Origin of the sequence: Rhodococcus sp. T9N, from assembly GCF_024436645.1 — a bacterium.
GTDB classification, from domain to species: Bacteria; Actinomycetota; Actinomycetes; order Mycobacteriales; family Mycobacteriaceae; genus Rhodococcus_F; species Rhodococcus_F qingshengii.
Genome location: NZ_JAMSKS010000003.1, coordinates 112628 through 227970 on the forward strand (window position 1 = coordinate 112628; position 115343 = coordinate 227970).

Here is a 115343-nt window from a genome sequence, read left to right on the forward strand (position 1 = left end):
TACAACGCCATCGTCTGGCAGGACACACGCACCGATCGAATCTGTACTGCACTCGCCGGCGAAGACGGCCCCAGGAAGTACACCGAAGTCACCGGATTGCCGTTGGCCACGTACTTTTCGGGCCCCAAGGTCAAGTGGATTCTCGACAACGTCGAGGGCGCGCGTGAGAAGGCCGAAGCAGGCGAGTTGTGCTTCGGCACGATGGACACCTGGGTGCTGTGGAACATGACCGGCGGCGTCGACGGCGGAGTGCACGCTACCGACCCCACCAACGCGTCGCGCACTCTGTTGATGGATCTCGACACTCTCGCTTGGGATTCGGCGATCTGCGCCGACATGGGCATCCCCGAATCGATGCTCCCCGAGATTCGCAGCTCGTCCGAAACTTTCGGATTCGTGCGCGAACGCGGAACGTTGTCCGGCGTGCCGATCGCCGGAATCCTCGGCGATCAGCAAGCAGCGACTTTCGGTCAGGCCTGCCTCTCGCCCGGAGAAGCGAAGAACACCTACGGAACCGGCAACTTCGTGCTCCTCAACACCGGCACCGAAAAGGTGATGAGCAAGAACGGCTTGTTGACGACGGTCTGTTACAAGATCGGTGAGCAGCCAACGGTTTACGCACTGGAAGGATCGATCGCCGTTACCGGTTCGCTGGTCCAGTGGCTTCGGGACAACCTCGGCATGATCGACAACGCGGCCGACATCGAGGTGAACGCGCGCTCTGTGGACGACAACGGTGGCGCGTACTTCGTGCCCGCGTTCTCGGGCCTGTTTGCACCGCATTGGCGCGCGGATGCACGCGGTGCGATCGTCGGTCTGACAAGGTTCGTGAACAAGGGGCACCTTGCCCGGGCGGTGCTCGAAGCGACTGCGTACCAGAGTCGTGAGGTGATCGAGGCGATGAACCTCGACTCGGGTGTCGACTTGAAGGTTCTCAAGGTCGACGGCGGAATGGTCGCGAACGAACTCCTCATGCAATTCCAGGCCGATTTGCTCGACGTCGAGGTGATCCGCCCTGTCGTTGCGGAGACCACGGCATTGGGCGCTGCGTACGCCGCTGGTCTCGCGGTCGGGTACTGGGAGAGCGAGGACGACATTCGCAGCAACTGGGCGAAGGACAAGAGCTGGACGCCGTCGATGGATTCGGCCGAGCGTGAGCGCCTGTATGCAGGCTGGCAGAAAGCCGTCACTCGGACACTCGACTGGGTCGACGCAGACTGATCGCGGCGCCCCCATTTCTACCTATTTTCAAGTGAAGGAACAGTTTTCATGAGCACAGCACAAGCATTGAGTCCGTCCTCGCGGGCGGAGTCGCTGAAGAAGTTGGAAGAAACCGAACTCGACGTCCTCGTTATCGGCGGTGGCGTGGTCGGAGCGGGTAGCGCGCTCGACGCCGCAACTCGCGGTCTGAAGGTGGGCTTGGTGGAGGCTCGCGACTTCGCGTCCGGAACCTCGAGCAGGTCGAGCAAGCTGTTCCACGGCGGACTGCGTTACCTCGAGCAGTTCAATTTTGCGCTCGTGTTCGAGGCACTGCGTGAGCGGTCGCTGGTTCTGAATTCGCTGTGCCCGCATCTCGCGAAGCCGGTGCCGTTCATCTACCCACTCGAGAAGTTGATCGACCGGCCGTACGTCGGTCTGGGCATCGGCGTCTACGACGTGATGGGCGCAGGCCGCGGGGTTCCCTCACACCACAAGCATGTGGGCAAGAAGAAGACTCTCGAATCGTTCCCGTCCGGAAAGCGCTCTGCTATCCGGGGTTCGGTCAAGTTCTACGAGGGTCAGGTAGATGACGCCCGCCACACGATGATGCTGGCGCGCACGGCGGCCGAGTACGGTGCGCTGTGCGTCAACAGCACCCGCGTAATCGGCTTTCTCCGTGAGGAGGACCGCGTAGTCGGGGTGAAGGCCGTGGATCTGGAAACAGGTCGCGCGTTCGAGATCCGTGCTCGTCAGGTCATCAACGCCGCCGGTGTGTGGACTGACGAGATTCAGGAAATGGTAGGTGGTCGAGGACAATTCCAGGTTCGCGCTTCGAAAGGTGTGCATTTGGTCGTCCCGCGAAACCGCATCAACTCTGCGACCGGAATCATCACGCGGACCGAGAAGAGTCTGCTGTTCGTGATTCCGTGGGGAAGCCACTGGATCATCGGTACGACGGACACCGACTGGAACCTCGACCTCGCCCATCCGGCAGCGAGCCGAAGCGATATCGACTACATCCTCGGACATGTCAACAAGCTCCTTCAGGACGAGTTGACGCACGAGGACGTCGTCGGTGTGTACGCGGGGTTGCGTCCGTTGCTGTTCGGCGAATCGGATTCGACCAGCACTCTCTCGCGTGAGCATGCGGTGTCGAGTCCGGTCCGAGGTTTGACGGTGGTCGCCGGTGGCAAGTACACCACTTACCGCGTGATGGCCAAGGACGCTGTCGATTCCGCGGTGCACGGATTGGAACAGAAGGTGCCGAAGTCCTGCACCGAGCGTATCCAACTTGTGGGTGCCGACGGCTACTTTGCCGCGCACAACAATCGGCATCTCACCGCTGAGCGCACGGGACTGCACGTTTCGACCATCGAGCACCTACTGGGTCGGTACGGCACTCTGGCTGACGAGTTGTTCGAACTCGTCGAGGCGCGACCGGAACTGGGGCAGCCGTTGGACTCCGCCCCCGAGTACCTCAAGGCGGAGATCCACTACGCTGCGAGCCATGAGGGTGCGCAGCATCTCGACGACATCCTCACCCGTCGTACCCGCATCTCCATCGAGGTTACCGATCGCGGCGATGCGGCAGCTACCGAAGTGGCGGAACTGGTTGCGCCGGTGCTGGGTTGGACTCCCGAGCACATTGCCGAGGAGATCGAACACTACCGGTTGCGTGTTGCAGCCGAGCGGGAATCTCAGGAGCAGCCCGATGACCTGACCGCTGATGCGGCGCGCCTCGGTGCACCGGACGTTCGAACCGGAGTCACTGTCGGACAGGTTTGAGTCCGGGACACCACCAATGATCGGCCGGGACGCTGTGTCCCGGCCGATCGACCGAACTGCCTCGGTGTCAATCGAACTCGTCTGCCGAACATTCAGGGAGGTCGATCGTCACAACCGCGCCCTCGTTCGGATGGTTCGCGAAGTCGATACGAGCGCCGATGACCGCCGCTTGTCCCACTACGATCGTCAAGCCGAGGCCCAGGCCTGAGTTCGGGCCGCGTTCGACGGAGTTGGTCTGAAATCTCTTCGGCCCCTGGCGAAGCCACTCTTCAGTGAACCCGACGCCCCGATCTCGGACCGTGATGCGGGAGTGGTCGACGTGGACATTGATCGGCGACTTTCCGTGATTGCGAGCATTCAAGATCAGGTTGGCGATGATCCGCTCCAGTCTGCGCGCGTCGGTGTACGACACGGGGGTGCCGTGAACACTCACTTCACACTCGACTCCTGTGGTGGAAATCGCGTGACGCACCACCGGCGCCAGTTCCACCGATTGGATGTCTGCCTGCTCGGAGGTGGTGTCGAGGCGTGCCACTTCGATGACGTCCTCGGCGAGCCTCCTGAGTTTGTGGACGCCGTCGCGCACCAATTCGGTTGGCCTACCGGGTGGCAGGAGCTCTGCGGCGCCGACCAGTCCGGAGATGGGTGTTCTGAGATCATGCGCGATGTTGGCTGTCACGCGCTTCTCGGCGTCCAATTGTCCCCGTAGAGCATCGGACATCGCGTCGACCGCATCCGCCAGCTCGGTGATCTCGTCGTCGAAAAGCGACCAGGTGACCGAGCGGACGCGGATGTTCGCTCCGGTAGACACTTTGCGGGCCGCACGGGCGGCCGAGCGCAATCGATACGACATCGCGAGTCCAAGCAGCACACCCAGGACAGCACCCGCCGCGATCACTGCGACGGTGGCGTTGCGAAGTGTCCGATCGACGCTGGCGATCGATTCCCGCTGCGCGGTGTACGGGACGCGAATCGCCACCACCTGAGTGTTGACGTCGGCAGCAGCCCAGACGAATGGCTGGTCCCCGCTGTCGACAAGGTAGGTGGCACGTTTGCCGCCCGCCACGGCCTCGCGCAACTCTTCCGGAACGTCGAGACCATCTGTGGTGGCGCGGAACAGCGCACGCATGCTGCCCGTTTCGTCCTGCAGCACCAGTTGGAGATTGCGATCAGCTGCCGCCCGCGCTGCATCCTCTTGGTTGTGTGAAAAGGTTTGATGCATCACGGTACTGAGCGTGATCGAGGCGACGGCAATCACGAACGTGATGGCCGCCGCGATCTTCCACTGAAACGACAACCGCCTGCCGGTGGACGGGAGCTTGGCGGCGAGATCCCGCGATCTCACCGATGGTTGTCCATCGTGTAGCCGAACCCCCGGACGGTCCGGATCTGTTCGGAGCCGATCTTCGTGCGCAATCGCTGAACGTGAACGTCGACGATGCGCGTATCGCCGCCCCAGTCGTAATCCCAGACGTCCGAGAGCAGTTCGGAGCGAGACCAGACTTTGCGCGGCACACTCACCATGACCAGGAGCAGCTTCATTTCGGTGGGCGTGAGAGCCACTTCGGCGCCCGAACGCGTGACGGTCACCAACTCGCGATCGATCTCCAGATCGCCGAGAGTCACGATGTCTTTCTCCGTACCGGAATGGGATTCGACCCGCCGGAGCACACTTCGGATACGGGCCACCAGGACACCGCTGTCGAAGGGCTTGGTGACGTAGTCGTCGGCACCGGCTTCCAATCCGAGAACGATGTCGACCGGGTCGTCGCGCGCGGACAGCATGATGACCGGCACCGACAGTTCCTCACGAATGCGTCGGCACAGGCTGATTCCGTTCAGGTCGGGAAGCATCACGTCGAGGACGGCGATATCCGGCTTGGCGTCGACCGCCATATCCATTCCGGTCAACCCACCCGATGCGGTGATTACCCGAAACCCGTTGCGTTCGAGATTCAATTGCGTTGCTTCGCGTATGACAGCGTCGTCTTCGACTAGCAAAATCAACGGATCGGTCATCGGCCTTCGCTTTCATGGGAACGGAACACTCTCAAACCCTTCACCGGTCCACTTGTATGCAGTCGACGATTGACAGAACTCCGGAATGCCGGGGTCTTTGCACAGGTCGACCATGACCGACAATCCTCCGGTTGAGCCGACGACGTAGCGTCCTGGGTCTTGCACTCCGAAGACTTTGTGAGCGCCCGATTCGTCGATCTGGTAGACGAATCCGGCGACCATGAAGCTGACCGGTGGGGCCGGTCGTCCCCAGATGCCGACAGACTCGCAGGTGAAGACATTGACGACGGCATCTTGCCAAACGGCGCCTGTCACGGGGGAGTACCGGATTTCGTAGGGGAAGTTCGCATCACCGCACAGTCGGAGACTGTCCTTGACCGCATCGGACACTTCCGGGTCTGCTCTGAGGAGGGCAACAGGATCGATGCTCAAGCCCTGTGAGAGATCCGAGGAGTCGAGTGATGCTGCGATATTCGGAGTGGGTTCTGATTCAGGCTCGGTGGAACAGGAGGCGAGAGCAAACGCGACCGGCAGGCAAACACCGGCGAGCATCGCGCGGCGACGGCGATCAATCACGGATGAACTCCATTCCATCCCAGTGGAACTCGGTCCGAAGCGGTGGACGGGGGCAACATTCGAACTCCGGTGGCCGCGGATCCGTTTCCAGGACAGACAAACTCGCGGCGCGTTGACCGCTGACGATGAACTTTCCGCGCTCTTCGACGGAGAACAGGCGCTCACCCAGTTCGGGATCGTCTTCACTCGAACCGGCCTTGCCGCTGCGGTAGACGTAGCCGGCAAGGTTGACCGAAATCGACACTCCGGTCCCGGGTTGGTGGGCCGGTTGGCACGGATACACATTCATGACGACGAGTTCGGTCTCCGGCACGATACGCGGTGCGCCTGGATCGAGAAGGATGGACCCGACCGAGATCGGATACCAGTCAGGGCACGACCGAAGTTCTGTCTTCACTCCCTCGGACACCCCAGGATCGTCGAGGAGCGCCCGGCCCAACCTCGAGTTTTCGGCAACCCGTCTGGCCAGGTCTGCAGGTTGTGTGACGGGCAACCCGGTGGAAGCGACATCGCCTTCGATCACAACGCCCTGGGTGGACGCGCAGCCGGTGATCACGGACGCTCCGAGGGTTGCTGCCGCGAGCGCTGTACCGAACAGGCTGCGAGTACGGTCTGATCGACCGCCGCAGATGTCACTCCGATACAACACGTTCCCCTCCCCGGCCGCTGCGAACCCTCTCATCGGCATGTGCGTTTTCATACGATCACAGGTGATCTCGATATCGGAGTTTTGCCACCCACCGTTACGTAATCGTATGAATGTCAGGACCGTCGAGAGTTGGTACGCGACCGACGGAATTCTGTTACGAAACCGATGGAATCAGGCTCCTAGAGTGAGTCACGTCGGTGTTCACCGCTTGGGCGGAACGAGCTGATCCGCGTATCGAGGAGTGTGAGAGCAAATGCCTGAACTATTGCTGACCAACAAGACTCGGCGTCTGCGAGTGCTGCTCGCCGTACTGACGATCGGGGTGGTGTGCGCGATGACAGGGTGTTCGAGTGATGACAACAGCGCTCCAGGAGACGAACCGACGACTACATCGGTGGTTGCGGCGTCTACGACCCCACCGCCGCTGACCGCAGCGACCACTTCGGAGACAGTCGAAAGCTCCAACTCGGTGGGCGGCGGTACGGACGCATCCACCCCCGGAGTCCCGGCGGGCGGAGCAGCGCCGGCCTGGACCCCGGTCTCGACCAGCGCGGTTGCCCCTGCGGCCCCTGGTCCGGCTACCGAGTCGACCAAGTGCACCGATCAGATCAATTATGTGGGTGACCCTCGTTCGAATGCGGAGATCAACAGCATCGGAGAGCAGATGGGTTCGTGCCCGGCGCCGCTCCCGCCCGATGCCGTCGAGCCCTCCGAGAAGTGCACCGACCAGATCAACTACGGCGCTGACCCTCGTTCCAACGCCGAGATCAACATCATCGGGGAACAAACCGGGATCTGCCCCGAGCCGATACGCCCCTAGCGACTTCAAAACCTGAGCAGTAGTCGGGAATTCGACCAAGAGCCGAAGCAGGGGGAGATCGGAATGACAAGCAGGGCAGGTGGACGTTCGATCGACAGAGTTGCCGACGATGCGTCCCGAGGGGATCGGGACGCGATTGCAGAACTCCTTCAACGCATCGTGCCTCTGGTGACGCGGCGCTGTCGTGCCGAACTGCGACCGCTCGACGCTGATCGTATTGCCGTCGTTATCTGCCGATCCGTCCTGTCCGACATTCGGCGACGTAGACGTGCCGGAGAAGCGTTCCTCGCGCATCTGTACGACGCGATCAGTCGCGAAATCGATTCGCTACCCGCCTCCAGTCGACTCACTCTGCCCTTCGGTGATCTGTCGGCCGCAGAACGCAACGTCTTGGTAGCTCGCATCGTTGTCGGCTTCGACGTGCGCGAGACGGCGCTGTCACTGAGAACGACAACGAGCGCCGTCGAACTCGCCCAACACCGCGCGCTGGCCAAGATCAGACGCGGCAGCCTGAGCGGCGCCTGAATCAACGCTCGAAAGTCAACAGCTGCAACCCTTCGCAACTCCCGGCAACCTCACGCAACTCTTTCCCTTCGCCCGTGACCTACACGACACTGCATGGCGATGAGTGATCGAGAACGAGGAGTGTGACTGTGGTTCAACGGACGGCGCAGAAGCCGACAACCCCAGGATCGAAAAGGACCGGCGCCAAGCCTCATTCAGGGCTGGACCGGGATGCATTGCTGAAGGCGTACGAGAAGATGTCGCGCATCCGTGCGTTCGAGGATCGACTGCACGAAGAGAATGCAACCGGTGACATCCCCGGCTTCATTCACCTCTACTCGGGCCAGGAAGCCATCGCGGTGGGAGTGTGCGAGAACCTGAGCGACGCCGACTACATCGGATCCACTCACCGCGGTCACGGGCACTGCATCGCCAAGGGCTGCGATCTGAACGGCATGATGGCCGAGATCTTCGGCAAGGACGACGGCCTGTGTCGCGGTAAGGGCGGCTCGATGCACATCGCCGACCTGTCCGTGGGAATGCTCGGCGCCAACGCGATTGTCGGCGGAGCCCCGTCGTTGGCGATCGGCGCTGCACTGAGTGGCAAGACGCTTCGAAACGGTGTCATCGCTGCGTCGTTCACGGGAGACGGTGGATCCAACCAGGGAACCGTCTTCGAGGCGATGAACATGGCTGTGGTGCTGGATCTTCCGATCGTCTTCGTGATCGAGAACAACGGATTCGGTGAAGCAACAGGAACCGACTACGCGGTGGGCGCACCCGACATCGCCGCCCGCGCTGCATCCTTCGGAATGCCTGCCGTCAAGGTGGACGGCACCGACTTCTTCGCGGTCTACGACGCGATGGCGGAAGCATCGGAGCGCGCCAGGACCGGCGGTGGCCCCACCACGATCGAGGCGGCGGCATTCCGTTGGCACGGCCACTTCGAGGGTGACGCGCAGCTGTACCGCACGGCGGAACAGGTTGCGCAACTACGGGAAACCAAGGATCCGCTCAAGAATTTCCGTAGCAGCGTGGATGTGAAGAAGGTCAGCACCGCTGATCTGGACGCGGTGGACGAGCAGTCGCGAGTGCTGGTGGACGAGGCGGTAGCGAAGGCGCGTGCCGCGGCGTATCCACCCGTCGAGAATCTGCTGACAGATGTCTACGTGTCGTACTGAGGAGCCCGAGATGACAAGCGTGGAAGCCGAGAACGTGTCGAAGAAGACCTACCGCGAGGCCGTCAAAGAGGCCATCGCCCAAGAAATGCAACGCGACCCGAGCGTCGTTCTCATCGGGGAGGACGTACGGGGTGGGCATGCCGGTACCAATCCCGATCTGGAGACGAAGAAGATCGAGGCATTTGGCGGTGTCCTGGGTGTCACCAAGGGATTGTGGACGGAGTTCGGATCGGAGCGTGTAATCGATACCCCGATCACCGAATCCGCGATCATCGGAATGGCTGCCGGAGCCGCACTGACCGGACTGAGGCCGGTCGCAGAGCTGATGTTCATGGACTTCTTCGGAGTCTCCTACGACGCGCTCTACAACCAGGCTGCCAAGTTCCGCTACATGTTCGGTGGCAAGGCCAGAACCCCGCTGGTGGTGCGAGGCATGATCGGCGCAGGGTTCTCCGCCGCTGCACAGCACTCTCAGTCTCCGTACAACGTGTTCGCGGCGGTGCCTGGTCTGAAGGTAGTCGCTCCGTCCAATGCCTACGACGCCAAAGGCCTTCTCATCCAAGCCATCCGGGACGACGATCCCGTCGTCTTTTGTGAGCACAAGGTTCTCTACGACCTCAAGGACGAAGTGCCGGACGAGCCGTACGCGATTCCGTTCGGCGTCGCCAACTACACCAGGCAGGGCGACGACGTCACGATCATCGCGTTGTCCGCAATGGTGAACCGCGCCAACGACGTAGCAGACAAGCTGGCCGCCGAGGGTATTTCGGTCGAGGTTGTCGATCCTCGTACCGTCTCACCATTGGACGAGGACGGCATCCTCGAATCCGTCGCATCGACCGGACGCGTCGTGATCGTCGACGAATCCGCCGCCCGCTGCGGTTTCGGGCACGACGTAGCCGCGCTGATCGCCACCAAGGGATTCAACTACCTGAAAGCGCCGATCGAACTGATCACTCCGCCGCACACGCCGGTTCCGTTCTCCCCGACCCTCGAAACTGCCTGGCTGCCTGACGCGGCGCGCATCGAAGAGTCGGTTCGCAAGCTGGTGAGAGCCTGATCATGGCTGACATCAAAGCTATCGACATCCCCAAATGGGGGCTCTCCATGGAGGAGGGGTTGGTCAACGCCTGGCTCATCGGGGAAGGTGACTCGTTCACCAAGGGCCAGTTGATCTGTGAGATCGAGACCAGCAAGATCACCAACGAGCTCGAGGCGCCGTTCGACGGTGTTCTCCGCAAGATCGTCGGCACGCCTGGGCAGACTCTGCCCGTCGGCGCCGTGATCGGTGTATCCGCCGATGCGTCCGCGACGGATGCGGAGATCGAGCAGTTCCTCGCCGCCCGCGGCGCAACCGCGCCGGCGGAAGAGCCGGCACCGTCACCAGCTGCTGCGCCGGCGGCTCCCGTGACACCTGCGGCTACACCGGCTGCGAAGGTGGTTGTTGCAGCGAAACCTGCACCAACCGGTTCCACCGTCGTACCGAGTGTTCTGCAGGGCACGACGCAGAGCGACGTGTTTGCGAGTCCTCGCGCACTCCGACGTGCCGAATCGCTCGGAATCGATCTCGCCGCCGTAGTGGGTACCGGTCCCCTCGGGCGGATCAGTGTCCGCGACATCGACGACGCGATTCGTGACGCCGGTGGCACTGTTGCGCCGGTAGTGCCGGCCGCGAGATCCGGCCTCCCGCTGCGATCGACCGCCGACGACAGTGCCGTGCCTGCCACCCCGGTCGCACGCAGAACTGCCCGATCACTGGGCGTCAACCTGCATGACTGTCGTCCGACGGGTTCGCGGGGGCGCGTCTGCGTCGCCGACGTGCACGACGCCGCTCGTTCCGCGCAGCTCCTGCCCGAGGCGGCGGCTGAGACCGAATCTGTTGCGGCCGAACCCGAGTACGACACAATTCCTTTCACCCCCATGCGATCGGCAATCGCCGGTAGGTTGCAGGCGTCCAAGCAGCAGGCACCCCATTTCCGGCTCACCGCAGACCTCGAGCTCGATGCGCTCCTCGCTCTGCGCAAGGAGATCAATTCGACCGTCCCGGCGGTCAAGCTGTCGGTCAACGACTTCATCGTGAAGGCTTGCGCCGCTGCACTGATGAAGGTGCCGGACGTGAACGTCCAGTTCGATGCCGCGAACGAATCGGTTCTTCGATTCGCGTCGGCGGATGTCTCGGTGGCAGTTGCACTTCCGACCGGGCTGATCACGCCCATCGTGCGTAGCGCGAATACCAAGTCGTTGGCGGACATCTCGGGTGAGGTGCTCTCGTTGGCCACCAAGGCGAAGACCGGCAAACTTCGTCCCGAAGAATTCCAGGGCGGAACCTTCACGGTGTCCAACCTCGGCATGTTCGGGATCAAGGCATTCGACGCGATCATCAATCCGCCCCAGGGAGCGATCCTTGCCGTAGGTGCGGGGGAGAAGCGCGCGGTGGTGGTCGGTGACAGTGTTTCTGCCCGGACCGTGATGACCGTGACCCTCTCGTGCGATCACCGGGTTATCGACGGAGCCCTGGGTGCGACCTTCCTTCGGGAGCTCCAGCGCTTTGTCGCTTCTCCCGCGCTGATGTTGGTGTAAGGGGCTGTGGTGGAAAACAATACGTCGCATAAGTACGACGTTCTTGTCATCGGTGGCGGCCCCGGTGGTTACGTGGCGGCGATCCGGGCTGCCCAGTTGGGGTTGAACGTCGCGCTGGTAGAACGTGATCGCCTCGGAGGTATCTGCCTCAACTGGGGTTGTATCCCCACCAAGGCGATGCTGCACGGCGCGGACGTCGCGCATACCTTGAGTGAATTCGACACATACGGATTCAGTTCGGCGTCTGTCCAGTTCGACATCTCGAAGTTGGTGTCGTTCAGCCGAGGGGTTTCGGAGAGGTTGTCCGGCGGTGTTGCCTATCTGATGAAGAAGAACGGCGTCGACGTCATCTCAGGCGCCGCGAAGTTGGTGGACAAAGGCGTCGTATCCGTGGGAGGACAGACGTATCGAGCCGACCACGTGATCATTGCAACCGGTGCCCGGCCGCGTTCGATTCCCGGCGTTGCCCCCGACGGTGATCGGGTGTGGACCTACTTCGACGCGCTCGTCCCGAAGGAACTGCCGAAGTCGCTGCTCGTGATCGGGTCCGGCGCGATCGGAGTTGAATTCGCCAGCCTGTACCGCGATCTCGGAACCGAGGTGACCATCGTCGAGATGGCACCACACATCATGCCGGTCGAGGACGAAGAGATCTCGGCCTTCGTTCGCAAGCAGTTCGAGAAGCGTGGCATCACGATTCACACCGGAGCCTCGGTGTCGGCGGTGACCGTCGGCGACGACGCCGTCCAGGTGAATGTGCAGACGAGCGACGGTGTCGAGTCGTTGACCGTGGACCGGGTGTTGGTGGCGGCCGGAATCACCGGCAACGTCGAGGATCTGGGGTTGGAGGCTCTGGGCGTCGAGATCGAGCGCGGTGCGATCGTCACCGACCAGTGGTGCCGTACCAGCGCTTTCGGGATCTATGCGATCGGTGACGTCGCGGGCGCTCCATGTCTGGCGCACAAGGCAAGCCACGAAGCTGTCCTGTGCGTCGAAAAGTTGGCAGGCGTGCCCGACGTTCATCCGCTCGATCGCGACTACGTTCCGGGATGCACGTATGCCCGCCCACAGGTGGCGAGCCTGGGTCTGACGGAGAAGCAGTGCGCCGGTACTGGTCGCGCGCTGCGGGTCGGACACTTCGACCTGCAGGCGAACGGCAAGGCACTGGCGATCGGCGAGGCCGAAGGCTTCGTCAAGACGATCTTCGACGCCGATACCGGGGAACTTCTCGGCGCGCACATGGTCGGTCCGGATGTGACCGAGCAGATTCAGGGTTTCGGTATCGCTCGATCCCTCGAAGCCACCGGCGAGGATCTCGCCGAGGTCGTGTTTGCTCATCCGACGCTCTCGGAGGCAATGCACGAGTCTGTGCTCTCGGCGCTGGGGAGACCCCTCAACGCGTGAGCACCGTTCGCGTGCGTGAACGCCGTCCTTTCGTTCACGCACGCGAACAACTCTGCAACCGGGTGCAACGCTCGCTTTCGATGACCCCGTCACATAGGACTGGAGTGTGATCGGCGAAACGAATCGACTCGAACCGGCCCTGGCCAGTGGTGAAGACCCGGCGCAGTACGCACGTGTTCTCGAATCCGTCTACGAAGCAACGATGTCGGGACGCAAGCCGCCTGCGCGTCCGCGCTCCGTCATCGCGAATTCGTGGTCGCGTTTGCGTGCGCTCGGACTCGATCCGGACCGGTGCTCGATCACCGAGACGGGCCGCGAATCCGAGATCGAAGAAGGCAGACGCGCAGCCGGCATGGCGGAGATCTTCGACGAGGCGGTGCACGGTCTGGCACCACTCGTCGGCCCGGACGACGCGAATCTGATCGTGGTGGCGGACCGCTACGGACGTATCCTCTGGCGACACGGGTCCAGTCGAATGCTGGATCGGGCCGAACGGCTCGGGATGATCGAGGGTGCGTCGTGGACGGAGGAAGCTGTCGGTACCAACGGGATCGGCACTTCCTTGGCATCAGGTTCGGCAGTGCAGGTGTTCTCGGCCGAGCACTACTCGCGCTCGCAGCATCCGTGGACCTGCTCCGGGGCGACGGTTCGAGATCCGCGTAGTCGCCGGGCCATCGCCGTCGTGAACGTCGCCGGCGCAGCAGACACGGTCCACCCGTCGACTCTCGCTCTGGTGGACAGTGTGGCCAGGCTGGCGGAATCCGCACTGCGGGAGAAGCATCGAATCGGATTGGATCAGCTCCGGATGATCTCGGTATCGACGCTGGCTCGCGCGAGTCAGCCGACAGTGGTCGTGGACCGCAGTGGCTGGGTCGCGGCGGTGGACTCGATGGCGCCGATCTACAGAATCGCACTGCCGAAAGTGATGAGCAGCGGCGAGCATTGGCTCCCGTCGCTCGGACTATGTATGTGCGAGCCGCTTCCGGGTGGTTGGCTCGTCCGCCCTCAGATGGATCCGGCGTCCGGAACGGTTTGTGCCGAAGTCGAATTGGATGTGCAAGATCCGAATGCGATGGAATTGCGGTACTCCTCGGCAATGGGGAGCTGGAGCATCGACCTCAGCCCGCGCCATTCGCAGATCCTCGTGGCTCTGACACATGCGCCCGAGGGCCTCACGGCCTCGCAGCTCGCCTCACAGTTGTTCGGCGATCCACGCAAGACGGTGACCGTCCGGGCCGAGATGTCGAGGTTGCGTAAGCGATTGGCCGGAATCCTGTTGGCTCAGCCCTATCGCTTCGACCCGGCGGTGAGGGTAAAAACCGCCCCTGCTGTGCGCCTTTATTACCCGCGGGGGGTTAATAACGGCGCACAGCAGAGCGGCGCGAACGCCGCACCTGCGCGTACTCGTAGCCGTTCTGCCAGGACACGGTGGCCACCAGCACCCAGATGATCCACGTGGCGCTCATGTGCGTGCCGACGATGCCCATGACGATGGGGATGGCGGTGCACGGGAGCGCCCAGCCGAGCAGCCACCGTCGGTCCGATCGCGCGAACAGCCCTGCCACCAGGCTGATTCCGAAATAGACTGCGATGCTTCCGCACAACAACCACCGCAGGTTCGCGGGCGTGTGCTCCGCGCCGTGTTCGGTTGCCGCTCCGAGCCCTGCGACCAGAACCGCGATAGCGCCGGTGGTGAAACAGTGCAGCGCCATGTCGATGCGAGCGGGAAACTTCTCGGCCTGCAGGTGCGGAACACCGGCGTGGCCGTAGAGAAGCGAGAGAGCCCACATGCCCGAGAGCAGGACAAACGATCCGACTGCGAGGCTGACCACCGTCGAGTCCCAGGTGAGCTTCGAGGCCGCAGAAATCACGAGGATCACACCCTCGCCCAGCACGATGATGACGTACAGGCCCAAGCGCTCGGCAAGGTGAGCCCGATCGGAGTGCAGGGCTTCGAGTTCGGGCATCCGGTCGTCCTTGAACCCCCGAACCTTGATGATGCGGTCGAGCTTTTCCTGCGCGTCTTCCATGATCGCGCTGCCGGAGACGACGAACATGATCAGCAGGTCGATGGTCACACCGGCGGTCCAGAGCCAGAACCGAGTTTCGCCCTCGAACCAGAACGAGACGATCCACGGGATCACACCGAGAGACATCTGGGCGATCGGCCAGTCCACGACTATCTGGCCGTTGTGCCACACCCGACTCGCCAGCAGACGTACGGCCACGTAGGCGACAGCGAAGGCCAGCGCATGGTTGTCGTGGATGCCGGCCACGGCCGCCATCATGACGGCCAGTCCGAACATGGCGATCAGCATGCTCGGGATCCGGACACGGTCACCGGCAACGTTGCCGTACATCGTGAACGTCGCCCACGCGGTCCAGAACGCGAGATAGAGCAACGCGTAGAGCGCGACATCCGACCACGACGGCGAACCGTGGAGCAGGTGAGCCAGCTGACCGATACCGGCAACCACGACGAGGTCGAAGAACAATTCGATCCATGACGCGTGTCGCTCGAGCACCGCCTTCTGCTTCGAGTCTGGTTCATTTCCGAGTTCCGACATACAGCTCAGTATCGGCTATCGGCATCAACAGTGCTGGTAGGCGGCGAAGTTGTCCGTTCTCTCGAAGTAATGCATATGCTGTCCGATGAGTGATCTGGATCATAGTTCGGGTGAGGTGGTCGACGTGCACGGTAGCGGTGACGTCGCTCTGTCCGCTGCGGACTACGACCGTGTCTTCGCTGTCTTCGACTACTGCTCGGCCGCGAGAACGCTCGATCAGCTCAAGGATCTCCTCATGGTCGCGCTCCATGATCACTACCGCTGTCCCAACACCACCTTCCTTGCCGGCCCGACCTTCACGACGGCTTTCGCCGACCCGGATCCGGTGACGACCGGGCGGATCACGCCGATCCTCGACGAGTACCAAGCGCACTGGTACCTCGACGACGTTTTTGCGACGGCGCAATCGCGGGCAACGCTGTTGGCATCTCCCGCCATCACGCACACTCAGTTGGCCGACGTCCCTTCACAGTCGGCGACGTACCTGCGAGATTTCCTCTATCGCAAACGCCTTCACAGCGCGTCGGTGATGCATCTCCAGTTGGCCCACGGCGGTCACGGTCTGGTGGGGATTTTCGATTCAGAAGGCAAGGATCTGTCGGGGCGCGACATCGTGGGCTTGGGCATTCTGGGCAAGCAATTGTCGCTGTTGTGTCAGACGCTGCCCGGGCAACGCGAGCCGGGATGGCGAGAGAAGCTGACGCCCCGGCAGATCGATCTCGCGGAGTTGTTGGCGGACGGCCATACCAACGACGAGATCGCGGTGATCCTGTCGCTGAGTCCGGACACGGTGAAGAAGTATGTAAGCCGCATCCTTGCTCTTCTGCGCGTTCGCAACCGTGCCGAGTTCGTGAAGTTGGTCTACGCGCAGAAACTTGCCGATCAACGCGCTTGAGATTGTCCACTTTCGTGCACTGTGACCGCGGTCACGGCACGGATAGCGTTTTCGGTGCACGGCCAGGAGTTGGCCCACAGCACTAGGAGAACTCATGAGTAGGCTTCGTTTCGGGTATTTCATGGCACCGTTCCACGTCCCCGGACGCAATCCCACCGCCGCACTGCAGCGTGATCTCGAACTGGTCGAGTACCTCGACCGGTTGGGCTACGACGAGGCGTGGTTCGGTGAGCATCACTCTGCCGGAAGCGAGATCATCGCGTCGCCGGAAATCATGATCGCTGCAGCCTCGCAGCGCGCACCTCGGATTCGTTTCGGCACGGGTGTCACGTCGTTGTCGTATCACAACCCGCTGTGGGCAGCGGATCGAATCATGCAGTTGGATCACCTGACTCAGGGGCGCACCATCTTCGGAGTCGGGCCCGGTTCGTTGCCCACCGACTCGGCGATGATCGGTCTGAACCCGACGGACACCCGAGAGTTGTTGCAGGAGAACCTCGACATCGTCGTGCGCCTTCTTCGTGGCGAGACGGTTTCCGCGAAGACACGAACCCACGAGCTGTACGACGCCAAGCTGCAGCTCGCTCCGTACTCGGAGAACGGCATCGAAATCACCGTGGCCGCAGTGGCCTCCCCGACAGGACCTCGCCTGGCCGGTACGCACGGTCTCGGTCTGCTCTCCATCGGAGCAACCTTGTCCGCCGACGGTTTCGACGCCTTGGCGCACCACTGGAATGTGATGGAGGAACGCGCTGAGGTCAACGGGACGACGGTGGATCGTCGGCAGTGGTCTCTTGCCGGACCTTTCCACATCGCCGAAACCGAGGCGGAAGCACGCAAGCAGGTCGAGTACGGCATCGAGGAGTGGTTCGACTATTTCCAGCACGTCGCGGCCTTCCCTCAGATGGCGGTCTCCGGTGCGCGTCTGAGCGAGATGATCGACTTCATCAACGAGGCCGGGATCGGTGTCATCGGCACACCGGAGCAGGCCAGACGTCAGGTACAACGGCTGTGGGACCAGTCCGGTGGTTTCGGCTGCATGCTGCAGATGGGTCACGATTGGGCGAACCCGCAGGACACCCGACGTTCGGCAGAGTTGTTCGCGCAGGAGGTCTTTCCGCACTTCCAAGGGCAGGCGCAGGCGACGCTCGACGCGGCAGCTCACGCGCGCGCTGTCAGGGAAGGGCATGCAAAGGCGCAACTCGACGCCGTCGACCACATGACGAAGAAGTACGCACAAGAGTTGGCAGACAAGGGCTGACATCGTGAATGTCCCACAGGGCAACCGGGCGTTGCGTTTTCGAGAAGCCATGGCGCACGTGTGCTCACCGGTCGCCGTCGTCACGGCAATGGACGGCGACCGGCCGCACGGCACGACGGTCAGCGCATTCATGTCGTTGTCGATGGACCCGCCGATGACCGCGGTGGCTCTGGATCGACAGTCGGAAGTTCTCGGCCTCATCGAAGGAACGCGGAGGTTCGCGATCAATGTCCTCGGGACCGCGCAAAGCTCACTGGCGGTTGCCTTTGCGAGGAAGGGCCGTGCGAAGTTCGACGGTGTCGAGTGGGCGGAGCATCTCGGTGTTCCGAGACTGCCGGACGTATCCATCTGGATCGCGTGCACCGTTGATGCCGTCGTGGACGGTGGTGATCACAAGATCGTGACAGGATCGGTGGACGAGGTCGAGCACCGCGAGTCGAATCCACTGACCTACCACCGGCGTGTATTCGGTACGCACGCACCGACGTCAGTGCTCTAGGAAGGAGAGCCATGTATGTACTGGTGGACGACGGCCGCGTCAGCATCCACGATGTGGACAACCTGAAGGCCTTTCACGTCGAGGTGAGTGCCGACATCTCCGAAGCCGAACTGGACGAACTCTTGCGCCTTCAGGATTACGGATACGTCAGCGGTGGTAGTGCATTCATCTCGGTAGCCCGCGTTCGCGAGAGCACCACGGACGTCGAAGGTGTTGCCGCGATGGTCGACTACGCCCAGAGCAAAGGCTGGGTGGACGAGGACGGCGAAGCACTGCAGGCTCACGTCGTTCGCCAAAAGTAGCGGAACGGCTCAGACCATGTCGTTCTTCTGCAGCCACCGCAGTGTCGGCCAACCGCAGAACACCGGGAGCCAGCAGGTCAGCACTCGGTAGAGCAGGACCGACGGGACCGCGATGCTTGCCGGCAGTCCGAATGCGGACAGACCACCGATGAGGGCGGCCTCGACGGCTCCGACGCCACCCGGTGTCGGAGCCGCCGAGGCGAGCGTCCCACCGATCATCGTCACGATGGTGACGGTGATGAACGTCGTTCCGCCGCCGAATGCCTCGACGCTCGCCCACAAAGCCAGGGCGGCACCCAGAGTTGTTGCGGCGCTGCCGCCCACGATGATGAGGAAGCGCGTGGGATTTCGCGCGAGTTGGCTCAGTTCACCCAACACCTCGGTGATCTGAGGACGCAGATCGTCGCGCAGCCACCCACGGAGTTTCGGGATGAACATGAATGCACCGAGAACTCCGAGCGCGACGCCGCCTGCCAGATACAGAACAGTGGATCCCGGGATGAAGTGCGAGAGGTTCGTATCACGTCCGGCGACGATCGAGAAGAAGATCAGCAAGCCGACGTGGGTGACCACCTGGACCGTCTGCTGCAGCGCGACTGCGGCCGTTGCACGGACGGTACCGAGCCCGCCCTTCTGCAGGAACCGCACGCTCAGCGCGAGCCCGCCGACTCCGGCCGGAGTTGTCGTCGCCGCAAAGGTGTTGGCCACCTGCATGATCAAGAGGTTGCGGTAACTGACCATCGACGACGCACAGGCCCACAGGGCCGCTGCCGCGCCGACGTACGTCAGTGCGGAGACGCCGAGGCCGAGCAGTGCCCACCACCAGTTGGCCGTCTTCAGTTCGGTGATGAACGCGGGGACCTGGCTGATGAAGGGGTAGGCGACGTAGACCAGACCGATGAGCAGAACGAGCTGGATCAGCTGGTTGCGACTGAATCGGGTGACCTGTGCGGGAGCGACCTTTTCGATCCCGTTCTTGGCACCGACCTCGTCTCGGATCTCGGTCATCAGTTTCGCGGAATCCGTGACCGTCCGCCGAATTCGGTTGGGCAATGCAGCGGTGGTCAATCGGCCGGAGGCGGCGAGAATCGTGTCTGCGCCTTGCGCTCGAATCGCGGCGTCCACCGCTGCATCGACCCCGAACAATGATGCGGTGGCGAAGAGAAGTTGTGCGTTGTCGGACTGCATCTGAACTTCGGTGGCGCCGAATTCGGAGTACGCGTACCCGCCGAAGAGGATGGTTCCGCCTTCGACACGAATCTCGGAAGCGCGCAGGTCGCCGTGCGCCATCTGGTGCACGTGAGCGGTATGCAGTGTTTGCCACAGCGCGTCGATCAGTTTGGTGGATTCTTCCTCGCCCGCCTGGTTCTCGACGGCGACGGCAAGGGGGATGCCACGAGGACTCGGGCGCGCGTACATCTCCCACCCGCGATCGAGTACCGAGATTGCGACGGCCTTGGAACTGGCCAGACCGATGTCGGCGAAAGCGATACCCATGAGCGCTCGGTGTTCGACGGCGCGACGAAGCGATCCGTAGGGCGGCGGAGTTTCACGGTTACGGAAAGAGATCCAACGGAACGTCTGTCGAATTGCTCCGCTGCTTCGCTGGTTCTGTCCGTACAACTCGACGACGAGTTCGTCGAAAGGTTCGTCGTCCGGTGCTTGGTCGATGGCTGCGGACATGACAAGAGGCCCGATTCCCGAGGGACTCACGACGCGGAATGCGGTGACGCGGTAACCGCGCCGCGCGAGTACGCGTACTGCCGAGTCCAACGGCACTTCGAGGGCAGGGGTGCCGACGGCGAGAACGATCACCGCGCCGATCAGGTAACCGACGGCGAGACCCAGCATCGATCGTGCGGGAACGATCGAGCTGACGATCAGATGGATGGGAGCGAAGAGCAGAAGCAGCGTCCACCAGGCTCGTCGCCACTTCTTCGGAAGCCACGGGCCCGAGACGGTGAGCACCGCCGCGAGCATCGCGATCCATCGCGGATCGTCGAGGAATTGAGACAGGAAGGTGGCGTCGAGTCGGTCCGGCACGTCGAGGTGCCATTTCGGTGCCGCCAGGCCTGTTCCGGTGAAGGACAGCGCGACACCGGCGCACAGTCCGGCGGCGGCGTATCCGGCCAGCAACTTCCACCGGCGCCCGACGATCAGGCCGATCAGGATGGCGAACGGTAGCGCCAGAATTGCGATGCCGTAGAGCAGGTACACAGTGTCGGACAGGCTCGGCGAGAGAACACCGACGATGTTGGACACCGACGTTTCGAGGGCGTCCCACTGACTTCGAGTGATCAGAGATCCCGCGATCACGCCGCCGAGCAGCACAGCAGCGATCGCAACCCGCATGATGTCGCTCGTACGGCGGTGCAGTGGTGGCAGGAGGCTTCCCGTTACCGGGATCTCCCGTCCGTCTACTCGCATCTCGCCAGAACTCTCTTCTCTCGGGGTTACCGACCGTCTCAGTTACCTCGATCAAGGTACCGCGTGAGGGTTCGGCGACTGGGAAGCCGGACCTGTCGTTACCTCCTCGATGCCAAGCAACATTCTCTTCGGACCCGCGGGAGCGGGCTTCGGCGCGTAAAATTCACTTTCCGGACGTTCGTTCATTTCGACGACAGGGAGTGCGTATTCATGAGCCCCGACGCCAGCGGTGTGGACGGTCGGGTTCCTGACCTGCCGACCCCGTCGACCAGAATTTCCGTCACCGAGGATTACGCGGCCGAGATCGACGAGCTGTCGAGTCTCAAGCACAAGCTCGGCGTGCTGGAGCCTTCGGAGTTCGCGGATGCCTGGAAGCAGGGCTATCCGTACGAGAAGAAGATGTCGCGCCGCGAGTACGAGCGGAAGAAGCGGCGTCTGCAGATCGAGTTGCTCAAGCTGCAGCTGTGGGTCAAGGAAACCGGTCAGAAGGTGCTCATCATCTTCGAAGGTCGCGATGCTGCCGGTAAGGGCGGGTCGATCAAGAGATTCACCGAGCATCTCAATCCCCGTGGAGCCCGCGTGGTCGCGCTCGAGAAGCCCACCGACATCGAGCGGACGCAGTGGTATTTCCAACGCTATGTCGCACACCTACCCAGCGGCGGCGAGATAGTGATGATGGACCGGTCCTGGTACAACCGCGCCGGCGTCGAACGAGTGATGGGTTACTGCACGCCGACGCAGTATCTCGAGTTCATGAGAGAGACCCCGGACTTCGAGCGGATGCTCGTCAACTCCGGGATTCATCTGCACAAGCTGTGGTTCTCGGTCAGCCGCGAAGAGCAGTTGGCGCGGTTCGCGGCCCGCCGAACGGACCCGGTGCGTCAGTGGAAGCTCTCACCGACCGATCTGGCTTCGCTCGACAAGTGGGACGACTACACCCAGGCCAAGGAAGCCATGTTCTTCTACACCGATACCGGGGATGCGCCCTGGACGGTGATCAAGAGCAACGACAAGAAGCGCGCTCGCCTCGAGGCGATGCGTCACGTGCTCGCCAGCTTCGACTATCCCAACAAGGATCACCGGGCTGTCGGTACTCCGGATCCCTTGATCGTCGGGCCGGCGTCGGCCGTATTCGAAGAGGGCGAGCACGTGAACGTGGAGTTGCCTCAGCTCTAGCGCAGGTGATCGCTCAGATCGAACTGGCCTCTGCCCACAGATTGATGCCGCTGTCCTTGGCGTGCTGATCTATGGAGGCCAGTTCGGCTGCGCTGAATTCGAGATTGTCGAGCGCGCCGACGTTGGCTTCGAGTTGGGCGACACTGGACGCACCGATCAGTACCGAGGTGACCCGCGAATCGCGGAGTGCCCAGCTCAGTGCCAGCTGAGCCAGCGACTGGCCGCGGTCTGCCGCGATGTCGTTGAGCGCGCGGATGTGGGTGAGAGCGTCGTCGGTCAACCACGACGGATCCAGTGACTTACCTTGAGCTGCACGGGAATCCTCGGGGACGCCGTTCAGATAGCGATCGGTGAGCATGCCTTGAGCGAGTGGTGAGAACGCGATGACGCCGACGCCGAGATCGTCGACAGCCGACAGCAGGTCCTGCTCTATCCAGCGGTTCAGCATCGAATAGCTCGGCTGGTGGATCAAGAGCGGAACCCCCGCAGCGGCGAGCAGTGCGGCGATTTCACGGGTGCGCTCCGGCGAGTACGAACTGATACCCGCGTACAGGGCCTTGCCCTGCTGGACAGCGCTGATCAGGGCGCCTGCGGTCTCGTCGATCGGAGTTTCGGCGTCAGGGCGATGGCTGTAGAAGATGTCGACATAGTCGACGCCGAGTCGTCCGAGCGACTGATCGAGGGACGACAGCAAATACTTGCGGGAACCACCGAATCCGTAGGGGCCGGGCCACATGTCCCAGCCGGCTTTGGACGAGATGACCAATTCCTCGCGGTACGAAGAGAAATCCTCACGCAGGATCCTGCCGAAGTTCGTCTCGGCGCTTCCGTACGGGGGACCGTAGTTGTTCGCAAGATCGAAGTGGGTGATTCCGAGATCGAATGCCCGCCGCAGAACTGCGCGCTGGTTCTCGATCGGTACGTCGTCGCCGAAGTTGTGCCAGAGGCCCAGCGAGATGGCCGGGAGTTTGAGACCGCTCCGACCGGTTCGGCGGTACGGCATGGCTTCGTAGCGGTCCTGCGCGGCGACGTACTGATCGGACATGGTGCCTGCCTTCACATCGTTGTGTTTGCGGTTGAGCGTTCACTCCCGACCATTATCGCCGACGGCGCTCAGGTGTGCCGGCCGCTGGAGGTGTGTCAGTCAAAATGCTTGCGGTTTAAAGCAATTCGATCGATCTTTTGGACCGATGTTCAGGTTCGAGTCACAGTGCCGGGCGGCGGTGACGTCGACCACGTCTGGGCTCGCATCTAAGGGAACGGTAAGGAATCGCGGTTACCATGGTCACAGTCGATCGGCGATACCGATCGCCGATTCGCTTCGAACATGTTGCCCAGCAGCCGGATCCGGGGTCCGGCGAGGAGATCTATGTCGACGCAGTCCGTAGTGCACGCACAATCATCCGCAGACGAGAGCGTCGTGGGGGATTCGTCTCCGCCGGGTGGTGGAAGCCGGCGATATCTCGAGCAACTGATCAGATACGACGTGCCGGCGTCGCTGGTCGTATTCCTGGTGGCGCTTCCCCTGTCATTGGGAATTGCGATCGCCTCCGGGGCGCCGATCATGGCAGGTCTGATCGCCGCAATCGTCGGCGGAGTGGTGGCCGGAGCTGTGGGAGGTTCACCGCTGCAAGTCAGTGGTCCCGCAGCCGGCCTGACCGTGGTGGTCGCCGAACTGATCGGCAAGTTCGGGTGGAAAGTCACCTGCCTGATCACCGTCGGCGCCGGAATTCTGCAGATCGTGTTCGGGCTCAGCCGAATTGCCCGTGCGGCGCTGGCTATTGCTCCAGTGGTGGTGCATGCGATGCTTGCCGGTATCGGCATCACCATTGCGCTACAACAGGTTCACGTGTTGTTGGGTGGAAGCTCGGCCAGCTCGGCGCTGGACAATCTACGGCAGTTGCCCGCACAGATCGGTGCCTTGCATGTCGAGGACCTGATGATCGGACTCGTTGTCATCGCCACCCTTCTCGGGTGGCGCTATCTCCCTGCCGGTGTCCGCAAGGTTCCGGCGGCGTTGGTGGGCATCGTATTGGCAACTCTCGCTTCGCTGGCGCTGCCGATCGACGTCGAGCGTATTGCTCTCGACGGATCTTTGCTGGACTCGATCGGACTCCCCGCTCTGCCCGACGGCCAGTGGGTCGGCGTCGCAACCGGCATCCTCACCATCGCCCTGATCGCTAGTGTGGAGAGTCTGCTCTCGGCCGTGGCCGTGGACAAGATGCACTCGGGCCCGCGGTCGAACTTCGATCGCGAGATGCTCGGCCAGGGCACCGCGAACATGGTGTCCGGGGCCATCGGCGGCCTTCCGGTCACCGGGGTGATCGTGCGCAGTGCGACCAATGTCGAGGCCGGGGCGAAGTCCCGCGCGTCGTCGATCATGCACGGCCTGTGGATTCTGCTGTTCTCGGCTGCGCTCGCCGGGTTGGTCCAGCAGATTCCGAAGTCTGCACTGGCCGGACTGTTGATTGTCATCGGTATTCAACTGGTCAAGCTGGCGCACATTCGGTTGGCGCGACGGACCGGTGATCTGTGGGTGTACGGCATCACGGTGGTCGGCGTCGTGTTCTTGAATCTGCTCGAGGGCGTCCTGATCGGGTTGGCGCTTGCCATCGCCCTCCTGGTGTGGCGTGTCATCCGCGCAACTGTCACCGCAGAAGAGTTGGGCGACAACGATTCCGGGAAGTGGCGCGTCCTGGTCGAAGGCTCGTGCACCTTCCTGGTGCTGCCCAAGCTGACGTCGGTGCTCGCCGGAATCCCACCGCGGTCGGACGTCACCGTCGAGCTGTCAGTTGACTTCCTCGACCATGCCGTCTTCGACGTCATCGAAGAGTGGGCGAGGCAGTACGAGTTGGCAGGTGGTTCGGTGATCATCGACGAAGTCGGCTCGGTGAGTATGGAGAGCGCGACCACCGGTCCGCCGAAGCGCGGCGCCGCAGTCACCGACCTGCGCGGCTTGCTCGCGCCGTGGGGCAGTTGGCAACCACAGGCTTCGGGGAGGAATCTGAGCAGCCCGCCGGCCTTGCGGCCCATTCTCGACGGGGTGTCCAACTATCATCGCCATCGCGCCGAAGCGATACGGCCGCACATGGATCAGTTGCGCGACGGGCAGAATCCCGACTCTCTTTTCCTTACCTGCGCAGATTCGCGAGTGGTGCCGAACATCATCACGAGCAGTGGCCCCGGTGACCTGTTCACCGTGCGCAATGTCGGAAACCTGGTTCCTGCCGGCGGCCGCGATACGTCGGTGGAAGCGGCACTGGCCTTCGGGATCGACGAGTTGGGTGTCAGTTCGGTGGTCGTGTGCGGACATTCGGGCTGCGGCGCGATGCAAGCACTCCTGACGAACGGTTCGTCGGAATCGGGAGTCGTCGGGGAATGGCTGCGGCATGCGGAGACGAGCTTGCAGGCCTATACGAGTGGCCATCCGGTCGCGCGTGCTGCGGCCGAGGCAGGTTTCTCGGAGGTCGATCAGCTCGGAATGGTCAATGTCGCAGTCCAATTGCAGACTCTCGAACGCCATCCTCTCGTCGGTCAGGCCCGTGTGGATGGTCGCCTGCGTATCGCCGGACTGTTCTTCGACATCGGCTCGGCTCGGGTCATCGAAGTGACAGCGTCAGGGATCGGCCAGTTGATCGAGACCTGAAGGGGCTATTCGGGTCCGGGCTGATCCCTGAGTTCGACCAGCAGGCGAGCCCCGCCGAGTGGACTGTCGTGAAATGTCGTCCGTCCGCCGTGCAGGGCCGCCTGCTGCGCCACCAGCGCCAGGCCCAAACCGGAGCCTGTCTTGCCTGCCGTCGATCCGCGAGTGAAGCGCTCGAACACGCTCGAGCGTTCCTCGGCCGGTATTCCGCAACCGTTGTCGTCGATCGTGATCGTGACGGTGTCCGGTGAATCTGCCGGGCGAGCGAGGGTGATGCGCACCGCGCTCGCGCCGCCGTGGCGGACTGCATTGGTGATCGCGTTGTCGAGGATCAACCGGATTCCGCCGGGAAGGGCCCGGATGCAATAGGGGAGTGGGGAATCCACCGTGACGACGCCGACGTCGAGCCCAGGATGATGTCGGCGTGCGTCGTCGGCAGCGATGTCGCAGACCTCGGTCAAATCGGTGTCCTTGAAATCCTCGGCCGTCGAGAGTTCACCCTTCGCCAGGCGCTCGAGGTCTCTCAGAGTTGACTCGACGCGGCCCTGCGCGCGGGCCAGATCTGTGAGGATCTCCCGTCTTTGTTCGTGATCGAGGTCGTGAATGGACAACACTTCGATGTCGGTTCGCATTGCTGTCAACGGAGTTCGGAGTTCGTGAGCCGAGGCGGACGCAAAATCTCGGGCGGCGGCAAGGGCGGAGTTGGTTGCGGCTTGCGCTCGAGCGACGTCGCTGAGCATCGATTCTGCTGCTGCGGCAAGCTCGTCCGCTTCACGGATTCCGGAAACCTCGGTGGCGAGATCGGGATCGCGCCTGGCGATCCGGCGGGTCAACTCCACGAGGGGGCGCACCGCCGGGCCACCGAACAACCATCCCAACGCAGCTGCGGCCGCTACGGCCCCGACGCCGAAGAACGCAACCTGTCGCTGTTGGTCGACTGTGATGTCTCGCGCTTCGGCATAGGGAACCGCCAGCGAGACAAGGGCATTGATCCCGTCGGCCTCGGCGGTATATGCCCGGTACTTCGTACCGTCCACGTCGACGGTCGCCGAGCCGACCGGTAGTTCGGGCAGTCGCGTCGGGGTACTGGATTTGACGGTTCCGTCGGTGTCGGATCGGATGGTCACGGAAAAGGCGCCGCCGTCTCCGAACGCGCCGAGAAAAGGTCCCGCTGTAGCCGCATTGGCCACGATGACCGTCGATGCCGTCTCCAATCGACGGTCCAACTGCGCCAAATTGTTTCGTGCGATAGCCAGTGCAACGACCACACCGAGTGCGATGACGATGAACGTCGCCCCCAGTGCCGCGGCCGCGGCAACGCGAGTTCGTAGTGAGAAGCGGCGACGCTTCACGGGTTCTCCCGAAGCACGAACCCGACGCCGCGAACGGTATGCAGCAGACGAGGTGAACCGCCGGATTCGAACTTTCGACGCAGATAGCCGATGAAGACGTCCACGACGTTCGTGTCGGCGACGAAGTCGTAGCCCCACACCAGTTCGAGGAGACGTTCGCGAGTGAGCACGATGCCGGAATTGTGTGCGAGCACTTCGAGTAGCTCGAATTCGCGTTTGGTGAGCGGTACTTCCTTGCCGTCGACACGAACCCGGCGACCGGAGAGATCGATGTCGAGGTTTCCGACCCGCAGGGTATTCGTACCCTCGGAATGATCGCCGGCCGGAGTGTTGCTGCGACGGAGCATTGCGCGGATCCGGGCAACCAGTTCGGCAAGAACAAACGGTTTGACCATGTAGTCGTCTGCACCGGATTCGAGCCCGGCGATGCGATCGTCGACCGAGTTGCGCGCACTGAGCACGCAGATCGGGATTTCGTTGCCGGCGGCACGAAGCGCCGTCACCACACCGGTGCCGTCGAGCACCGGCATGTTGATGTCGAGGACTACCGCGTCCGGTCGCTTGTCGGAGATCACTCGGAGCGCGTCGGCGCCGTCCACCGCCGTCAGTACGGTGAATCCCGAGAGCCGCAATCCGCGTTCGAGTGAGGTCAGGACGTCTGCGTCGTCGTCGACTACGAGGATTTTCGGTATCTCGGTCACAGCCCCATTGTGCCTTGCCTGGTACGTCGGGTTTCGCCGATCAGACCGGCAAGTCGGTACCGTCCGGACGCAGACCGGCCATGAACACCGCGACCAACCGCGGGACCAGGTTCGGCATGGCCTCGTCGGACAACTCGATTTGCGGGCGCGTCAGTTTGGCCAGAGCCATGACGAATTCGAGCGGTTGCAGATCGGCGCGAACCAGTCCGGCGCTCTGAGCGGCGCCGATCGTCGCGGTCATCTTCGTTTTCGTCACCTCACGCACCGCCAGAACTTCGGGCGCCAGCTCGGTGAAACTGCGTTCCACCAGTGCAGGAATGAGCGCACCCAGGCGCAGTTCCACGAGGCGGTCCACCAGCGTGTGCCACGCGTTTATCGGATCGGTGGACATTGCCGTGAGTGCGATGTCGGCAGCCTCGCGGACATCGGTCAGTGTTGCGACGGCGACGGCGGTCACGAGGTCCTCGCGCGTCGGAAAGTTTCGATACAGCGTGGCGATGCCCACTTTCGCGAGTTCTGCGACTGCATCGAGCGGCGCGTCGTGCCCGCGTTCGGTGAACACCGCTCGTGCGGCGTCGACTATTGCGTTTCTGCGTTCACGTGCATCGGCTCGCACATCCACCTCCGGTATTGACAGTTCATCATAACCGGAGGAATATCTTCCACAAATAGTGGAGGAAAAACTTCCACTTAGGGAAGGTAGTTATGAACGCCGAAGTCGAAGCACGGGACCGCAAGAAGTTGGTGGCTGTGGTGTTGGGCTTGTCCGCCGTGATCGGGCTGATGCTGCTTGCCTTCGTGCTGCCCTCGGTCAACAGTGGCCCGCACGAACTGAAGTTGGGCATCACCGGTCCAGCTGCGGCAACCGAACAGATCAGCACCTCGCTCGAGGCGAGTAAGCAAGGCGCCTTCGATACTCGAGAATTCGCCGACGCCGACGCCCTGCGTGACGCGATTCGGAATCGCGACGTGGTCGGCGGAATCGCCGTTGATGCCAACGGTCCTCACGTGTTGATCGCGACTGCAGGCGGAACCCCGATCGCCCAAACCTTGACCGGTCTGGCCAGTGGGCTCGCGGAGAGTTCGGGGGTGAAGGTTCCCGTCGAAGACGTTGTGCCGTTGACGGCGGACGACCCGACCGGTGCTGGGCTCACGGCATTGGCTTTGCCTCTGGTGTTCGGTGGAATCATGCCTGCTGTTGTTCTCGTGCAGCTGTTTCCGCGCAGCATTGTCAAGCGAGTGTTGGGCGCTGCCGGCGTCGCGGTTGTCGCGGGTTTTGCCCTGACTGCCATTCTGCAGTTCGGTACCAGCAGCCTTGACGGAAACTACCTGCTCACCGCGCTCACACTCGCCGTTGGTATTTCGGCCATCTCGCTTCCCATTTTGGGGCTCGAATCCCTGCTCGGGATGAAGGGGTTCGCGTTGGGCGCCGTCACGATGATGTTCATCGGAAACCCACTCTCGGGGATGGCGACAACTGCCGCGTGGTTGCCCGCAGGCTGGGGCGCATTGGGGCAGCTGCTCCCACCCGGCGCCGCAGGAGCATCCGTCCGTTCGATGGCGTTCTTCGACGGCCATGGCGCCACCACGCCACTTCTGGTGCTGGTGTGCTGGATTGCCGTCGGGATCGCGCTGTGCGTGGCTGCCGGCCGGAAGAAGGCGTCGGCGCCGGTTATCGAACCGGAGGCTGCGCTGGTCTAGCCGGCGTAGCTTGCGTACGGGTCAGGTCGGGAATCGGCCAGACCCCGTCAACGCGTTCCACGGCCAGTTCGGCGACCACGGTGTCCTCGTCCATCGGTAGAGGTCGGAGGATTCGGGGCTTTTCCGCCTCCCATTCGACGTCGATGCCCGCGGAGGTCAGGGCGTCCTGATCGATGACGGCGACGACCAGCGGCAATGTGAGGTCGCCGAACACCAGATCGAGCACCGAAGCGAGTGCGTCCGGGGTCGTTGCGCGAATGAATCCTGCCTCGTCGTAACTGATTCCGCGCGTCGAGACCTCGTACTCACCGAAACGCTTGCATGCTTCCCAGTCGTCGGCGATAGCGACGTGGACGAGTCGTTGTCCGGTCATGCAGTGCTCCTGTAGTATTCGAATTAATGAAACGTCAACGTAGCATTAATTTACCGGCACGCTAACAGGGGACTTGATGGAGCAACCGCGCAGACGTGGGAGAACCAGTGACGCCGAGCGCGCCGAACGACGCAACGAGATTCTCGACGTCGCTGTCGACTCGTTTCGAGATGTCGGGTTCGCCCGAACTACCATCGAGGGCATTGCCACGGTGGCCGGCGTCGCCAAGCGCACCGTGTACAGCTACTTCGGCGACAAGTCTGCGGTCTTTGCAGCTGCGGTTGCGCGTCAGCACGCGTACGTCGACAATGCCGGCGAGGGACAGTCCGACCTGCTCGCCGCTGCAGTGGACATCGTCATCGCCCTGCACAGCGACAACTCGATTGCGCTGCACCGCATGATGATCGGCGAGGCCGTGCAGTTCCCTGAATTGGCCGCAGCGTTCTACGAATCCGGCCCGGCCAAGTCGATTGCCTTTCTGGAGAAGATTTTGATCGATCAGCACGGCCAGAAGGCTGCGCTGTGCGCGGATCAGTTGTACACCTTGCTGCTCGGGGAGGAGCACCGGCGGCGACTGCTCGGGCTCACCTCCGAACCGACAGCCGAAAGAGCGGCGCAACTGGCGGCCCGCGCGGTGGGATGCGTTCTGAGATCTGATCGGTAGGCTCGACTGGGTGAGTAACTCTGTGATCTGGTTTCGACGCGATCTGAGGGTCGGTGATCTTCCGACTCTGACTGCAGCGGCGGATGCCGGCGGACAGACGTTGGGTTTGTTCGTCCTCGACGAGAAGTTGCTCGGACCGGCAGGCTCACCCCGCCAGAATCAACTGTTCGCCAACTTGTCGGCACTCGACAACCAGCTCGACGGACGATTGATGGTTGTTCGAGGTGATCCGGCAGACGTGGTGCCCCGCGTGGCGGAATCCGTTGGCGCCGAAGAAGTTCACATCAGTGGCGACTACGGGCCCTACGGCCGACGGCGCGACGCGGCCGTGGCCGAGAAGGTGGAGTTGATCGCCACCGGGTCACCATATGCCGTGGCGCCCGGACGCGTCACCAAGGCGGACGGTGATCCGTACAAGGTGTTCACGCCGTACTTCCGTCAGTGGATGGAACATGGTTGGCGGGGCCCCGCGTCGACCGATGCGGGGACGGTCCGTTGGTTCGATCCGAGCGAGAAGGACGGTGGCCCGCGCCGGGTGAGTATCCCCGCGCCGTCCGGCACCGTCAGCGATGTCGTCGGTGAGGCCGGTGCGCTCGAACAGTGGAAAGAATACTGCGAGAACGATCTTGACCGGTACGACGACGAACGAAATCGACCCGACCTCGACACCACGAGTCGGATGTCGATCCCGCTCAAGTACGGCACGATTCATCCGAGAACCATGTTGGCAGATCTCTCCAAGCGACTCGGAGACGGCGCTCAGGCGTACCGTCGCCAGCTTGCTTGGCGAGACTTCTACGCAGACATCCTGTTTCAGCGCCCCGACAGCGCGCGGAAGAACTACGACGACAAGTTCGACCGTTTACGTCACGACGGGGGAGTCGACGCAGACGCCGCCTTCACGGCCTGGTGTGAAGGCAAGACCGGCTTCCCGATCGTGGATGCCGGCATGCGGCAACTCGCCGCCGAGAACTGGATGCACAATCGGGTCCGAATGATCGTCGCGTCATTCCTGGTGAAGGACCTGCACATTCCGTGGTGGCGCGGCGCACGGTACTTCATGTCGCAACTGGTGGACGGTGACTTGGCCTCCAATCAGCACGGGTGGCAGTGGACTGCCGGGTCGGGTACGGATGCTTCGCCTTTCTTCCGCGTCTTCAACCCGATCACGCAAGGGGAGAAGTTCGATCCCGACGGCACATACGTCCGTCGGTGGGTCCCCGAACTTCGCGATGTTCCCGGGAAGGCCGTCCACTCGTTGGAGGCGATGCGCCCAGTCGACTACCCGGACCCGATAGTCGATCACGCGCACGAGCGTGAGGAGGCCTTGCGCCGGTACGGCGAGATCAAAGGCTGAGTGCTCAGTGATCTGCGGGCGCTACGCGGACGCGGTTTCCGTCCAGATCTGAAATGACAAACGTCAGACCGAAGACATCTTCGTTGGGTTCTTCGACGACCTCGACTCCCTTGGCCACCCACTCGTCGTGGATCGCCCGAATTTCGTTGCTCCCGCCGTCGACCAAGATGCCGACTTCGAAATTGCGCGGTGTCGCGGGATCGAGGTCGCGGGACTTGCCGCTCCACAGTGCAAGGACCACACCGCCGCCGAGGTCGAAGGTCATGTACCGAGGGCTGAGGACCTCAGGCTTCGCGTCGAACAATTCGCCGTAGAACGCTGCTGCGGAGGCGGCATCGCTGACGTAGATCAGAAACTGGTTGGGTAGTCGCACTGTGGTTTTCCCTCTCCCGTTGATGTTCGGGCCACCGGCAGCGGGGCGTGTGCCTGGTCGTGCGGGGCTGCGTTCAACAATCCCCGCGCGCCGGACGAATGTCCAAGAACAAGTGCGTCTGAGAGGCAGATGGATTACTTATGACGACTGCTGCAGTCACACCGCACTGAGGTGGTACCCGACGCTCAGGTTCGGGTAGTAGCCGTCGATGTAGCTCGAGATGAAGTAGTGATCAGGGTCGGTGGTGCGAGTTCCGTCGGTGTCGAACTGCGGATAGTCGTTGGCCATGAAGACTGCTTGTCCGCCGTCGGGAGTGGAATAGACGACGTCGACCGTCAGGCCGCGCGGGTCCTGGTTGTATGCCGTGACGATCTCGGTCTCGTGAGGCGCGAGCGACTGGCGTGGGCTCTGCATCCACTGTCCGTAGGGGTTGTCGGCGCCTTCGAGATGAATTGTCTGTTCGGTGTCGTTGCTGATCGTCATCGTGATGCTGTTGCCGGTTGTGGGAAGGGTTCCGGCACTGGCGATTCCGCTCAATCCCAACGTGAGGGCGCCGGCGGCCAGAGCTGTGATTGCGGCAACTACGTAGCGTGGGTTCGTCATCGTCGGTGTCCTTTGTCCGGGTGAGCGTTCGGTTGGCTCTCTCGAAGACAACTATGTCGGAGCAGATCGATGTCGTATGTCCACTCCCCGGACCCTGTGCAGGCGGAACGGTGTGTCCACCGATCGGGGGACACCTACTCCGACACCGAGACGGCTTCGACCTTTCGCTCGCCGGTGACCAGCAGTCCGATCAGTGCGGCCGCCGCGAGCACCATGACGAGTGCTCCGTAGCCACGCGTCGTATCCACCAATCCGACCTTGCCGACCAGGTAGCCGGCCAGCAAGGCGGGAAGACTGTTGGCCAGATATGCGATGACGTAGACGGTGGACAACAAACCCGCGCGTTCGTGGTTCTCGGCCAGCGGCATGACGGTGAGGATAGTTCCTTGGAATCCTGCTCCGAAGCCGATACCTGCAACAGCCGTACCGACCAGAATCAATACGGCAGAGGATGTTTCAGCACCGATGAGTGTGACGGCCACCCCGAGCACCAAGGCGGTGGTTCCGATCAGCATCACGGTCCGGCCGCCGAGTTTGCGGAAGGTGAGTACTGCTGCCGCTCCGAATCCTGTCAGTGTTGCAACCATGATGGCACCGATGAGGGAGCTGTGAACGTCAAGTGCGTTGCGCGCCAATGCAGGTCCGAGTGAGAGGTAGAAACCTCCCAGCGCCCAGACCGCGATCAGGCACGGTGCGGTCAGGGCAATCATCGTGCGCGCCTGACGAGGAACGGCCAGTGTGGGGCGCAGGGACTGCCAGGCTCCGGGGCGTCCGCCCGAAGTCTCGGGAGCGGCCCATACTCCGAAGATCTCGAGAATGACAAGCACGAGAAGGACCAGGTAGACAGTGCTGGTGGGCCGGGGCAGGTGCTCGCTGATGAGGCTCGAACCCACTGCTCCGACTGCAAGCCCCATCGTCGGAGCGACGCTGTTGATGATCGATCCTCGGCCCGGAGTGCGTTCGAGGTCGATCAATGCCGAACCCAGAGCACTGATTGCAGCGCCGGTGGCAACACCCTGTACGACCCGGGCGATGAGCAGGATGGTCAAACCGTCGGCCGAGGCGAACAGCGCGAGCGAGACTGCCTCGAGCGCGAGTGCTCCGAGCAGGACCGGGCGCCTGCCGATGTGATCGGACAGGGATCCGGCGGTCAGGAGCGTGGCGAGCAATGCGAGAGCGTAGATGCCGAACACGAGCGTCGACGCCAGCGAGGAGAATCCCCACAACTGTTGATAGTGCTCGTACAACGGTGTCGGGGTCGCGGATGCGCCCAGGAACGTGGCGATGATGACGGCGATGAGTGTGAAAGCGACGCCTCGCCCAAGGCGTGGGCGTGAAGTGCTCTCGGTCTGAGGTGAAACGGTCGTTGTCATTGTCGTAGCGCTTCCCGTGCGGGTGGTGAAGACTTCAAACGCAAATACTTTGCGTTTGGGACGCTACGCCTGGCCGTAGCCTAATGCAACATCTTTGCGTTAGTATTGGATTTATGAGTCCGTCCGCAGGTCCGCGCCCCGGTGGCCGTAGTGCGCGCATCCAACAGGCCGTGCATGCGTCGGCGCGCAAGTTGTTGGAACAGCGTGATCGAGCCGAGATCACGGTGCCGATGATCGCGACCGATGCGGGAGTGACCCCGTCGACCATCTATCGGCGGTGGGGTGACATCAACGAAGTCTTTGCCGACGTCTCGATCGAGAGATTGCGCCCGGACGCCGACCCGCGTGAAACGGGCTCGCTCCGAGGGGATCTGACGGTTTGGGCGCAGGAGTACCTCGAGGAGATGTCTGCGCCTGTCGGTCGTGCTTCGTTGCGTGACGTGTTGATGAGCGACGATCAGACGCATGCACCGGACGGTACGAAGAAGTTCAAGTGTGCCTTCTTCTGTCGGACGCAGATCGACGTGATCCTCGCGCGTTGGCCGGAAGCTGCCGGCGTGGATGGTGATTCGGTGGTCGACCATGTAGTGGCGCCGATCATCTACCGAATTCTGTTCGACCTCGAACCGGTCGTGCCGCAGCGAGTTGCGGAATTGGTGGATCAGACGCTTGCCCTCGCGGCGCGAGTCGTTGCCGAAGGCTGATCGCTACGTAGTCGGGCGTGGACGTGCACGTCGTGCCAGCCGTCGGCGTGCCTGGCGGAGCTTCGTCGAACACCTTCTTCGCTGAACCCTGCTTTGGTGGCGACTCGGCACGATCGTGGGTTGTGGATCGAGTGCTCGAGTTCCAGTCGATGAAACCCCGCTTCGCGGAATGCCCACTCGGACAGTGCGGTTACAGACTGGGTGCACAGTCCGCGGCCGCGCGCCGCTGGGGTCACCCAATACGCGAGCTCGGCAGTGCCGTCCCACAAATTCACCCCCTTTGCTGCGATTCGGCCGAGGAGTTCATTTGTCTCGGGAGCGGCGATCGCCCAATGGCATTCGGATTCGCTTGCCCACCCGTCTCTCCACTGGGTGAGCCAACCCAGTGCTTCGTCGATCGAGTCGGCGCGGCGGATGTGCCAACGCTGAATCGACGGATCGCGAAAGGCTTCCATGACGGCCGGTGCGTCGTCGCGGGTCCAGGGTCGGAGAATCGCGAAAGTCCCGACGTGGATCGAGGGTTGGTCCATTCCCCGGAGATATCCAGCGGCGATAGCGGGCGTGGTCAACTTGGGCACGTGAAGCGTCATCGCCTACCCGCCTGATGGCGGGCAATGGCGTGAGCTCTCCGGTCATTATCCCTGCCACTCTGCGTTCAGTCGGCGCGCAGATTCGAGAGTTGCGATGGCCTCTTCGGTGTCAACTCGTGCGAGTACCAATGCACTTACCGTGCAGGAGAGAAGGATTCGAGTGCGATCTGAGAGCGTGGCGTCTGTCTCGGTTGGAAACGCGGCGTGTAATCCACTGTTGATCGCGTCGGCGAGTTCTCGGCGGTACGCGCGGATCACTGCGGCCGCCGCATCGTCGTGCGCGCCGAGTCCGGCAGCCGTATTGAGAAGTAGGCAACCGCGCCGAGGCGAGTCGGCGGTCATGGTGCCGATCGCTTGCGCAAGCGAGGAAAGGTAGTCGTCGACTGCGTCTGCCCCGGGATTTGTCGTGAGGCTGCGCAGACGTGGCCGGATGACATGGTCGAGGTACATCTGCACGGCGGCGTCGAACAATCCGCGCTTGTTGGTGAACGAGTTGTAGAGACTTGACCGACTCAGCCCCGTCGCGGATTCGAGGTCGCCGAGTGAGGCACCTTCGTATCCGCGTGCCCAGAAAACGTCCAAAGCGGCAGCGACCACGGCTGTTGTGTCGAATTCTTGTGATCTGCCCATCAAAGCCTCGCTCTTTCTGTATCGTTCGGTCCAGTATATATTGGACCGAACGATACAGAATTCACTCGAAGCAACAGGAGCTCACCGATGAACGTCGCCGGCTACATCTTCGCGGGACTGGCCGCAGCAGTGCACGTATACATTTTTGTCCTCGAATCGATTCTCTGGACGGCCCCGAAGACCCGCGCCGCGTTCGGCGTGAAGTCCGAGGAAGAGGCGATCACCACGCAGCCGCTGGCCTTCAACCAGGGCTTTTACAACCTTTTCTTGGCGATCGTATCGGCGGTCGGCATCGTGATTGCGGCGACCGGCTCCGCGTCGGTCGGAATTGCCCTCGTCCTGGCAGGCACAGGATCGATGGTTGCCGCGGGATTGGTGCTGATTCTCTCGTCTCCCGACAAAGCCCGCGCAGCCGTCGTACAGATGGTTTTCCCAGCTATTGCCGTTGTTCTGCTGGTAATCCACCTGCTTTGAGTGGTCTCTATCCGCCGCCGAGCACCAGTGATTCGATCAACGCAAAAGCCCCGTTGAGTGCTCCGCAATCGAAGGCTTCGGCCAGGGCGTAACCGATGACAAGTTCGTCGGTGCTCGGCGTGCTCGACCAGACTGCGTCGGTCTGTCTGGGATCGGATTCCTCGTTCTTGGAGAAGTGCCCGATCCGCAATCCGTCGCGGGTGAATGCACTGTTCGCGTCGTCGACTGGGGCGAAGTTCAAACTCACGCCGTCGACGAGTGCCGAGACAGAGTACGAGCGACGGGACAGAAACCCTTTGCCGACAGTGAGTTCGACTTCGTCGCCACCGACAGTGAAGAACAAGTCGGCGGTGGCGCGCGTTCCGATGGGTGTGCCTTCACGGCGCGGGGCATCGACTCGACGCGTCAACAGAGCGTGTGAGTTGCCGTTTCGGACGTCGACGACCCCCGTGTCGACATCGAACGAGATCTCGACTTTTCCGTGAATCGGGTCCATTACGGCGTATTTGACCGTCACTGTGCCTACCCCCTGTAAGTGTGAACTCGGGTCCATAATACGTGGTGGGAGCGTTGTCCAGTATGCCCGAATCCAAAAAAATAGTGCCGAATGACGCGCGTTTGCGGCCAAATGCTTCTACGCTGGGTCTTGGGTTTGTTGCGCATCCCACAACGGTTTTTCCCACGCCAGACGAGGAGCGCCTATGAGGTTGTCGACTACTTGTTCTGTTGCTACGAAGGCTTGATCAAGCCGGAATTGCCTCTGCCGGATGGTGCTCGAGACCCATCCGGCAGAGGCAATTCTGCATCAGTTCGGGCCTTCAGCCGCCGGCGAATTTTTCCGAGGTGCCGAGATCGATCGGCAACGCGATGCCGGTGATCCCGCGCCCGGCCGGCCCCACCAGATAGAACACCGCATCCGCAATCACTTCGGGGTCGACCCACGGGTGGGGCAGCAGATTCAGCTTCGACATGATCGGAGCGGTATCGGCGAGGACAGGATTCTCCAAGTCTGGACGGAACGCACGAACCATCGGTTCGTTGTCGATCATCGTCGTACGCACATTGCCCGGGTGTACGGAGTTGACTCGGATGTCTGCCCAGCCGAGTTCGTTGGCCAGAGACTTCGCCAACCCCCGAACGGCGTGCTTGGACGCGGAGTAATGGGCAATCCCCGGCACGCCTCGAAGCCCGGCCATCGAGCTGATCAACACAATGGATCCACCTCGATTGCCGTTCATGATGTGCGGAATCGACACCTTGGTCGTCAACCAGACGCCGGTGACGTTGATGTCCATCAGCTCGCGGAACTCTTCGGCGCTCAGGTCCCAGGACAATTTCGCCGACGCCGCGATTCCCGCGTTGGCGATCACGATGTCCAGTCGGCCGAGTTTCTCGACTCCGGCGTCGACCGCTGATTTCAGGGCATCAAGGTCGCGAGTGTCCGCGACGGACGCGACGATGCGCCAGCCCTGAGCTTCGACCAGGGCGACGGTCTGGGCGAGGTCGGCTTCGGTGGCCATGTCGTACCCCGCCGTTGCGACCGGCGCGCAGAGATCCACCGCGATGATGTCCGCGCCCTCGGACGCGAGCTTGACGGCATGCGCGCGCCCTTGACCACGCGCCGCTCCGGTGATGAATGCGACCTGACCGTCCAAATTGCCCATCGAACTTCCCCTGCCCGTGTGAATCGCCGAAACTGGAACGTGTTCATACTGCTACGTCCGGAGGCAGACAGACAGGGGAATTCGCTGAATCCTTATCCGCGAAGGAGTTTGGACAACTCGTCCAATACGCTCGCGTCCTCGATGGTCGACGGGACCGTGTACTCCTCGTTGTCGGCGATCTGCCGCATGGTCTTGCGGAGGATCTTGCCGGAACGAGTCTTCGGTAGTGCGGCGACGACGGTGACGTCCCGGAACGTGGCGACGGCACCGATCTGGTCTCGCACCCGCGCGACCAGTTCCTGTCGGAGTGTTTCGGGATCGATGTCGACGCCGGACTTGAGCACGACGTAACCGCTCGGCCGTTGCCCCTTGAGTTCGTCGTGAATGCCGATGACCGCGCATTCGGCGACAGCCGGGTGGCCGGCGACGACGGCCTCCATGCTTCCGGTCGAAAGGCGATGTCCGGCAACGTTGATCACGTCGTCACTTCGTCCGAGCACGAAGACGTAGTTGTCCTCGTCGATGTACCCGGAGTCGCCGGTGAGGTAATACCCTTCGAAAGTCGACAGGTAGGACTTCACGTACCGGTCCTCGTCACGCCACAGTCCGGCGAGTGTTCCGGGAGGAAGCGGCAGGCCGATCACGATGTTGCCCTCGGTGCCCGGACCCACGAGTTCGCCCTTGCCGTCGACGATTTCGACGCGGTATCCGGGGCAGGCGACGGTGGGTGAGCCCGCTTTGATCTCCATCGGTTCGAGGCCGCGCAGGTTCGCGCAGATGGCCCAACCGGTTTCGGTCTGCCACCAGTGATCGACCACCGGGCGATCGAGAATCCGAGTAGCCCACTCGTAGGTGTCGGGATCCAAGCGCTCGCCAGCCGCGAACAGTGTGTCGAGCGACGAGATATCGTACTTGGCAAGCTCTTTTGCGTCCGGGTCGGCCTTGCGGACCGCGCGGATCGCTGTCGGAGCGGTGAAGAGTGCCGACACGTTGTATTCGGAAATGATGCGCCAGAACGCACCGGCGTCGGGGGTGCCGACGGGCTTGCCTTCGTACATGACCGTCGTGGCTCCGGCGAGCAACGGTCCGTAGACGATGTAGGAGTGGCCGACCACCCAGCCGACGTCGGAGGCGGTCCACCACACCTGTCCTGGGCTGATGTCGTACAGATTCTTCATGGTCCACGTCAGCGCAACGGCATGGCCACCGTTGTCCCGGACGACGCCCTTGGGCTTACCGGTCGTTCCCGAGGTGTAGAGGATGTAGAGCGGATCCGTCGCGGCGACCGACACCGGGTCGGCCGGGGTGGCGTCGGCGATCAGCTCGTCCCAGTCGAACCAGGCTGCGGCACTTGACTTGTAGTCGGAAGCTGCACCGGGAATCTGCTCGCGATTCTTCACGATCACGGTGTGCGCGGGAGTGGCGGACAGTTGCAGAGCCTTCTCGACCATCGGCAGGTACTCGATTGTTCGTCCGGGTTCGAGGCCGCCGGACGCCGTCACGAGCACCACTGGACCGGCGTCGTCGATTCGCGTTGCGAGCTCCTTGGCCGCAAAGCCGCCGAACACCACCGAATGCACCGCGCCGATTCGCGCACACGCGAGCATCGCGATCGCAGCCTCGGGGATCATCGGCATGTAGATGATCACGCGGTCGCCCGCCACCACACCCTGATCTTTCAAGACGCCGGCGAAGAGTGAGACCTGCTCGAGCAATTCGGCGTAGGTGTAAGTGGCTTTGGTGGGGACCATCGCGGAGTCGAAGATCAACGCGGTCTGATCGCCGCGGCCGTCGCGGACGTGCCGATCGAGGGCATTGAAGCTGGTGTTGAGCGAAGCATCCGGGAACCAGCGATAGATCGGCGCGGCAGAGTCGTCGAGAGCCTTGGTGGGGGCGACATCCCAGTCGACGGCCCGCGCAGCGTCGAGCCAGAACTTCTCCGGCTGATCCATGCTCTCGCGATATGCGTCGGCATACGTGGTGTGGGACGCCTGCTCGGAAGAGCTCATCGACGTGTGTCCTCTCGTGAACTTCGCTTACCGGTGACCTGAAACACCTTAGGTCACCGTCAGTGCGGTGCGCCTCAGTAGCGGTGCGGGTACCGTCCCTTTGCGCCGGGCGGGCCTGTCCCGTCGGCCAGTGGCGCGCAGGGGTGGGATAGGCCAGGGACTGAAAGGGGGGATCGATGTGACAGGTGCAGCGCAACGCGCAGGCTTCTGGGGAGTCCTCGCTCTGCGTGACTTCCGACTTCTGTGGACCGGCGACGCAGTCAGCGGTATCGGAAACGGTGTCACGACCGTCGTACTGCCGCTGATCGCGCTTCGCGAACTGGACGCGAGTAGCTTTCAGATCGGTGTGCTGGCATCAGCAGTGTGGTTGCCGTGGTTGATCGTCGGACTACCAGCCGGTGCCTGGATCGACCGGCTGCCTCGGCGCCCGATCATGATGATCGCGAACGCTGCGTGCGCGCTGTTCTTCGCGAGCCTCGCGATCGCCGGCTTCCTGGAGGCGATGACATACGGCCACCTGCTCCTGGTCGCGCTGCTCACCGGTACAGCCACCGTCTTCTTCCAGGCGGCCTATCACTCGTATCTCCCCACGGTGCTCGCCGAAGCGGATCTTGTCGAAGGGAACTCGAAGATTCAGGGCGCCGAGGCCGCAACTCGGGTGATCGGCCCAAGCGTCGGTGGGCTGGTGGTTGCAACTGTCGGGCTCGCGGCCGGTCTGGTTGTCGACGCGTTCACGTTCGCCTTCTGCTTCGTATGCATCTGGCTGATTCGTGTGCAGGAGACCGTCCATCGCGGACAGAATCAGCGAGAACCGTTGCGACGGCAGATTGCGCTCGGACTGCGATTCGTCGCCGGTGATCCGTATCTGCGGTCGATCGTCGTCTACGGCACTCTGCTCAATTTCGGTCTCACCGGGTACTCCACGATCCAGATCGTGTTCCTGGAAAAGACGGTTGGCGTGGGGGAGTTCGGACTCGGGCTTCTCCTGGCGATTGCCGGGGTGGGCGGAATTGTCGGATCGATGATCGCGCGCCCGCTCGGCCGCAGATTCGGCACTGCCCGAAGCGTCCTCATCTGTCAGTTGGTGACGGGACCGTTCATCCTGTTAGCACCTCTGACGACGTACGGTGCCGGCCTGTTCTGGTTCTGCATCGGCGGCATGGTGACGGTTGCGGGCGTCGTGTCGTGCAACGTGGTGCTCGGCAGTTTCCGTCAAAGTTACTGTCCGCCGGACCGCCTCGGACGAGTGGTGGCAACGAGTATGTTCCTGCTGCACAGCAGCATTCCGCTCGGTGCTCTGACGGCAGGCTACCTCGGCGACGCGGTGGGACCGCGCGGGACGATGTGGATCATGGCCTGCCTGATCGCGCCGTGCGGATTGGTCTTGCTCTTCAGCCCCTCCGCGGAATCCGCGATCTACCGAGTCGGCCTGCAGTCCCACTGCGGTAGAGGATTACTGCGGTAGAGCTGCGGCGGACTCTTCGCTTCGAATCGCGATGCGGAGAGTCGCGAGCATGAACAGTGACACCGCGAATCCGAAAAGCGCGCCGAACTGGTCCTGTGTGAACAGATAAACCTGCGTCACCAGAAGGCTCACGATGAGGGATGCACGCAGGAGTCTCAGGGCTCGCAGGTACGGACCGCGGAAGAGGAACCACACTCCCAGAACCACAAGAACTCCGGTTGCGACGGTGGAGATCTGGACCACCAGGTCGGAGACGTCGTCGGCCTCGACGACGTTCTCGGAAACCAACGCGTAGATCACCTGGACAATCGCCAGAAGAGCCTGCAGTACGAACAGGGTCAGTACCAGTCGGCGGACGACCCGGTGCCGGAGCAGTTCCTCGGCACGGTGGAAGAACGCGTTGCGGCCACGAGTGATCTTCGATTCGATACCGCCGGTCGGCGGAGTCTGTGAATGCAGGCCGGCCTTGATCGAATCGACGAGGTCGGTGAGGCTGCGGTCTTCGACGCCGTCGAGTACGCGGAGGGCGTGGTTGTACTGGATCTCGTCTAGCTGACCGAGAGCGAGGTCCGAGAGCGCTCGCGCCCCGATGGCGAGCCGATGACGATCATTCATTCCGCGCCGAATCACCACCTCGCGCGCGGCAAGATAGAAGAGAACGAAGACGACGTACATGATCGCGATGGCAGGCTGGTAGAAGTAATCGACGTCGGCGGTGACGAATTTTCCGACCTCGTCGATGAAGAGACCGAACCCGATTCCGCCGACGAGCGTGGCCAGGTCACGCGTGCGAGAGCCTTCGGTGATGGCGGTCGCCACGATGGCGACGGCCATCAGCAACCCGCCCCAGAGAACGTGTGCGATGTGGAGGGCGCCGCCCCCGATCTGGGGATAGCCCGTTGCCGCCAGATAAGCGCGGGTGATCAGCACGGTGGCGACGCCGGCGAACAGGAACAATTCGAAACGAGCGAGTGCCGCGCGGTCGTAACTGTGCGGCAGCGTCAGCGCATTCCGGTCCTTCGTCGTCATTGCGGAACTCCCAGGTTTCGATAGCGCGCGATACGGGAGGCCTGGCGATCGGTGTCCGACTCTTCGGCAAGCACGAAGAGTTCGTGCGCTATCGCAGCCCCTACCCTCTTGGAGAATTCCACGGGTTCGTCGGCCGCGTCAGGCGTTTCGGGAATGATCGCGTCGATCACGCCGTCTCGAAGCAGATCCAACGAACGAATGCCCTGCGCTGCCGCCATCTCCGGTGCGTGACTGATGTCGCGATGGACGATCGCGCTTGCGCCTTCCGGCGGCAGGGGAGCGAGCCACCCGTTCTGTGCCGCGAGTACCCGATCGGCGGGCAGCAGTGCGAGCGCCCCACCGCCTGTTCCCTGACCGAGCAACACCGACACTGTCGGGGTCTTCAGCGTCACGAGGTCGGCGATGCAACGGGCGATCTCAGGGGCCAGTCCACGTTCTTCAGCTTCTTTGGACAGCGACGCGCCCAAAGTGTCGATCACGAGGACAAGCGGGAGTTGTAGTTCTTCGGCAAGTTTCATGCCCCGTCGTGCTTCCCTGAGCGCGGCCGGTCCCATCGTGGTGAGCGCGGATTGGCCACTGCGGTCCTGGCCGAGCAGGATGCACGGAAAGCCTCGGAAGCGGGCGAGCGAGAGCAAGATCGTCTTGTCGGTTTCACCCTGCCCGGTGCCGCTGAGCGGTACCTGTTCGGTCGCTGCATGGCGGAGCAACTGCCGAATGCCTGGTCGATCGGCCCGGCGCGAGAGCATCACCGACTGCCAGGCCGGAACATCGGGAATCTCGGGTGAGGGAATCGGCTCCGTGGCCGCCGGAGCCGGGGGATCGGTGAGCACGCACAATGCTCGATTGACCAGCAGGCGGAGCCGGTCGACGGGGACGACGCCGTCGATCACGCCGTTGCGATACAGATTCTCGGACGTTTGGATTCCGTCGGGAAACTTTTCGCCGTACAGGGATTCGTAGACACGGGGTCCGAGGAAACCCACCAGAGCGCCTGGCTCCGCGACGGTGATGTGGCCGAGGGATCCCCACGAGGCAAAGACCCCGCCGGTGGTGGGATTGCGCAGGTATACCAGGTAGGGCAGGTGTGCCGCTTTGTGAACAGCCACTGCCGCAGCGATCTTCACCATCTGAACGAACGCCACGGTGCCCTCCTGCATCCGCGTTCCGCCGGAGGTTGGCGAGGCCAGCAGCGGGAGTTGTTCTGCCGTAGCACGTTCGACGGCGGTCACTATCCGCTCGGCTGCGGCGACTCCGATGGAACCGGCGAGAAAGCTGAATTCACAGGCAATTACCGCGACTCGACGGCCCCGAACCGTACCGACACCGGTGACGACGGACTCGTCAACTCCGCTCTTCTCGCGGGCCTTCGCCAGGTCTTCTGCGTATTTCGCGCCAGGTCCGACGTCGACGGGCGGGGAGTCCCAGGAGACGAAGCTCTCGGGATCGAGTACCGCAGTGAGTAGTTCTTCGGCCGAGATTCGCACAACGTCCTCCAAGTAAGCAGCACCCCGTCCAGGATTAACCTACCTGGACGGGGTGCCGCCGGGATCGCGTGGCGCCAGTTGTGCGCTGGAGAATCAGCGTCCGAACGCCTCTTTCCACGAAACGACCTTGCCGATACGAAGGATGGAGCGCTGGTAGATCTTTGCCGCGATCATCGACAGCGCAGCGGTCACCACCAGCATCAGCAGAATCGTTCCCACGATCTGGAACGGAGAAGCAACACCGGCGGAAATGCGCAGGGGCATGAGGATTGCCGAGAACGGCGGAATCCAACTCAACACGTTGCTCAGGGTTCCTTCTGGATTGCTCACCGAAACGAAAGCCACGCTGACCATTGCCATGACGAGCAGCGCGAGAGGCATAGCGGTGGCGTTGACGTCCTCCTGCCGCGAGACCATGGACCCGGCGGCGGCGTACAGCACGGCGAAGAAGAGGAAGCCGAGAATGAACCACCCGAGAGTGCCGAACAGAACGCCGATTGCGGTGCCCGTCACGGTCAGGACGCCCGTCGCCAGTCCGGTGGCGACGCCCGCGACGGCATAGGCAGCCATCTGCATCAGGCCGACAGCACCGATTCCGAGAACCTTGCCCCACAACAACTGCAGTGGACGGAGAGTGGAGAGCAGCAGCTCGACCACGCGACTGGACTTCTCCTCGACGACGCCCATCGCCACGTACGTTCCGAACAACAGGATCTGCATGTACAGGAGCACCACAGCAGCGATCGACATCGCTATGCGTTGGCCCTGTTCGGGATCCGGGGGATCGATGGCATCGACGGTGACCACTGCGGTGGACGTGGCTTCGGCGAGCTGAGCCGGGTCGATCCCCGCAGCGGACAGCGCATTCGATTGTGCCTGTTGTGCAACGGAACTCTCGATGACGGCGCGCAGATTCGTGGGCACTTCCTTCTTGGTCACGACAGTGACGCCGCCGCCCGATCCGGCAATCACGGCCACGTCGAGGTCACCGTCCTTGACTTGATCACGCGCGGTGCCGTCGTCGGAAACCTCCGTTACCGTCACCGGATTGCCGAGGGTGTCGCCGATGGACACCATCGTGGCACTGAGTGACTGGTTGCCGACCAAGCCGATCTTCGACTTGTCCTCGTCGCCGCCGGAGAAGAGCGAGAAGGCGATGATGCCGCCGATGATCGCGACCAGAATGATGACGTTGCTGATCACAAAACTCTTCTTCGAGATCTGCGTCATGAATTCGCGTCGGGCGACCAACCCGATGGCTCGACCTCCGCTCAACTGGTTGCTCATGCGGCTACTACCTCTCGGAACAGATCGGTCAGTGACGGACGTCGTAGCGTGAACTCGTGCACCGGTCCGGTTTTCAACGCTGCATGCAGGATCTGCTGATCGTCGGCGGTTCCGTCGACGCTCAGGAGCGTTCGACCGTCGAGGTGGCTCAGTGTGGTGACACCGATCAGATGGTGTGCCCAACCGACCGGCGCGTCAGGGGCGAAGACTTCGATTCGGCCGTCGCCCTTGCCTCGTAGTTCGTCGACGGTTCCGATCTCTCGCATGCTGCCGCGGCTGATGATGCCCACGCGATCGCACAGGCGCTCCACCAGATCCAACTGATGGCTGGAGAAGATTACGGGAACACCGGTGCGAGCCTTCTCGACCAACACGTCACTCATGACATCGACCGCTACGGGGTCAAGGCCCGAAAACGGTTCGTCCAGAACGAGTACCGCTGGATCGTGAACCAGCGCGGCCGCGAGCTGCACGCGTTGCTGATTACCGAGGGACAGGGAGTCGACGGTGTCCTTGACGCGTTCGGCGATACCCAGACGTTCGGTCCAGCGCTCTGTCGCCGCATGCGCATCGGCTTTCGAGAGTCCATGTAGCTCGGCCAGATAGGAAAGTTGCGCGCCCACCTTCATCTTGGGGTAGAGGCCGCGTTCCTCCGGCATGTATCCGATAGTGCGACGCACGTCGAGGTCGACAGGTTTGCCGCCGAGGCGAACTTCTCCCGAATCTGCTCCGAGCACACCCAGCGCAATGCGCATCGTGGTCGTCTTGCCGGCGCCGTTGCTGCCGACGAATCCGAAGATCTCGCCTGGGCGCACTTCGAAACTCAGGTTGTCGAGTGCGACGACGTCGCCGTAGCGTTTCGAGATGCCGTCGATCGTGAGGGTGGCTGACATGGGTCCTTCCCATCGGTCGAGTGGTGCGCTTCGGTAATACGGGTCAGAGATCGAACTCTTCCGAATCAATCGGATCCGGGTCTGGATTGGTCCACGAGAGAATCATCGCGGGCGTGCACGCGCCGATCAGCATTGCAGTCAGTGCCAATAAACCTCCCGTGTAAGGCAGCCTCTCTACATTCCACTGCACCGACGAGGTGAAAATGAGGAAAATGGCGACAATGAAGACCAACGTTTGGGTCACGCTGAGCCCGACGGAGCGAGCGTCGTTGCGTTGCTGGATCTCCCATTCGTCCAACGCCTGCCGCGGAGCATCCCCTTGCCGGCCCGACACGATTTGAAGTGAGGACCACGTCGGCAGGAACAGCAGGGTGAGGACCGGCCATGCCACGGCGAAGAGCGGATTGAACAGACATGCTGTGCTGACGGCAACCATCGTGGTGAACAGGACCGCCAGGGCGACGACGAGTACGCGCCGACGTCGACGGGTTCGCCAATTCGGGAGCCAATGTCGGAACGTCTCCTCGTTCTGCAGGAACCGCCGAGTGCGGTGGGCCTGGTAGCGGTCGATCAGATTTGATTCAGGCACTTGGCTTTTCACTCCCCTCGGTAGTGCGGTCAGATCGGTAGACCTCCGTCGACGGTGCATTCCGGTAGACCTCCGTCGACAGCGGCCCGAACTCCGTCCGGGAGAACACCGCCTCCACCGGGAGGTCGAACACCCAGCAGATTCGGAATGCAAGATCCAGGCTGGGGTAGTGGTCACCGCGTTCGAGTGCCCCCACCGTCTGCGGATTCACGTCGACGAGTTGCGCAAGCTGTGCCCGGCTCATCTTCCGCTCGGCGCGAAGCACTCCGATGCGATTGAAGATGGGGAGCGCGTCTCCCCGCCGGACTGGGCTCATGCATCAAAGTGTTGTAAAAACCCAACAGTTTGTCAACACGAACCGCGATTGTTCCGCTTCTGGGGCGTGCCGGCGGATAAGGTTCGGGCAACGGAAGGGGCTTGGCATAGTGGTCGAACAGTTGGTGCTCGAAGAGTCCGGCCTGGTCGTGCAGGTGCGCGAGGATGGTAGCTACTGCGTGGGACCGCAAGGGCGCGAAGCGGTCTGGCGCGATCCGATGGAGAAGGGTGCAGTCATCGGTATCGGGCAGCACACTCCGGGGGATGTGGAAGGCGAATCGTGGTGGGTCGTGTACGGCCAGTCGGACATCGGGGCGGACGTCACCGTTCGACTCGAGGACGGGTCGCACGTGCCGGTTTCGCGCCTCGGTGAGATCTTCGCCAGTGAATGGGTGAGTACCCCGCAGCAGGCGTTGCTGTACCGGTCCGATCGCCCGGTGGAGTCGCAGCCCACTAAACTGTCTGTGCTGTTCGCCAGGCCGAAGTTCATGCCCAAGGCGGCGTTTCCGGAGAATGATCGCTTGTAGTTGAAGCGAGCTGCCGTCGGGAGGCTGGCAGCCATTTTCTCGAAACATTACGGTACGTACTGTACTGTTTTGGAATGACAACTTGGCCGAACGACCTCGCAGTAGTGCAAGTGCGCGTAGCGCGACCCACCGACAGGCTCGACGACGTGATTGCGTTCTATCGCGACTGTCTGGGATTGCCAGAGCTCTACCGGTTCTCCGGTCATGCCGGGTACGACGGAATCATGCTGGGTCTGCCGGATTCGAACTATCACCTCGAATTCACGACCCACGAAGACGGAAGCCCGTGCCCGGCGCCGACGCAGGACAACCTGTTGGTGCTCTACTTCGCCGGCGAGTCGGCGATGTACGAGGTAGTTCAGAGGTTGGGGGAAGCAGGGCACGAACCCGTTGGCGCCGAGAATCCGTACTGGGAGGAGAATGCGGGGATGACTTTCGAAGATCCCGACGGCTGGCGTCTGGTGCTCATGCCGCGGCCGGTGCTGTAGATGGTGCGCGCCCGCGACGAGCGGATCGACGACGCCGTTCTGGCGGCAACCCTGGAGTTGTTGGGGAAGAACGGATATGCGGAGCTGTCGATCGGTTCGGTGGCGACGAGAGCGGGCGTGCATCGACCCGCCATCTACCGGAGATGGCCGTCGAAGCGGCATCTGGTGGTGGACGTCGTCGTGGCGCACATCGGCACTGATCCAACGCCGGACACCGGCGATCTCAGGGCAGACCTGGTCGCCGGCATCACGACATTGGTTGTGGGGCTGAGCGAAACGGTAGTCGGGCGGATCCTGCCCGCGTTGGTCGCGGATCTGGCGGCGGACCCGGAATTGGCGCGGGATTTCCAGTCGGCATTCTTTCAGCCTCGACGCGATTCCACTGCGGCAGTGCTGGAATCGGCGCGCCTACGCGGCGACATACGGAGCGACTTCGACCTGGACTTCGTCCTGGACGCGCTGGCGTCGCCGATCTATTACCGAGCGTTGTTCCGTCACTTACCGCTGGACGCGCTCCTGGCCGAGCAGTCCGTCGATTCTGTGCTGCTGACGTTGACTCCCCACGAAAATTCTTGAAGCCGTTTCGATTCAGTTCAATTCGACTGGATCAGGCCCGACACGGCTGTCGGTGTTCAGCGCTGCGATGGCCGCTGACTCGTCGGCATCGAGTGCGAAGTCGAAGATTGCGGCGTTGTCGCGCATGCGTGCAGGCGTGACCGACTTCGACAGAACGGTGTGACCCTGTTCGAGATGCCAGCGCAGAATTATCTGTGCCGGGCTCTTGCCGTGTGCTGCAGCAATTTTCCCGATGGCCGGGTCGTCGAGGATGGTTCCTTGTCCCAATGGGCTCCAAGCCTCGATTTCGATGCTGCGACTCTGGGCGTACTCCCGAGAAGTGTGCTGTTGCAGTCTGGGGTGCAATTCGATCTGGTTGACGGCCGGGGTGGTCGCGCTGTGCTGGGCCAGCAGTTCGAGGTGCTCGGGCAGGAAGTTGGACACGCCGATCGCACGGGTGCGGCCGGAGGCGAGAATTTGCTCGAATGCCGCCCAGGTCTCGACGAACAGGCCCTTTGCCGGCGCGGGCCAGTGAATCAGATAGAGGTCGACGTAGTCGAGTCCGAGCTTGTCGAGGCTGGTGTCGAAAGCGGCGAGTGTTCGGTCGTGGCCCTGATCGTCATTCCACAGCTTGGTGGTGACGAACAGCTCTGACCTAGGGATATCCGAACCTGCGATGGCGCGGCCGACCCCGGCTTCATTTCCGTAGATCGCGGCCGTGTCGATGTGGCGGTAGCCGATCTCGAGAGCTGCGGCAGTGACCTCTTCGGTCTGTGCGTCCGGTACCTGGAAAACGCCGTACCCGAGTTGCGGGATGGTGATCGGCTCGCCGGTGGTTCCGTGAGTCAGTGTGCGGTCGGGGATCGACAACATTGAAGAGTGCCTTTCGGGACTGGGATGTGGCAGCTCGACGGGGGATCATGTCATCCGCGGGCCACCTATGCCGCGCATGCAACTATTGCGTGCGCCTGATAAATAGTTGCACACGCGGGTTGTCTGCGCAAGCAGAGTCGATCGGCTACTCCTCGAAGAGCTGTCCGTTCTCCATTCTCCACCGGCGCGTGCTTCGGGTGGACTGCAGCATGCGTCGATCGTGAGTGACCAGAAGGAGGGTTCCCTCGAACGACTCCATTGCCTGCTCGAGCTGTTCGATCGCCGGAAGGTCGAGATGGTTCGTCGGCTCGTCCAGTACCAGTAGGTTCACGCCGCGAGCCTGGAGCAAAGCAAGTGCAGCCCTTGTTCTCTCGCCGGGGGACAGGGAAGCGGCAGATCTGAGTACGTGGTGTCCGCGCAGGCCGAACTTGGCGAGGAGAGTGCGGACATCGGCATCGGGCCAGTCCGGAACCTGCGCACCGAAGGCCTCCACGACTGGTTGATCACCTTCGAACAATCCACGCGCCTGATCGATCTCACCGATCGCGACACCGGAACCCAGCGACGCGATGCCCTCGTCCGGGACGAGTTTGCCGAGCAGGACGTTCAGGAGGGTGGTCTTGCCTGCCCCGTTCGCGCCCGTGACGAGAATCCGATCGCCCCAGTCGATCTGCGTCGTGACCGGACCGAACGTGAACTGACCGCGAGTTACCTTGGCGCCGTTCGTGGTTGCGACAACGGAACCGGACCGCGGCGCCGCCGCGATCTCCATGCGAAGTTCCCACTCCTTGCGCGGTTCCTCGACGACTTCGAGTCGCTCGATGCGGCGTTGAGTCTGGCGGGCCTTCGCGGCTTGCTTCTCCGTCGACTCGGTCCGCAATCCGCGTCCGATCTTGTCGTTGTCCTTGGCTTTACGACGCGCGTTGCGGACGCCGTGTTCCATCCAGTTGCGCTGCATCTGTGCGCGATCTTCGAGATCGGAGCGGGTGCCTGCGTATTCCTCGAACGCCTCGCGTGCGTGCTGGCGGGCGATCTCGCGTTCGGCGAGGTACGACTCGTAGCCGCCGTCGTACACGGCGATGTCCTGTTGTGCCAGATCGAGTTCCACGATTCCGGTGACGGTGCGCGAGAGGAACTCGCGATCGTGGCTCACGACAACCAGTGCTGCGCGCGTCTCGGCGACAAATCGCTCCAACTGCTCGAGACCGCGTAGGTCGAGATCGTTGGTGGGCTCGTCCAACAAGAGAATGTCGTAGCGCGAAAGCAACAGTGACGCGAGGCCGGCGCGCGCGGCCTGACCGCCGGACAATGCCGTCATATGTGCATCGAGTGGAACTCCGAGACCGAGTTCTTCGACCACCTTCTCGGCGCGCTCGAGCAGGTCGGCGCCGCCGAGAGCGAGCCAGCGTTCCAGTGCCGGGGAGTACAGATCCTCTTCGGCTTCGGCCAGGGTTTCGGCTGCGGCGTTCATGACTTCCTCGGCGTGGGCGACGCCGGTGCGGCGGCCGAGGAACTCGAGGACGGTCTCACCCTCGATGCGATCGGGTTCCTGCGCGAGGTAACCGACCGCAGCATCCGGCGGGCTGAGGATGATCGAACCTTCGACGTCGGCGGTTCCGATTCCGGCCAGTGCGGTGAGAAGCGTCGACTTGCCGGCGCCGTTCGCGCCGACGAGGCCGATGACGTCGCCGGGGGCAACGGTGAGGTCGAGGTCGGAGAACAGGGTGCGTTCTCCCCGGGAAGCAGAGAGGCCGCTGATGCGCAGTGTTGCAGTCACCTGAGAAGTATCCCCGGTGCTGTGCGCCTTTATTAACCGCGGGGGTTTAATAAAGGCGCACAGCAGTCAGCCACGGACCAGGTGATACCAGCACGGATGTGCCGCACGGACCGGAAGTGGCGATTCACTCACGTCGGCGGCCATGCTCGAGGCCATCGACCAACCGTCGAATGCACGCATGACGTCCTCCTCCGAGACGCCGTGTGGCATCGGCCAACGGTGCCCCGGTCCGAATGCGAACATCACCATGGACGCTCCCGGTGCGGTGATCGCATTTACGGATCTCCCGTAGTCCCGCCGTTGATGATCGGTGAGCCCGTGAAAACAGCCGATGTCGAGCACCAGCAGGTGCCCGCCGTCGACAGCAATGTGCAGGTCTGCCGCGTCCTCGTGGAGGAACCGGACGTCGACGTGTGCTTCACGCGCGTGTATGCGCGCTTTGTCCAGCGGTTCCTGTTCGGCGTCGACGCCGGTGACGTGCCACCCGCGTTGCGCCAGCTCGATGGAATGGCGTCCGGTGCCGCAACCGATATCGAGTGCACGGCCACCTTCCGGGACGGGAATCGCATCCAGAAGGCCGGACAGTTGAGCGTCGAACCCGTGCCCGGTGTGCTCCCACGGAGTGACACCGACCTTGTAGGCGAGACGATATGAAAGATTCATCGCTCTCTCTTTTCTCGAGGCGATTCCAATACTTGTCTTCCAAGGTAGACCGGCATTTCGGGCGGTACAAGGGCACTGCCCGGAGGTTCGGCGGGGAATGCCTCCCGGCCCTCGCGCGTTGGATCCATATATGACCGAGACCAACGATGTGACCTCTGTACCGACCATTGTTCTGAACGACGGTAAGACGATCCCCGCACTCGGATTCGGTGTGTTCCAGGTTCCGGACGACGAGACGCAGGAAGCCGTCTCCACAGCCCTGAAGACCGGCTACCGCAGTATCGACACCGCCAAGATCTACGGCAACGAGGTGGGCGTCGGCCGCGCGATCGCCGAATCCGGCATCGCCCGCGAAGACCTCTACATCACGACAAAACTGTGGAACGACGACCAAGGCTACGACTCGACGCTTGCGGCATTCGACGCGAGCCTCGACAAGTTGGGTCTCGAGTACCTCGACCTGTACCTGATCCACTGGCCGGTTCCGTCCAAGGACCTGTACGTCGAGACGTTCAAGGCATTCCAGAAGCTCAAGGCCGACGGACGGGTTCGATCCATCGGCGTCTCCAATTTCACCATCGAGAACCTCGAGCGTGTCATCGGCGAAACCGGTGAGGTGCCGGTTCTCAATCAGATCGAGCTCCATCCCAAATTCAACCAAGCCGAACTGCGCGCCTTCCACACCGGCAAGGGAATCGCGACGGAAGCGTGGAGCCCGCTCGGACAGGGAACCGTTCTCGGCGACCCCGTGATCACCGCTATCGCCGACGCTCATGGCGTCACCGCGGCTCAGGTGATCATTCGCTGGCACCTGCAGATCGGAAACGTGGTGATTCCGAAGTCGGTGACCCCCGAACGTATCGCCGCCAACTTCGATGTCTTCGGATTCGAACTGACACCGGAACAGATCAACGCGATCGGTGCTCTCGACGACCCGGCCGGCCGCATCGGCCCCGACCCGGTCACGCTCGGCAGCTAGTACTTCCGGCAGACCCACAAACGGCACTCCCACAATTGCGGGAGTGCCGTTTTGTCGTGCGAGGTCAGTTCAGGTGTGTGCGATGTTCTGCGGTGAATGCGATGTGCTCGTCCGCGCGTCCGGTGCGGAGCTTCTCGACCCACTCGGGATCGGCGAGCAGCGCGCGCCCGATGGCAACCATGTCGAATTCACCCCTCTCGTACTGAGCTTCGAGACGCTCCAGTCCGGTGACAGCAGATGCAGCTTCGCCGGTGAATGCCGTCGTGAACACGGAATCGAGTCCGACCGAACCGACGGTGATGGTCGGCAACCCGGTCAGCTTCTTCGTCCAACCGGCGAGGCCGAGTGTGCCGTCTTCACCGTCGAGTTCAGCGAATGCCGGTTCCCAATGACGCCTCGTGGACGGATGCAGAACGTCGACGCCGGCGTCGACCAGGGGAGTGAGGATGCGGCCGAGTTCTGCCGGGCTCTGGGCGATACGAGCGTCGTAATGGCCGGACTTCCACTGCGAGAATCGGTAGACGATCGCGAACTCGTCCCCGACGGCCTCTCGGATTGCGGCGACGACCTCGGCCGGGAAACGGGTGCGGGCCTCGAGTGATCCGCCGTAGCCGTCGGTTCGGACATTGGTTCCCGCCCAGAGAAATTCGTCGAGCAGGTAGCCATGTGCTCCGTGCAACTCGAGACCGTCGAACCCGGTGTTCTTCGCGTTGAGTGCGGCGTCGACCCACGACTGCTTCAAGTTGTCGAGGTCAGAGGTGGTGAATTCTCGTCCCAGGCGGGTGCCGTCCAGTGCCAGGCCGGAGGGGCTGACGGTTTCGACCTCGGGGTTCAGGCGCGAGTTCTCGCCGCGTTCGACTCCGAGGTGCCACAGCTGAGGAATGATCGATCCGCCTTCGGCGTGGACGGCGTCGACAACCGACTTCCAGCCACCCAGGCTCGAATCGCCGTAGATGCGCGGTACGCGGGTGTGCGGGCCGGCTGCCGGGTCCGGGATGTACGTGCCTTCGGTGATGATCAAGCCGACACCACCTGCTGCGCGACGACGGTAGTACTCGGCTACGTCGGCGCCGGGGATTCCGTCCGGCGAGAAGGCGCGCGTCATCGGGGCCATGGCGAAACGGTTACGCAACGAGAGTGATTTGACCTCGAAAGGCTCGAAGAGGCCGCGCAACGCGGAGGCCTCGGGTGCTGTCGATGTGTCGGGAAGAGTCACGGGTTTGTTCAACGCGGCGGACCCTCGACCTATTCCGCCGCCTGACTTTATCTCACCGAAATCTGCAAAAGGTTGCGTACGTTCGGTTTTCGATAGATGCTCACGTCGGCCACACTTAGTTTGTGCATTAACTATTAACATGCGATATGGTCGTGCGGAAAGTTCTTGAGGCGGTATCGAGCACGAAAGAGGACGCGCGAGCATGACGACAACGGTGCCGGACGAGCGGACCGGAGAGTTGGAGCCGATTCCGGAGCGGCCGTACCCGAAGCGCCGTGATCCCAAGGGGTCGTGGATGTTCGACATGATCAAGACCACCGATCACAAGAAGATCGGGATCATGTACATGATCACGGCTTTCGTGTTCTTCCTGATCGGCGGCCTGATGGCCCTGTTCATGCGTGCGGAACTGGCTGTCCCCGGGATGCAGTTCCTCTCGAACGAGCAGTTCAACCAGTTGTTCACCATGCACGGCACGATCATGTTGCTGCTGTATGCGACGCCCGTCGTTTTCGGCTTCGCGAACTACATACTTCCGCTGCAGATCGGTGCCCCGGACGTGGCGTTCCCGCGTCTGAACGCATTCGGGTTCTGGCTCTTCACTTTTGGTGGTCTCATCGTTCTCGGCGGATTCCTCACGCCGGGCGGCGCTGCCGACTTCGGTTGGACCGCGTACACCCCGTTGTCGGGTGCGGTGCACAGTCCCGGCGTCGGCGCCGACCTGTGGGTCTTCGGTCTGACGGTCGGTGGCCTCGGCACCATTCTCGGTGCGGTCAACATGATCACCACCGTGATCTGCCTGCGCGCACCAGGTATGACGATGTTTCGGATGTCCATCTTCACGTGGAACATCTTCATCACCAGCATTCTGATCTTGATGGCGTTCCCGCTGCTGACCGCTGCGTTCATGGGTCTGTTCGTCGACCGTCACCTCGGTGGACACATCTTCGACCCGGCGTCGGGTGGAGTTCTGTTGTGGCAGCACCTGTTCTGGTTCTTCGGTCACCCCGAGGTGTACATCATCGCGCTGCCGTTCTTCGGCATCGTCTCGGAGATCTTCCCGGTCTTCAGCCGTAAGCCGATCTTCGGGTACACCGGATTGGTCTATGCGACACTGGCGATTTCAGCTCTGTCGATCGCGGTGTGGGCTCACCACATGTACGCGACGGGTGCTGTTCTCCTGCCGTACTTCTCGTTCATGACGTTCCTGATCGCCGTGCCGACAGGTGTGAAGATCTTCAACTGGATCGGCACGATGTGGAAGGGGCAGTTGACCTTCGAGTCGCCGATGCTGTTCTCGGTCGGCTTCCTGATCACCTTCCTCTTCGGTGGTCTGTCGGGTGTCATTCTCGCGAGCCCGCCGATCGACTTCCATGTCACCGACACGTATTTTGTCGTCGCCCACTTCCATTACGTGGTCTTCGGTACGGTCGTGTTCGCCACGTACGCCGGTATCTACTTCTGGTTCCCGAAGATGACCGGTCGCATGATGGACGAGCGTCTCGGCAAGTGGCACTTCTGGACCACGTTCGTCGGTTTCCACGGCACGTTCCTCGTTCAGCACTGGCTCGGCGGCGAGGGGATGCCGCGTCGCTATGCCGACTACCTGCCCTCGGACGGGTTCACGGTGCTGAACTCGGTGTCCACGATCTTTGCCTTCGTGCTCGGTGCCTCGACGCTTCCGTTCATCTGGAACGTTTTCAAGAGCTACCGCTACGGCGAAGTTGTCACCGTCGACGATCCGTGGGGTTACGGAAACTCGCTGGAGTGGGCAACCACCTGCCCGCCGCCGCGTCACAACTTCACCGAGTTGCCGCGCATCCGCAGTGAGCGCCCGGCGTTCGAGCTGCACTACCCGCACATGGTGGAGCGAATGAGGGCGGAAGCGCACGTGGGTCTCACCGGGCAACCCACGTCGACGTTGGAGAAGAGTGACGATCGTCGCCAGATTGATTAGTGCAATAATAGTTGCTGCACTAATTAATCTGATAACATCGGATTCATGACGACGAAGGCTCCGCAGACGCAGATGGATGATCCGCTGGCTCTCGACCGGCAGGTGTGCTTTGCACTTGCGGTCGCGAACCGGGCGGTGCTGTCCGTCTACCGGCCACTGCTCGAGCCGATGGGCCTCACGCATCCCCAGTACCTGGTGATGCTGGCACTGTGGGGAAAGTCGCCGATGGCGGTCAAGGAAATCGGGCAGGCACTGCAACTCGATTCGCCGACGCTGTCGCCGCTCCTCAAGCGACTCGAGGCGTCCGGGCTGATCACGCGAACCCGTAGCCGCGCCGACGAACGGCAACTGGACGTGGACCTCACCGAAGCCGGTGTGGCACTGCGCGCGGAGGCGGAGAAGATCCCGCCGGCGGTTGTCGCGAAGCTCGGCGTCAGCCTCGCCGAACTCGAAGAACTCCACAATGTTCTGACGCGGGTCAACGAGGCCGCGCTCCGCGCCGGAGCCTTGGACCAATGAGAGAAATGTGATGACTGCATCCGAAAGAAACGTGATGACTGCGTCAGTACCGTCGATGCGTACCGAACAGGTGACTTCCGTGACTTCCAAAAAGCAACGTACGAGCCCGAATCCTCTTCAGTGGTTGGGTTATTCAGTGGGGCGCAAACTGCCCGATTCGATGCAGGACTGGGTACGAAACGACCTGATCGGTGACTGGGCCGTGCCGCGTCACCTGATCCGAAGCATGGTGCCGTTCATTCCAGTGTTCGCGGCCTTCATGCTCTTCCCCGGACCGTGGGCCCTGCGGGCATCGATGGTGCTGCTCGGAGTGCTTCTGGCACTGTTCTATTCGGTCTCCTACATGGCTCAGAACAGGTCGCGCCGCCTCGAGCGTCACGGTTTGCCTTCCGACCTCGAGAACCCGAAGAAGATCTCGCGCCACGACGCCGAGAAGGCCGCCTACGAGAAGTTGCACGGCGGCCCCGCGACGTAGACACCTCGGTCACATGCCGTGGAGGGTGCTGCCGCCGTTCATCTCACAGACGCGTTGCTCCACGGTCGCCGAGAAGCCCCCTTCCGGCTCGGTCGAACGAAGAGCCGATTCGACATCTTGCTCGACCAGATATCCGTTGATCGCGATTGCCGCGGTCGAACCTGCAGCCGCAGCATTGATTACCTGAGCGCGAGGGTCGACGACGTTGCCGGCGCCCCAGACGCCCGGAACGCTGGTGGCGCCGGAACGATCGACAGCCACGAATCCCGTGGGGCTGGTTTTGCAGCCGAGTCGCGTCAGATGTGCGTCGTTCGGAACGAAACGTGGCGCAACGAACAATGCTGAGCGAGGGACCAACTGGCCGTTGTCGAGTTCGACGGCCCTCAGTTCGCCTCTCTCACCGATCAATCCAGATACCGATCCGTCGGCAACCGTCACCCCACGCGCAGCCAGTCGCGCGCGTTCGTCGGGGGTGAGCGAGATCTTGTGGGGGAAGAACGTCACATCCGACGACCACTGTCGGAGTAGAAGCGCCTGGTGAAGTGACATCTCCCGAGCGTCTGCGCCGAGAATGCCGATCGGTTGGTCGCTGATCTCGTACGCATGGCAGTACGGGCAATGGAGCACGCTTTGTCCCCAAAGCTCCTGGATGCCTGGTATTTCCGGGAGTGAATCCCGTAGACCGGTGGCAACCAGCACAGTACGAGTTTCGAGCGTCGTGCCTCCTGAAAGTTCGACGACAAAGCCGGGTTCGATACCGCGCCAGGAGATGTCGACTACGTCATCTTGTGTCAATTCCACTCCGTACGTCTGCAATTCGCTGCGTCCGACGGCGAGCAACTCACGTGGCGCCATGCCGTCGCGCGAGAGGAAGCCGTGCATGTGTGCTGCCGGTGCGTTGCGCGGTTTGCCGGAATCGATGACGGCGACCGAGCGCCGAGCACGACCCAACACCAGGGCTGCGCTGAGTCCGGCGGCGCCACCGCCGACGATCACGGCGTCGAGGATCTCAGTTTCAGTGTGTGTTCGCATGAGCACAGATTGCTCGCGGAGGGGGTTCTTCAGCAACTAATGTTGCCATTTATGGGAATCGCCGTCAGACTCGGCACCATGAATGTCAACGGTCCGCACATCGATGCCGCCATCTCGCAGATCGGCGCGCGCCTCAAACGCATTCGTACACAGAGGAACGTCACACTCACAGCGCTGTCCGAGTCCACCGGTATTTCGAAGAGCACCCTGTCGAGGCTCGAAGCGGGGGAGCGTCGCCCGAGCTTGGAGTTGCTGCTTCCGATCGCGCTTGCCCACCAAGTGCCGTTGGACCAACTGGTGGCGGCACCGCAGGTCGCCGATCCACGCATCCAGAGTGCGCCTCGAAGCGTCAGTGGGCGAACGGTATTGCCGCTGACTCGGCAACCGGGTGGGTTGCAGGCATTCAAGATGACCATCCCGGCAAGCCAGACGGAACCGGATCCCCAAGTGCACGACGGCTACGAATGGCTGTACGTGTTGTCGGGGAGGTTGCGGTTGGTGTTGGCCGATCACGACATCGTGATGGGTACGGGTGAAGCTGCTGAATTCGACACCCGAAACCCGCATTGGTTCGGCAGTGACGGGCGCGGCCCGGTCGAGGTACTGAGTCTGTTCGGCCCCCAAGGAGAACGCATCCACGTTCGGGCCAGGCCTTCGGCGAAGTGAAGGACAGTCATACTTTCATTCGGTACTGCCGGAAGCGAAGAGGACAGTGAGGATCTGTGCGAATCGAAATTGACGACCTGAGTCGGGATGCGGTCCGTGCTCTACTCACCGAACATCTCGCCGACATGCACGCGACCTCGCCCGCGGACAGCGTTCACGCGCTGGACGTCACGGGGCTGATGGATAGCTCTGTGACCATGTGGACGCTGTGGAGCGAAGGTGACGAGTTACTCGGTTGCGTCGCACTCAAGGAACGGTCGTCGGCGGGCGGCGAGATCAAGTCGATGCGAACGTCATCGGCAGCAAGGGGGCGTGGCGTGGGAACGCGACTTCTTCAACACGTCGTGGACGAGTCGAGACAACGAGGTTACCGGCAACTCGAATTGGAGACCGGTACGCAAGAGTTCTTCGATCCAGCTCGCCGGTTGTACGCGAAATTCGGGTTCGTGCCTTGTCCACCGTTCGGGAACTACCGCGAAGACCCGAACAGCGCATTCTTCGTTCTCACCTTGTGAGCAGCTCGCACGCTACAGCATCTTGGCTGTGATGCGTCGTACTGCACTGTCGGAGTCCATGATTGCGGTGTCGAGCACCAGCCGTTCCGTAGTCCACGGCTCGTAGTCTCGATCCAGAATTTCCTGCCACGTCGGTAGTACGAGATCCGGGATGTCGACGACTCGCCGTTCAGCGCGTCTGCGATGCTCGTCGGGATCCGAACAGATGACCTCGACACCGAGCAGGCGCGCCGAATTATGTTGTGCGGTAGCGGACCAGGCGTTTCGTGTCGCCTCGACGGGGTTGACGCATTCGACCACGACCGAAAGTCCCAGTCGCAATTGTTCGGCGGCGAGCGCGTACCCGGTGATGTATCCAGCGGTCCCGGACGCGTCAGCTATACCGCTGCGGATCAGCGCCTGTTCGATGGTATCGATCCGCACGAAGGGGATTTGGTGACGCTGCGCAAGCGCCCGCGCGATCGTCGACTTGCCGGTGGCCGGCAAACCACCGATCACGACCAGCGTTGCGCGAGTCGATGGCTGGGGGTTGTGTCCGGCATCCACCATCCCCGAAATGTACGGGGCGTTGTCGATTTACGTGAACTCGCCCCGTACTCTGCTCAGTTCGAGATCGCGAACTCTCGTGCTTCGAACGCCAGATCGTCGGCGGCGGATTCCATTCGTGCCGTCGCACGGTTGGGTGCTGTCAGCACTGCGACAATCGGAACTGCCAACGCCAGCAGGCCGAGAACGAAGACAGGGAAGAGGAACGAGAACACTTCGAGTCCCTGTGGCGCCGGGGCTGCCGCGTCGTGAACAACCTCGACAGCGGCCATTCCGGTGTAGTGCATACCGACGACGGCGATGCCCATGATGATTCCGGCGACAAAACGCAGAATCGTGGACTCGAGCACCATGGTGAACCACAGTGCAGCGGTTCCGGCGACGACTGCGATGAGAACCGACAGTGCAACGAAGAGCAGGTCGTAGTGGATCTCGCCCTGAAAGCGCAAGGCGCGCATACCCGTGTAATGCATGATGTTCACGGCGAGACCGGTTACCACGCCCCCGATCAGAAGCCGCGTCCAGCGAAATTCGGTCCCGATGATCAGCAGGCCGACAAACACGGCCCCTACTGAGATGATCGCGGAGATCACGGTCCATCCGAGGTTGTATCGAATGGGACTGCCGGGGACTGCGAATCCGAGCATGGCGATGAAATGCATGAGCCAGATGGCGACGCCACCGATCGACAAGGCAGCCATGGCGAGCCATCGCATGCGTGTGGCGGTTGTCGTCGCCGACGCTGAATGCCTGGTGCACGCCAGGCCGACTACCGACCCGACCACGGACACGACGTAGGCGAGTCCGAGCAGCCAGATTCCCATCGAGAAATGGTGCATTTCATCCGACATGCCAGTTCCTTTCGGCGACGATTCGCATCTGGTGATTCATCTAGACGACTGCTTCAGCTGCAAGTCGTTCGAGGGAGTATTCGGTGACGGCGATCAGCGCGCGTTTGGCCGATTCGCGGTTTCGGGCGTCGATCTCGATCATGGGAACCCGGTTGGGTAGAGCCAACGCCTGGCGGAGATCGCTCGCCGAATGGATTGGCGCGCCGTCGAAACGGTTGACCGCCACGATGAACGGGAGGCCTCGCGCCTCGAAGAAGTCGACTGCGGCGAAGCTGTCTTCCAGGCGACGCGTGTCGACCAGAATGACCGCACCGATCGCACCGGTGATCAGGTCGTCCCACATGAACCAGAAGCGGCGCTGTCCCGGGGTTCCGAACAGATAGAGGACCAGGTCGTCGGCGAGAGTGATGCGCCCGAAGTCCATCGCGACCGTCGTGGTGCTCTTGTCGGGAGTGGATCCGAGATTGTCGATACCGTCGCTGGCGTCGGTGACCATGGCCTCCGTGCGAAGGGGGACGATTTCGGAGACGGTCCCCACAAGTGTTGTCTTGCCAACACCGAAACCCCCGGCGATCACGATTTTTGTCGATTTCACGCGAGACGATGAGTCAGAGTGCCCGAAGTCCACTGAGGGTCCTTTCGATCAGTTCGCGTCGCTCGACTCGAGATGCGTCGCTTCGCAGAGTGGCATGTATTTCCAGTGATCCGGCTACTACGAGGTCGGCGACCAGTACCCGCACGACTCCGATCGGAACACCCAGGTGGGCAGCGATCTCGGCAACCGAGATCCGCTGCTCGCAGAGTGCGACGATCGATGCACGAATATCCTGCGGTGCAAGATTGTTCGAGACCGCGTCTTCGATCGTCGCGATGATCGCTTCGAGTGGGAGGTCGATGGACGGCAGGGTCCGACCTTCGGTGAGCGCGTACGGCCGGACCAAGCTCGGTTCGGCGTCGTCGTACTCGGATTGATGGTGAGGCATCGAACTCAAATACCCTGCGATGTTCTCGGGGTAATGTCCATGGTGGTGCCGACGCGATCGACGAGAGTCGCCATTTCGTAACCGATCTGGCCGATGTCGCATCCGGCGACAGCGAGAGCAGCAAGGTAAGCGCCACTACCGACGCCCATGAGAAGCAGGTAGCCGTTCTCCATCTCGACGACGGACTGCATGACGGCTCCACCGTCGAAGAGGCGTGACGCCCCCGCGGACAGGCTGGCGAGTCCGGAAGTGACAGCGGCTAATTGATCGGCCCGATCGAGCGGAAGATGTGTGCTCGAGGCCGTCAACAACCCGTCGGCTGAGACGATGATCGCGTGACTCACACCCGGCACGTCTCGGGCAAAAGCCGATACCAGCCAGTCGAGTGCGCGGGGAGTCTCTTGGGCTCCGACAGTGTTCACTGTTCTCCTTCATCGTTGTGCAACATCGTGGACGATTCGAAAGACTGTCCGCCATCGGGCTGATGGTCGGCGGCGCGCCGACGCCCTCGTTGTACTCCGGATTGGTAACTGCTCCAACCACGTTGGACGTCCGCCGGATTGGATGCATGGCGCTGTGTCGTTCCGCCTCTCCCGACTGCGCCGGGAACCAGGCGGGCTCCGCGGTCTCGAATGGGAAGTCCGGAATCGGCGATCTTGGTGACCGGCATCTCGAACGAGGTCCGAGCGGCCAGCCAGCCTTGATCCGCGTCGGTGGTCCACGCACTGCCGGTGGAAGCAGCTGAAGTCTCCGCCGTCGGGTCCACGAGCCACTCGGACACCATCCGGGCGAAAATCGGCATCGTGGTCGGGGCAGCGAGTACGCCGTTCGAGTTGCCCTCTCCCGCGCCGTCAGCGCGCGCCGATGCGCGAGCAGAGAGCCCGTCACGGGTGCGCGAGGAGAAGAACGCCGCAGTATTTGTCGGCGTCGGGGCTGAGAGCCGGTGCCGTGGCGGCGGGGTTGTCGACGGGTGTGGACCCACCGGGATCTCGGGACCCTGTGCCGGCGAGGTGAATTCCGGCGAAGGAGTACGCACGGGAAGGGACGTCGATGCGCTTGTGCCTTCGGGATCGGGCAGAGGAGCGAAGGACGACACGGAGGTGGCGGGTGCAGCAGTGGTCGGAGTCGAGGTACTGACCGCCGGTACTCCACTTGTGCCCGGAGTGCGACGTGGCAACCCCGAAGGCGCTGTTGTCGTGGGAATGGATTGCGGTGTGATCGGGGCGAACGTCTCAGTCCGGTCGGTGCTGTTGCTGGGCGTTCGACGCGGGAGATCTGCGAAACTTCTGGTCGCAGGCTGCGGGGGTGCCAATTCGGTCGGGACGGGCTGTGACCAGGACGGTTCAGACGGTGCGGGCGGCGGAGTCCGATCGAGCGTGGGCACGGGTCCGGTTCGCGGCGTGCGGATCTCGGGTCCCCGAGAAGAATCGAGTATCGACGTCGGTAGGAGCACCGTTGCGGTGATGCCGCTGTGCGTCGACGACGTTGCCGTCGGGCGCAGGCGCACAGAGATGTTGTAGCGACGACTGATTCGGCTCACGACGAACAAACCCATGCGACGCGCTGTATCCGCGCTCATCTCGCCGCCGGCGGCGAGGCGCTCGTTGGCATCGAGGATATCGGCAGGCGACATGCCGATACCGAGATCTGCGATCTCGACGATCATGGAGCCGTCGATGGTGCGGGCAGCGTTGATGGAGACGGTGGTCTCCGGCGGGGAGTACCGCAGAGAATTGTCGAGCAGTTCAGCGATGAGGTGAACGACGTCCGGGGCAGCATGACCGGTGACGACTCCGGGCGGTATCTGCCCGAGTTCGACGCGTCGATATTCCTCGACGCCTGATACCGCCGCACGAAGGATATCGCCGAGAGCGACGGGGGCGGTTCTGGCGCGGCGTACATCGGTTCCGGCGAGAACCAACAAGTTGTCGCCGTTTCTACGCATTCTCGCGGCGATGTGGTCGAGCCGGAACAGATTCTCGAGGCGACGAGGGTCGTCTTCGTCCTGCTCCAACTGTTCGATCAAACCGAGTTGCTGGTCGACGAGGGACTTGTTACGCCTCGACAGCGTTTCGAACATGTCGTTGACCTGGCGCCGCAGGGTGGCCTGCTCGCCGGCCAGCGTGATGGCCTGACCGTGCATGTCGTCCACCGCGCGTGCAAGCTCGCCGATTTCCTCGTGGGTGCGGATCGGTACACGGGCGAAGTCGACGTCGTCGATACTGGCACCTGCGCGAATTCGTTCGATCGCGTCGGGGAGTCCGCGTCGTGCTGCTTGCAATGCGGCAAATCGCAGCCGACGGATCGGATCGATGAGCGATCGGCTGATGACGAGGGCGATGGCCAGTGCCAGCAGGACCGCGCCGAGCACGATTGCAGTGTCACGAAGTGCTGCGGTTCGTGCTGCATTGGATTCAGCGGTGACGGTATCGCCGAACTCGGTGACGGTGGTGTCGGTCAGGCTGTTGTACTGGTCGTTTCCGGATTTCAGATCGGTACCGACGCGGCTCCCCAGAGGAGAGGTCGACGGGGTTGATCCGAGTGCGTTGATCCGGTTCTGAGCGGAGTTGCTGAGGGTCCGGACGGTGTCGTTGCTCCCGTCGATGGCGAGAATGTTGTTCAGAGCGACCAGTTCGGCACCGGCGGCACTGACCATCGAGGTACGAGCCTGCTGGTCCGGATCACCTGAGCCGAAGAGGATTCGTTGTTCGGCCAGTGCTCGTCGCGCATCCCAGAGTGCTGAGAGTCGGCCACCCTCTTCGCGCAGCGCCGGACGCTGAGAATGCTCGACGACGCTGGTGAAGGTGCTCGAGAGTGCGCGAGAGACTTCGCCGACCCGCGAAACCAAGCGTGCGGGAGCCACCGCGCCGGCGGCGACCTCTTCCATGATGGAACGGCTCTCTGCGAGCGCCGAAGTCACTTGGTCGTTGAGGTCGTCGTCGGACTGGAACGCGCGCGCGGCGTCGACCAGTTGATCCATTGCGTCCGAAACCGCTTGTGTGGCGGGGCCGGTGTCAGTGCGTGCCGATGCGGCTTCGGCGAGCTCGTACAGCGCGGATTCGAGATTGATCGCGGCGGGCACAGCGAGGGCGCGCTCGGACGAGGAACTCAGCTGTGCGGCTTCTTCGAGTTCCGTCTGAACGCGAAGGGCTCCGAGGACGACGGCGACGATCATCGGCAATGCGAGAACGGCGATGACCTTCCATCCCAGGCGCCATTCGCCGATCGACCACCAAGAGGTTGTCGTGTGTGAATCGTGTTTCATGCGGAACATGGCCCCTTCACGTCAACCCCCCCGTGGGTCATTGCCCGAACCCCTTCGATCCGGTTTGACCAGAAGGGGTAGTTAGCTGAACGGTAACAGACTGTTCGCTGGCTCGCTACATCCCAGTTGGCCTCTTGGATCGCCGATGACTATATCCGGATTGTAAGGCCAGGTGAAAGGGTAAACGGACAAGTGCGGCGAATGGGATAGCCGGATAGTCCAATTTGGTAGCTCGGTGAGCAGTGCTGCCCGGGAATTCGTGGAACTCGCGGCAAGCATCTGGCTCGTGTCCCGACATCGAGGACACGTCCGAACGAGGCGCACACGCATGTCAGAATGTGGAAACCGCACCGATGACCGAATTGAACTTGGAGCCATAGTGAGTGGAACTGCTCGCGACGCGTTGCGCGCGATCGCCGAACTGCTCGCCCCTGACAGCGCTGTTGTCATCGATCGTGTGACTCTCGCGATCGACCAGCCGGAACGGTATGTCGAAGTACAGAACGAGTTGTACTCACAGACGCTCGAGAAGCCACACCCGGAAATGGCGTGGTTTGCTCTCGTCGACGCGTTGCACGAACAAGAACGCCTGGTCTGGGTGGACTGGAACGAGGATGCTGCCGAGGTTCTGGGTCAGCTGCGAGTGCTCACGTCGGCGCCGGCGGGATCGTGGGAGTGGGCGGACAGTCTTGCCATGGGCTTCGATCGAGCTGCCGGACTCGAATCGCTTCTCGCCCGTATCGTCGACAACATCACCGATACGGGCGTTTCACTTGCCTGGCTCGACAGCGACAGCGATACGTTTCTCCTCGCGCTCGTCCCGAGTGTTCACGGTGCAACGCTCGTCGAACTCGCGCTGGCAACCGGGCACTGCGTGCGCGTGTTCTAGAGTCTCAGCGTTTGCCGAGCAGGCGGCGCAATCCTTCGATTCGATCGCTCAGTCTGGGTGGCGTGCGCTCGGGATCCATCAGTGCATTTTCAGCGAGCACGTGGTCTTCGCCGTCGACTGTGTTCCGGTCGAATTCGCGCAGACTGCGAGCGTCGGAGGTCGCGAGAGCGCGAACCGTCGACAACAGTGACTGCTCGCCCAACGCGTCGTCGACTTCTTCCTCGGTGACGTCGAGGTGCTCGCTGAGTAGGCGGCGCCTCAATCCGATGATCGAGGCGCGCAACTCGACATCTGCGTCGTCGTCGGATTCGACGGCGATGTCGCACTCGGTGTCGAAGCCCATCGAACGGTTGTTGAGATTCGACGACCCGATTCGCAGGAGGCGATCGTCCATCACGAGAACCTTGGCGTGGACGTAAATAGGTGCGCCAGAAGAGGTCACGGGATAAAACGCCCCGAACCGGTCGTGGATATCGGCGGACCACAGCAGATGCAACAGGTCGTGGCGCGCCCCGTCCATCGCCTTTTGTTCCAGCCAACCGTCGGCGTTGCGCGGAATGACCAGAACGATCTCCGGTCCGTCGTCCTCACGCAGGCGCGCGGCAATCGCCTCGGCCAGAGTGCGTGAGGCGAGGTACTGGCTTTCGATGTACAGCGTGTGTTCGGCGCCGGCGATGGCCGCGAGATACAGCGCCTCGATCTCACGAACCTCCGCGCGCTCGCCGAGTTCCGGCAATGTTCTGGCGACGGCTACGTCGACCACCCGCAAGGTGGGAGCCAAATTGACGGGCCATGGAGTAGTAGTGCTCTCGACCGGTGTCAGATCCTCGCCGGTTGCGGATTTCCAGCGTGCCCGCGCCAATTCGCCGATGGCCGCAGCCGCATTGCCGTCGACCGCCGTGGTTGCGTCATGCCAAGGGCCGTAACGCCTTCCGCTCGGCGTGATTCGATAATCGTTTCGGTCGACGTGATCCGAGGTGTCCCAGCGGTCCACAGTCATGTCGATGCCGCCGCAGAACGCCAGAGCGTCGTCGATGACGATGATTTTCTGATGGTGCGCCGCACCAACCGGGTGGGCGCCGTCGATCTCGAACCGTAGGCGCTCGTCGGTCAGCCAGTTGGACACGAAGACGGGAGTCATGCCGCGGCCGATTGCGGTGAACGCGCCGATGTTCCATTTGAGTACGAGGATTTCGAGGTCGGGTTTCTCGCGGACGAGCCAGCGGAGGAACATTCCCAACCGGTTGGGGCCGTCGAGAGTCTGCTCGCCTGGTTCGAGTTTGATGCGCGTGTCGAAGTCCCAGCCGATCAACATGATTCGCTTTTCAGCTTGCAGCATTGCGGACTTCGCATGATGAAAGTAGTCAGCGGCGTCGACGATGCAGGCAAGATTGTCCGCCGGTTCGATGCGCCAGCAGGTTTCGCCCGGAACAAGGATTCTGTTCATTCGCCGATTCCCAGGTACGCGGTCAGTTCGCGCGCTGCCGCTTGGCCGGCGCGGTTGGCTCCGATCGTCGACGACGACGGTCCGTATCCCACCAGGTGCACGCGAGGGTCGGCTTCGACCTGCGTGGCGAGGCGCCCGGTCATCGGGATTCCGCCACCCGGTCCGCGCAGGTGCAACGGCGCCAGGTGATCGAGTGAGCTACGAAAACCGGTGCACCACAAGATGACATCGGCGTCGGCGACGGTACCGTCGGCCCACTTCACGCCGTTCGGAAGAATTTCGGAGAACATCGGCAGTCGATTCATCACACCACGCTCACGTGCTGCCCGGATGGCAGGCGTTACCGGGAGGCCGGTCACCGAGACAACGGATCCCGGTGGCAGGCCGCGTCGTACACGATCTTCGACCATGGCAACCGCAGCGCGGCCGATGTCCGGCGTGAACGGCTCGTCGCGGAACTCGGGTTCGCGCCGCGTCACCCAGGTAGTGGTCGTGACGCGTGAGATCTCGTCGAGCAGTTGGACAGCCGAGATCCCGCCGCCGACCACGACGACATGTTTGCCTTCGAACTCGGCAGCGGTTCGATAGTCCTTCGTGTGCAGTTGTCGGCCACGGAACGACTCGGCCCCGCGATAGTGGGGGATGAAGGGCCGCTCCCAGGTCCCCGTCGCGTTGATCAAGCCTCGCGCCGCGAATACTCCCCGGTCGGTCTCGATCCGCAGGCGCTCTTCCCTCGGACACACCACTCGCGTGTGTACCGGGCGGTGGACGGGAAGTTCGAATTGCTTTTCGTACAGTTCGAAGTAGTGGGGGACCGCCACCGATGCAGGCACCTGTTCGGCGTCTGTACCGGTGGTTTCCGCGAAGGACATTCCCGGGAGGTCATGGACGCCGTTGACGGTGCTCAGTGTCAGGCTCGGCCAACGGAACTGCCACGCCCCGCCCGGCCCCGACGCATGATCGAGCACCACGAACCCCGATTCGGGCTCGATTCCGAACTTGCGCAGGTAGTACGCGGCGGAGAGTCCGGCCTGTCCGGCGCCGATCACCACCACGTCAACCGGGTGTGGTTGCTGTGCGGCAAGGTCGTCTGTACTCATCGGTAATCTAACCTCCTGATGTACAGAACTTAGCTGCAGAGAAGTATGCGGACGGTATCGGCGCCTCGGAACATCCCTGTGTCGAGCCTTCCAGAAACGAAAGTGAGCGGACATGATCGGGTTCTCCCGTGACGGCAACGTCGTGACCATCGAGTTGCAGCGTCACGAGCGTCGTAATGCGCTCAGCGCGGAACTCTGCATCGCAATACGGGACGCGATGAACGCGGCGGTAGCCGAGCACGCGCATGTCGTCGTCATCACCGGTGAGGGATCGGCGTTCTGTGCAGGCGCGGACCTTTCCGGCGACGTCTACATGGAGGGCTTCACCGATCGCCTGTTCGAGATGCTTCGCTCTATCGACACGGCGCCCATCCCCGTCATCGCTGCCGTCAACGGTCCGGCCATCGGCGCGGGCACGCAACTGGCCATCGCGTCGGATCTTCGCGTCGTAGCGCCGAGCGCTCGCTTCGGAATCCCGGCCGCCACCCTCGGTGTCTCGGTGGACAAGTGGACGATGCGTCGGCTCGCGTCGCTGGTCGGCGGCGGTCCCGCGCGCACCATTTTGCTCGGCATCGAACAGATCGGCGCCGAAGAAGCCTTCACTCGCGGCCTCGCCAACAAAATCGGAACCCTCGACGACGCTCAGGAATGGGCACACCGCATCGCGAATCTCGCACCGCTGTCGTTGCGGCACATGAAGATGGTTCTCAACGACGACGGCACCATGGAGGAGCAGTCTCCCGAGCAGCTCGACGCGCTTCACGCCGCCTGGCTCAGCGAGGACGTCCAGGAAGCCCGCGCTGCCCGCATCGAGAACCGCCCTCCCGTATTCAAGGGTAAGTAAAGCTGGTTGCAGGGAAAACAGGCGCCGGGCACGCAGGGCAGATAGTGGCTACGCTCGTCTGAATGAAGAAGACGACGGTTCTCGGAGTTGCTGCTGTTGCCGCGGCGACGGGGTGGGTGGCGCGAGCCGCATGGGGCATCCCGACGCAGATCGGGGCCTCGCGAAACACGGTGCAACCGTATGCGGCGATGTCCCCGCGATACCGGGACCGCCAGTTCCACAACTCGGAGCCCAGCAGCACACTGGTTCCGGGCACCGATGTCGGAATGTTCAAGTCGATGGCCACGCGAGGGTCGACGGGTCGGCCGCGTCGGCCGATTCCGTTGGCCACTCCGCTGGCACCGGCGGCAGCCGGCGACGCGGCGGTGACGTGGTACGGCCATTCGAGCGTTCTCGTCGAGGTCGACGGCTACCGCGTTCTCGCCGATCCGGTGTGGAGTGAACGCGTATCACCCTCGGCCACAGTAGGTCCCGCGCGCATGCACCCCACTCCGGTGGCTTTGACCGAACTGCCTGCAGTGGATGCGATAGTCATCTCTCACGATCACTACGACCATCTCGACATGGCTACGGTCAAGACCCTGACTCGTACACAGACCGCTCCGTTCGTCGTGCCGATCGGTATCGGGGCTCACCTGCGGCACTGGAAGGTGCCCGAGAACCGGATCGTGGAATTGGACTGGGACGAGTCGACAAAAATCGACGACCTGGTCCTCACGTGCACGGAGGCTCGTCACTTCTCCGGTCGTGGCCTCGTCCGGAACACGACGCAGTGGGCGTCGTGGGTATTCGCCGGGCCGAAGCACCGGGTCTTCTTCGGTGGTGACAGCGGATACACATCGCGTTTCGAACAGCTGGGTGAAACCTATGGGCCTTTCGATCTGACGCTTCTCCCCGTCGGTGCGTACGACGTGCGCTGGCCGGACATCCACATGAATCCGGAAGAGGCAGTGCAGACGCACATCGACCTCAACAAGGGCGACGGGTCGCGCGGTGTCTTCGTCCCGATTCACTGGGCGACGTTCAACCTCGCGTTTCACTCGTGGTCGGAGCCGATCATTCGCCTCGACGAGTCGGCTGCAGATGCGGGCACAACAGTGTCGGTCCCGATGCCGGGCGGCAGGATCGACGCGTTGTCACCGACACCGCCGTCGAAGTGGTGGATACCGCTGGGCTGACTGCGGCCCGTGCTCGAAAGTCACCCGGGATCTTCCTCAATCCAGTCGGATTCCGAACCAACCCCCACGTTGGTACTGCAGTTGATGTGTCACTTGTTCACTGGTGAGGTCGGGATCGGGTTGTCGTTTCGGTTCCCATAGTTGTGTGACACTTTCGGATGCGGATGCGATGCCTTCTCCGTCGAGGGTGACAACCTTCTCGTCCATTCCCAGCTGAGGCCATGCAGTTGCGACATCGATCGGCCCGGCAGGCGGTATCGGAGCCAGCAAATACTCACCGCGCACTGAGCCCGAGCGGCTTTCAGCCGTGCGTAACTCCAGCAGCGAGCCTCGCGTTCTTTGCGCGGTTGTCACCGATGATCCGTCCGCGAAACCGAGGCCGAGGAGTAGCGGCGCGCTGAAATGTGTGAACGTGGGACGCCCGTCGTAAGTGCCGAGACTCAGCGAGAGTGCCGGATCCTCGTAGCGGGCATCAATCGCGAACATCATCCCGAACGAGTAAACCCGAATCGCCGACAACCAGACAACCACGTTGTCGGTCCGGTTGAGGTCGAGAGAAATCGGCAGGTCGACGGGCCGTTCGCACCGAAGCGCCTCGTCTAGACCGTTGTAGACGTATTTCATACCGTTCCTCGATGGCCTTCTCTGCTCGTTCCGACCAGCATCGCAGAACCGCGGCGCACGGGTGTGATCTTCGTGTAGCCGTCATTGCCACACGAGTCCGACCCTGATTAGTTGCTCCGGGTGCGTAATCTTTGACCATGGCTCACGAGCACACCAGTTCAGAAGAGACAGCAGTGGCGGTAGCGCCTGAGCGATTGCCGGACGACGTCGACGTCGCCCGCGGTCTGACCGCCGATCAGGTTGCAGCAAGGATCGCGTCGGGACAAACCAACGATGTACCGGACCGGGCGTCCCGCTCGGTCAAGGACATCATTCGCGGCAACGTCTTCACTCGCATCAACGCGATCCTGACCGTGTTGTTGGTGATCGTGCTCGCGACGGGTTCGATCATCGACGGCATGTTCGGACTGCTGATCATCGCGAACAGCGGTATCGGCATCATCCAGGAGATCCGCGCCAAGCGCACGCTCGACGCTCTGGCCATCGTGAGTCAGGCCAAGCCCATGGTCAGGCGTGACGGCGTCGCCGTGGCGAAGGCGCCCAAAGATGTTGTGCTCGACGATATTATCGAACTCGGATCCGGTGACCAGATAGTCGTCGACGGTGAGGTGGTCAGTTCGGCTGCACTCGAGGTCGACGAATCGCTGCTCACCGGTGAGGCCGATCCGGTTCACAAGGCGAGTGGCCAGCAAGTGTTGTCGGGCAGTTTTGTTGCCGCGGGCAGCGGTGCATACCGCGCCACCAAGGTCGGCGGCGATGCATACGCGGCCAAGCTGGCCGAAGAGGCGAGCAAGTTCACCCTCGTGCATTCCGAACTGCGCAGCGGCATCGACAAGATCCTGAAGTTCATCACCTACCTGATGATTCCGGCGGGTGCGCTGATCATCTTCAATCAGCTCTTCACGATCGGCCTGCCGATCCGACCGGCACTCAACGGCATGGTGGCAGCTCTGGTTCCGATGGTTCCCGAAGGCCTTGTGCTCATGACGTCCATTGCATTTGCGGTCGGTGTGATCCGGTTGGGCAAGCGCCAGTGCCTCGTTCAGGAGTTGCCGGCGATCGAGGGTCTGGCTCGTGTCGACGTGGTGTGCGCGGACAAGACCGGAACGCTGACCGAGAACGGTATGCGGCTGTCCGAGGTCGACGTCGCACCGGGTGGATCGGGGGAGACTGCGGTCAAGTCCGCGTTGAGCGCGATGGCCGCGTCCGACCCTCGCCCCAACGCGAGTGTCCTGGCGATTCGCGAGTCTCTCTCCGACGACTCCGGGTGGGGCGAAGCGACAGCGGTGGCGCCGTTCTCCTCGGCGAAGAAGTGGAGCGGCCAGTCGTACGGCAGTCACGGCAACTGGGTACTCGGTGCCCCGGACGTGCTGCTCGATCCCGACTCGGAAATGGCCCGCAAGGCCGAGGAAGTGGGATCGAGCGGACTTCGTGTCCTCATGCTCGGCAGCAGCGACCTCCCCGTCGACGACGCCGACGCCCCTGGCACCGTCACCCCCGAAGCTCTGGTCGTGCTCGAGCAGAAAGTGCGCCCGGACGCCCAGGAGACGTTGGAGTACTTCGCCAGCCAGAAGGTCGCGGTCAAGGTCATTTCCGGCGACAACGCGGTTTCCGTCGGCGCCGTTGCCGGATCCCTCGGACTCGAAGGCGGCGACCGCCCCATCGACGCGCGAGAGCTGCCCAGCGATCAGGAAAAGCTGGCGGACACTCTCGACGGAGCAACGACGTTCGGTCGAGTGCGACCGGATCAGAAGCGGGAAATGGTCGCGGCCTTGCAGTCTCGCGGACATACCGTCGCGATGACCGGTGACGGCGTCAACGACGTGCTCGCACTCAAGGACGCCGACATCGGAGTCTCGATGGGGTCGGGCAGCCCGGCTACCCGAGCCGTGGCCCAGATCGTGCTGCTGGACAACAAGTTCGCGACGCTCCCGTACGTCGTCGCGGAAGGCCGCCGAGTGATCGGCAACATCGAGCGTGTGTCGAATCTGTTCCTGACCAAGACCGTCTACTCGGTGGTGCTTGCGTTCCTGATCGGCATCACCGGCGTCCTGTCCCAGGTCTTCGACTTCGAACCGCTGCCGTACCCGTTCCTGCCCCGCCACGTCACGATCGCAGCGTGGTTCACGATCGGTATCCCGGCCTTCATCTTGTCTCTGGCACCCAACAACGAGCGCGCGCGAACCGGTTTCGTCTCGCGCGTGATGCGTCTGGCGTTGCCGTCGGGCCTGATCATCGGCATCACCACGTTCATCTCCTACGTATTGGCTTACCAAGGCCCGGACCAGACGGAAACCCAGAAGATCCAGGCCGGAACCAGTGCGCTCATCACGTTGATCATGATCGCCGTGTGGGTTCTGGCCGTCGTGGCTCGGCCGTACGTCTGGTGGAAGCTCGTTCTGATCGGCGGGTCGGTGGCCGGATACCTCATCCTGTTCGCGCTGCCGTTCACCCGCGAGTTCTTCAAACTGGATCCGAGCAACGTCGCTGCGACGACGCTCGCGATCACCCTCGGCGCGATCGGCGTTGTACTCGTGGAACTCTCGTGGTGGATCAGCGCACGCCTGCACGGGGAGAAACGAAAGATGTTCGCGACACCCGACGACCTGCCCGGCGAGCATCACCATGCCCACAGTGAGTGAGTAGTTTCAGCGCCTGAACATCTGCACCCAGGCAATGCGATCGCCGCCGCGCTTCTTGGCTCGGTACATCGCATTGTCTGCGTGCTCGATCAGTTCGTTTACAGCTCGATCCGGTAAGTCCGTCTCGGGACTCAGATAGACGCTGACGCCGGTACTGGCGGACACAGGATAGGGATCGGAGTCGGACGAGACCGCCGAATGTATCTCGGTGGCGACCTGCTCGATATCTCCTCGATCGACTCCGCGCAGGACGACGAACTCGTCTCCACCGATTCGAGCCACCACCGCATCGGGTCCGGCGGCAGCGATGAGGCGGTCGGCGACAGCGGTCAACGCGTCGTCGCCCGCGACGTGCCCGTGCGTGTCGTTGAGGTTTTTGAACGAGTCGACGTCGATGAGTAGTGCGATCAGAGCCTGCGTTCGATCACTGCGCAGCAGATGCTGTGCCTCGTCCTGGAGTCCGCGGCGATTGAGTGTCGCGGTGAGGTAGTCCCGGTGGGCGTTGCGTGCGTCGTCGGTCAGGCGCAGCCAGACGATCTGCAGAATCCATGCGGTGGAGAAAACCACACCGGCAACCATCAGATAGAGATTCACGACCACCCAGTCGTCGTTGACCGGCTCGGACATCGCCATGGCAGCGAGCGTCGTGCAGACAGCAAGAGCCCAACCGATGTGGCTGATGGCAACGCGAGGGCTGTGAACTATCGCCGCATAGAAGCCGATCATGATGAACAAGATGCAGCCGATGGTTCCGACGAAAGCGGTGCGTACGGCGAAGAAGAGAGTGACGGCGAGCCACAGGTCGGCCCAGACGACAAAGGCCACGGATTGTCGCCAAGTTGGCCACGATTCATTACGCGCCCAGCGGTAGCCCGCATAGGCGCCACTGATAGTTCCGAGGGCGAAGATCGACCGCGCCAGGGCGGTGTCGGAACCGAAGCGGCTCAACTGCATGGTCGCCGCGATCAGGGCGAAGAGAAAACACCACACCGCGACTAATTTGCGTCCGGGAACGGTCAGCCCGCGAGTGTCGAGGAATCGGGGGAGCCAGGTGTAATCGGTGCGATCCGACCACCACCGGGACAGCAGTTCACGCGTGGGGTAGGGGTCGCTCCCCGTCCCGCGCAGTCCTGCATTCAAACCGGGCACCTGTCGATGTCGATGGGTGGTCAATCAGCTATTGGCGGGTTAACGCTACCTCGAGTTGCGCACGGCTCGAACGCACGGACCTGCTTTCTGGCGCAGAGGCCGTCGACCTGTGAGAATCGAAGGGCGCGGAGGAACGATTCCGCCGAAGGATGTGCGTCAGCACCGGGAGAGGACACGGACATGGGTTTCTTGGACAACGTCAAGGGATTGGTCGAAAAGGGCCAGGAGCTCGCAGCGGAGAACTCCGACAAGGTTCACGACGCTATCGACAAGGTCGCCGACATCGCCGACGACAAGACCGGCAACAAGTACGGCGATCAGATCGACAAGGCAGCTGAGGCCGCCAAGAAGGCTGTTCCCGAAAAGCAGTAATACCGGATTCGGCATACCGTTTTTCGGTAGCACCGTTGCTCAGGGGCCCGTCACCGAAAAGGTTGCGGGCTTCTGTGCGTCCGCTGGGTGAACTCCTAGGGTCGGCGGGCAGAATGAACGCGTGAACTTCACCTGGATTCTGCTGGTCGTCATTGCCGCCATCGCAGTCACCGGGCTGTCCAATCGACGAAACCTGCAGGCTCCGCTGGTTTTGGTGACGGTAGGTTCGGTCGCATCCTTCATACCCGGTATGCCGCGGCCGGAACTCGATCCCCACGTCATTCTCGGTGTGGTCCTGCCGCCGCTTCTCTACTCGGCCGCTCTGAAATTCTCGGTGGCGACCTTCAAACGCAACTTGGCCCCGATCTTGCGCCTTGGCGTCGGAATGGTGTTGGTGACGGCGTTCGTGGTTGCCTTCTTCGCCGAATGGATGGTGCCCGAGTTCACGATCGGCGCCGCCCTGGTGCTCGGGGCCGTGATCGCGCCGACCGACGCCGTCAGCGCGGTGGCGGTCGGTCAGAAGCTCGGGCTCCCGAAACGGGTGATCGCCATCCTGACGGGCGAGGGGCTCGTCAACGACGCCACCGCGCTCACGCTCTTCACCGTCGCCGTCGCAGCAGTGACCGGAACGCGAATTGCCACCGATTCGCCCCTGTTGTTCTTCGCGTACGAAGTGATCGGCGGCGTTGTCGTCGGCTTGGTGCTCGCGTTTGTCGTCAAGTTCGTTCGTGCCCGCATGTACGACTCTCCACTGGAAACCGGCTTGGGGTTGGTGCTTCCGTTCGCTGCCTACCTGGCCGCCGAAGAACTACACGCGTCCGGTGTTCTGGCCGTTGTGGTCGCTGGTCTGGTGATCGGGCACTATTCGACGGACGCGTCGATCATGACGCGATTGCAGGAGCGCTCGGTGTGGTCGAGCCTGGACACTCTTCTCGAGATGTTCGTCTTCGCGTACATGGGGCTCCAGCTGAGCTTCGTGATCGACGATGTTGTCGCCGACGGACTTCCGGTGCTTCACGTGTTCGCGTACGGTCTCGCAGTCCTGGCCGTTGTCATCGTGATTCGGCCGGTGTGGCTGTTCCTGAGCTACTCGCGTGTGCGATTCGGTGTAACCCTGCGCCGTGATCGCGAGAATCAACTGACGTGGAAACAGAATCTGGTGGTCTCGTGGGCGGGAATGCGCGGCGTCGTCACTCTTGCTGCGGCCGGCGGTATCCCGTTTGCACTCTCGTCCGGCGAGCCGTTCCCCGGACGCGGCGTCATCCAGGCGATCGCGTTCATCGTCGCGGTCGGGACATTGCTCATCCAGGGATCTACCTTGCCGTTCATGATCCGTCGCCTCGACGTCGCAGATCCTTACGAGCAGTTGCGCACGCAGGAACAGATGGAGTTGGCCCGCAACATTTCTCGCAAGGCGGGAGAGAAGGCGTTGGCAGACGCGGCCGCGCACCCTCCGCCGGGGATCGACGGGAAGGAACTGCAGGCGATCGTCGAACGCGTACGACGCTCGATGCAGGCGAGGCTTCAACTCCAGGAGGTCGACGAGGACGCCGATCGCGAGGCCGCCTTGTGGAATGCGGGAGCTCTGTTCGACAAGTTCCGGCATCAGTCACTGCGCTCGCAACGAGTTGCGCTGATCGCCGCACGTGACGACGGAGATCTCGACGACGAGGTATTGCGTACCGTATTGGAAGGACTCGACATCGAAGAGGCCGCAGCAGAGGAACGTGTCAGGCGTCGCCGAGCAGGTAGCGGTGCAGGCAAATAGAGGGGAACACTGCGTATGACTGTTCGGAGTTCGAGGGTTCGCGCAGTCTGGGGAGTCGTGGTGGCGAGCGCACTTCTCGTGAGCGTCGGCTGCGGATCGGATGCCTCGCCAGATGTCTCTGTCACCGACAACGCAACCACGACGACCCCGCCGGTCGAGAGCAGCGCGCAACGCGGCGTCGTGTTCGACAGTGAACCCTTCACCAGCACAGCCGAAGTGGCGGCGTCCGGAGCGAGCGCGGTGAAAATCCTGTACGGCTCCACCTCCGGTATCGACGGCCGGGAGACCCAGGTATCGGGAACCGTGTTCACACCGCCTGGAACGCCGCCGGAGGGCGGTTGGCCGATCGTCTCCATCGGCCATGGCACGACGGGTATTTCGGACGACTGTGCGCCGTCGGCCTCGCCGACCCTCTTCGGCACGATCGGCCTGGTCGCGCCGTTCCTCGACTCGGGATACGTGGTCGCTGTATCCGACTTCGAGGGCCTCGGCACTCCGGACCCGCATCCTTACCTGCAACCGGACACCGCGGCGTTCAACGTCATCGACGCGGTTCGAGCGGCGCGCAACGTCGTTCCGGACACCTCGACTCGTTGGGCAACTCTGGGGCTGTCCCAAGGCGGGCAGGCATCCTGGGCGGCAGCCGAGGAAGCCGACACCTACGGCGACGGACTCGAATTCGTCGGTGCAGCAAACCTGTCCCCGGCAGCGGACATCTCGCCGATCATCTCGAGTGATTCCGAGGTGAATCTGTCACTGCCTCAGCAACTGCTGCTGCCCTATGTACTCGAAGGGCTGTCCCTCACCCATCCGGACCTCGAACGAACCGACTACGTGCGCGGCGCATTCGAGCAGAACTACGACCTGCTCACCTCGTGCCTGACCTCTCGGGCGACGGAGAAGTTGGGTCTGGTCGGAAAGGTGACGCCCGCCGACACGCGGCCGGCTACCGCCGAGGATGCGGACCGAATTCACGCGTGGCTCAGCGACGTTGCTCTTCCCCGTCAACGCGCGAGCGGTCCGATGTACGTAGTCGTCGGTACCAATGACAACCTGATCCGTCCGGAATGGACCGAGGCGGCAGTCGAACGCGCCTGCGCCGACGGTGACGTCATCGAATTCCAGGCGCGACCGGGTGAAGGTCATGCGGACGGCGCCGCTGTGCCGGGAGCTGTCGCGTGGGTGAAGGATCGATTTGCAGGTGTTCCGGCACCGAATACCTGCGGGTCGTGAATCGATGACGCCGTTGGAGCGAATCCGCGCTCTTGCACTGGCATTGCCGGAGGCGACCGAGCGGGTCAGCCACGGTGAAGCGTCGTGGTTCGTGCGCAAGGCGCCGCAGTTCGTCACCATGGCAGATCACCACCACGACGATCGCGTCGCGATCTGGGCCGCGGCCCCACCTGGGGCGCAGGCAGATTGGGTCAGTCGTGACCCGTCGAGGTTCTTCGTCCCTCCGTACGTGGGTGGCCGGGGATGGATCGGCGTGTACCTCGACGTTCCGAGTGCCGACGAGACCGAGGACGAGAAATTCTGGAACGACGTAGCCGACGTCGTCGAAGATGCGTACCGCACGGTGGCTCCGAAAACACTGATACGGAAACTGGACGAGGACTCGCCTTGAGTCCGGCCGTGGTCGCGCTTCTCAGCGTGCTGATTCTCGCAGTGGCCGGGGCGCTGACGGCTGTGTGGATGCGCACCAGACGTGAGGTGACCACCCCCACCGAACGTGCAGTCCATGCCGCTCTCCACACGGCTTCGCTTGCCGCGCGGCCACTTCGGCGTGGACTCGACGAGAATTCGGCCGCCGAGGCGGCGCCTCACCTACGCGAGCTGACCGGCGGCTCCGGTCTGGGCCTGGCAGACGCGTCGGGAAACCTGTTGGCGTGGGACGGCCGTCACGAAGCGTTGTCCGAACAATTCCATGACGCCGCCATTCGTGCGATCGAAGGCGAACGCCGGGTACTCGTCACGCACTCGGACCTGGTGCGCGGACCGAGCGATCACCATGTGCGAGCGCTGATCGCTCAGCCCCTGCTGATCGAGGACATCGGCGTGGTCGGCGTACTGGGAATCGTCACCAGCGAGGACCCGTGGCCGGGAATGCTCGGAGCGGTCACCGAGGTGGCACGATATGCCTGCAGTCAGATCGAACTCGCCGACCTCGACGCGTCCAGAGCCCTGTTGGATCGAGCCGAAGTGCGTGCCCTGCGCGCACAGATCAGTCCTCATTTCATCTACAACGCGCTCAACACGGTCGCATCGTTTGTTCGAACCGATCCGGCGCGGGCCAGAGAACTGATCCTCGAGTTCGCGGACTTCACGCGGTACTCGTTCCGATCTGCGGGTGAGTTCACCCTGCTCGCCGACGAGCTGCGCAACATCGATCGTTACCTGACCCTCGAACGCGCGCGATTCGGGGAGGCTCTGAACGTCCGCCTTCAGATAGCACCCGAAGTGCTCAACGTGGTTCTTCCTTTCCTTGCCCTCCAGCCGCTGGTCGAGAACGCGGTTCGTCACGGCATTTCGAGTAAGCCGGAGGGCGGGACCGTGAGCATCGTGGCTGCGGACGAGGGACCGGACTGCATCATCAGCGTCGAGGACGACGGTGTGGGGATGGACCCCGAACTACTGCGCTCCGGTTCGCTCGACGCCATCGAGTCGGGATCGGGGCGACCCAGCGCACGAGAAGCTGCTCACGTCGGTTTGGCCAACGTCGACGACAGACTTCGTGCCGCGTTCGGCAACGACTACGGACTCGTGGTGGAGACAGCGCCGGGTGCCGGTACGAAGGTCAGCATGCGTGTTCCCAAGTTCAAGCAGGGTATTCACGTCTGATTCTCGCCTTCGATGATCAGGCTGAAACCGTCGTGGGAACATGGACCTGTTGTGAACGAGACTGACACTGATGCCCAGCTGACCGTCCTTGCCGTCGACGACGAGAAACCAGCCCTCGACGAGCTGGCCTTCTTGCTGCGCGCCGAGGACTCGGTGGCGCACGTTCACACGGCATCGGATGCGACGACAGCGTTGCGGATACTGCGCGGTGGAAGCATCGACGCGGTGTTTCTCGACATCAACATGCCCGGACTCGACGGTCTCGAACTGGCCGGCATCCTCTCCAATTTCGCGACGCCACCGCCCGTGGTGTTCGTGACAGCGCACGACGATCGAGCGGTTGACGCATTCGATCTCGGCGCCGTCGACTACCTACTCAAACCGCTCCGGGAGGAGCGTCTCGCTCAGGCCGTTCAGCGGATCGTGGGGCTGGCCGGGCGCACCAAGAGTGAGAGCAAACCCGAAGCTGCGCCCACGGACGAGGTGATCCCGGTGGAACTGGGCGGTGTCACGACGCTCGTTCAGCGTTCCTCGGTGGAGTGGGTGGAAGCCGACGGGGACTACGCGCGTTTGCACACCGCTGGAAAGTCGCACCTGGTGCGCATCCCGATCTCGACGCTCGAATCACGCTGGGCCGACGCGGGCTTCTTGCGTGTGCACCGCTCCTACCTGGTGTCGCTGGCGCTGGTCACCGGCATCCGAACAGTAGGCAGTGGATTGGTGGTCTGTCTGCGCCCGCACGGCGACAAGCCTCCCGTCGAGCTTCCGGTCAGTCGCAGACACACCCGTGAACTCAAGGATCGACTGGTTCGTGCGCCCAAGCAGAGTTGGTTGTCGCGGTGACGTCGCAGTCCGATCCTCCGCAGCGTGAGCGCGTTGTGTTGGCGCAACGTAGTGGCGCACGGATCGTGCGAACACGGGTGGAGGTGCAGGAACAGACCGAAGTCGGTGACGCCATGATCCGCGGTCTCGTTCGCGCGCAGTTGGGACTGGCGATTCGCCTTGCCGTCGTCGCAGCCGGGCTCCTGTGTGCGGTGCCGCTGCTGACGCATCTCTTCCCGACGCTGTCGGAGGTCGCGGTCCTTGGCATCCGGTTGCCGTGGCTCGTAATGGGCGGCGCCGTGTATCCCTTGCTGTTGACGACCGGTTGGGTGTTCGTGCGTCGTGCGGAGCGAAACGAGCAGGACTTCAACGACATCGTGGACGACTGAGCGCGGCACTGTGGGAGGACAACCTATCCCGGTGTTGACGGTGCTCGGCATCGTGGCAGCAGCTGTCGCGACGGTGGCTATCGGAATCTACGGCGTTCGGCTCGCTCGTACCACCTCGGACTTTCTCGTCGCGTCCAGAACCGTCAGTGCGCGGTGGAATGCGACGGCCATCTCCGGCGAGTACCTCTCTGCTGCTTCGTTTCTCGGTGTTGCGGGGCTGGTCGCCAAGTACGGCGCCGACGCACTCTGGTATCCCATCGGCTTCACCGCCGGATACCTCGCCCTGCTGCTGTTCGTCGCAGCGCCGCTTCGGCGTTCCGGTGCGTATACCGTCCCTGATTTCGCCGAGTTCCGTCTCGGCTCACCGCGATTGCGCAAGCTCGCGATGCTCGTGGTCGCGATGGTGTGCATCCTGTATTTGATTCCACAGTTCCAAGGCGCGGGACTGACGCTCAATATCTTGCTCGGGGTTCCCAGTTGGATCGGCGGCGTAGCGGTCGGGGTCATCGTCATCGCCAACGTCGTCGGCGGCGGGATGCGCTCGATCACCTTCGTTCAGGCCTTCCAGTACTGGCTGAAACTGACTGCCGTCGCGATTCCCGCTGTGGCACTGACCTTCTACTTCTTCGGCGATCACCACGACGTCGGCGCGTCGATGCCGCCGACGGTCACCACTGCGACGACCGTCGACATCACCACCGACGTCGTCGTCCAGGTGTCCGAGCCGGTGACGGTCAGCGGCGGCACAGTCGACGGGCGAGCGGTCGAAGGCACGATGACCCTGGGGCCGGGGGAGCACACTCTCGGTGAAGGCATGTCCATGGTCCTCGACGCGGGAGCCGCTGTCCCTGTCGTCGCCGGAGCGCCCGCGCAGAACTCTGACTGGATCACCCCGGGTTGGGGTTTCGGTGGGCCGCACCCGATGTACCAGGTGTACTCGCTGATGCTCGCGACCTTCCTCGGAACGCTCGGCCTTCCTCATGTTCTCGTCCGGTTCTACACCAACCCCGACGGCCGGGCAGCCCGTCTGACGTCGCTCGCCGTTGTCGGTCTGGTCAGCGTGTTCTACCTGTTTCCGACACTCCTCGGCGTCTTCGCTCGTCTGTACGTCCCGCAACTTCTGATCACCGGCACCTCTGACGCGGCGGTGCTGCTGTTGCCGGGCTCGGTGTTCTCGGGGTGGGGCGGACAACTGCTGGCAGCCCTCGTGGCGTCCGGTGCCATCGCCGCTTTCCTGTCGACGTCGTCCGGATTGCTCGTCAGCATCGCCGGCGTCGTCAGTACCGATGTCCTCCGTGGTCGAGTTCGAGACTTCCGTATTGCAGCGCTACTGGCCGGGGTCGTTCCTCTCGTGCTGTCGCTGGCGGTGGTGTCGGTCGACCTCTCGAGAACCGTCGGTTTGGTGTTCGCAGTCGCTGCGTCGACGCTCTGCCCACTGCTCGTATTGGGTATCTGGTGGCGCGGTCTGACCGCCGTCGGCGCGGGGGCGGGGATGGTTGTCGGTGGATGTGTTGCGGGCACTGCCGCTACTGTCGCCGTCCTGGGTGGTTTGTCGGAGGACGTCCTCGGTGGCTGGCCGGCAGCCATTTTCGCGTTCCCGGCCGCGGTGAGCGTGCCGCTGGCGTTCCTCACGATGATCGTCGTGAGCAAGGTGTCGTCGAAGCAGATACCGGCAGATATTGCGCGAATCTTCACGCGGATGCACGCCCCGGAACGTCTCGGAATGGGCTCCGATCGCGAAGACGATCTCCGCCAACCCTGACTTTCACCGCCCGAACCCTCTGCCGTTGGTCGCGCCTGCCTGACCGTTCGGCGCAGCGCGCGACTGCTCACCGTGTGACTGGCGCCACAGCGTCTTCATGTGACTCCGATCTCACTAACGTCTGTGCGTAGTTCACTTCACACGCGAGGCGAGGAGCCGGCAGTGTCCACAGCAGAAATCAGTGAGGGGTCGCCGCAAGAGCGACGCACCCCGGATGCCCAGGCATTCATAGACATGCAATCGAGTCCCGAATTCCAGGAACTCCGAACGCGTCTGCGCAAGTTCGTTTTCCCCATCACTGCATTCTTCCTGCTCTGGTATGCGGTGTACGTCGTCCTGGCTACCTATGCCCACGACTTCATGGCCACCAAGGTCCTCGGCAACATCAATCTCGGCATCATCCTCGGCCTCGGGCAATTCGTCACGACCTTCGCCATCACCGCGTGGTACGTGAAGTTCGCCGGTCGTGAGCTCGATCCCCGCTCCGCCGCCATCCGTGAAGAACTGGAAGGTCCCGCACAGTGATCACCACACTCGCCGCGTCCGGAACGGACGTAGGAAACCCAGCCTTCAACATCGCGATCTTCCTCGCGTTCGTCGTCGTGACCATGACGCTGGTGATCCGCGCCAGCCGGACCACCAAGAAGGCGTCCGACTTCTACACCGGTGGTGGGCAGTTCACCGGCCCGCAGAACGGGTTCGCCATCGCCGGTGACTACCTCTCGGCGGCATCGTTCCTCGGTATCGCAGGTGCGATCGCCGTGTACGGCTACGACGGCTTCCTGTACTCCATCGGCTTCCTTGTCGCCTGGTTGGTTGCACTGCTCCTGGTCGCCGAATTGCTCAGGAACACGGGCAGATTCACGATGGCCGACGTCCTGAGCTTCAGGCTCAAGCAGCGTCCGGTGCGCATGGCGGCAGCCCTGTCCACTCTGGCCGTTTCCCTCTTCTATCTTCTTGCCCAGATGGCCGGCGCCGGTGGACTTGTCGCGCTGCTGCTCAACATCGACGGCAAGGTGGGACAGTCGATCGTCGTCGCGATCGTGGGTGTGCTGATGATCGTGTACGTCTTGGTCGGCGGCATGAAGGGCACCACCTACGTACAGATGGTCAAGGCAGTTCTGCTGGTTGCCGGAGCCGGAATCATGTTCGTACTCGTTCTGTGGGCAGTGCGCGGCAACTTCTCTCAGTTGCTCGCCAATGCGCAGGACATGGTCAACAGTTCCACCACCAAGGGTGTGCAGGGACGCGACATCCTCGGCCCCGGTGCCAAGTACGGTCTTTCCGGAATGACGAAGCTCGACTTCATCTCTCTCGGAATCGCTTTGGTGCTCGGCACCGCGGGCCTGCCGCACGTGCTGATGCGTTTCTACACGGTGCCCACTGCCAAGGAAGCTCGCCGCTCGGTGACCTGGGCGATCGCGCTCATCGGTGCCTTCTACCTGTTCACACTGGTTCTCGGCTACGGCGCGGCAAGCATGGTCGGACCGGACAAGATCTTGGCAGCGCCTGGTAAGGAGAACGCGGCCGCTCCGCTACTCGCCTTCGAGCTCGGTGGCACCATCTTCCTCGGCATCATCTCCGCGGTGGCGTTCGCGACCATCCTCGCCGTCGTTGCCGGTCTCGCGATCACTGCTTCTGCGTCGTTCGCTCACGACATCTACGCCAGTGTCATCAAGCGCGGCAACGCAACCGAGGAGCAGCAGGTTCGAGTTTCTCGAATCACCGTCGTGGTCATCGGACTCGTCTCCATCGTTCTCGGCATCATGGCGATGGGGCAGAACATCGCCTTCCTGGTGGCTCTCGCCTTCGCAGTGGCGGCCTCGGCGAACCTGCCCACCCTGCTCTACTCGTTGTTCTGGAAGAAGTTCAACACCACCGGTGCGCTCTTCAGCATCTACGGCGGTTTGATCAGCTGCTTGACGCTGATCGTGTTCTCCCCGGCGGTGTCGGGTAAGCCGTCGTCGATGTTCCCGAACTCCGACTTCGCCTGGTTCCCGCTCTCGAACCCCGGCATCGTCTCGATTCCGCTGGCATTCGTCCTCGGCATCGTCGGTACGTACATCGGACGTAACAAGATCGAAGATCCGGCAAAGCAGGCGGAGATGGAAGTTCGCTCCCTCACCGGCGTCGGCGTCGAAAAGGCTGTCAGCCACTAAGAGGGGCAAAGCCCCGTGCGTCTTTCTGGTACCTCTGGTTACGGAAAAGGCGCACGGGGCTTATTGTTCTGCCATGGCAAAGCTCACAGTGAAAATCGACGTTCCGCTTCCTCCTCAGGAAGTGTGGGACAAGGCGTCCGATCTCAGTGGATACGAAAACTGGCTCGTGGTTCACGACGGATGGCGCAGTGAACTTCCCGAACAACTGGGTGTCGGCACCGAGATCAGCTCGGTCGTGACTGTGAAGGGCCTGCGCAACCGCGTTCGGTGGACCATCAAGAAGTACGACGTCCCGAAGGCGATCTCGCTCAAGGGAGACGGCAAGGGCGGGGTCAAGCTCGGTCTCGAACTCGACGTCAAGGCAAAGGGCGACGGGTCGGAACTCGCGCTGACAGTCGAGTTGGGCGGCGCGCCGTTGTTCGGCCCGATCGGTTCGAGTGTGGCGCGGGCGCTCAAAGGCGATGTGGAGAAGTCGCTGGCCCAGTTTGTCCAGATCTACACCTAAGTTGTGGAGATTTCCACATCGAGCTACTTCACCGCTAACATGAGTTAGGATTCTTTTCGGCGGGATAAACCGGGCATCGGTTGGTTATTGATGCTGGTCCCGCCGGAAAGGATTCGATCAATGTCGTCTCGTCATGGGTACGGCGCACCACCTGCGTCCATGCCTCGATCCGTGCAGGTTCTGATCGGACTCTTGGCAGTAGTCGCAGTCGGTGGAACCGCAGCATTCGCCGTGACGTTCAAAAGCGTCAGCGACAAGGGAGAACTCGGTGCGAGTGCTGTCACAGCTGCGACGGCCACCAGCTGTGAGAACCCGGAAACCGTGACCGTGGCCGCCGATCCGTCGATCGCCTCGGGACTCGAAGCTGTCGCCGCTGCCATCCCCGCTACGGAACTCGGGTGCAGCTCGCTCAGCGTGACGCCGCAAGATCCCGTGCTCACCGTCGCGGCGATCGCCGACGGTTCGGCACCCGCACTGTGGATCCCTGATTCGAGCGAATGGTTGGACAAGGTTTCGGCTAGCGGGCAGGAGATTCGCCGGATCAGCAACTCGGTCGCGTCCACCCCTGTTGTCACTGTCTCGGCGCCGGGTAGCGAGGCACCCGCCGCTTGGACGGATGTCCTCGGCGCTCCAGCACTGCACATCGGCGATCCCCTCACCAGTGCCGTCTCCAGCGCACCGATCGTGGCAGCCTTTGCCGAGGCCCAGTCGCGGGGCGGTGACCTCACGTCCATTTCGGCAGCCCTGGTCCCGGTGGCGCAAGCGCAGTACGGAAATCTGAAGGAAACCGGTTCGACCGGACGCATCCAAACCGTGGACGCGGACGGCGGGACCGCGGTGACGACCGAGCAGACCTTCGAGGCTTATCTCGCCGCACATGCGGACAGTCGACTCACCGCGTCGGTACCGTCGTCCGGTTCGGTCTTCATGGACTACCCGATGGCAAGTGTGGGTGCAGACTCGTCGGCGGCGGACGACGCCGGCAAACTGCTGGCGGCAGCGCTGGCATCGGACACCGGGCGCTCCGTACTTGCCGGCCTCGGGTTCCGCGGCGCGGATCAGGCCCCACCGGTAGCCGGTGGAGTGGGAAAGGTTGGCTCGCTGGTGCCGTCCGATCCGTCTGTGGTCACCAAAGCGCTTGCGCGGTACGAGATTCTGTCCAGGCCTTCCCGCGCGCTGGCAGTTGTCGACGTCTCGGGGTCCATGGACTACATGCAGGACGGGGTCACTCGAATGGCCGCGACGGCGCAGGCCGGTGACATCGCGATCCGAATGTTTCCTGCCAACGCACAATTGGGTCTCTGGGCGTTCTCCGTAGACCTCGGTGACGGGACGGACTACCGCGAACTCGAACCTGTCGCCCGTATGGATGCAACTGAAGGTGGCACGGATCATCGGAGCAAACTGCTGTCTCGGATCGACAACCTCTCTTCGATCGTCGGCGGCGGAACAGGTTTGTACGACAGCGTTCTCGCCGCGTATCGGTCCATGCAACAGTCCTACGATCCGGCCTCGATCAATTCGGTGATTCTGCTTACCGACGGTGCCAACGACGATCCGTCGGGTATCGCCCTGCAGGAACTTCTCGACACCCTGACTCGCGAGCAGGACCCGACGCGGCCGGTACCGATCATCACCATCGGTGTCACCGATGATGCCGATACCGATGTGCTCGAGCAGATTTCGACTCTCACCGGCGGTAACAGTCACTTCGCTCCGACACCGGCAGACATCCCGAAGGTCTTCGTCGGCGCGATCAGTGGGCGCGCCGGCTGAACTACTCGAGAACGGGTGCGTCGGCGCTGTCGGTAATCCATTCGGTTGCGAGCTTCTCGAGGGTTCCGTCGGCGTAGAGCGCATCGACTGCCGCGGAGACGCACTCGGTCAGCGGACTGTTCTTCTCGAGCACCAAACCGAAGAATTCGGTGACTGCGTTGGGCCGCGGAAACTGACCCACGATGACCGACCCGGGCAGTTCGTTCTCGGTGATGTGGAATCCGGTCGGGATGTCGACGACCAATGCGTCGATCTCGCCCGCGGCCAGCGCAGCTTTCGCGTCGTCCGTGGTCGCGAACTCGCGTGGCGCAGTGGTCGGAACAATCGTGTCGGTGATCGCCGCGAGGCTGGTTGAACCGGTCTGAGCGCCCAAACGGTAGCCGGCCAGATCCGCAAGATTCTTTGCACCGGCGGCCTTGCTTCCGCGTGAGGCGATCACCGACTGCGCCACTGCGTAATACGGCGAGCTGAAGTCGACGTTCGCGCGGCGATCCCCGGAAATCGTGAACTGATTGACGTCGAAGTCGAAATCCTTGGGGCCTGGTTTCAATGCGTCGTTGAAGGCGACAGTGGTGAAGCGAACCTGGTCGGTGTTGTACCCGAGCTTGTCGACGACCGCCCGGGCCACCGCACCCTCGAGGCCTTTGCCGTTCGACGGATCGTTGTCGACGAACCACGGCGCGTACGCCGGCGAATCGGTGGCGATGGTCAAGACACCGTCTTCGAGGGTGGTCCCGCTCTGGGGTCCGCACTTGTCCACGGCGGTAGTCGAGGGCAGTTTGGTGAATGCCTCGGGAACCGTGGTCGTGGTGTCCGCTGCCGCAGGTGCCTCCGGCTGCGACGAACACGAGCCCAACAAGATCGAGCAAGCGAAGATCGCGGTCACGGCAACAGCGCGTCGTGTCATAGGCACAAGGCCATCTTGCCTGTTTGTCCGGTACGGACGTGACGGGGGTCTCGTGTGAGCGGAGTTCACGCAGCTGAGCGTCGTAGTGCAAGGCGCTCCGACGGTGTCGTCCCACCCCATACTCCGTGTGGTTCAGCGGTGTCGAGTGCAAAGGTCAGGCAGTCCCGAATGACCGGGCAGCGGAAGCACACCTGCTTCGCGGAACTCTCCCGTGCAGCCCGATTGCGTCCGCGCTCTTCACCCGGCGAATAGAACACCGCCGGGTCCACTGTTTTACAGGTGGCGAACATCCGCCAGTTGTTGTCCACCAACGGCTCCACGGAACTGCGAACTGTCATCGTGGTCTCCTCTCCCATCGAGAATCCAGTCTTGCCCGTGGCCTGGCACAGCGGCAGGTTTCCGATCCATCAGATTTCTACTGCCAGACGCAGCGCTATCCAGACACAGTGCTATCCAGCACAATGAGGAAATGGCAACGACGGATCGGGGTCAGATCACTCTCGACGGCACAACCGTGTCCGTGACCAATCTGGGCAAGATCCTCTACCCCGAGAGCGGGACCACGAAGGCCGAAGTCATCGACTACTACACCCGTATCGCCGCAGTCATGCTTCCACATGTCGTCGGTAGACCGGGCACTCGTAAGCGTTGGCCCAACGGTGTGGACGGTCAGTCCTTCTTCGAGAAGAACCTGGCGTCGTCTGCCCCGCAGTGGCTCACGCGTGCGTCGCTGCAACATTCTGATCGCGTCGTCACTTACCCGATCTTCGATTCCGTTGCATCCCTGGCGTGGCTGGGGCAACAGGCGGCACTCGAATTACACGTTCCCCAATGGCGATTCGACGGTTCCGAGCGTGGTCCGGCGACACGACTGGTATTCGATCTCGACCCGGGCGAAGGCGTCGGATTGACCGAGTGCGCCGAGGTGGCGAGGTCGATTCGAGATCTGGTCGCAACTCTGGGGTGGACTGCCTATCCGGTAACCAGTGGTAGCAAGGGAATTCACCTCTACGTTCCACTGGATCGAGCCTTGGACGGCAGCGGTGCGTCGACTGTCGCCAAGCAGATCGCCACCGGACTCGAGAAGCTTCACCCGGATCTCGTCACCGCGACGATGGCTCGAAATGTGCGGGCAGGCAAGATTTTCGTGGACTGGAGTCAGAACAACGCAGCCAAGACAACCATTGCGCCGTACTCGATGCGCGGTCGCGATCAACCCTATGTTGCCGCGCCGCGCAGTTGGGACGAACTCGACGATCCGAAACTACGACATCTGTTGTTCGACGAGGTTCTGGAGCGCGTCGAATCCGATGGTGATCTGCTGGGCGATCTGGATCCGCCGGTCTCGGCGGCTGTAGCCGACACGTTGACGCACTATCGCAACAAGCGGTCGGCCGACCGGACGCCGGAGCCGATCCCTGCTGCGGTGACCAAGGAGACAGCGGGCAATACCTTTGTGATTCAGGAACATCACGCCAGACGATTGCATTACGACGTTCGCCTGGAGCGGGATGGTGTGCTCGTGTCCTGGGCTGTTCCGAAGGGCGTGCCGACCAGTGCCGGAGAGAATCGGTTGGCCGTGCACACCGAGGATCACCCGCTCGAGTACGCCACGTTCTCGGGCACGATTCCGAAGGGGGAGTACGGCGGCGGTTCGATGACGATCTGGGATTCCGGGACGTACGAGACCGAGAAGTGGCGTGAAGACGAGGTGATCGTGCGCCTCAGTGGGAAACGGGTGCAGGGACGCTTCGCGCTGATCCGGACGAAGGGTGACCAGTGGTTGATGCATCTGATGAAGGATCAGAACGCGAGTTTCGGAACGGAGTTTCCCAAGAATCTCGAGCCGATGCTTGCCACCGCTGGAACGCTCGAAGGTCTCGACTCGCAGGAGTGGGCTTTCGAAGGTAAGTGGGACGGGATCCGAGTGATTCTCGAATATCATTCGGGCACAATGTCACTTCGCAGTCGCGCGGGTAACGACAAGACCGGGGACTATCCCGCCCTTGCCGGGTTGGCCGAGGTGCTGGACGGTCATGACGTGGTTCTCGACGGTGAAGTGGTGGCGTACAACGACGCGGGGGGCACCGATTTCGGTCTTCTCCAGCGAGGTGGGGAGCCGGTGTTCCTGGCCTTCGATCTTCTGTACCTCGACGGAGTGTCTTTGCTGCGGAAATCCTACTCGGACCGGCGCACCGTGTTGAATGCGTTGGCGGGCAAGGTCGGTGAGCTCGAGGTACCTCCACAGATCGAGGGCACGGCGGAGAACGCGTTGGAGGTGAGTACCGATGCCGGATGGGAAGGGATTGTCGCCAAACGTCGTGCATCGGTCTACCTTCCGGGGCGGCGTGGGTCGAGTTGGATCAAGGTGAAGAACTGGCGCACTCAAGAGGTGGTGATCGGAGGGTGGCGCACCGGGCAGGGCAATCGAGCACAGGGGATCGGGGCGCTGCTCATGGGAATTCCGGGTGAGGATGGATTGACCTACGTGGGACGCGTCGGTACCGGCTTCAGTGATCGCGACTTGGAGTCTTTACTTGCGACACTGGAACCGCTGCGTCAGAAGGAAAGTCCGTTCGGGGAGGAACTTCCAGCAGATGACCGCAAGGGTGCGGTGTGGGTGAGGCCGGAACTCGTCGGTGAGGTGCGGTTCATGGATTGGACGAAGACCGAGCGTCTGCGTCATCCGAGTTGGCGAGGTCTGCGGGAGGACAAGAAACCGGGCGACGTGGTGCGGGAAACAGTGCAATGACGGCCAACGCACCGACGAACGCGACTGCGGCACAGATTTGGATTCCGGTACTCATCGCCGAGGTGTAAGCCTGGTTCGCTGCGTCGGTCAAGGCACTCGCGGGGGGAGCGCCGGCATGGATCTGCGCCGGATCGGCTGTGGAAGTGTCGACTCCGGGTTCGAAGCGGGACCGGAAAACGGTGGCTACGACCGTCCCGATGACGGCGACGCCCAGAACTCCACCCAACTCTCGCACGACGCTGTTGATCGAACTGGCCATCGAAGCCTGCTGGGGCGCAACCGAAGACATCGACGTGGTTGTGGCCGGAGCCATGACCAACCCCATCCCCGCGCCGACCAGTGCCATGATCGCAGCCAGGATTCCGAACGGTGCGTACCTATCTGCTGCGATCGACAGGACCAACAGTCCCGCGGACATGACTGCGAGACCGGTCGCGATCGAACTGCGCACGCCGAATCGGCCGACCATACGATCGCTGCTGGAGGCGACAGTCGCCATCACTATCGCAAACGGAACTGCACCGACGCCGGCGACCAATGGACCGTAACCACGAACTAATTGGAGGTATTGCGTGTACGTGAAGAGAACTCCGAAAAGGGCGAAGAATGTTACGGCCAAGATGGCATTGGAGGTGCTGAACACTCGACTGGTGAAGATGCGCACGTCGGTCATCGGCGCCGAGGCCCGCAGCTCCCACCAGACGAATCCGGCGAGAAGTGCTGTTGCGCTGACGATCTCCAGCACCGTGACGGGCGACGACCATCCGCGAAGGCTTGCCTGGGTGAGGGCATCCACGATCAAAGCCAGTCCGCCGGCGGACAGCAGGAGTCCGGGGATGTCGAACGAACCCTTCGTGATCCCTCTTGCCGGGGGCACAAGAAAAACCGTCGCGGCGATCACACCGGCGACCAGTGGGACGTTTATCCAGAAGACGCTTCCCCAACTGAAATGTTCGAGAAGTACGCCACCGGCCACGGGGCCGATCGCGATTCCCAGTCCGGCGGTTGCAGACCAGATTCCTATCGCCCGGCCTCTCTCGTGCGGGGCGAACATCGAGACGACAAGTGACAGCGTCGCCGGCATGACCAGTGCGGCGGCTGCCCCCATCACTGTTCTCCATCCGATCAGCTGCATTGACGTGTGAGAGAGGGCAGCGAAGGCTGACCCGAGGGCGAACAAGGTGAGGCCGGTCAGAAGTATCCGACGGTGACCGAATCTCGCGCCGAGTCCACCTGCCGTGATGAGCAAGGCGGCGAACGCCAATGTGTATGCGTTGGTGATCCATTGCAGGTCGACGGTGGTCGCTTGCAGTTCGCGGGCAAGGGTCGGGATAGCGGTGTTGAGGATGGTGTTGTCGATCGTGACTACGACGAGGGATGTGCAGAGGGCGCCCAATGCTGCCCATCGTCGCCGGTCAGTGGGTTCGAGGGAATTCATCATGTCCTTACGAATGTAACCTTACGAATGTTTAGTGATGAGAACGTACCCCCTCGCCTTACATGTGTAAAGTTTGTCGGGTGAGTGATGTTTCCGAAGATGCCGATGAAACTGGGACGAGTGGTTCTCGGAGTACTCGCGCCCGAAATCCGAGAGGAAGCGGCGCACGGCTCCGCGGAGAGATCGTCGCCGCAGCGGCGACGCTCATCGCCCGCACCGGATCGGATCAGGCGGTGACGCTCCGATCGGTCGCTCGCGAAGTCGGGATATCCGCACCATCTATCTACGGACACTTTTCCGATCGCGATGCCATTGTCGAAGCGGTGGTCTCCGAATCGCTGGAGCAGTTGCATCTCGCCGTGGCCGACGCCGTTTCCGCACACCCCGACCCGGTCGAGGGTCTGTATGCCGGGTGCTCGGCATACGTCGAGTTCGGCATTTCCGAGCCCGCTCGGTATCGGGTCTTGTTCGGGTGGTCCAGGCCGAAAGGTCAGTCACCACAATCGGATACGCGAGGACTGGCCGCCTTCAACACGCTGGTGACCAACCTCGACGCGTGCGTCGCCGCTGGGAGGTCGGCCAGCACAGACACTTTTGTCGATGCGGTATCGATCTGGACTTCGCTGCACGGACAGGTGATGTTGCGGGCCGATCTTCCGGAATTCCCGTGGCCGTCGACCGACACCGTCGGTGAGATGGTGAGGAGCCTTGCGCGGCTTGTGAACTGACGCCTCAACCGTTTGCTGATCGGCAACCAGGCGAGGTCTGATCCAGCATCGTGAGATAGGCATCGAGCTGAGCTGCGCCGGCGAGAAGGTTGCGACTGCGTGTGGCCAGCCGGTCTTGCCAGGATTCGAGGAACGCTGACAATGCGTCTGCTCCGCCGGCCTCGCGCAGCGAATCGAGAAACTGAGCGACTTGCGACAGCCGATAGCCACCGCGCCGCAGCTGCCGTGCGATCTCGGCGTCGCGCACACACTCCGAACCGTATTCGCGATAACCCGTTGCCTGTTCGCGCTCGGGGCGCAGGATGCCGTGCTCTTCCCATGTGCGCAGTGTCGCCGGGTGAACGCCGAGACGGCGCGCCAGCTCACCCACCGTCAGCGCTGGACCGTGCACCAGTGCCGGTGCCATGGTGGACAGAGTCCCCAGCGCTGTGGCTACCTCGGTGCGAGTTTTTCGCTCGGCGAGCAGCGTCACGTGCGCACTGTCGATCAGGCGGTAGGCGGACTCGGTGTCGCCCTGGTTGGTCGCCCGCATGATTTCCGTGGCCCGCTGGTGCCCGTGACCGCCGCGCAATGCGAGGAAAGTGCGCAGGGCTTGCGCGTGCACTGGGGTGTATCGCCGGTAGCCGTAAGTGCTGCGCTCGCTCGGAGGGAGGATGCCGGCATCGTCGTAGTTGCGGATCGCCTGTGCGGACAACCCGTGTTCACGGGCAAGGTCTATGGGCCGCACTGATAACCTCCGATTGAGGCTTTTCACGGTATACCCCAGGTAATTGCCAGTGAAAGTTTCACTCCAATCTTCAACGATACTGTCGAAGGCAGTCCACCTTCGAAAGGGATGATCATGTCCACTGCCCCAGCGCTGAGTGAGTTCGGCCGCCAACTCGAAGACGCGGCAAGTCTTGGTCGTGCGGTCGACGAACTGCTCGCCACGCTAACCGAGGTGCCGACTCTGCTCGCCCTCGGCGAGCCGACCCACGGAGTCAAGGTATTTCCGTTGCTGCGCAACGAACTTCTCGGCCAACTGGTCGAACGAGGATATCGGTCGATCGTGCTCGAAACAGATGTCTTTGCGGCTTTGCTCGTGAACGACTACGTGAACGGGGGAGAGGCGGACATCGAGAAGGTGCTCGCCACAGGCTTCAGCCACGGATTCGGTGCGGTACCGGGTAACCGCGAACTCGTCGAATGGCTACGCGAGTACAACCACGGCCGCGCTCCGGCCGACCGAGTTCGCTTCTACGGCTTCGACGCTCCGGTGGAGTATTCCGGTGCACCGAGCCCACGTGGCGCGCTGTCTGCAGCAGGTGACTTCCTGCCCGCTGCGATGCGGCCGCACTCGTTCGACGGCATCGACCTTCTGCTCGGGCAGGACACCGACTGGACCAACCCGGCGGCGATGTTCGAACCGGCTGCGTCCGTCGGCAACTCCGATCAGGCTCGTGCCCTGCGCATCATTGCGGACGACCTCGCCAGCGTCCTGCGGCGCGCCGCACCTGTGCTGCGGCCCGCCGACCCGGCCGGGTACGACCTGGCCCTTGCACATTCACGCACCGCTCTGGGGCTCTTGCGCTATCACTCCGCGATGGCGAGTTCCGCTCCTGATCGCATCGGCACTCTGCTCAGTCTGCGTGCCGAGATGATGGCCGAGAACCTGTTGGCGGTCGTCGCCCAGGAGCAGCGACGCGGGCCGATCCTGCTCTTCGCACACAATGCCCATCTCCTGCGAGTGCCGTCCGACATGCCCGTCAACGGCGACGTGGTCAGCTGGGGGAGCGCCGGCTCACTTGTCGGACTTGTCCTCGGGGAGCGCTACGTATTTTTGGCAACCGACGCCAACCCCGACAGTGATCCGGGCACTCTGCAGGGAGCGTTGGCCGATGCGACCAGTCGGCGTGCCCTGTTTCCGGCGCCCGCACTTCGCGCAGCACTTGACCCGTCCGTCACCGCGGGAGAGGCGATCCTGCCCGGCCACCTGCCGCTGAAACCTTCGGAGTTGGACGGCGCCGACGCGGTCATCTTCGTCGCGGATACCGACGGGCAGCGTCATCAGTACTGGTAACAGCGTCAGGGGCAGAGCGCGTGAGAGAGTATCGCGACGGTGTCCGGCTGGTCCTTCGGCGTCGACGTCAGCGTCACGGTGAACGCACGATCCGGCGTCGCGCCGGACAGTGTGTAGTACCCGTAGATCCCGCCACTGTGGCCGGTATAGGTGACGCCGCAGGGAAGTTCGGTGGCGCCGACGCCCATCCCGTACCCGAGTCCCTCGGCTTCGGTGGCGGCGACCTGAGGGGTGGTCATCTCGGCAAGCTGCTCGGCCGGCACCACCTGCCCGTCGAGTAGTGCACGCCAGAAGGTGTTCAGGTCTGTGCCCGTCGAGACCATCGCTCCGGCAGACCAGGGGATCGACGGTTCCGTGCGGGAAACGTCGGTCAGGCCACCGTCGAGATCCTGATAGCCCGTCAGGTGATCGCCCCTGATGTCGAGCTCACCGGCCGGCGGGAGGTACGTGTCTTCCAAGTCCAGCGGATCGAGTATCCGAGACCGGAGTTCATCGGCGTAGCTGCGGCCACTCACGGATTCGACGAGCATTCCGAGAACGATGTAGTTGGTGTTGGTGTAGACGAACGACGTTCCGGGGACGAATTGCGCCGGTTTGCCGAGGGCGATGGCGACCGCGGCGGACGGCGTCAGCGTTCGGTTCTCGTTTGCTGCAATCCATTCGTCGGCGCCGGGTTCTCCGGCGAACTCGGGAAGGCCGCTGCGATGTTGCAGCAGTTGCCGCACGGTGATCGCGCTACCGTCGATGCCACTGCCGTCCATGTCACTGCTGTGCAGTAGGCCCGGGAGATACTGCTCGATCGGTGCGTCGAGGTCGACCTTGCCCTCGGCGACCAACTGCAGAACGAGCGAAGCTGTGAATGTCTTTGTCACACTTCCGATCCGGACGCGATCATTCTTGCCGATCGAATCGCCGTTGGTCCGGTTGGGCACGCCGCTGGTCATGACAGCCGTCGTGGTGCCGTCGTCGAGTGTTGCGATCGACCCGACGACACCCGACCTGGTGAGTCCGTCGAGATCCGATTGAATCTCCACTGCGCGCTGGAGCGTCGAGCAACCGACGAGTGCCGTGGTGGCTCCGATGATGACCGCGGCGACGAGCAGGTATGGGCGCATGAGTCGAATCTATGGACCTTGTCGTGCCGCGGGATCCAGGAAATCCCCCATCATTCCCTGATCTTCTGCCAGCCCGGGACGTAAGGCCCGTTTGTTCAAAACCGACAAATCGGATCAATCATTCCTGTCCGAACACCACGTCCACGCCGTTAACATCCGAACGAAGTGTTTGTTTTCACGTGTCTTACCAGTTCACGGCTATCGAGGTGCGCTGCCGCGCGCCGAAACGACTCCCACGAAGGACGGATGCATGAAGAAGTCGACACTCCGCACGGGAACGGTCGCGGCTTTGCTGACCGGAAGTGTCCTGTTGCTCTCCGCTGCCCCCGCCTCAGCCGACCCGGGAAGCCTCGGTAGCGGTGGCAGTAGCGGGAGTTCCGGAAGCTTGGGAAGCACGGGCAGCATCAGCAGCGGATCAGCCGCCCTTCCGATTCCGAGTCCGGCAGGGCTGATCGCGCTGGCAGCGGCGAGCACTCAGACCGGAAAGCCCTACCAGTGGGGCGGCGTCGGGCCGAACTCGTGGGACTGCTCCGGGCTGGTGCAATGGGCGTTTCGGCAGGCCGGCGTGAATCTGCCACGGACCAGCCAACAGCAGGCCAACGTCGGACAGCCGGTTCCCCGGTGGGCCCTCGCCCCCGGCGACGTCATCACCTTCTACCCCGGTGCGACGCACGTCGGCATCTACGCTGGGTTCGGAATGGTGTTCAACGCCTACGGAGTTGGTGTTCCGACCGGACTGACGCCGCTGGCGGATCTGCCGATCAACAACATCCGCAGGTTCTAGAACCTGCACAGAACCTTCACAAGTCCTCCCAGGTTCATCCACGAGGGCCGAATACAGTCAGTTCCATGAGTCAGCGAAGAGTGCTCGTGGTCGACGACGAGGTCAGCATCTGCGAGTCCATCGCGGCGAGGCTGCGTGCCGAGGGCTACGACGTCGAGCTGGCGTTCGACGGTCCCAGCGCGGTGGCCCGCTGCGAGCAGATGGACGCAGACCTGGTGGTACTCGACGTGATGATGCCGGGATTCGACGGACTCGAAGTCTGCCGCCGCATCCAGGCCGTGCGCCCGGTGCCTGTGCTGATGCTGACCGCTCGCGCCGATGAAACGGACATGCTGATCGGTCTCGGCGTCGGGGCCGACGACTATCTGAGCAAGCCGTTCAGCATGCGTGTGCTCGTCGCCCGGGTGCAGGCTCTGCTTCGGCGTGCGGATCGCGCGGAGCACGCTGCTCGCCCGGTGGCCGACCTCCTCGAGTTCGGTGACGTCGTGATCGACCTGACCGAACGTCGAGTGCGCCGTGATGCGCAAGAAGTTCACCTGACTCGCACCGAATTCGATCTCATCGCCTATCTGGCGGAGCGGCCGCGAGCCGCGATCCCGCGGGAGTCGCTGCTCGAGGAGATCTGGGGCTGGGGTGAGGGAGCGGGCAGTCGGACCGTCGACAGCCACGTCAAGGCACTGCGACGCAAGCTCGGACCTTCCGTGATCCGGACCGTTCACGGCGTCGGGTACGCCTGGGACGTGCCGCGATGAGCGGCGTCGACCGACTCTTTGCACGGTGGCCGCGGCCGCTGGACCCGATGCGGTCCTTCAAGGTGAAGGTCGGCCTCCTGGTTGTCGCAGCACTGGTGTTCGCCGCGGGTGGTTTCTGGCTGACGTCGCAACAACCGTTTCGTTTTGCTCTACTGACGGCGTTGGTTGTCGCTCTCGGCGTTACGCAGGTGCTCGCACACGGGATGACGTCACCGCTTCGCGAGATGACGGCCGCGGCGAAGGCGATGGCGCGCGGCGACTATTCGCGGCGAGTACGAGCGACTTCCAGAGACGAAGTAGGCGAACTCGCCCATGCGTTCAATCGGATGGCCGAGGACCTCGGGGCCGACGACCGGTACCGCCGCGAGTTGATCGGCAACGTCTCCCACGAATTACGGACGCCCATCACCGCTTTGCAAGCCATGCTCGAGAACGTCGTCGACGGTGTCGAAGAACCGGATCCGGCGATGATGAAATCGGCGCTGCGGCAGACGGAACGACTGGGCGCGCTGGTAGCCGACCTTCTCGATCTCTCGAAACTCGAGGGTGGCGCTATGCCGTTGAAACGCCGCCGTTTCGAGGTCGAGCCGTTCCTACGCGAGCTGTCGAGTGTGAGTGCGGGCGACATCGAGATAGACGTCAAGCCTCCGCAATTGTCCGTGGTCGCCGATCCGGATCGCCTCCATCAGGTGGTGACCAACCTGGTGGACAACGCGGTTCAGCACGGGAACGTCGACACCAAAGTTGTGATCCGAGTACGTACCGGCAGCGCGGGGGAGTTGGTGCTCGACGTCCACGACGACGGCCCCGGCATCGAACCACAGGCCCGTGAGCGAGTGTTCGACCGCTTCATCCGCGGCGGCTCGACCGACGGGGGCACCGGACTCGGCCTCGCGATCGCGAAGTGGGCGGTCGAATTACATGACGGCAGGATTGCCGTCGTCGATGCCCCGTCGGGTTGTTGCATTCGAGTAGTGCTGCCGCAGAACTGAATCAAAGTCCCTGACGAGATCGAGAGATCTCGCGATGGCGCATGTCTTCATCGGCATTCGTCTGTACTTCCGACCCTGAAAATTGAACCAGACACATAGGAGATCACATGAGCGCTCCGATAGTAATTCCACCGAAACCGCCGATGCCGGCCGTAAAACCCAAGCGTCCCAGCCGGTTCTGGCGTCCCGATCGCACGTCGATGGCCACCCGCTCGATGCTCCTCGGCGCGGCCGCAGTAGGGGTGCTTGCGGCCCTGATCCTCGACCCAGGGTTCGCGAGTATCGCGTACGTGATCGTGGGTGCCGGTGTGGTGATCGTCTTCGGGATTCTGACGCCGCCGCGGATGACCGTGACGCAGTGGGTCGCCGCCATCGGGATGCTCGCACTGCTGGGTGTTGCCGCCGTTCGCGGTGCGGAGTGGTTGGTGTTCCTCTGCGTCGTGGTTGCGTGGGTTCTGTTCACGTGGACGCTGATCGGCGGGCGGACGTGGACCGGGATACTTCTGGGAACGCTTGCTCCCTGGCGGGCACCGCACCGGACGGTCAACTTCGTTCGTCGTCGAAAGCTCGCTACCCGCTCTGCTCCGCGGGTGCCGGCGGCGCGAGTTGTCGTCGTAAGCGCAGTGTCGATTCTTCTCCTGTTGATTTTCGGATCTTTGTTCGTGAGTGCGGATCCGGAGTTCGCGAAGATCTTCGGCGGCTTCGCTCCGGCCATCTCGGTGTCGAACCCGGGGGCACGGATCTTTGCCGGCGTCGTGATGGCGTTCGGCACGCTGGTTGCGGTGTATCTGCGCCGCAGAACGCCGACGGTGGACGCGTTTGCACCTGCGCCGGCGACGCCGTTGCCGATGTGGGAGTGGGCGGTCCCGCTCGGAGTACTCAACGTGCTGTTCCTCGGTTTTGTCGCAGTACAGACGAAGACGCTGTTCGGGGGAGACGAGCACGTACAGGTGACCGATGGACTGACCTATGCGGACTATGCGCGTGAGGGTTTCTGGCAGCTCATGGCGGTTACCGTGCTGACGCTGCTCGTCATCGCCGTCGCAGTGCGGTACATCGACCGCCGCGACGCTGGATCGAGGCGTCTTGCCCGCGGACTGCTGGGTGCCCTGTGTGTCTTCAGCCTGGTGATCGTGGCGTCCGCTGTGCACCGGATGTGGTTGTACGAGAATCAGTACGGTTTCACGGTGCTCCGGGTCAGCGTCTTCGCGACAGAGCTGCTTCTTGGCTTCGTGTTCGTGTTGTTGCTCGTCGCAGGTATTCGGATGTCCGGGAAGTGGCTGCCCACAGCTGTTCTCGCCACTTCGGCCGTCGCGCTGCTGGCCTTCGCGGTGTTCAACCCCGACGCGTACATCGCGCAAAAGAACGTGGAACGGTTCGAGGGCGGCAAGAGCATCGATGTTTCCTACTTACACGGACTCTCCGTCGACGCGGTACCTGCCTTGGATCGTCTACCGGAACCGCAGCGTTCATGTGCCTTGAGCAGATATCGATTCGGAGTGCCGGGCACCACTGCGCCCTGGGAGTTCAACGCAGCGCGTGAGAAGGCCCGCGACATCCTGGAAGGTCGCCCGGTGGGGCCGTGCCTGCAGATGTACACGGTCGGATAGACGCAGGGCGATTGTGCAGCCGCGCGGCAGATGGCCTGCGCGGCTGCACAATCGGCGAGCGTCGCCTGGTCGATCAGTGCACGGCGAGTGAGATTTTCTCCCGTTCCTCCGCGGACACCACATCTCGGGTGGAGCGTAAGTCGACGGTCACGCTGTGGAGTTTGCCGCCGTAGCGGAACGTGCCCTTCTCCGCGAACTCTTCCGCCACCGGGCTTCCCCGGTTGATGCCGACGTCGAGCTGTTCGTTCATGCTGAAGATCGCCCGAGTGGTCTTCTCGATCCGGCCTTCGGAGACCACCTCGTCGTCGACGCTCAGGGTGGCGGTTCCACCCTGGCCGATTCCGCCGCCGTCGTACTCGAAGTGGACGGACACCTCGCGCGTATCGGGTGCCAGCGGGTTGCGCCCACGCACGAAGGTCAGACCACCGCCGCTGAAGTTGTAGCAGTAGACGGGGACGGAATCGAGTATGTACAAAGCGAATCCGCCGAACCGGCCACCGAGGCTGACCAGCATGCCGTCGGCGACGCTACCCAGACTCGCGGTCAGCGTGTACGAGCGGTTGAAGAACGTCGGCGCGGCTTTCTCGACCAGACCGTTCATGTGTGGGTACAGAGTGAGGGTCTTGCGGCCCATCATCGGATGCGGGGGTCGTGATTCCGCGGTGGCGTGGCGACCGACCGTTCTGTCGTCCAGCGGCAGCACCTGATATTTGGCCGCCTCGACGAGGAACTTTTCCTTGAGCCGGGCCAGGATCTCGGGATGCTCGTCCGCGAGATCGCGGGCCTGCGACCAGTCGACCGAGGTGTCGTACAGCTCCCAACGGTCCTCGCTCATCGGTGTGAGCTCGAGGCCGTGAGTGGCCATCAGCCAGGGTGCGCGGTGGGCCGTGACTGCGGTCCAACCGTGATCGTAGATTCCGCGGTTGCCGAAGATCTCGAAATACTGTGTGGTGTGGCGCTCTTCGGCGTCGGGCTCGGCGAAGGTGTAGTTCATCGCCACGCCTTCCATCGGTTTCTGGGTAACCCCGTCGACGCTGGACGGTGCCGGAATACCGGCAGCTTCCAGGATCGTCGGCGTGATGTCGACGCAGTGATGCCATTGCTCCCTGATGCCTGGCTTGTCGATCCCCTTGGGCCAGTGGGCGATCAGGCCGTTTCGGGTACCGCCGTAATGGGACGCAACCTGCTTGGCCCACTGGTACGGGGTGTCGAGAGCCAGAGCCCAGGACGCCGGATAGTGCGGGTAGCTGGTTTCGGTCCCCAATTCGTCGTAGCGCGCCAGTACGTCGGATGTCGCACTCTTGTAACCGTTGAGGCCGGCGAGGTAGTTGAACGAGCCCTCCATTCCGCCTTCCGCGGAAGCGCCGTTGTCACCCATCATGTAGAGCACCAGAGTGTTGTCGAGTACACCCATGTCCTGCAACCGGTCGACGAGTCTGCCTACCTCGTCGTCGGTGTGCTCGAGAAACGCCGCGTACAACTCCATCAAACGGGCCGAGACCTTCTTCTGGTCGTCGTCGAGTTCGTCCCAGTGTGGGAGCCCTGGAGCCCAGGGGGCCAATTCGGTGTCAGGAGCGACGACGCCCAGTTCCTTCTGCTTTTGGAGGGTGATCTCGCGTTGGCGATCCCACCCGTGATCGAATTCGCCGAGGTACTTGTCCAGGTAGCGGTCCGGGACCTGGAGTGGAGCGTGGCACGCGCCGAAGGGGAGGTAGCAGAACCACGGCTTGTCGGGGTCCATCGTGTTGACGCCCTCGACCCATTCGATCGCGTGGTCGACCAGATCCTCTGACAGGTGGTAACCCTCCTGTGGTGTCTTGGGTAAGTCGACCATCGTGAAGTCCTCGTAGAGAACCGGGGTGAACTGGTCGGACTCGGCACCGAGGAAACCGTAGAACTTGTCGAAACCCTCACGGACTGGCCAACGATCGAACGGCCCGGCAGCGGTGGTCTCCCACGTCGGGGTCTGGTGCATCTTGCCGAAAGCACCTGTCGCATAGCCGTTTCCCTGTAGGACGCGTGCGACCGTGGCGGCAGAGGCGGGGCGGGTCCCGTTGTATCCCGGTGCCGCGTTGGCCATTTCGGAGATGACACCCATACCGACACTGTGGTGGTTGCGCCCGGTCAGTGTGGCGGCACGCGTCGGCGAGCACAGAGCCGTGGTGTGGAATCGGCTGTATTTCACGCCGGTTTCGGCCAAACGCTCGGCGGTGGGGGTGCGGCACGGGCCACCGAACGCGGAGGGTGCGCCGAATCCGACGTCGTCGATCATGATCAGCAGCACGTTCGGGGCCCCGGCCGGCGGGCGAAGCGGTTCCGGGCGGGTGTACGGGGGATTCTGATCGGGGTAGTACACGGCGGCCGCGACGCTCGGCGTCTCGGGAATGATCGGAATGGAATGGCGATTCACCAGCAGGCTCCTTGGCGTGTGCAAAACCGGGTGGATTAAGCAGTCGTCTTAATCTGGAGCGTATCGATCGGAATTCAGTTGACGGCGTATGTCTCGTTGACTGGGACAACTACCCCTGTGAGTGGTTAAGGGGTCCCTGCACTCCCTAACCGCGCACAGGGGATGGGGCTTGCGGAATTAAGACAGTGACTTATATGGTCGGTGTATGCCCGCCTCGTTGGATGCCAAGAACGCCATGATCGCCGTCGCCGAGCGGATGTTCGCCGAGCAAGGTATTCACGAAGTGTCCATGCGGGACGTAGCGACTGCGGCCGGGCAGCGCAACAACTCTGCAGTTCAGTATCACTTCGGTGGGCGAGACGGTCTGGTGCTGGCCGTATTCCGGCATCGGATGGATCAGATAAACGCAGCAAGACTGTCGTATCTCGACGACATCGACGCCAGTGGGCGGACCGACTTGGTGCGCGCATTGGTCGAAGCCTTTCTGTACCCGCTGGCAGATTTTCTGGCGACGGTCGACGGGTCCAACTATGCGAGGTTCATTGCCCGAATCTCACCGTCGGTGGATACGCAGAGTGCTGAGTTCCGCGAGGTCAGCGAGGGGATCAACGAAGTTGTCGTCAGGTTGACGCGGGCATTGCCACATCTGCCCCGCCGCGTCGCGGTGGAACGGATCGATCTGACGTTCAACATGAGCGTCTCCGCTCTGGCAATCTTCGAGCAGCGCCGCGAAGACGAAAACCCGGTTGTGCAGGCAGATTTCGATACGACGGTGGATCATCTGGTCGATCTCGCGGTAGGAGCACTGACCGCGCCCCAAAGCGCACACAAACGCACACGAGCAAAGCGGGTGCACGCGTCGACTGACGTGTGACCCCACGACACGACAGGACGGAGTCATTCGATGGCTACCCTTACATCCTCACGAACAGTCCAAATCGGCAATCACACAATCGAATTCGGACCACGCGGAATGAGGCGAAACCCGGAAGGCGTTGAATCGAGGCCGTACGAGCGGTTCACTCTGACACCCGTCACACCGTTCATCGGTGCCGAGATCAGCGACATCGACCTGCATGATCCGTCGGAGGAGCAGATCGAGGACGTGCGTCGGGCCCTGCTCGAATGGAAGGTCGTGTTCTTTCGGGACCAGCCGATTTCGAGCGTGAATCATCGTGACTTCGCTGCCCATTGGGGCGAACTCGAGGTCCATCCACTTCTCCCACAGGGAGAGGTTCCGGCAGTCGTCAGATTCGAACGCGGAGAGGACAGTCCAGGAACCGAGAACATCTGGCACGTCGACGTCACCTGGACGAAGACGCCGCCGCTCGGTTCAGTACTTCGGGCGATCGACGTACCGCCTGCCGGTGGTGACACGCTCTGGGCTGATATGGGTAACGCCTTCGACTGCCTCCCCGACGAGATCAAGGACTTGATCGACGGCAAGGACGCCATCCACGATTTTGTGCCGTCCTTCGGACGCGGCATGAGCCCGGAGAAGTTGGAACAGATGAAGGAGCAGTACCCGCCGGTCCTGCACCCGATGGTGCGTAAGCATCCGGAGACCGGGCGTAAGACTCTGTTCGTCAACAGCCTTTTCACCACCCACATTCCGGACATGGATCCTGTCGAAGGCAACGATCTGCTCAACCTGCTGTTCGCGCAGGTCAAGGTCCCGGACTTTCAGTGCCGCTTCAAGTGGGCGCCGAATTCCATTGCCTTCTGGGACAACCGGGCTACCCAGCACTACGCAGCGAGTGATTACCTCCCTCATCGCCGCGTGATGGTGCGGGTGGCAATCCTCGGAGACGTGCCCTTCTGATTTACGTCTGCGGAATGCGGATGATGCACCGGAAGCCGACGTGGCAGGTCGAGGACTCCTCGGATTCGCCCTGCCGCGCGGCAGGGCGGTAGCGCAGGCAGTAGTTCGGTGCACACAGATGTGAGCCGCCCTTGATCACCCGTCGTGCGTAGGGTTCGCCCGCCAACGCCTCCGTGGCGAACTCCGCTCGGGGATTACGAGGAATGCAGCACGACGAGGCCGGCGCGACGTTCTTGGAACTGTGGGCGTGGTCGGACGTGTAGTGATCGGCCGTCCATTCCCACACGTTCCCGGCCATGTCGAACAGTCCGTAGCCGTTGGGCCGGAACTTTCCGACCGGAGCAGTGCGCTCGTAACCGTCCTCGAGCAGGTTCTCCCAGGGGAACTGGCCCTGCCACACGTTGCCACCGGGCCGCCCGCCCGGAGAGTCGTGATCGCCCCACACGTAGGCCTGGCGATCGAGTCCGCCGCGGGCGGCAAACTCCCACTCGGCCTCGGTCGGGAGTTCCTTGCCGGCCCACGCGGCGTAGGCCTGGGCGTCGAAGTACGACACGTGGGTGACGGGGTGCCGTTCACGTCCCCCGATGTTGCTGTCAGCGCCCTCGGGATGGCGCCAGTCGGCGCCGGGAGTGAACGACCACCACTGGGTGTAGTCGTCGAGTGAGACCGGGCCGGGTGGCGAAGTGAAGACCAACGATCCCGGAACGAGGAGGGCTGGATCGGCATCGGGATAGTCGGCGGGATCCGGGGCGATTTCCGCAGTGGTGACGTGGCCGGTTGCCTTCACGAAGCGTTGGAACTCGGCGACCGTCACCGCCGTCGTGTCCATCCAGAATCCGTCGACGGTGACCTGGTGAACTGGGCGTTCTTCCGGATAGAAGTCTTCGGAGCCCATCCAGTACGTCCCACCCGGGATCAAAGACATGTTCTTCGGGGGAGTTGCCGTGGAGTGAGGCGTCGTCATGAATTCAAGAATGGCACGTTGGTCGCGCCGATGTGGGGAGAGTCCCACCTGGTGCCCTCGGCAGGATTCGAACCTGCGACCCTTCCTTTAGGAGAGGAATGCTCTATCCCCTGAGCTACGAGGGCGGGGAGCGTACCGACAAGCGCTGAAGACCCTGTGCTGCCGGGGTTTTCGCTTCTCGATACTGCTGTTGCGTCCGCTCGACCTGTCGGCACGAAGCCTCGGGCGTCACAGCTGCGCTAGTCAGTGTAGCGGCCCGCCGACGAGGTCGCGAAGTCGACGGTATCGCCGGGTGCAAGCAGGAGCCGTACCGATCGCACTGATCGCAATGGTGTTCACCGCGGAGCAGGCACGGCATCGTGCGGGAATGACCCGCAGAATCCGCTTCAACGCCTTTGCCATGAACTGCGTCGCCCACCAATCGCCAGGTCTGTGGCGCCACCCGGAGGACCAGTCGTCCAGGTACACGGATCTGACGTACTGGACGGAGTTGGCGAAGCTCCTCGAGCGTGGACGATTCGACGGGCTGTTCCTGGCTGACGTGTTGGGAACGTACGACGTGTACGGCGGCAATCACGACGCAGCGCTGCGGCAGGGCGCGCAGGTACCGGTCTCGGACCCGCTACTGCTGGCGTCGGCGATGGCTGCCGTGACCGAGCACTTGGGCTTCGGGATCACCGCAGGTACAGCTTTCGAGCATCCCTACCCGTTCGCTCGGCGCTTGAGCACCCTCGACCACCTGACGAACGGGCGAATCGGGTGGAACGTGGTCACCGGATACCTCCCCTCGGCCGCGCGGAACATGGGCGAGGACGACCAACTCCAGCACGACGATCGCTACGACCACGCGGACGAGTACCTCGAAGTTCTCTACAAGTTGTGGGAAACGTCGTGGGAAGACGACGCGGTGGTGCGTGACAGAACCACCGGGGTCTACACGGACCCCGCCAAGGTTCATCCGATCGAGCACGAAGGCAAGCACTTCACGGTTCCGGGCATCCACATCTCCGAACCTTCTCCGCAGCGGACGCCGGTCATCTTCCAGGCCGGCGCGTCGCCTCGTGGGGTGCGGTTCGCCGCTGCGAATGCCGAGGCGATCTTTGTGGGTGCACCGACAAAGGCGATTCTCAAAGACACCGTTGCTCGAATCCGAAACGAACTGACGAAGGTCGGGCGAGATCCGTACTCGGCCCGCATCTACACACTGTTGACGATCATCACCGACCGAACCCCTGAGTTGGCCCAGGCGAAGCTCGAGGACTACCGCAGCTACGCGAGTAGTGAAGGCGCGCTCGTTTTCACCTCGGGGTGGATGGGAATCGACCTCTCCGGATACCGAGCGGACGAGCCGATCGGGAACGTCGAGAGCAATGCCATTCAATCCGCGGTCGCATCGTTTCGTCAGGCCGACGAGAAAGGCGGCGAATGGACGGTGGGGGACATCGCGGAGTGGGCGGGCATCGGCGGGCTCGGCCCGATCGTTGTCGGTTCCGGCGCGGAGGTCGCCGACGAGTTGCAGGAGTGGGTGTCCGAGACCGACGTCGACGGTTTCAATCTCGCGTACGCGGTGACTCCCGGAACCTTCGAAGACATTGTGGAGCATGTGATTCCGGAGCTGACCAAACGAGGTGCCTACCAGGGCGACTACGACGAGGGAACGCTGCGCAACAAACTGTTCGGGCGAGGGGACAGGCTGCCGCTCGAACACCGAGGCCGGAGCTTCGACCGGATCCGCACTGCCGGCTGAGCGGGGACCTCAGGACCAACCGGACCCGGGTACGTGAACCGAGGTGGTGAGGTCGACCGCCTCGATGTCCGAAGACCTCAACTCTTCACCACACACACTGCAACCCAAGCGTGCTTCGAACCGTTTACCGCAGGCCTTGTGATGGAGAACGATGTCCGGGCCGTCCGCGGATCTGAACCAACGCTGACCCCAGGAGATCATGCACATCACCACGGGGAAATACGCCGTGCCCTTGGCGGTGAGTCGATACTCCGACCACTGTGGGCGATCCGGAAGCGGACGCGTTTCCATTACACCGATCTCGGTGAGGTGCTTCAAGCGATCCGCGACTATCGCCGGTGGTGCACCGGTGATCTCGGCGAACTCTCCGTAGCGGCGAGCGCCTCGGAAAGCTGCACCGATGATCGCCGCTGACCAGCGATTGCCGACAAGTTCCATCGTGTGAGCCAGAATCTCCGGACGGCGTTCGGACTTGGTGGAGCGTCGCCGCGACGTTGCTTCCGGGACACTGCGTGAGAAGTCCCCACTCGGACCCATTTGGGAGTCCAGGGATCGTACGTCCACGTCCTCGCCGCACTCCTTGCAGCGCAGGATCGGGGTGAAGTCGTTTCCGCAGGTGCTGTGCCGCAGTGGTGGAAGCGGCTGGGTTTCATTGGGCGCCCACTGCTTCTCCCACGACCACATGGTGATGAGGACGGGCCAGATCGACTGCCCTTTGCGGGTGACCGAGTATTCGTGCCTGGGCGGGTTCTGCTGATACTCACGACGCTCGAGCATTCCGCCGGCCGTCAGGACCGCCAACCGTGAGGACAACACGGAGTTGGAGATTCCCCCGAGGGCGAGCCAGTCGTTGTATCGCCGCGACCCCAACAGGGCGAATCGCAGAATCCAGAGGTTCCACTCGTCCCCCAACAACCCGAGCGTGACGGCCAGTGCGTTCGGACCGCCGGCAGGCAACTCGGTGACGCCCGCCGACGCGGTGGGTGTCGAAGATCCGGCTGCATTCACTCGTACCACCCCGAAATCATAGGCCGCGCACCCTGCGGCACCGCGAGACCGTACCGAATGGTCTGCAGAAAGAGTCGGGAATCACTCGGTGCGGGCAATGAGTAACGCTTCCTGAGTGATCTGGCAGATCTGGAGTCCGGATCGATCGAAGACCGCCGCATTCACTACTGCTCTGCCGGTGTGAGCTGTGGGGGTCGAGTGCTCGAAGAGCAGCCACTCGTCCGCCCGCACAGGACGCTGAAACCACATCGTGTGATCGAGGGACACACCAGTCCAGTCCGTGTCGAGCGAGTGCTCCTGCCCGATGTCGTAGCCGTGCGGAGTCAGTGCGGTTGCCATCAGCATCAGATCACTGGCATAAGCGAGAGCAGCCACGTGAATCAGTGGATCGTCGCTCAGCCGCTGAGCCGAACGCATCCAGATGTTGCGCGGAGGCGCCGCCGAATGCGCGGTGGGGGAGTGCGAATCAAGGGGGGAAACACGAATCTCGATGGCGGAGAACTCCTCCCACACCTCACCCAACCCACCGTCTGCCTCGGCCAACTCTTGCAACGTCACGCACTCAGTGGGCGGGAGTGCGGTAGGTACTGCGCGACTGTGAGTGATGCCCTCGTCGATCGAGGAGGCAGAGACCGTGGAACGGCAGACGAGTCGTCCGTCCTGGTGGACGTCGACGCCTCTGGTGGACAGGCGTTTTCCATCCCGAAGTCGATCTACCGAGAACTCGGTTGCATGCTCCGTCGATCCCGGGCGAAGGAAGTGGGTGTGGACGGAACTGATCGCTTTGCCGTCGGTAACCGTGTGCCCGGCTGCGAGAATCGACTGGGCTACCAGTTGGCCGCCGAACAATTGAGGTAGACGAACGCCGTCGTTCGACCCCTGCCACCGGTCCGGGCCGGTCGATTCCAGATCGAAGACGTCGGCGAGACCACTCGTGGGGGCGCTCACGACGCGTGGTTTCGTGCCGGACGGGGTGGACGAGGTAAGAATCCGCTGGTCCGGGCGACGTAGTCGTCGTAGGCCTGCCCCTTGCTCTTGCGCATGCCGCGTTCGAGAAGGGCCTTACCGCTGTAGCTCACCAGCAGTTTGATCATGACGATCGGAGAGACGATCGTGATCAGCGCCAATGGATCACCAAGCGCGAGGATGAACAGTCCGACCCAGACGCATGCATCACCGAAGTAGTTGGGATGGCGGGTCCAGGCCCAGAGCCCACGGTCCATCACCTTCCCGGCATTGGCCGGATCGGCTTTGAAGCGGGAAAGTTGGTAGTCTCCAACCGATTCGAAGACGAAGCCGACGGTCCAGACCGCGATGCCGATCGCGCCGAGGACTCCGAGGGCGCGAAACTCGTACATCGCGAACTGGACGGGCAGCGACACCACGAGAATGAGGACGCCCTGGAGGCCGTAAATTTTGCGAATCAGGAACGGAACCAGCGGTCCCTGTTGATGTTTGAGCAGGGCAGTATAGCGCTTGTCCTGCCCGTGCCCACGGTTTCGGAAGCCGATGTACAGGCCGAGTCGCATTCCCCACACCACAGTCAGTGCCAGCACGACGAGGCGACGCAGATCGTTGCCGTCCGATCCGATGGACGTCAGGTACGAGACGGCGGCGACGACGGCAAAGCCAGGCCCCCAACAGATGTCGATGATCGAGTGATTGTTCATGCGGATGGCTACGGCCATCACGACTGCGATGAAGACGAGCATGGCGAGTGCGCTCACACCGAAGTTCAGTGCAAGGTCGCCCAGTGGGATGTCGGTCATGCGCGCGCTTTCTGATTGTGGTGGTCGAGCAGTTCGGAAGCGAAGTCCGCGAAGGCTTCCTGTGCGCTCGGATAGGTGTGAGGAGCGCCGAGTCGGCTGGTCACGAGTAGCGCGTCGAGCGCTTTGGCATCGAGTTCTGTGGTGGTGGGCAAGAATTCGGTCGAGCCCTCGACGGCGTCGGCCGAACGCACCCCGTTGCCTGCCGTGACGATCACCTGCCCGTTGGTCGTGGACTCGGGATCGACGAGGGCGGTGACCACCGGGGCTACCAGGTCGGCACCCATGATGTCGATGAATCGTGGATCCATTCCGGATTCGGTCATCTGCGTAGTGGCATAGGGCAGTACGACATTGGTGAACACATTGCGACTCGCACCTTCACCGGCTGCGGTGCGTCCCAATGCGATGACTGCTCCCTTGCTGGCGGCGTAGGCGGACACGGTGGGTTCCCCGTGCAGTCCTGCGGTCGAGGCAATCATCACGATGCGCCCGAATCCGGCTTCGCGCATCACTCGGGAGGCTTCGGCGGCGACCAGTGCGGTTCCGACGACGTTTGTCGTGATGACGGTGCTGAGGTTCTCGGCGGTAGTGCGATGAAGCATCTGCGGTCCGCTGACCGCGGCGCTGGTGATGCAGAAATCGAGTCGTCCGAACCGAGTGAGAGCGTCGTCCACCAACTTTCGGCCGACGTCGGGGTCGGTGACGTCGTCGTGGTTGGCGACGGCCTGTCCACCGGTTTCGAGGATTTCGTCGACGACCTGATCTGCAGGGCCTCGGCCGCTCGAATCGAGTGTGCGATTCCGATTGTTGACGATCACCGTGACCCCTCGGCTCGCGAGATGCAGTGCGACGGCACGGCCGAGGCCCTTACCCCCTCCCGTGACGACGGCAACGCGGCCGGAGAGTGAACTGACGGTCATGAGGCGATCCGTTCGACGAGCACCGCGACTCCGACACCGGCGGCGCCGCTGACCGCGGCCACACCGTAGCGTCCGTCGCTCCGTACCAGTTCGTCGACACATGCGCCGACGAGAATTGCTCCGGTGGCGCCGAATGCATGGCCCATCGCCATCGTGCCTCCGTTGGGGTTCATGCGGTCCGGCCCGGCGTCAAGATCGCGGCGGAACCGTAGGCAGAGTGCGGAGAACGCCTCTGCGAACTCGAACACGTCGATGTCCTGTGGACGAAGCCCGGCTCGCGCGATGACTGCCTCCACGGCGCTCTGGCCCGCAGTGAGCATGAGGACCGGATTCACCGAAGTCGAGGCGGATCCGATGATCCGTGCGCGAGGGGTCAAGCCGGCTCTCGCCGCGGCTTTCTCGGATCCGAGGAGTAGGAGCGCTGCCCCGTCGGCCATGGCGGGAGAGGATCCGACGGTGTGCAGGTGTTCGATCTTGCCGACCTCAGGGTAGGCGGCGAGCGCGAGTGCATCCTGACCGGCGGCGCCGAGCCCTTCGAAGGCCGGAGGCAGCGCGGCGAGTCCCTCTGCCGTCGTCTCTGCCCTGACCAGTTCGTCGTGCGCGATTCCGGCTTCACCATTTCTGCCGGGGACAGGCACAACGGACCGCTCGAATGCGCCGTTGCGCCAGGCCTCGGCAGCCTTGTGCTGGGTTTCGACGCCGTACGCATCCAACTCGTCGCGGGAGTACCCCTCGATCGTGGCATTCAAGTCGGCGGCAACACCCATATGGATGGAACCGATCTGCGCGATAGTTGCCGGGTCGATCCACAGCGGTCCTCGATCACTGAACATCGGAGTCCGGGAGACACTTTCGACGCCACCGGCCACGACGAGGGACACGTCGTCGCCGCGAATGCGGGCCGCGCTCTGGCCGACTGCGTCGACGCCGGATGCGCAGAAACGATTGAGGGTCGCGCCGGGAACGGAATCGCCCCAACCGGCAAGGAGTGCGGCAGTTCTCGCGATGTTCGCGCCCTGCTCGTCCACCTGCGATGCGCAACCGAGAACGACGTCGTCGATCTGTTCTGCGGCGAGGTTCGTTCGACCCTGCAAAGCCTTGGCCAGGTGGACGACAAGATCGACTGGGCTGTGTTCGTGGAGGGCGCCTCGCGCCGATGCTCGACCGCGCGGCGTTCGCACGTAGTCGAGGACAAAAGCATCAGTCATTTTCAACCCTTCAATTAGTAGAGTTACTCTGCTAGTTGTAGTACGGTTGCGGTGAAATTACAACCGCCGTTGCGCGGGTATCTCGGTGACGTCACCGAGGCCGGATCGGCAAGGGGAGAGGTCATGACTGTTTCGAACATTTGGATTCTCGGCGGGTACCAATCCGACTTCGCACGGAACTTCACCCGTGAGGAACTCGATTTCGCGAACCTTGCCGAAGAGGTGGTGAACCACACCCTGGACGCGGCGAAGGTTCCTGCCACCGACATAGAGGTGATCCACGTCGGTAATGCCTTCGGGCAATTGTTTGCCGGCCAAGGTCAGCTGGGCGCGATGCCCGCCACCGTGCATCCAGACCTGTGGGGTGTGCCCTCGTCTCGGCACGAGGCGGCGTGCGCATCGGGCAGTATCGCTGTACTTGCAGCGATGGCAGACCTGCGCGCCGGCAACTACGACGTGGCTCTGGTGATGGGTATCGAACTGGAGAAGACGGTTCCGGGTGATGACGCGGCCGGCCATCTGGGCGCTGCAGCCTGGGTCGGACACGAAGGTCAGGAAGCAAAATTCATGTGGCCGTACATGTTCGACCGTGTGTCGAAGGAGTACGGGCGGCGTTACGGGATCGACGAATCTCACCTTCGCGCGATCTCGCAGATCAACTTCGCAAACGCGAAGAACAACCCCAACGCGCAGACACGCGGTTGGGCGGTACCCGATCTGCTCGGGAATGCAGGCGGCGACGACGCCACCAATCCTGTTGTGGAAGGCGGTGTTCGACGATTCGATTGCAGCCAGGTGACCGACGGTGGCGCCGGGGTGGTGCTGGTGACGGACAAGTACCTCCGTGAGCACCCTGGTGCTGCGGCGACTCCGCTGGCCCACATCGCGGGCTGGGGTCATCGGACTGTTGGTTTAGGTCTCGAGCAGAAGCTGGCCCGCGACGCCGATAATCCCTACGTGATGCCACACGTTCGGGATGCGGTGATGGGTGCCTTCTCCCGGGCCGGAGTCGACCTGGCCGGGATAGACGGGATCGAAACACATGATTGTTTCACGGCGAGTGAGTATCTCGCGATCGACCACATCGGTCTGACCGCGCCCGGCGAGTCGTGGAAAGCCATCGAGAGTGGTGACATCGCCATGGGCGGCAAGCTACCGATCAACCCCAGCGGCGGTCTGATCGGCGGTGGTCATCCGGTGGGTGCCAGTGGTGTTCGAATGCTTCTCGACGCGGCCCATCAGGTGACGGGAACGGCCGGCGGTTTCCAAGTCGAGGGTGCGAGCCGCTTTGCGACGCTCAACTTCGGTGGAAGTACGGCCACCACCGTCAGTTTTGTCGTCGACGCAGTTTCCTGAAAGTGCAGCCCAACCCAGCCTTTCCCAATCAGTCGAAAAGAGAATTCCATGGACGTCGAAATCGTAGGCAAGTTGTTGTCCACCCTTCCCGCCGATGACGATCACCCGTATCGCACCGGCCCGTGGCAACCCCAGACCACCGAGTTCAAAGCGGACAACCTCGAAGTCGTATTCGGTGAGGTTCCGAAAGACCTCGACGGTGTCTACCTGCGTAACACCGAGAATCCGCTCCATCCCTCGATGAAGGCGTATCACCCCTTCGACGGTGACGGCATGATTCACATCGTGGGCTTTCGCGACGGAGAGTCGTTCTACCGCAACCGATTCGTACGTACCGACGGCTTGGCGGCCGAGCAGGATGCCGGCGCTGCGTTGTGGGCCGGGCTTGCCGAGTCTCCCAAACTCAGTCGCCCCGAGGGCGGCAAGGGTGCGCGCACCCGGATGAAGGACGCGTCCAGCACCGACGTCGTCGTTCACCGGGGGACTGCTCTCACCAGCTTCTACCAGTGCGGAGATCTGTATCGTCTCGATCCGATGTCGGCGGAGACACTCGGCAAGGAAAGCTGGAACGGCAAGTTCCCCTTCGAATGGGGTGTGTCCGCGCATCCGAAGGTGGACGACAAGACCGGAGAAATGCTGTTCTTCAACTACAGCAAGGAAGCGCCGTACATGCACTACGGCGTCGTGGACTCGGCCAACGAGTTGGTCCACTACGTCGACGTCCCACTTCCCGGTCCGCGCTTGCCGCACGACATGGCCTTCACGGAGAACTACGCGATCCTCAACGACTGCCCCTTGTTCTGGGATCCGGTTCTGCTGGAGAAGGGCGCGCACGTCGCGAATTTCCATCCCGATATCCCGCTGCGTCTCGGAGTCATCCCACGCCGCGGAAATACCTCTGACATCAAGTGGTTCGAGGCCGATCCGACCTATGTCCTGCACTTCGTGAACGCCTACGAAGAGGGCGACGAGATTGTTCTGGACGGTTTCTACCAGGGCGATCCGGAACCGTCGGACAACGGTATGGGCAATCAGTGGGAGCGCGCCTTCCGTTTCCTCGCTCTCGATCGTATGCAGACCCGGCTTCACCGCTGGCGTTTGAACCTGGTCACCGGAGCCACGCGTGAGGAGCAACTCAGTGACTCGATCACCGAATTCGGCATGATGAACGGGAATTTCGCGGGCGAGAAGTACCGATACGCCTATGCGGCTTCGGGTAAACCGTCGTGGTTCCTGTTCGACGGCTTGGTCAAACACGACCTGCTGACGGGCAACGAGGAACGATTCTCCTTCGGTGACGGTGTGTACGGCAGCGAGACTTCGATGGCGCCGCGCGTGGGTGGTACCGCCGAAGACGACGGCTATCTCATCACGTTGACCACTGACATGAACGAGGATGCGTCCTTCTGCTTGATCTTCGACGCTGCCCGCGTCGGAGACGGACCGTTGTGTAAACTTCGCCTTCCCGAACGAATTTCGAGTGGTACGCACTCGACGTGGGCGCCGGGTGCCGAGCTCCGACGCTGGCAGAGTGCCGACACCGCCGCCGAAGCGGTCGGACTGTGACGGGCACGCACGACGCGGGCACGTGGGAGATCCTGCGACAGGTGGTGATCGGTGCACGAGACGTGGACAAGACCGGTCACCAATTGCGCGAAGCATTGAATCTGGCACCAGGATTCGCGGATCCACTGCTCGAAGACATCGGTTTGGCCGACGAGACCTTGGCCGTC

General features: G+C 62.6%; 111 protein-coding genes and 1 tRNA gene (2 of these 112 running past the window's edge). 59 read left to right on the plus strand and 53 right to left on the minus strand.

Annotated elements, in window-relative coordinates; genetic code table 11:
• Both glpK and M1L53_RS06945 read left to right on the plus strand, forming a co-directional pair.
• Positions 1–1221, plus strand: the 3' portion of a protein-coding gene (glpK, locus tag M1L53_RS06940) for a glycerol kinase GlpK (RefSeq protein ID WP_003939742.1). 288 nt of this gene lie to the left of the window's left edge; 1221 of the gene's 1509 nt are visible here — the last part of the coding sequence; its start codon lies off the left edge, out of view; the stop codon is at positions 1219–1221.
• A 48-nt stretch (positions 1222–1269) separates the two neighbouring features.
• Entirely contained in the window at positions 1270–2985 is a 1716-nt protein-coding gene (locus M1L53_RS06945; RefSeq protein ID WP_030535370.1) for a glycerol-3-phosphate dehydrogenase/oxidase, read from the plus strand.
• Between the two features lie 67 nt (positions 2986–3052).
• Here the strand turns inward: M1L53_RS06945 and M1L53_RS06950 are convergent, their stop codons facing one another.
• The 4 genes from M1L53_RS06950 to M1L53_RS06965 are packed head-to-tail and all read right to left on the minus strand — an operon-like array spanning position 3053 to position 6229.
• Entirely contained in the window at positions 3053–4330 is a 1278-nt protein-coding gene (locus M1L53_RS06950) for a HAMP domain-containing sensor histidine kinase (RefSeq protein WP_054188872.1), read from the minus strand.
• Positions 4327–5004 (minus strand): response regulator transcription factor, encoded by a 678-nt coding sequence (locus tag M1L53_RS06955; protein WP_003939990.1) that lies wholly within the window; start codon positions 5002–5004, stop codon positions 4327–4329. The genes M1L53_RS06950 and M1L53_RS06955 overlap by 4 nt, the downstream gene beginning before the upstream one ends.
• A 12-nt stretch (positions 5005–5016) precedes the next feature.
• Positions 5017–5580 carry a hypothetical protein gene (locus M1L53_RS06960; RefSeq protein WP_054188871.1) on the minus strand — a complete coding sequence of 188 codons (564 nt, stop codon included), beginning with the start codon at positions 5578–5580 and terminating at the stop codon, positions 5017–5019.
• The gene (locus M1L53_RS06965; protein WP_003939689.1) at positions 5573–6229 is read right to left on the minus strand and encodes a hypothetical protein; all 657 of its coding nucleotides are present in this window, start codon (positions 6227–6229) and stop codon (positions 5573–5575) included. The genes M1L53_RS06960 and M1L53_RS06965 overlap by 8 nt, the downstream gene beginning before the upstream one ends.
• 253 nt (positions 6230–6482) lie before the next feature.
• Here M1L53_RS06965 and M1L53_RS06970 point away from each other — a divergent pair, with 253 nt between their 5' ends.
• From M1L53_RS06970 to M1L53_RS07000, 7 genes are all read left to right on the plus strand, one after another.
• Positions 6483–7049 (plus strand): hypothetical protein, encoded by a 567-nt coding sequence (locus M1L53_RS06970; RefSeq protein ID WP_054188870.1) that lies wholly within the window; start codon positions 6483–6485, stop codon positions 7047–7049.
• A 63-nt stretch (positions 7050–7112) separates the two neighbouring features.
• Positions 7113–7574 (plus strand): RNA polymerase subunit sigma, encoded by a 462-nt coding sequence (locus M1L53_RS06975; RefSeq protein ID WP_054188869.1) that lies wholly within the window; start codon positions 7113–7115, stop codon positions 7572–7574.
• Positions 7575–7810: 236 nt separating this feature from the next.
• The gene (locus M1L53_RS06980; RefSeq protein ID WP_051649553.1) at positions 7811–8734 is read left to right on the plus strand and encodes a thiamine pyrophosphate-dependent dehydrogenase E1 component subunit alpha; all 924 of its coding nucleotides are present in this window, start codon (positions 7811–7813) and stop codon (positions 8732–8734) included.
• A gap of 10 nt (positions 8735–8744) precedes the next feature.
• On the plus strand, positions 8745–9794 hold the full coding sequence (locus tag M1L53_RS06985; RefSeq protein WP_007733466.1) for an alpha-ketoacid dehydrogenase subunit beta: 1050 nt from the start codon (positions 8745–8747) through the stop codon (positions 9792–9794).
• Between the two features lie 2 nt (positions 9795–9796).
• On the plus strand, positions 9797–11314 hold the full coding sequence (locus tag M1L53_RS06990) for a 2-oxo acid dehydrogenase subunit E2 (RefSeq protein WP_054188868.1): 1518 nt from the start codon (positions 9797–9799) through the stop codon (positions 11312–11314).
• Between the two features lie 6 nt (positions 11315–11320).
• A complete protein-coding gene (gene lpdA / locus M1L53_RS06995; protein WP_042921670.1) occupies positions 11321–12718 on the plus strand; it encodes a dihydrolipoyl dehydrogenase in 1398 nt (465 codons plus the stop codon).
• Positions 12719–12824: 106 nt separating this feature from the next.
• The gene (locus M1L53_RS07000) at positions 12825–14168 is read left to right on the plus strand and encodes a helix-turn-helix domain-containing protein (protein ID WP_261949210.1); all 1344 of its coding nucleotides are present in this window, start codon (positions 12825–12827) and stop codon (positions 14166–14168) included.
• On the opposite strand, the gene M1L53_RS07005 is transcribed toward M1L53_RS07000, so the two are convergent.
• A complete protein-coding gene (locus M1L53_RS07005) occupies positions 14074–15285 on the minus strand; it encodes a low temperature requirement protein A (RefSeq protein WP_261949211.1) in 1212 nt (403 codons plus the stop codon). The two genes, M1L53_RS07000 and M1L53_RS07005, sit on opposite strands and share 95 nt — an antisense overlap.
• Positions 15286–15370: 85 nt before the next feature.
• On the opposite strand from M1L53_RS07005, the gene M1L53_RS07010 reads away from it, so the two are divergent.
• The 4 genes from M1L53_RS07010 to M1L53_RS07025 all read left to right on the plus strand — a co-directional run bounded on the left by M1L53_RS07010 (position 15371) and on the right by M1L53_RS07025 (position 18242).
• Positions 15371–16180, plus strand: a complete 810-nt coding sequence (locus M1L53_RS07010) for a helix-turn-helix transcriptional regulator (protein WP_007733461.1) — start codon at positions 15371–15373, stop codon at positions 16178–16180.
• A 94-nt stretch (positions 16181–16274) separates the two neighbouring features.
• On the plus strand, positions 16275–17441 hold the full coding sequence (locus tag M1L53_RS07015; RefSeq protein WP_007733459.1) for an LLM class flavin-dependent oxidoreductase: 1167 nt from the start codon (positions 16275–16277) through the stop codon (positions 17439–17441).
• A gap of 49 nt (positions 17442–17490) precedes the next feature.
• Positions 17491–17940 carry a flavin reductase family protein gene (locus M1L53_RS07020; RefSeq protein ID WP_007733458.1) on the plus strand — a complete coding sequence of 150 codons (450 nt, stop codon included), beginning with the start codon at positions 17491–17493 and terminating at the stop codon, positions 17938–17940.
• Positions 17941–17951: 11 nt separating this feature from the next.
• A complete protein-coding gene (locus M1L53_RS07025; RefSeq protein ID WP_042451185.1) occupies positions 17952–18242 on the plus strand; it encodes a hypothetical protein in 291 nt (96 codons plus the stop codon).
• A gap of 9 nt (positions 18243–18251) precedes the next feature.
• Here M1L53_RS07025 and M1L53_RS07030 read toward each other — a convergent pair whose 3' ends face one another.
• On the minus strand, positions 18252–20669 hold the full coding sequence (locus tag M1L53_RS07030; protein ID WP_007733454.1) for a lysylphosphatidylglycerol synthase transmembrane domain-containing protein: 2418 nt from the start codon (positions 20667–20669) through the stop codon (positions 18252–18254).
• Positions 20670–20879: 210 nt separating this feature from the next.
• On the opposite strand from M1L53_RS07030, the gene ppk2 reads away from it, so the two are divergent.
• The gene (gene ppk2, locus M1L53_RS07035) at positions 20880–21845 is read left to right on the plus strand and encodes a polyphosphate kinase 2 (protein ID WP_003940295.1); all 966 of its coding nucleotides are present in this window, start codon (positions 20880–20882) and stop codon (positions 21843–21845) included.
• Positions 21846–21858: 13 nt separating this feature from the next.
• Here the strand turns inward: ppk2 and mgrA are convergent, their stop codons facing one another.
• Entirely contained in the window at positions 21859–22890 is a 1032-nt protein-coding gene (gene mgrA, locus M1L53_RS07040; protein ID WP_007733451.1) for an L-glyceraldehyde 3-phosphate reductase, read from the minus strand.
• Positions 22891–23214: 324 nt separating this feature from the next.
• Here mgrA and M1L53_RS07045 point away from each other — a divergent pair, with 324 nt between their 5' ends.
• On the plus strand, positions 23215–25491 hold the full coding sequence (locus M1L53_RS07045) for a bifunctional SulP family inorganic anion transporter/carbonic anhydrase (protein ID WP_054188865.1): 2277 nt from the start codon (positions 23215–23217) through the stop codon (positions 25489–25491).
• A 5-nt stretch (positions 25492–25496) separates the two neighbouring features.
• On the opposite strand, the gene M1L53_RS07050 is transcribed toward M1L53_RS07045, so the two are convergent.
• Genes M1L53_RS07050 through M1L53_RS07060 form a run of 3 tightly spaced genes read right to left on the minus strand, consistent with a single transcriptional unit; the run spans position 25497 to position 28157 of the window.
• On the minus strand, positions 25497–26840 hold the full coding sequence (locus tag M1L53_RS07050; protein ID WP_003939972.1) for a sensor histidine kinase KdpD: 1344 nt from the start codon (positions 26838–26840) through the stop codon (positions 25497–25499).
• A complete protein-coding gene (locus M1L53_RS07055) occupies positions 26837–27541 on the minus strand; it encodes a response regulator transcription factor (protein ID WP_003939853.1) in 705 nt (234 codons plus the stop codon). Before M1L53_RS07055 ends, M1L53_RS07050 begins: the two co-directional genes overlap by 4 nt.
• A gap of 40 nt (positions 27542–27581) precedes the next feature.
• Positions 27582–28157, minus strand: a complete 576-nt coding sequence (locus M1L53_RS07060; RefSeq protein ID WP_007733449.1) for a TetR/AcrR family transcriptional regulator — start codon at positions 28155–28157, stop codon at positions 27582–27584.
• A gap of 89 nt (positions 28158–28246) precedes the next feature.
• On the opposite strand from M1L53_RS07060, the gene M1L53_RS07065 reads away from it, so the two are divergent.
• A complete protein-coding gene (locus M1L53_RS07065) occupies positions 28247–29242 on the plus strand; it encodes a hypothetical protein (RefSeq protein WP_054188864.1) in 996 nt (331 codons plus the stop codon).
• Here M1L53_RS07065 and M1L53_RS07070 read toward each other — a convergent pair.
• Positions 29214–29615, minus strand: coding sequence for a DUF952 domain-containing protein (locus M1L53_RS07070; protein WP_054188863.1), 402 nt, complete (start codon positions 29613–29615; stop codon positions 29214–29216). The genes M1L53_RS07065 and M1L53_RS07070 overlap by 29 nt on opposite strands.
• 76 nt (positions 29616–29691) lie before the next feature.
• On the opposite strand from M1L53_RS07070, the gene M1L53_RS07075 reads away from it, so the two are divergent.
• Together M1L53_RS07075 and M1L53_RS07080 are read left to right on the plus strand one after the other, a co-directional pair.
• Positions 29692–30279: a TetR/AcrR family transcriptional regulator gene (locus tag M1L53_RS07075; RefSeq protein WP_047270920.1), complete on the plus strand. Its 588-nt coding sequence runs from the start codon at positions 29692–29694 to the stop codon at positions 30277–30279.
• 10 nt (positions 30280–30289) lie between these two features.
• Positions 30290–31636: a deoxyribodipyrimidine photo-lyase gene (locus M1L53_RS07080; RefSeq protein ID WP_054188862.1), complete on the plus strand. Its 1347-nt coding sequence runs from the start codon at positions 30290–30292 to the stop codon at positions 31634–31636.
• 4 nt (positions 31637–31640) lie between these two features.
• On the opposite strand, the gene M1L53_RS07085 is transcribed toward M1L53_RS07080, so the two are convergent.
• The 3 genes from M1L53_RS07085 to M1L53_RS07095 all read right to left on the minus strand — a co-directional run bounded on the left by M1L53_RS07085 (position 31641) and on the right by M1L53_RS07095 (position 33985).
• Positions 31641–32009, minus strand: a complete 369-nt coding sequence (locus tag M1L53_RS07085; RefSeq protein WP_003939994.1) for a VOC family protein — start codon at positions 32007–32009, stop codon at positions 31641–31643.
• 156 nt (positions 32010–32165) lie between these two features.
• Positions 32166–32612 carry a hypothetical protein gene (locus M1L53_RS07090; RefSeq protein ID WP_003939681.1) on the minus strand — a complete coding sequence of 149 codons (447 nt, stop codon included), beginning with the start codon at positions 32610–32612 and terminating at the stop codon, positions 32166–32168.
• Positions 32613–32746: 134 nt separating this feature from the next.
• Positions 32747–33985 (minus strand): MFS transporter, encoded by a 1239-nt coding sequence (locus tag M1L53_RS07095; protein WP_003940229.1) that lies wholly within the window; start codon positions 33983–33985, stop codon positions 32747–32749.
• Between the two features lie 113 nt (positions 33986–34098).
• Here M1L53_RS07095 and M1L53_RS07100 point away from each other — a divergent pair, with 113 nt between their 5' ends.
• On the plus strand, positions 34099–34689 hold the full coding sequence (locus tag M1L53_RS07100) for a TetR/AcrR family transcriptional regulator (protein ID WP_050654696.1): 591 nt from the start codon (positions 34099–34101) through the stop codon (positions 34687–34689).
• Here M1L53_RS07100 and M1L53_RS07105 read toward each other — a convergent pair.
• Positions 34647–35279, minus strand: a complete 633-nt coding sequence (locus M1L53_RS07105; protein ID WP_232319118.1) for a GNAT family N-acetyltransferase — start codon at positions 35277–35279, stop codon at positions 34647–34649. The genes M1L53_RS07100 and M1L53_RS07105 overlap by 43 nt on opposite strands.
• 45 nt (positions 35280–35324) lie before the next feature.
• On the minus strand, positions 35325–35909 hold the full coding sequence (locus M1L53_RS07110; RefSeq protein WP_030535389.1) for a TetR/AcrR family transcriptional regulator: 585 nt from the start codon (positions 35907–35909) through the stop codon (positions 35325–35327).
• An 87-nt stretch (positions 35910–35996) separates the two neighbouring features.
• Here M1L53_RS07110 and M1L53_RS07115 point away from each other — a divergent pair, with 87 nt between their 5' ends.
• A complete protein-coding gene (locus M1L53_RS07115) occupies positions 35997–36383 on the plus strand; it encodes a DUF1304 domain-containing protein (RefSeq protein WP_054188861.1) in 387 nt (128 codons plus the stop codon).
• 7 nt (positions 36384–36390) lie between these two features.
• On the opposite strand, the gene M1L53_RS07120 is transcribed toward M1L53_RS07115, so the two are convergent.
• The 3 genes from M1L53_RS07120 to M1L53_RS07130 form a co-directional block, all read right to left on the minus strand.
• The gene (locus M1L53_RS07120) at positions 36391–36900 is read right to left on the minus strand and encodes a hypothetical protein (protein WP_230587459.1); all 510 of its coding nucleotides are present in this window, start codon (positions 36898–36900) and stop codon (positions 36391–36393) included.
• A 301-nt stretch (positions 36901–37201) separates the two neighbouring features.
• Positions 37202–38047 (minus strand): mycofactocin-coupled SDR family oxidoreductase, encoded by an 846-nt coding sequence (locus M1L53_RS07125; RefSeq protein WP_054188860.1) that lies wholly within the window; start codon positions 38045–38047, stop codon positions 37202–37204.
• A 92-nt stretch (positions 38048–38139) separates the two neighbouring features.
• Entirely contained in the window at positions 38140–40056 is a 1917-nt protein-coding gene (locus M1L53_RS07130) for a propionyl-CoA synthetase (protein ID WP_003940009.1), read from the minus strand.
• Between the two features lie 178 nt (positions 40057–40234).
• Between M1L53_RS07130 and M1L53_RS07135 the strand changes: the two genes are divergently transcribed.
• Positions 40235–41521 carry an MFS transporter gene (locus M1L53_RS07135; protein WP_232319117.1) on the plus strand — a complete coding sequence of 429 codons (1287 nt, stop codon included), beginning with the start codon at positions 40235–40237 and terminating at the stop codon, positions 41519–41521.
• Here M1L53_RS07135 and M1L53_RS07140 read toward each other — a convergent pair.
• The 6 genes from M1L53_RS07140 to M1L53_RS07165 form a co-directional block, all read right to left on the minus strand.
• Positions 41510–42550 (minus strand): hypothetical protein, encoded by a 1041-nt coding sequence (locus tag M1L53_RS07140; protein ID WP_042921648.1) that lies wholly within the window; start codon positions 42548–42550, stop codon positions 41510–41512. The genes M1L53_RS07135 and M1L53_RS07140 overlap by 12 nt on opposite strands.
• Entirely contained in the window at positions 42547–44034 is a 1488-nt protein-coding gene (locus M1L53_RS07145; protein WP_054188859.1) for a carboxyl transferase domain-containing protein, read from the minus strand. Before M1L53_RS07145 ends, M1L53_RS07140 begins: the two co-directional genes overlap by 4 nt.
• Positions 44035–44127: 93 nt before the next feature.
• Positions 44128–45321 (minus strand): ABC transporter permease, encoded by a 1194-nt coding sequence (locus tag M1L53_RS07150; RefSeq protein WP_054188858.1) that lies wholly within the window; start codon positions 45319–45321, stop codon positions 44128–44130.
• On the minus strand, positions 45318–46214 hold the full coding sequence (locus M1L53_RS07155; protein WP_019744869.1) for an ABC transporter ATP-binding protein: 897 nt from the start codon (positions 46212–46214) through the stop codon (positions 45318–45320). The genes M1L53_RS07150 and M1L53_RS07155 overlap by 4 nt, the downstream gene beginning before the upstream one ends.
• 43 nt (positions 46215–46257) lie before the next feature.
• The gene (locus tag M1L53_RS07160; RefSeq protein ID WP_003939943.1) at positions 46258–46803 is read right to left on the minus strand and encodes a hypothetical protein; all 546 of its coding nucleotides are present in this window, start codon (positions 46801–46803) and stop codon (positions 46258–46260) included.
• On the minus strand, positions 46796–47119 hold the full coding sequence (locus M1L53_RS07165; RefSeq protein WP_003940147.1) for a helix-turn-helix transcriptional regulator: 324 nt from the start codon (positions 47117–47119) through the stop codon (positions 46796–46798). Before M1L53_RS07165 ends, M1L53_RS07160 begins: the two co-directional genes overlap by 8 nt.
• 109 nt (positions 47120–47228) lie before the next feature.
• On the opposite strand from M1L53_RS07165, the gene M1L53_RS07170 reads away from it, so the two are divergent.
• The 3 genes from M1L53_RS07170 to M1L53_RS07180 all read left to right on the plus strand — a co-directional run bounded on the left by M1L53_RS07170 (position 47229) and on the right by M1L53_RS07180 (position 48709).
• On the plus strand, positions 47229–47645 hold the full coding sequence (locus tag M1L53_RS07170) for a hypothetical protein (RefSeq protein ID WP_003940252.1): 417 nt from the start codon (positions 47229–47231) through the stop codon (positions 47643–47645).
• Positions 47646–47719: 74 nt separating this feature from the next.
• A complete protein-coding gene (locus tag M1L53_RS07175; RefSeq protein WP_021332241.1) occupies positions 47720–48133 on the plus strand; it encodes a VOC family protein in 414 nt (137 codons plus the stop codon).
• Positions 48134–48709, plus strand: a complete 576-nt coding sequence (locus M1L53_RS07180) for a TetR/AcrR family transcriptional regulator (protein ID WP_003939856.1) — start codon at positions 48134–48136, stop codon at positions 48707–48709.
• 12 nt (positions 48710–48721) lie between these two features.
• Here M1L53_RS07180 and M1L53_RS07185 read toward each other — a convergent pair whose 3' ends face one another.
• The 3 genes from M1L53_RS07185 to M1L53_RS07195 form a co-directional block, all read right to left on the minus strand.
• Positions 48722–49561, minus strand: coding sequence for an aldo/keto reductase (locus tag M1L53_RS07185; protein ID WP_003940402.1), 840 nt, complete (start codon positions 49559–49561; stop codon positions 48722–48724).
• A 145-nt stretch (positions 49562–49706) separates the two neighbouring features.
• Positions 49707–51338, minus strand: a complete 1632-nt coding sequence (locus tag M1L53_RS07190; RefSeq protein WP_030535395.1) for an ABC-F family ATP-binding cassette domain-containing protein — start codon at positions 51336–51338, stop codon at positions 49707–49709.
• A 66-nt stretch (positions 51339–51404) separates the two neighbouring features.
• Positions 51405–52001 (minus strand): class I SAM-dependent methyltransferase, encoded by a 597-nt coding sequence (locus M1L53_RS07195; protein WP_054188857.1) that lies wholly within the window; start codon positions 51999–52001, stop codon positions 51405–51407.
• Positions 52002–52131: 130 nt separating this feature from the next.
• On the opposite strand from M1L53_RS07195, the gene M1L53_RS07200 reads away from it, so the two are divergent.
• A complete protein-coding gene (locus tag M1L53_RS07200; RefSeq protein ID WP_037128502.1) occupies positions 52132–52980 on the plus strand; it encodes an aldo/keto reductase in 849 nt (282 codons plus the stop codon).
• Between the two features lie 64 nt (positions 52981–53044).
• On the opposite strand, the gene M1L53_RS07205 is transcribed toward M1L53_RS07200, so the two are convergent.
• Positions 53045–54196 (minus strand): NADH:flavin oxidoreductase, encoded by a 1152-nt coding sequence (locus tag M1L53_RS07205; RefSeq protein WP_054188856.1) that lies wholly within the window; start codon positions 54194–54196, stop codon positions 53045–53047.
• A 202-nt stretch (positions 54197–54398) separates the two neighbouring features.
• Between M1L53_RS07205 and ctaD the strand changes: the two genes are divergently transcribed.
• Genes ctaD through M1L53_RS07220 form a run of 3 tightly spaced genes read left to right on the plus strand, consistent with a single transcriptional unit; the run spans position 54399 to position 57147 of the window.
• Positions 54399–56153: a cytochrome c oxidase subunit I gene (ctaD, locus tag M1L53_RS07210; protein WP_046379038.1), complete on the plus strand. Its 1755-nt coding sequence runs from the start codon at positions 54399–54401 to the stop codon at positions 56151–56153.
• Between the two features lie 45 nt (positions 56154–56198).
• Positions 56199–56672 carry a MarR family winged helix-turn-helix transcriptional regulator gene (locus M1L53_RS07215; RefSeq protein ID WP_003939892.1) on the plus strand — a complete coding sequence of 158 codons (474 nt, stop codon included), beginning with the start codon at positions 56199–56201 and terminating at the stop codon, positions 56670–56672.
• Positions 56673–56706: 34 nt separating this feature from the next.
• Complete coding sequence (locus M1L53_RS07220) at positions 56707–57147, plus strand: DUF5313 family protein (protein WP_223304421.1); 441 nt, start codon at positions 56707–56709, stop codon at positions 57145–57147.
• Between the two features lie 9 nt (positions 57148–57156).
• Here M1L53_RS07220 and M1L53_RS07225 read toward each other — a convergent pair whose 3' ends face one another.
• Positions 57157–58185: an NAD(P)/FAD-dependent oxidoreductase gene (locus tag M1L53_RS07225; protein WP_083471255.1), complete on the minus strand. Its 1029-nt coding sequence runs from the start codon at positions 58183–58185 to the stop codon at positions 57157–57159.
• A 33-nt stretch (positions 58186–58218) separates the two neighbouring features.
• Here M1L53_RS07225 and M1L53_RS07230 point away from each other — a divergent pair, with 33 nt between their 5' ends.
• Together M1L53_RS07230 and M1L53_RS07235 are read left to right on the plus strand one after the other, a co-directional pair.
• Positions 58219–58845, plus strand: coding sequence for a helix-turn-helix domain-containing protein (locus tag M1L53_RS07230; RefSeq protein WP_083471254.1), 627 nt, complete (start codon positions 58219–58221; stop codon positions 58843–58845).
• A 56-nt stretch (positions 58846–58901) separates the two neighbouring features.
• Positions 58902–59360, plus strand: coding sequence for a GNAT family N-acetyltransferase (locus M1L53_RS07235; RefSeq protein ID WP_042451126.1), 459 nt, complete (start codon positions 58902–58904; stop codon positions 59358–59360).
• 12 nt (positions 59361–59372) lie between these two features.
• Here the strand turns inward: M1L53_RS07235 and M1L53_RS07240 are convergent, their stop codons facing one another.
• Genes M1L53_RS07240 through M1L53_RS07265 form a run of 6 tightly spaced genes read right to left on the minus strand, consistent with a single transcriptional unit; the run spans position 59373 to position 65005 of the window.
• Complete coding sequence (locus M1L53_RS07240) at positions 59373–59909, minus strand: AAA family ATPase (protein WP_003940554.1); 537 nt, start codon at positions 59907–59909, stop codon at positions 59373–59375.
• Between the two features lie 53 nt (positions 59910–59962).
• Positions 59963–60757 (minus strand): MHYT domain-containing protein, encoded by a 795-nt coding sequence (locus M1L53_RS07245; RefSeq protein WP_003939865.1) that lies wholly within the window; start codon positions 60755–60757, stop codon positions 59963–59965.
• A 40-nt stretch (positions 60758–60797) separates the two neighbouring features.
• On the minus strand, positions 60798–61385 hold the full coding sequence (locus M1L53_RS07250; protein ID WP_003940118.1) for an ATP/GTP-binding protein: 588 nt from the start codon (positions 61383–61385) through the stop codon (positions 60798–60800).
• On the minus strand, positions 61366–61740 hold the full coding sequence (locus M1L53_RS07255) for a DUF742 domain-containing protein (protein ID WP_007727785.1): 375 nt from the start codon (positions 61738–61740) through the stop codon (positions 61366–61368). The genes M1L53_RS07250 and M1L53_RS07255 overlap by 20 nt, the downstream gene beginning before the upstream one ends.
• Before the next feature lie 5 nt (positions 61741–61745).
• Complete coding sequence (locus M1L53_RS07260) at positions 61746–62162, minus strand: roadblock/LC7 domain-containing protein (protein WP_054188853.1); 417 nt, start codon at positions 62160–62162, stop codon at positions 61746–61748.
• On the minus strand, positions 62159–65005 hold the full coding sequence (locus tag M1L53_RS07265; RefSeq protein ID WP_232319116.1) for an ATP-binding protein: 2847 nt from the start codon (positions 65003–65005) through the stop codon (positions 62159–62161). The genes M1L53_RS07260 and M1L53_RS07265 overlap by 4 nt, the downstream gene beginning before the upstream one ends.
• 379 nt (positions 65006–65384) lie before the next feature.
• On the opposite strand from M1L53_RS07265, the gene M1L53_RS07270 reads away from it, so the two are divergent.
• Positions 65385–65894 (plus strand): hypothetical protein, encoded by a 510-nt coding sequence (locus M1L53_RS07270; RefSeq protein ID WP_054188851.1) that lies wholly within the window; start codon positions 65385–65387, stop codon positions 65892–65894.
• Positions 65895–65898: 4 nt separating this feature from the next.
• On the opposite strand, the gene M1L53_RS07275 is transcribed toward M1L53_RS07270, so the two are convergent.
• Positions 65899–67341, minus strand: coding sequence for a phospholipase D-like domain-containing protein (locus M1L53_RS07275; RefSeq protein WP_054188850.1), 1443 nt, complete (start codon positions 67339–67341; stop codon positions 65899–65901).
• On the minus strand, positions 67338–68441 hold the full coding sequence (locus tag M1L53_RS07280; RefSeq protein WP_054188849.1) for an NAD(P)-binding domain-containing protein: 1104 nt from the start codon (positions 68439–68441) through the stop codon (positions 67338–67340). The genes M1L53_RS07275 and M1L53_RS07280 overlap by 4 nt, the downstream gene beginning before the upstream one ends.
• Before the next feature lie 112 nt (positions 68442–68553).
• On the opposite strand from M1L53_RS07280, the gene M1L53_RS07285 reads away from it, so the two are divergent.
• Both M1L53_RS07285 and M1L53_RS07290 read left to right on the plus strand, forming a co-directional pair.
• Positions 68554–69285 (plus strand): enoyl-CoA hydratase, encoded by a 732-nt coding sequence (locus M1L53_RS07285; protein ID WP_003940192.1) that lies wholly within the window; start codon positions 68554–68556, stop codon positions 69283–69285.
• Positions 69286–69347: 62 nt separating this feature from the next.
• On the plus strand, positions 69348–70463 hold the full coding sequence (locus M1L53_RS07290) for an MBL fold metallo-hydrolase (protein ID WP_007727770.1): 1116 nt from the start codon (positions 69348–69350) through the stop codon (positions 70461–70463).
• A 36-nt stretch (positions 70464–70499) separates the two neighbouring features.
• On the opposite strand, the gene M1L53_RS07295 is transcribed toward M1L53_RS07290, so the two are convergent.
• Positions 70500–71087 (minus strand): hypothetical protein, encoded by a 588-nt coding sequence (locus tag M1L53_RS07295; RefSeq protein ID WP_054188848.1) that lies wholly within the window; start codon positions 71085–71087, stop codon positions 70500–70502.
• 137 nt (positions 71088–71224) lie between these two features.
• On the opposite strand from M1L53_RS07295, the gene M1L53_RS07300 reads away from it, so the two are divergent.
• Positions 71225–73729 (plus strand): HAD-IC family P-type ATPase, encoded by a 2505-nt coding sequence (locus tag M1L53_RS07300; RefSeq protein ID WP_054188847.1) that lies wholly within the window; start codon positions 71225–71227, stop codon positions 73727–73729.
• A 6-nt stretch (positions 73730–73735) separates the two neighbouring features.
• Here M1L53_RS07300 and M1L53_RS07305 read toward each other — a convergent pair whose 3' ends face one another.
• The gene (locus M1L53_RS07305) at positions 73736–74878 is read right to left on the minus strand and encodes a diguanylate cyclase (protein WP_003940053.1); all 1143 of its coding nucleotides are present in this window, start codon (positions 74876–74878) and stop codon (positions 73736–73738) included.
• A 180-nt stretch (positions 74879–75058) separates the two neighbouring features.
• Here M1L53_RS07305 and M1L53_RS07310 point away from each other — a divergent pair, with 180 nt between their 5' ends.
• The 12 genes from M1L53_RS07310 to M1L53_RS07365 all read left to right on the plus strand — a co-directional run bounded on the left by M1L53_RS07310 (position 75059) and on the right by M1L53_RS07365 (position 87269).
• On the plus strand, positions 75059–75250 hold the full coding sequence (locus M1L53_RS07310; protein WP_003940164.1) for an antitoxin: 192 nt from the start codon (positions 75059–75061) through the stop codon (positions 75248–75250).
• A 121-nt stretch (positions 75251–75371) separates the two neighbouring features.
• Positions 75372–77018, plus strand: coding sequence for a Na+/H+ antiporter (locus M1L53_RS07315; protein ID WP_003939739.1), 1647 nt, complete (start codon positions 75372–75374; stop codon positions 77016–77018).
• Between the two features lie 15 nt (positions 77019–77033).
• Complete coding sequence (locus tag M1L53_RS07320) at positions 77034–78251, plus strand: lipase family protein (RefSeq protein ID WP_007727763.1); 1218 nt, start codon at positions 77034–77036, stop codon at positions 78249–78251.
• Between the two features lie 4 nt (positions 78252–78255).
• On the plus strand, positions 78256–78642 hold the full coding sequence (locus tag M1L53_RS07325) for an MmcQ/YjbR family DNA-binding protein (RefSeq protein ID WP_007727762.1): 387 nt from the start codon (positions 78256–78258) through the stop codon (positions 78640–78642).
• Complete coding sequence (locus tag M1L53_RS07330) at positions 78639–79856, plus strand: sensor histidine kinase (protein WP_030534943.1); 1218 nt, start codon at positions 78639–78641, stop codon at positions 79854–79856. Before M1L53_RS07325 ends, M1L53_RS07330 begins: the two co-directional genes overlap by 4 nt.
• Before the next feature lie 51 nt (positions 79857–79907).
• Entirely contained in the window at positions 79908–80699 is a 792-nt protein-coding gene (locus M1L53_RS07335) for a LytTR family DNA-binding domain-containing protein (RefSeq protein ID WP_003939723.1), read from the plus strand.
• Positions 80696–81067: a membrane protein gene (locus M1L53_RS07340; RefSeq protein ID WP_003939880.1), complete on the plus strand. Its 372-nt coding sequence runs from the start codon at positions 80696–80698 to the stop codon at positions 81065–81067. Before M1L53_RS07335 ends, M1L53_RS07340 begins: the two co-directional genes overlap by 4 nt.
• A gap of 10 nt (positions 81068–81077) precedes the next feature.
• The gene (locus M1L53_RS07345; protein ID WP_030534942.1) at positions 81078–82829 is read left to right on the plus strand and encodes a cation acetate symporter; all 1752 of its coding nucleotides are present in this window, start codon (positions 81078–81080) and stop codon (positions 82827–82829) included.
• Between the two features lie 162 nt (positions 82830–82991).
• Complete coding sequence (locus M1L53_RS07350) at positions 82992–83354, plus strand: DUF485 domain-containing protein (protein WP_054188957.1); 363 nt, start codon at positions 82992–82994, stop codon at positions 83352–83354.
• Positions 83351–84988, plus strand: coding sequence for a cation acetate symporter (locus tag M1L53_RS07355; protein WP_007727752.1), 1638 nt, complete (start codon positions 83351–83353; stop codon positions 84986–84988). The genes M1L53_RS07350 and M1L53_RS07355 overlap by 4 nt, the downstream gene beginning before the upstream one ends.
• 73 nt (positions 84989–85061) lie before the next feature.
• Complete coding sequence (locus tag M1L53_RS07360; RefSeq protein ID WP_003939735.1) at positions 85062–85493, plus strand: SRPBCC family protein; 432 nt, start codon at positions 85062–85064, stop codon at positions 85491–85493.
• Between the two features lie 120 nt (positions 85494–85613).
• Positions 85614–87269: a substrate-binding domain-containing protein gene (locus tag M1L53_RS07365; protein WP_054188846.1), complete on the plus strand. Its 1656-nt coding sequence runs from the start codon at positions 85614–85616 to the stop codon at positions 87267–87269.
• A 1-nt stretch (position 87270) separates the two neighbouring features.
• Here M1L53_RS07365 and M1L53_RS07370 read toward each other — a convergent pair whose 3' ends face one another.
• Positions 87271–88176 (minus strand): transporter substrate-binding domain-containing protein, encoded by a 906-nt coding sequence (locus M1L53_RS07370; RefSeq protein ID WP_054188845.1) that lies wholly within the window; start codon positions 88174–88176, stop codon positions 87271–87273.
• A 65-nt stretch (positions 88177–88241) separates the two neighbouring features.
• Positions 88242–88514, minus strand: a complete 273-nt coding sequence (locus tag M1L53_RS07375) for a WhiB family transcriptional regulator (RefSeq protein WP_050654722.1) — start codon at positions 88512–88514, stop codon at positions 88242–88244.
• A gap of 131 nt (positions 88515–88645) precedes the next feature.
• Here M1L53_RS07375 and M1L53_RS07380 point away from each other — a divergent pair, with 131 nt between their 5' ends.
• Positions 88646–90928: an ATP-dependent DNA ligase gene (locus tag M1L53_RS07380; RefSeq protein ID WP_054188844.1), complete on the plus strand. Its 2283-nt coding sequence runs from the start codon at positions 88646–88648 to the stop codon at positions 90926–90928.
• Here the strand turns inward: M1L53_RS07380 and M1L53_RS07385 are convergent.
• The gene (locus tag M1L53_RS07385; RefSeq protein WP_054188843.1) at positions 90828–92369 is read right to left on the minus strand and encodes an MFS transporter; all 1542 of its coding nucleotides are present in this window, start codon (positions 92367–92369) and stop codon (positions 90828–90830) included. The genes M1L53_RS07380 and M1L53_RS07385 overlap by 101 nt on opposite strands.
• Positions 92370–92446: 77 nt before the next feature.
• Between M1L53_RS07385 and M1L53_RS07390 the strand changes: the two genes are divergently transcribed.
• On the plus strand, positions 92447–93094 hold the full coding sequence (locus tag M1L53_RS07390; protein ID WP_003940096.1) for a TetR/AcrR family transcriptional regulator: 648 nt from the start codon (positions 92447–92449) through the stop codon (positions 93092–93094).
• A gap of 4 nt (positions 93095–93098) precedes the next feature.
• Here M1L53_RS07390 and M1L53_RS07395 read toward each other — a convergent pair whose 3' ends face one another.
• On the minus strand, positions 93099–93821 hold the full coding sequence (locus M1L53_RS07395) for a MerR family transcriptional regulator (protein ID WP_042451099.1): 723 nt from the start codon (positions 93819–93821) through the stop codon (positions 93099–93101).
• A 108-nt stretch (positions 93822–93929) separates the two neighbouring features.
• On the opposite strand from M1L53_RS07395, the gene M1L53_RS07400 reads away from it, so the two are divergent.
• Complete coding sequence (locus M1L53_RS07400; RefSeq protein WP_083471253.1) at positions 93930–95153, plus strand: erythromycin esterase family protein; 1224 nt, start codon at positions 93930–93932, stop codon at positions 95151–95153.
• A 5-nt stretch (positions 95154–95158) separates the two neighbouring features.
• Here M1L53_RS07400 and M1L53_RS07405 read toward each other — a convergent pair whose 3' ends face one another.
• Positions 95159–96268 (minus strand): serine hydrolase, encoded by a 1110-nt coding sequence (locus M1L53_RS07405; RefSeq protein ID WP_050654681.1) that lies wholly within the window; start codon positions 96266–96268, stop codon positions 95159–95161.
• 250 nt (positions 96269–96518) lie between these two features.
• Here M1L53_RS07405 and M1L53_RS07410 point away from each other — a divergent pair, with 250 nt between their 5' ends.
• From M1L53_RS07410 to M1L53_RS07425, 4 genes are all read left to right on the plus strand, one after another.
• Complete coding sequence (locus M1L53_RS07410; RefSeq protein ID WP_020970417.1) at positions 96519–97052, plus strand: NlpC/P60 family protein; 534 nt, start codon at positions 96519–96521, stop codon at positions 97050–97052.
• Positions 97053–97117: 65 nt separating this feature from the next.
• Entirely contained in the window at positions 97118–97804 is a 687-nt protein-coding gene (locus tag M1L53_RS07415; protein ID WP_003940586.1) for a response regulator transcription factor, read from the plus strand.
• Positions 97801–98796, plus strand: a complete 996-nt coding sequence (locus tag M1L53_RS07420) for a HAMP domain-containing sensor histidine kinase (protein ID WP_050654680.1) — start codon at positions 97801–97803, stop codon at positions 98794–98796. The genes M1L53_RS07415 and M1L53_RS07420 overlap by 4 nt, the downstream gene beginning before the upstream one ends.
• A 107-nt stretch (positions 98797–98903) precedes the next feature.
• Entirely contained in the window at positions 98904–100406 is a 1503-nt protein-coding gene (locus M1L53_RS07425) for a DUF4153 domain-containing protein (RefSeq protein WP_054188842.1), read from the plus strand.
• A gap of 73 nt (positions 100407–100479) precedes the next feature.
• Here M1L53_RS07425 and M1L53_RS07430 read toward each other — a convergent pair whose 3' ends face one another.
• On the minus strand, positions 100480–102816 hold the full coding sequence (locus M1L53_RS07430) for an arylsulfatase (protein ID WP_054188841.1): 2337 nt from the start codon (positions 102814–102816) through the stop codon (positions 100480–100482).
• Between the two features lie 205 nt (positions 102817–103021).
• Here M1L53_RS07430 and M1L53_RS07435 point away from each other — a divergent pair, with 205 nt between their 5' ends.
• Together M1L53_RS07435 and M1L53_RS07440 are read left to right on the plus strand one after the other, a co-directional pair.
• On the plus strand, positions 103022–103690 hold the full coding sequence (locus M1L53_RS07435; RefSeq protein WP_054188840.1) for a TetR family transcriptional regulator: 669 nt from the start codon (positions 103022–103024) through the stop codon (positions 103688–103690).
• A gap of 30 nt (positions 103691–103720) precedes the next feature.
• On the plus strand, positions 103721–104638 hold the full coding sequence (locus M1L53_RS07440; protein WP_261949212.1) for a TauD/TfdA family dioxygenase: 918 nt from the start codon (positions 103721–103723) through the stop codon (positions 104636–104638).
• A 1-nt stretch (position 104639) separates the two neighbouring features.
• Here the strand turns inward: M1L53_RS07440 and M1L53_RS07445 are convergent, their stop codons facing one another.
• Complete coding sequence (locus M1L53_RS07445) at positions 104640–105602, minus strand: formylglycine-generating enzyme family protein (RefSeq protein ID WP_054188838.1); 963 nt, start codon at positions 105600–105602, stop codon at positions 104640–104642.
• Between the two features lie 49 nt (positions 105603–105651).
• Positions 105652–105727 (minus strand) — tRNA-Arg (locus tag M1L53_RS07450).
• A gap of 242 nt (positions 105728–105969) precedes the next feature.
• On the opposite strand from M1L53_RS07450, the gene M1L53_RS07455 reads away from it, so the two are divergent.
• Positions 105970–107349, plus strand: a complete 1380-nt coding sequence (locus M1L53_RS07455; RefSeq protein ID WP_054188955.1) for an LLM class flavin-dependent oxidoreductase — start codon at positions 105970–105972, stop codon at positions 107347–107349.
• Between the two features lie 9 nt (positions 107350–107358).
• Here the strand turns inward: M1L53_RS07455 and M1L53_RS07460 are convergent, their stop codons facing one another.
• The 5 genes from M1L53_RS07460 to M1L53_RS07480 form a co-directional block, all read right to left on the minus strand.
• Complete coding sequence (locus M1L53_RS07460; protein WP_003940366.1) at positions 107359–108357, minus strand: helix-turn-helix domain-containing protein; 999 nt, start codon at positions 108355–108357, stop codon at positions 107359–107361.
• Positions 108358–108438: 81 nt separating this feature from the next.
• Entirely contained in the window at positions 108439–109305 is an 867-nt protein-coding gene (locus M1L53_RS07465; protein ID WP_054188837.1) for an acyl-CoA thioesterase II, read from the minus strand.
• Positions 109302–110126, minus strand: coding sequence for a DUF1295 domain-containing protein (locus tag M1L53_RS07470; RefSeq protein ID WP_054188836.1), 825 nt, complete (start codon positions 110124–110126; stop codon positions 109302–109304). Before M1L53_RS07470 ends, M1L53_RS07465 begins: the two co-directional genes overlap by 4 nt.
• The gene (locus M1L53_RS07475) at positions 110123–111046 is read right to left on the minus strand and encodes an SDR family NAD(P)-dependent oxidoreductase (protein ID WP_054188835.1); all 924 of its coding nucleotides are present in this window, start codon (positions 111044–111046) and stop codon (positions 110123–110125) included. The genes M1L53_RS07470 and M1L53_RS07475 overlap by 4 nt, the downstream gene beginning before the upstream one ends.
• Positions 111043–112254: an acetyl-CoA C-acyltransferase gene (locus M1L53_RS07480; RefSeq protein ID WP_054188834.1), complete on the minus strand. Its 1212-nt coding sequence runs from the start codon at positions 112252–112254 to the stop codon at positions 111043–111045. Before M1L53_RS07480 ends, M1L53_RS07475 begins: the two co-directional genes overlap by 4 nt.
• Positions 112255–112377: 123 nt before the next feature.
• Between M1L53_RS07480 and M1L53_RS07485 the strand changes: the two genes are divergently transcribed.
• The 3 genes in view from M1L53_RS07485 to M1L53_RS07495 are tightly spaced (at most 48 nt apart) and all read left to right on the plus strand, a layout consistent with a single transcriptional unit that may run on beyond the window.
• Entirely contained in the window at positions 112378–113610 is a 1233-nt protein-coding gene (locus M1L53_RS07485) for an acetyl-CoA acetyltransferase (RefSeq protein WP_054188833.1), read from the plus strand.
• Positions 113611–113658: 48 nt separating this feature from the next.
• On the plus strand, positions 113659–115176 hold the full coding sequence (locus tag M1L53_RS07490) for a carotenoid oxygenase family protein (protein ID WP_030534915.1): 1518 nt from the start codon (positions 113659–113661) through the stop codon (positions 115174–115176).
• Positions 115173–115343, plus strand: the 5' portion of a protein-coding gene (locus M1L53_RS07495) for a hypothetical protein (RefSeq protein ID WP_021345221.1). It continues 561 nt past the right edge of the window; 171 of the gene's 732 nt are visible here — the first part of the coding sequence; it begins with the start codon at positions 115173–115175; its stop codon lies off the right edge, out of view. The genes M1L53_RS07490 and M1L53_RS07495 overlap by 4 nt, the downstream gene beginning before the upstream one ends.

Coding starts and splice junctions, on each gene's coding strand:
- M1L53_RS07230 (WP_083471254.1), top strand. CDS start 58,219: ATGTTGCCATTTATGGGAATCGCCGTCAGACTCGGCACCATGAATGTC.
- M1L53_RS07320 (WP_007727763.1), top strand. CDS start 77,034: ATGACTGTTCGGAGTTCGAGGGTTCGCGCAGTCTGGGGAGTCGTGGTG.
- M1L53_RS06985 (WP_007733466.1), top strand. CDS start 8,745: ATGACAAGCGTGGAAGCCGAGAACGTGTCGAAGAAGACCTACCGCGAG.
- M1L53_RS07165 (WP_003940147.1), bottom strand. CDS start 47,119: ATGAGCCCAGTCCGGCGGGGAGACGCGCTCCCCATCTTCAATCGCATC.
- M1L53_RS07325 (WP_007727762.1), top strand. CDS start 78,256: ATGACGCCGTTGGAGCGAATCCGCGCTCTTGCACTGGCATTGCCGGAG.
- M1L53_RS07020 (WP_007733458.1), top strand. CDS start 17,491: ATGGCGCACGTGTGCTCACCGGTCGCCGTCGTCACGGCAATGGACGGC.
- mgrA (WP_007733451.1), bottom strand. CDS start 22,890: ATGTCCGATCAGTACGTCGCCGCGCAGGACCGCTACGAAGCCATGCCG.
- M1L53_RS07115 (WP_054188861.1), top strand. CDS start 35,997: ATGAACGTCGCCGGCTACATCTTCGCGGGACTGGCCGCAGCAGTGCAC.
- ppk2 (WP_003940295.1), top strand. CDS start 20,880: ATGAGCCCCGACGCCAGCGGTGTGGACGGTCGGGTTCCTGACCTGCCG.
- M1L53_RS07200 (WP_037128502.1), top strand. CDS start 52,132: ATGACCGAGACCAACGATGTGACCTCTGTACCGACCATTGTTCTGAAC.
- M1L53_RS07300 (WP_054188847.1), top strand. CDS start 71,225: ATGGCTCACGAGCACACCAGTTCAGAAGAGACAGCAGTGGCGGTAGCG.
- M1L53_RS07385 (WP_054188843.1), bottom strand. CDS start 92,369: ATGATGAATTCCCTCGAACCCACTGACCGGCGACGATGGGCAGCATTG.
- M1L53_RS07240 (WP_003940554.1), bottom strand. CDS start 59,909: ATGGTGGATGCCGGACACAACCCCCAGCCATCGACTCGCGCAACGCTG.
- M1L53_RS07480 (WP_054188834.1), bottom strand. CDS start 112,254: ATGACTGATGCTTTTGTCCTCGACTACGTGCGAACGCCGCGCGGTCGA.
- M1L53_RS07490 (WP_030534915.1), top strand. CDS start 113,659: ATGGACGTCGAAATCGTAGGCAAGTTGTTGTCCACCCTTCCCGCCGAT.
- M1L53_RS07125 (WP_054188860.1), bottom strand. CDS start 38,047: ATGGGCAATTTGGACGGTCAGGTCGCATTCATCACCGGAGCGGCGCGT.
- M1L53_RS07310 (WP_003940164.1), top strand. CDS start 75,059: ATGGGTTTCTTGGACAACGTCAAGGGATTGGTCGAAAAGGGCCAGGAG.
- M1L53_RS07215 (WP_003939892.1), top strand. CDS start 56,199: ATGACGACGAAGGCTCCGCAGACGCAGATGGATGATCCGCTGGCTCTC.
- M1L53_RS07415 (WP_003940586.1), top strand. CDS start 97,118: ATGAGTCAGCGAAGAGTGCTCGTGGTCGACGACGAGGTCAGCATCTGC.
- M1L53_RS07360 (WP_003939735.1), top strand. CDS start 85,062: ATGGCAAAGCTCACAGTGAAAATCGACGTTCCGCTTCCTCCTCAGGAA.
- M1L53_RS07400 (WP_083471253.1), top strand. CDS start 93,930: ATGATCATGTCCACTGCCCCAGCGCTGAGTGAGTTCGGCCGCCAACTC.
- M1L53_RS07370 (WP_054188845.1), bottom strand. CDS start 88,176: ATGACACGACGCGCTGTTGCCGTGACCGCGATCTTCGCTTGCTCGATC.
- M1L53_RS07440 (WP_261949212.1), top strand. CDS start 103,721: ATGGCTACCCTTACATCCTCACGAACAGTCCAAATCGGCAATCACACA.
- M1L53_RS07435 (WP_054188840.1), top strand. CDS start 103,022: ATGCCCGCCTCGTTGGATGCCAAGAACGCCATGATCGCCGTCGCCGAG.
- M1L53_RS07130 (WP_003940009.1), bottom strand. CDS start 40,056: ATGAGCTCTTCCGAGCAGGCGTCCCACACCACGTATGCCGACGCATAT.
- M1L53_RS07175 (WP_021332241.1), top strand. CDS start 47,720: ATGACAACTTGGCCGAACGACCTCGCAGTAGTGCAAGTGCGCGTAGCG.
- M1L53_RS07265 (WP_232319116.1), bottom strand. CDS start 65,005: ATGAAACACGATTCACACACGACAACCTCTTGGTGGTCGATCGGCGAA.
- M1L53_RS07110 (WP_030535389.1), bottom strand. CDS start 35,909: ATGGGCAGATCACAAGAATTCGACACAACAGCCGTGGTCGCTGCCGCT.
- M1L53_RS07155 (WP_019744869.1), bottom strand. CDS start 46,214: ATGTCAGCCACCCTCACGATCGACGGCATCTCGAAACGCTACGGCGAC.
- M1L53_RS07275 (WP_054188850.1), bottom strand. CDS start 67,341: ATGAACAGAATCCTTGTTCCGGGCGAAACCTGCTGGCGCATCGAACCG.
- ctaD (WP_046379038.1), top strand. CDS start 54,399: ATGACGACAACGGTGCCGGACGAGCGGACCGGAGAGTTGGAGCCGATT.
- M1L53_RS07280 (WP_054188849.1), bottom strand. CDS start 68,441: ATGAGTACAGACGACCTTGCCGCACAGCAACCACACCCGGTTGACGTG.
- M1L53_RS07100 (WP_050654696.1), top strand. CDS start 34,099: ATGAGTCCGTCCGCAGGTCCGCGCCCCGGTGGCCGTAGTGCGCGCATC.
- M1L53_RS07070 (WP_054188863.1), bottom strand. CDS start 29,615: ATGACCGGACAACGACTCGTCCACGTCGCTATCGCCGACGACTGGGAA.
- M1L53_RS06970 (WP_054188870.1), top strand. CDS start 6,483: ATGCCTGAACTATTGCTGACCAACAAGACTCGGCGTCTGCGAGTGCTG.
- M1L53_RS07045 (WP_054188865.1), top strand. CDS start 23,215: ATGTCGACGCAGTCCGTAGTGCACGCACAATCATCCGCAGACGAGAGC.
- M1L53_RS07030 (WP_007733454.1), bottom strand. CDS start 20,669: ATGCGAGTAGACGGACGGGAGATCCCGGTAACGGGAAGCCTCCTGCCA.
- M1L53_RS07140 (WP_042921648.1), bottom strand. CDS start 42,550: ATGACGACGAAGGACCGGAATGCGCTGACGCTGCCGCACAGTTACGAC.
- M1L53_RS06990 (WP_054188868.1), top strand. CDS start 9,797: ATGGCTGACATCAAAGCTATCGACATCCCCAAATGGGGGCTCTCCATG.
- M1L53_RS07285 (WP_003940192.1), top strand. CDS start 68,554: ATGATCGGGTTCTCCCGTGACGGCAACGTCGTGACCATCGAGTTGCAG.
- M1L53_RS07180 (WP_003939856.1), top strand. CDS start 48,134: ATGGTGCGCGCCCGCGACGAGCGGATCGACGACGCCGTTCTGGCGGCA.
- M1L53_RS07475 (WP_054188835.1), bottom strand. CDS start 111,046: ATGACCGTCAGTTCACTCTCCGGCCGCGTTGCCGTCGTCACGGGAGGG.
- M1L53_RS07245 (WP_003939865.1), bottom strand. CDS start 60,757: ATGTCGGATGAAATGCACCATTTCTCGATGGGAATCTGGCTGCTCGGA.
- M1L53_RS07375 (WP_050654722.1), bottom strand. CDS start 88,514: ATGACAGTTCGCAGTTCCGTGGAGCCGTTGGTGGACAACAACTGGCGG.
- M1L53_RS07065 (WP_054188864.1), top strand. CDS start 28,247: ATGAACGCCGAAGTCGAAGCACGGGACCGCAAGAAGTTGGTGGCTGTG.
- M1L53_RS07485 (WP_054188833.1), top strand. CDS start 112,378: ATGACTGTTTCGAACATTTGGATTCTCGGCGGGTACCAATCCGACTTC.
- M1L53_RS07455 (WP_054188955.1), top strand. CDS start 105,970: ATGACCCGCAGAATCCGCTTCAACGCCTTTGCCATGAACTGCGTCGCC.
- M1L53_RS07195 (WP_054188857.1), bottom strand. CDS start 52,001: ATGAATCTTTCATATCGTCTCGCCTACAAGGTCGGTGTCACTCCGTGG.
- M1L53_RS07365 (WP_054188846.1), top strand. CDS start 85,614: ATGTCGTCTCGTCATGGGTACGGCGCACCACCTGCGTCCATGCCTCGA.
- M1L53_RS07025 (WP_042451185.1), top strand. CDS start 17,952: ATGTATGTACTGGTGGACGACGGCCGCGTCAGCATCCACGATGTGGAC.
- M1L53_RS07405 (WP_050654681.1), bottom strand. CDS start 96,268: ATGCGCCCATACCTGCTCGTCGCCGCGGTCATCATCGGAGCCACCACG.
- M1L53_RS06945 (WP_030535370.1), top strand. CDS start 1,270: ATGAGCACAGCACAAGCATTGAGTCCGTCCTCGCGGGCGGAGTCGCTG.
- M1L53_RS07295 (WP_054188848.1), bottom strand. CDS start 71,087: ATGAAATACGTCTACAACGGTCTAGACGAGGCGCTTCGGTGCGAACGG.
- M1L53_RS06955 (WP_003939990.1), bottom strand. CDS start 5,004: ATGACCGATCCGTTGATTTTGCTAGTCGAAGACGACGCTGTCATACGC.
- M1L53_RS07005 (WP_261949211.1), bottom strand. CDS start 15,285: ATGTCGGAACTCGGAAATGAACCAGACTCGAAGCAGAAGGCGGTGCTC.
- M1L53_RS07075 (WP_047270920.1), top strand. CDS start 29,692: ATGGAGCAACCGCGCAGACGTGGGAGAACCAGTGACGCCGAGCGCGCC.
- M1L53_RS06980 (WP_051649553.1), top strand. CDS start 7,811: ATGTCGCGCATCCGTGCGTTCGAGGATCGACTGCACGAAGAGAATGCA.
- M1L53_RS07185 (WP_003940402.1), bottom strand. CDS start 49,561: ATGTTGTCGATCCCCGACCGCACACTGACTCACGGAACCACCGGCGAG.
- M1L53_RS07010 (WP_007733461.1), top strand. CDS start 15,371: ATGAGTGATCTGGATCATAGTTCGGGTGAGGTGGTCGACGTGCACGGT.
- M1L53_RS07105 (WP_232319118.1), bottom strand. CDS start 35,279: ATGACGCTTCACGTGCCCAAGTTGACCACGCCCGCTATCGCCGCTGGA.
- M1L53_RS07410 (WP_020970417.1), top strand. CDS start 96,519: ATGAAGAAGTCGACACTCCGCACGGGAACGGTCGCGGCTTTGCTGACC.
- M1L53_RS07425 (WP_054188842.1), top strand. CDS start 98,904: ATGAGCGCTCCGATAGTAATTCCACCGAAACCGCCGATGCCGGCCGTA.
- M1L53_RS07470 (WP_054188836.1), bottom strand. CDS start 110,126: ATGACCGACATCCCACTGGGCGACCTTGCACTGAACTTCGGTGTGAGC.
- M1L53_RS06975 (WP_054188869.1), top strand. CDS start 7,113: ATGACAAGCAGGGCAGGTGGACGTTCGATCGACAGAGTTGCCGACGAT.
- M1L53_RS07290 (WP_007727770.1), top strand. CDS start 69,348: ATGAAGAAGACGACGGTTCTCGGAGTTGCTGCTGTTGCCGCGGCGACG.
- M1L53_RS07445 (WP_054188838.1), bottom strand. CDS start 105,602: ATGACGACGCCTCACTCCACGGCAACTCCCCCGAAGAACATGTCTTTG.
- M1L53_RS07090 (WP_003939681.1), bottom strand. CDS start 32,612: ATGACGAACCCACGCTACGTAGTTGCCGCAATCACAGCTCTGGCCGCC.
- M1L53_RS07380 (WP_054188844.1), top strand. CDS start 88,646: ATGGCAACGACGGATCGGGGTCAGATCACTCTCGACGGCACAACCGTG.
- M1L53_RS07015 (WP_007733459.1), top strand. CDS start 16,275: ATGAGTAGGCTTCGTTTCGGGTATTTCATGGCACCGTTCCACGTCCCC.
- M1L53_RS07255 (WP_007727785.1), bottom strand. CDS start 61,740: ATGCCTCACCATCAATCCGAGTACGACGACGCCGAACCGAGCTTGGTC.
- M1L53_RS07150 (WP_054188858.1), bottom strand. CDS start 45,321: ATGAGCAACCAGTTGAGCGGAGGTCGAGCCATCGGGTTGGTCGCCCGA.
- M1L53_RS07420 (WP_050654680.1), top strand. CDS start 97,801: ATGAGCGGCGTCGACCGACTCTTTGCACGGTGGCCGCGGCCGCTGGAC.
- M1L53_RS07220 (WP_223304421.1), top strand. CDS start 56,707: ATGACTGCGTCAGTACCGTCGATGCGTACCGAACAGGTGACTTCCGTG.
- M1L53_RS07095 (WP_003940229.1), bottom strand. CDS start 33,985: ATGACAACGACCGTTTCACCTCAGACCGAGAGCACTTCACGCCCACGC.